This is a genomic window from Bacillus sp. LJBS06, assembly GCF_016924995.1.
Lineage (GTDB): Bacteria > Bacillota > Bacilli > Bacillales > Bacillaceae > Bacillus > Bacillus stercoris.
In genome coordinates this window covers 1,466,927-1,582,269 of record NZ_CP070483.1, presented here as the reverse complement: position 1 = coordinate 1,582,269, position 115,343 = coordinate 1,466,927, and the positions used below count along the sequence as shown (strand labels likewise).

The following is a 115,343-nucleotide window of genomic DNA, read 5'->3' as shown; positions in this document are numbered from 1 at the left end:
TATGCACAACTGGCAGTAGAAGTCGGTGTAAATGTCCAAAAAGGCCAGCATGTAGTCGTAAATGCTTCAACAGACGTCCGGGATTTTGTGCGCTTAATTGTAAAACACGCATATGAAAAGGGTGCAAAAAACGTCACAGTGAATTGGCAAGATGACGAAGTCGCCAAATTAAAATACGAGCTTGCGCCGTTTGAGGCATTTGAAGAATATCCTGAATGGGAAGCAAAAGGCAGAGAAGAGCTTGCCAAAAATGGAGCTGCTTTCATTTCTGTTGTGTCGTCAAACCCAGACTTGCTAAAGGGTGTAGATTCCAAACGGATTGCGGCATTCCAAAAAGCAGCAGGCAAAGCATTACATACATACAGACAATATATTCAATCAGACAAAGTCAGCTGGACTGTCGTAGGTGCGGCATCAGAGGGCTGGGCTCAGAAGGTGTTTCCTGGAAAATCAAAGGAGGAAGCCATTCACCTTCTGTGGGAAGAAATTTTTAAAGCGACGCGCGTAAACGAAGACAATCCAGTTCAGGCGTGGATCAAGCATGACCAAAATCTTCATGAAAAAGTTGATCATTTGAACGAGAGACATTACGCTGCCTTACATTATCAAGCAGAAGGAACTGATTTAACAATTAAGCTGCCTAGAAAGCATGTTTGGGCAGGTGCAGGAAGCGTGAATGAAAGCGGCCATGAATTTATGGCTAATATGCCGACAGAAGAAGTATTCACGCTGCCTCAAAAAGACGGGGTTGACGGAGTAGTATCAAGCACAAAACCATTAAGCTACGGCGGAAATATTATTGAAAATTTCACTCTCACGTTTAAAAATGGCCGTATAATCGACATTAAAGCTGAACAAGGTGAAGACATTTTAAAAGAACTGGTGGAAGCAGATGAAGGTTCTCACTATTTAGGTGAAGTGGCACTTGTTCCTTACAATTCGCCTATATCACAATCAAACATTCTTTTCTATAACACGTTGTTTGATGAAAACGCGTCAAATCATTTGGCGATCGGAAGCGCCTATGCCTTTAATATTGAAGGCGGAAAGCAGATGTCTCGTGAAGAGCTTGTCAAAGAAGGCTTAAATGAAAGCATTACACACGTAGACTTTATGATCGGTTCAAAGGATATGAATATTGACGGAATTACGGATGATGGAAAAAGAGAACCTATTTTCCGAAACGGAAATTGGGCTTTTTAAATAAATAAAAGGAGGCTTTTCGCCTCCTTTTTTTATTTTTCTGCTTCATACATTTGCAGATTAGCATAAACGGTTTCTAATACGGGTGCCGCGAGAGATAAACGTTTTGCTTTTTCAAGCAAAAATCCATGCAGGTGGTCACCTTCAGTCGTTTGGCCGTTTTCCATATCCCGAAGCATGGAGGACTTCATATGATAAGACATGCTTGTCATCGTACGAAAGCTCTCTTCCTCAAGATCCGGATCAGCCGGAACGCCTTCTTTTCGTAAAACAGCGCCAATTTCCCCAATAAGAGTTTGGGCCGTGTGACGTCCGCCTTCTGTGTCGAGAATCGGGCCAAGCGGTCGTTGAAATAACGTTGTAATCCCCGCTTGCGCTGCAATAAAGAGATACTTTTTCCAAATGTCCTTCTCGATATGCCCGCTAATGATGACTTCAGCCTTCAGGCTTGAAAATGCCTCTTCAAGCGCTTTTATTCGATCCGTACGCTCTCCGTTCCATTCTCCAAATACAAAACGATGCGATGCACTCGTATGATGAATTTCTCCTCTGTTGTCTAAAGCACTTTCTATAAAACACAGGCCGCCCAGCACCTGTTCTTTTGAAAATGCCGCGAACAGCTGCTCATAGTGGCGGTACCCGTTTAAGAAAGGGATAATGACAGATTCCTGATGGATAAACGGCTTGACATCGTTTATCACCTGATCAAGCGAGTATGCTTTAGAAGCAATGATAACGACATCAAATTGCCCGGTTTCTCCCGCACTGATTAATACGGGCTGAAATGATGCATCCCCTTTTTCACTATGGATGACAAGCCCGGTTTCTTTAAGCTGCTGAGCTCGTTTTTGGCGCACGAGAAATGTCACATCATTTCCTTTCTCTGCAAGCCGTCCGCCAATATACCCACCTACTCCGCCTGCTCCGACGACTAAAAATTTCATGTTGTGGTCCCCTTTCATAATGATGTATCAAAAAAAGCAGAGAAATCTCTGCTTTTTTATTCCGCGTATAGTTCAGCCAATTTTTTCTGCACATCAGTATTTTCAAGGAACTCGTCATAGCTCATTTGCTTATCAACGATGCCATTAGGTGTAATTTCTATAATTCTGTTGGCAATGGTCTGCACAAACTGATGGTCATGCGAAGTAAACAGCATAGCGCCTTTAAAGCTGATTAAGCCGTTATTGAGCGCTGTAATGGATTCTAAGTCTAAATGGTTAGTCGGCTCATCCAAAATTAAAATATTGGCTCCAGAAAGCATCGCTTTTGACAGCATACAGCGGACCTTTTCTCCCCCGGAAAGTACATTTGCTTTTTTGTGGACTTCTTCTCCGGAGAACAGCATGCGTCCTAAGAACCCGCGTAAAAAGCTCTCACTTTGGTCGTGCGGAGAATATTGGCGAAGCCAGTCTACAAGATTCAGATCACTGCCTTCGAAATATTCGCTGTTGTCTTTTGGAAAATACGCTTGTGATGTGGTAACACCCCATTTAAACGTTCCGCTGTCAGCTTCCATTTCCCCGGAAATGATTTTAAACAGTGTAGTAACGGCAAGTTCATTCCGGCCAGTGAAAGCAATTTTATCTTCTCGGTTCATAATGAAGCTGACATTGTCGAGCACCTTTACGCCATCGATCGTTTTTGTTAATCCTTCCACCTGAAGAACATCATTTCCGATTTCCCGTTCCGGCGTGAAGTTAACGTAAGGATAGCGACGGGAAGACGGTTTAATATCATCCAGCGTGATTTTTTCGAGAAGTTTCTTCCTTGATGTGGCCTGCTTAGATTTAGACGCATTGGCGCTGAATCTAGCGACAAACTCTTGAAGCTGTTTAATCTGCTCTTCTTTTTTCTTGTTCGCTTCTTGAGAAAGCTTTAACGCCAGCTGGCTTGACTCGTACCAGAAATCATAGTTTCCGACATAGATTTGAATTTTGTTAAAATCAAGGTCGGCAATGTGCGTACACACTTTATTTAAGAAGTGACGGTCATGGGATACGACAATAACTGTATTTTCAAAGTTAATCAGAAACTCTTCAAGCCACTGGATTGCCTGAAGGTCCAAGTGGTTCGTCGGCTCATCGAGCAGCAGAACATCCGGCTTGCCGAATAATGCCTGTGCCAAGAGAACTTTTACCTTCTCCGAACCGCCAAGATCTTCCATCTTCTTTGTGTGCAGGTCTTCTGAGATACCAAGACCTTTTAAAAGGATCGCCGCTTCACTTTCCGCTTCCCATCCGTTCAGTTCCGCAAATTCACCTTCTAGCTCAGCAGCGCGAATCCCATCCTCATCTGAGAAATCAGGCTTCATGTAAATAGCGTCTTTCTCCTGCATGACTTCATACAGGCGTTTGTGACCCATGATGACCACTTTCAGCACTTCATACTCTTCGTACTCAAAATGGTTCTGCTTCAAGACGGCAAGACGTTCGCCAGGACTCATATGCACGTCGCCTGTCTGAGGCTCGATTTCGCCTGAAAGCACCTTTAGAAACGTTGATTTACCGGCACCATTTGCACCAATTAACCCATAGCAGTTGCCTGGGGTAAATTTAATATTAACATCTTCAAATAACTTACGATCCGCAAACCGCAAGCTTACATTATTTACAGCAATCATTTATTATCCTCCATCATGTCTATCATCAATAAAAGTATACCATGAATACAGTGCAAGAGAAATGATTCCCTGATAAAACAGAGAGAAAACACTTATACACCCAATCCTGCCAGCTGTGTTACAATTAAAGAGAGAGAATGCATCCGCCTGGAAAATTACACACTCTCATGGAGGAACACGTTGAGGCTTTTAACACTTACTGAATATTGCTTATTGATCTTTTTTACGGGCTTTTACCTTGCCGTAACAGGCTTTACCGCCAAGGATATCGGCTTATACATAGGCATAGCCCTTATTTACATATTTTCGCACATTTTTTCTAAACGACTTTTAGAAAAGCGCGGAAAAGAGAACAAACAGGTTCACCTTTTCTTCAGTGTGCTGGCCATTATCGGTTCAGTGTTCATCACAGTTTTATGCATTGCATTGGTCGCTTCTTTTTCAAAATAAAAACGCCTGCTGTCCAAAGGCCAGCAAGGCGTTTTTATTTTGTTTGACGCATTTCGTTAAACGGGAAAAAGACAAACTTCGATGTGCCGACAATTCGATCTTCCGCAATCAGTCCCAATCCGTTTCGGCTGTCCATAGAATTCAGCCGGTTATCTCCCATGACAAAATATTTGCCTTTCGGAACCTTAACCGGTCCAAAGTCGCCTGTCAGACTGACACCGAGCTTTTCTGCTTCCTTCTTGTTTTTAGACAAGTAAGGCTCGGCTACTTTTTTGCCGTTTATATAAAGCGTGTCATCCTTCATTTGAACGGTTTCTCCAGGCTTTCCAATCAATCTTTTTACATAATGGATTTTAGAAGTCTCACCGTTGATAATAACGATATCTCCGCGCTTCAGCTCGCCGATATAGTTGACTGTTTTATTCACAAACAGCCTTTCTCCGTCATGTAATGTGGGATACATAGATGAACCTTCAACTAAATACGGTTCAAACAAAAAGTGACGGATCAGGAGAGCCAGCAGAACAGCGATGACAATCGCTTTACCCCATTCCAGGTACGTATTGGTTTTTTTCTTCGCCGTTTTCTCAGTATTCGTATTTTTTTCCTCGGTCAAAGTGTTTCCTCCTAGATGATTGCTATATCAGTTGTTTCTCTTCTTTTACTTTATCATAAAAAAGAATAAATTACATAACTTAACCCGCTCGCTGCCTGTCGGATAAGAAAAAGCGTCCTTTCGAATCAAGGACGCTTTTTTTCTTATTTCTCTGTAACAGGTTTTTTGACAATACCGAGGATAATTGCCATCACGACAGCACCGATCACGATACTTAATAGGTAAAGCAACGGATGGTTGGTAATGAAAGCTACGAATACTCCTCCATGAGGCGCCGGAAGCGTTACACGGAAGAATTCAGTCAATCCGCCGGCAACAGCTGCACCGATTACAGCAGCTGGAATGACACGAAGCGGATCAGCCGCAGCAAACGGGATCGCTCCCTCTGTTACGAAAGCAGCACCCATGAAGTAGCATGTAATACCAGCTTCACGGTCACGCTGAGTGAATTTGTTTCGGAAAATGGTTGTAGCAAGTGCGATACCAAGCGGAGGAACCATACCGCCGGCCATGATTGCTGCATGAGGAGCATAGTTGCCTGCATCGATCATGGCGATACCGAACGTAAAGGCTGCTTTATTAAGCGGGCCACCCATATCGATCGCCATCATACCGCCCAAGATAATCCCCATCAATACTAGGTTTCCAGTACCAAGGCTTTCAAGCCAGTTTGTTAAGAAATTCATAAATGCTGCTACAGGTGTATTGATGACAAATTGCATTAATACGCCAGTGATAAAAATACCGAACAGCGGATAAATCAGTACAGGTTTTAATCCATCAAGTGACTGAGGGATAAAGGTAAATGCTTTTTTCAGTAAAATCACGACATAACCGGCAAGGAATCCGGCAATTAAACCGCCTAAGAATCCAGCATTCGCTTGAGTCGCCATGAATCCGCCGACCATACCAGGCGCAAAACCAGGACGGTCTGCAATACTCATTGCGATAAATCCAGCAAGAACAGCCACAATTAATCCTAATGCGTTGTCACCGCCGATAAACTTAAGAGCTGCGGCAAACGCGTTGTAAGTAGGATCTTTTGGATCAGCAGAATGAATTCCCCAGAAGAATGAAATCGCAACGAGGATACCGCCGCCGACTACGAACGGAAGCATGTTGCTGACACCGCTCATCAAATGCTTATAAAACGTGTTTCCGATTCCGCTTCCAGACTTGCCTCTCGCTTCATCTTCATCGTTTGAAGCTGAAGAACCGCCGCTGCCTTGATAAATCGGGGCATCTTGGTTCATCGCTTTTTCGATCAGTTCCTGAGGGCGTCTGATACCTGCCGTTACAGGAACTTGAAGTACGCGCTTACCTTTAAAGCGTTCCATTTCAACCTGCTTGTCCGCTGCGACAATGATTGCAGGTGCATCTTCAATTTCTTGGGCAGTCAGCTTGTGCTTAATGCCGCTTGAACCATTTGTTTCGACCTTAATGTCCACGCCAAGCTCTTTCGCTTTTTCTTTAAGGGCATCCGCAGCCATGAATGTATGGGCAATACCTGTCGGGCATGCAGTAACCGCTAAAATCTTTCCTTTTCCGGCAGGTGCTGGTGCCGCTTCTTCTTCCTCTTCCTCTTCGTCATCATCTTTATCGTGCTGATTAATAATGTCGATGATGGCATCTTCTGACTCAGCTTCAAGGAGCTGCTTGCGGATTTCTTCACGCATTAACAGCGTGGAAAGTCTTGACAATGCTTCAAGGTGAGTATTGTTTGCGCCTTCAGTCGCCGCAATCATGAAGACTAAGTGAGCCGGCTGGCCGTCTAATGATTCATAATCGACACCGTCTTTAGAACGTCCGAACGCGATCGCCGGGTTGATAACGCTAGCCGTTTTCGCATGAGGGATAGCGATTCCTTCACCAATACCCGTTGAGCTTTGGCTTTCGCGGTTTAAAATGGCTTCTTTATAGGCTTGTCGGTCATTTAACTTACCAGCCTTATCAAGAACAGTGACCATTTCGTCAATCACATTTTCTTTTTCTTTGCTCTCAATATTAAGCTTTATCGTATGCTTTGTTAAAAGCTCAGTTATTTTCACTTGTGTTTCCTCCTCTATAGACGTGTGACCTTAACTTCAGGAAGAAGCTGCTGGACAAATTCTTCTGTTCCAAGTTCTTCAGAGAACGCGGTAGCACTGCCTGAAGTAACCCCTAAGCGGAATGCTTCTTCAAGCGGCAGTTGTTTGGAAATTCCGGCAAGGAAGCCTGCTACAACGGAATCTCCTGCTCCGACTGAGTTTACCAATTTCCCCTTTGGCACGTTAGCAAAATAAACTGCTTCGTTCGTAAACAAAAGCGCTCCGTCTCCTGCCATTGAAACGATTACATGTTCAGCGCCCTGTTCTACCAGCTTCTTCCCATAAGGAACAGCTTCCTCAACAGAGGTAATGGTCGTGCCGAACATTTCTCCAAGCTCATGATGGTTTGGCTTCATCAAAAACGGTTTCATTTCTGTCGCTTTCAAAAGAGCCTCTCCTGAGATATCCAGAACAACTCGTGCGTTCTGCTGTTTGCAGGCCTCTGCGATTTTTTCATACGTATCGTGAGGAAGTGAAGATGGAATACTTCCTGCAAGAACAACGATGTCTCCCTCTTCTAAAGATTGGAACTGCTCTAAAAAGGCCTTGAAATCTTCATCCGAAATTGTCGGTCCCTGCCCGTTAATTTCAGTTTCATCACCCGTTTTCAGCTTTACATTGATACGGGTATCCCCTTTTACTTCAGAAAAAGCTGTTTCCAAATTTTCTTCCCGCAAAAATGTTTTGATATATTCTCCGGTAAATCCGCCGACGAATCCGAGCGCTTTAGACGGTACATGATGTCTTTTCAGCAGTCTCGATACGTTGATGCCTTTGCCCCCTGGATACTTGGTATCATATGAAGAACGATTCAGGCCTCCTACAGTAAAATCTTCAACGTGAACAATATAATCGACAGATGGATTAAGTGTTACAGTGTAAATCATGGTTTCACTACCTTTACGACAGTTTTTTCTTGGTAATTATCGAATGTAAGCTCTTCAGCGTCAGTCGTAATGATTGTTGCGTCGCCTATTCCGGCAAATGCCGAAAATGAAATTTCTCCGAACTTCGAAGGGTCTGCTAAGACGTAAGCGTGTTTTGCCTGTTTGATCGCTTTCTGTTTTAAAAGGGCCTCATCAGGGTCCGGCGTTGTGAATCCAGCCTCTGTATGCACACCGTTTGTCCCCAGAAAGCTCTTGTCGAATCTGTACTGGTCCATGGCAATCAGTGAAGCGCCTCCAATAACCGCGCCCGTTCTGTGCTTTACGTATCCTCCAAGCAGATAAAAAGAAATTTCTTTCCTTATTAATGCTTCGATATGCATCACCCCGTTTGTGACAACGACAATATCTTTGGTTTTATCCATAAAATCAATCATGTGCAAAGTCGTTGTGCCTGCATCAAGGTAAATGCAATCCCCTTCTTCTAAAAGAGAAGCAGCTTTTTCAGCAATCTTCAATTTGTCGTGAAGGTTTTTGGATGATTTTTCAAGCATATCGGGTTCAAGTCTGATATCGGAAAGCTTGGCCGCTCCCCCATGAACACGCTTTAAAAAACCGCGTTCTTCAAGTGTCGATAAATCTCTTCTGATTGTTGATTCAGAAGCATTTGTCAGATTTATGAGCTCTTGAATCTTTACCACATCATGCTTTTCTATTTGATCAATAATCAATTGATGCCGTTCAGGAGTTAGCATGCTTCACCTCCTAATGAAAACGTATTCATTTTGAATACAATTTCATTGTAAACGCTATTTTCAGTTTAGGCAACTAAAATCATTCAAATTCATTCAATAACTATCAAAATCTTTCACGTTTATCCATATTAACGTATGTCTATAGGGTTTGTAAACTGTAAATTCGACAAAAATAAGGACAATTGTACGACATTTTCTTCTTATTTTAATGAAAAAAGTCTTTTATATTCATAGTAGAAATCACTACACATAAAAAAACCTCATGCATGTTGCATGAGGCTACTCATAACGCAGCGCTTCAATCGGATCAAGCTTTGCGGCTTTATTTGCAGGAAGCATGCCGAAAATAACACCAATGAGCATACTGAACAGCACGCCCCCGCATACAACCTCCCAGGATATGAGTGACGGCCAGCCCGCAATGGCTGAAACAAGCGCGGCCCCTCCGTACCCAATACCAATCCCGATCAGGCCGCCAATCAGCGTCAATACGACTGACTCAATTAAAAACTGAGTCAGGATCTGTCCCCTTGTCGCACCGAGTGATTTTCTGATTCCGATTTCCCGCGTCCGTTCTGTGACTGATACAAGCATAATATTCATGACACCGATTCCGCCAACCAATAGAGAGATGCCCGCAATTGAACCGATAATCGTCGTCATTATTGCCGTTACTTTGCCAATCCCGGCCGCAATCTCTTCCATGTTCATCACTTGATACGAATCCTCTGTGCCATGATTGTCATTTACCAGCTGTGCCGCTTCTTTCCCAACCGATTTTATATCGTCTGCTGATTCAACCTGCAATGATACGTTACTGAAATCACTTGTACCAAAAGAGGATTTCATCATATTAAATGGCACATACATTTGACTTAAATCGAAAGAAAGCAAGCCTGTTTCTTTTTTCAGCACGCCGATAATTTCAACGGGCTGTCCGTTTATCCAGACAACTTCACCTAAAGGGGAGTTTTTATCGAACAGCTCTTCAGCCATCTTTTGAGAGATGATTCCGACTCTATTCCCCGCGAGAAAGTCATTGTCTGTAAAGGTTCTGCCGCTTTCGATTTTTAAAGAATTGACATTCATGTATCCATCATTTATTCCGTTAACCGTAGCCTCGGTTTCCTCTTCATGATAACGCGCTGTCATACTTTCAGAAGTCGAGGCAACGACTTGTTTAATGCCTTCTATCCCTTTTAAATCTTTAATATCGTTTTCTGTAAACGTAGATTCAGCTGCAGCGTTCGGATTGCTTGCAAGCTCTTCGTCGCTTGGCATATAGTATAGCTCCACTGTATTTCCCGGTCCGCTGATCGACTGCTTCAGCATTTGCTCACCGCCCTGCCCTACCGCAACGACAACGATGACAGAGCCTACCCCAATGATAATGCCGAGCATTGTTAAGATCGAACGCATTTTATGGGCAAGGACAGAGCTTAGAGCCATTCTGATGTTTTCTAACAGGCTCATTCCCCCACACTCCTTTGGCCGGAGCTGGCAGGAACAATATTGCCGTCACGCACCATAACAATCCGGTTCGTGCAATCTGCAACTTCGGGCTCGTGTGTAACAAGAACGATTGTCGTTCCTTCGGCATTTAATGCTGTAAATTGATCCATAATCGCTACGCTTGTTTTCGTATCCAGCGCGCCGGTCGGTTCATCTGCTAAAATTAATTTCGGCTCATTCACGATCGCCCTCGCAATCGCCACCCGCTGCTTCTGCCCGCCCGACAGCTCATTGGGCATGTGGAGCATTCGATCGGCTAACCCGACCTTTTCCAATGCTCTCTCAGCCCTTTCTTGACGTTCTTTTTTGCCTATCCCGGAATAAATCATCGGCAGCTCAACATTTTTTTTTGCGTTCAGCCGCGGAAGAAGCTGAAATTGCTGAAATACAAAACCGATTGACCGGTTACGGACTGCCGCCAGTTCTTTATCTTTATATGAAGAAACGTCCTCGCCGTCCAATTTATACGTACCGGAAGTCGGTCGGTCAAGACAGCCGATAATATTCATGATCGTCGATTTCCCTGATCCTGACGGCCCCATAATCGAGACATATTCCCCTTGATGAATGTCCAAATGAATAGAATGGAGAACATCAAACGTTTCCCTGCCGATCTGGTAGCTTTTTCGCACATTAGAAAGCTGAATCATTTAAGGTTTCACTTCCATTCCGTCAGTCACCTGATCAGATGGATTCAAAATGACTTGATCATCTTGGGAAAGCCCCTCTTTAATTTCTGTCAGATCATCTGTCACTTCGCCGATTTTGACATCAACTCGCTTTGCTTTTCCGTCTTTTGCTGTATACACATAATATTGGTCATCTTCTTTTTTGACTGCCTTTGAAGGAAGCGTATTTGCTTTTCGCTTATCGGTTTCAATATTCATGATAAATTTAAAGCCTGGCTTTCCTTCAGGAAGCTTTCCTTTTATTTTCACTTGAAGCGGGTATTGGACCGCCTGTTCTGTTCCTTGTGCCGCAGCGCTTTCCTGCTGATCAGGAACAAGTCCGACTGCGGAAACCGTGCCTTTCCATGATTTATCCTGGATAACATCTGAAGTGAGTGTGACCTTCTGGCCTTTTTTAACTTTCAGTGTATCGTATTCAGACAATTTCCCTGAGACGACGAGGTCTTTGGGATTGCCAATATGTATGACAGGCTCTTGAATATCTGACTTTTTGGATGCCGCTTCTTGGTTGACAGAAATAACGGTGCCTTCGATTTCGCTTTTCACTTCAAGATCTGACACCCGGTTGGCAAGTGACTGCCGCTGAAGCTCGGTTTGTTTTAATTCGATCTCAGCTGTTTTTTTCTGCATTTGAAGCTCTGTCCGTTCAGACTCAATTTGTTTTTCTGCTTCTTTTTTCCCAACCTGTTTCGCCAGATCTTTTTCTTTATTGTCTAACGCTTTTATCTTTTCTTGAGTTTGTTCAATTTGAAGCTGGTTCGATTCAGCGGTCAACTGGTTCTGTTCTTTTTCCAGACTCAGCTGCTCATTTGTATAGGTGACTAAAGTCGTGCCCTTTTTAACTTTGTCGCCTTCCTTCACTTTAATGTCTTCTAATGTCCCCTTATCAGCTTCATAAAAGACATACTGTTCATTTGAAAATTTTAGTGTACCGGGAACCATAACCTTTGATGAGATTTCTTTTTCTTCAAGGCTTCCCGTCTGTATCTTCTGGCCGGCGCTGCCGCTTGTTGGAGCGGCAGACCGGTATACATTTATTCCAATAAAAAGAGCGACTATAACGGCGATGCCAATTCCGATCCAGACTTTTTTCATGAACTTATGCACCCGCCACAGAATTAATTAAACCTGAAAAGAGCGAAAATACAACTAAAATTCCGAATAGAATGATTGCTGAAATCCATCCGGCTTTTTTGGAGATGCCTCCCGTTTTGTGAAGTCCGATTGCTAATAATACAAAGCTCCAGATGCTGAAAATTTCAAAGGTATTTAACACGCTGGCAAGAGCCCCGTCAGATTGGATAATCCCTGCCAGTGACGTCGTGCTGTAAAGAGGATTCACGTCAGTCGTAAAAGCAACGATTCCGTTCACCAATAATCCGAGACTGCTAATTAAAGAGACAAACAAACCGAGAGAAAGCATTTTTTTGTATGTCGTAACACCGCCTGATGCTTTTACACAGAGCCAATAAATAAGAGGGGCAATAAATAATGCTGCGATACCTCCGATAATTGCGCCTGCCATTCCGCCAAATTTGGTTATTGTTGCGACTGCCTCCATTTGTTCAGCTGATAGCCCTTGCGTATCCTGGCTTTTCAAAAGCTCACTATAATCCGTACCGAGTGATTGCAGCACAGCACCGACGATGATAATTGCTGCGACAATCAAAAGCGGTCCCCATACAGCCGGCCTTTCTCTTATTCTTTCAAATTGAACAGATGGACTTGTGATCACTCCGAAAAGTGAAGGCTTTTCAGCCGACGTTCCGCTGTTTTTTTCTACATTCGTTTCCATTTCAAAACCTCCTTGAGAATATCTATCCAATAGTACGGGAAGGATATCAAAAAGTTTCATGTTTTTCTAATGAATTTCCAAAAGCCTTCAATTTATACTGAAGGCTTTTCATATTATTCTATCGCTGTTCTGTATTGCGCTTTCACAAGCCCGGCATACACGCCTTCTTTAGCGAGCAGCTGCTCATGGTTTCCTTCTTCTATTTTCTTGCCGTGATCAAGAACAATGATGCGGTCGGCATCGCGGATCGTAGACAATCTGTGGGCAATCATCACTGCTGTGCGCCCTTTCAGTAGCGTTTTTAGTGCCTGCTGAATTTTCACTTCCGTCTCTGTATCAATACTTGCCGTTGCTTCGTCAAGGATGATAATAGCCGGATCGGCGAGCAATGCTCTTGCAAAGGAAATGAGCTGACGCTGACCAGCAGACAGTACGCTGCCCCTTTCCTCCACCTCTGTTGCATATCCTTCTGCTAAATCGGAAATAAACTCATCCGCTCCGACCGCTTGGGATGCTTTCATCACCTCTTCATCCGAAGCATTCGGCCTTCCAAAACGGATATTTTCCATGATGGTCCCGGAAAAAATAAATGTATCTTGCAGGACAATGCTGATTTGAGAGCGCAGACTGGCAATAGAGAGATCCTTAATCGGTATACCGTCTATTTTAATGGTGCCTCCGGTCGCATCATAAAAACGGCTGATTAAATTGGCAATCGTCGTCTTTCCGCTCCCTGTATGCCCGACAAGCGCAAGCGTCGAGCCAGCAGGAATAGAAAAGGAAACGGCATGAAGGGCTTTTCGTTTTTCATCATACGAAAATTCAACCTCTTCAAAGCTGATCTGCCCATTTATCTTTTCATTATGAATGGCATTCGGCTTCTCCTTGACATTTGGCTGTTCGTCCAGAAACTCAAAAATCCGTTCTGATGATGCCATTCCCATTAACAGTTGATTATAGACCTGACCCAGTCTCGAAATAGGTTCCCAAAACATCCCCAGGTAGAAAGCGAAAGAAACGAAGACGCCAATCGTAATGGTTTCATTCATAATGAGTGTGGCGCCATACCAAATCAAGACAGCCGTCCCAATCGCATTCGTCATTTCCACCAGCGGACGGAACATGGCATTTTTTTTAGTTGCTTCCCGCCATGATTGGTAGTTCTCCTGATTGACACCGTCAAAATACGCCATGTTTTCTTCTTCCTGCGTAAATGCCTGTGTGACCCGGATGCCTTGGATGCTTTCGTTTAGATGAGAGTTGAGCTTTGATTGCTTGAGCCGTACCGTTTGCCAGGATCGGCGTATTTTTTTTCTGAGACTTGTTGAAATAAAAAACATAATCGGCAATGTCACCATGATAGCTATAGTCAGCTCAGGACTCAGCGTAAACAAAATAATAATCACGCCGGCCAGGAGAAGCAAGTCGGTCAATAAATTGATGACTCCGCTTGTAAATAGCTCCTGAAGAGAGTTAATATCATTCATGATCCTGACTAAGATCGATCCCGCCGACCGCTGATCAAAAAATCGGTGGGATAAGCGCTGCACATGTGTAAATAAATGCTGCCGCAAATCGAAAATGACATGCTGGCCAAGCTGATTCATCCACCTGATTCTTAACACATTGGCGGCGTAATTAAGGACATATAAACCGCTAATGACTAAAATGAGCTGAATCAGCAGCTCCGGGTTTCTCGCCGTAATCGCCTGATCAAGAACATAAACACCGATCAGAATGGGGATCACAAGCTTCACAGCAGTGCCAATCAATACGGTGAGAAAAGAAAGCGGCAAAATGGTTTTTCGATATGGTTTGACATAGCTCAGCAGCCGCCACATTTGAGCCCAGTTAAACGGCTTTTCAATGATTTCATCTGAAGAGTAATAGAAACGCTCTAAAATCCCCTGTTTTTTCGCTTGTTTCATTTGGCCCCTCCCTATCCGACCTCATGCGGCTCATTCATCATTTTGACATCACGGTATTGCAAATCGTAAATCTTTTTATAGTAGCCTTCTTTTTCAAGAAGCTCGTGATGTGTTCCCCTTTCACAAATGCGTCCTTTATTAAAAACGAGAATTTCATCGGCATGTTTCAGTGAAGATATGCGGTGAGCGACGATAAAAGTTGTGCGGTTTTTCATGACTTCTTTTAAAGCAAGCTGTATGCTGTGCTCTGTTTGCATATCTACTGCACTTGTGGCATCATCCAATATTAAAACGCTCGGGTTCAAACAGATGGCTCTCGCAATGGCAATACGCTGTTTCTGTCCGCCGGAAAGCCCCATTCCCCTCTCTCCCAGCATGGTGTCATACCCATCAGGAAGCTCCATAATAAAGTTATGGGCCTGCGCCCTTTTTGCTGCTTCGATGATGTCTTCCATTGAAGCACCCGGCCGCCCATACGAAATATTTGATCGGATCGTGGATGAAAACAGGAAGGATTCTTGAAGTACGACTCCGATATTGGAGCGAAGCGTTTTTAACGAATAATTTGTGATGGGTTTGTGATCAATGGTAATCGTTCCGCTAACAGGGCTGTAAAATCTGGTCAGAAGCTGTGTCACTGAACTTTTTCCCGAACCCGTCGGGCCCAACAGTCCGATTACCTTCCCACTGTTTGCCTCAAAGCTTACATTGCACAGCGCGTTTGTTTGTTCTTTTCCGTATGCAAGAGAAACATTTTTGAAATGGACATCTCCAGTTAATTTTTGTTTACATAAAGCAAGAGGATGATCTGTAATGTCTTCTTCTTTTTCCAGAATGTCGAGCAGGCGTTCACCTGACGCTTTTGCTTGAGAGAACATATTAATGACAAAGCCTAAGTTCATAATCGGCCACATCATATAATTGACAAGGCTGAAGAAAGCAACAAGTTCACCGGGATTGAGCTGATTTTGCATAACCAAGTATCCGCCGTATGAGAGGAGAGCTACTATACTAATGTTACCGATGAACTCCATTAAAGGGAAATACGCAGACCAGATGGAGGATGTTTGTAAATATTGTGCTCTGTATTCCGCATTGGCTTTATTGAAAATACTGACTTGGAAATCTTCTCTGGAAAGAGATTTAACCGTATTGATGCCACTGATATTTTCCTGCACTTTTGTATTGAGCTTTGCAAACGATTTGCGGATGCCTCTGAAGGCAGGATGGACTCTTTTGTCAAACCGATATACCGCAACAGCGAGAAATGGCAGAACTGCTATTGTCACGAGTGTGAGGGGAACAGAATAGTAAAGCATAACCGTAAAGCTGATGGCTACCAGCAGGCAGAAGCGAATGAGCTCAGCGAGGCCGTATGATAAGAAAAAACGAAGCCCTTCAACATCAGCTGTCAGCCTGGACATCAAATCTCCTGTTTTCGCGTTATCATAATAAGAAAAAGAAAGCCGCTGCAGTTTTTCATACAGGCTATTTCTCAGTCGATAAACGGATTTGATTCCAAACATATCACCTAAATATTGGTGAAAAAAGGTAGCGGTTCCTTTCAAGGCCATTACCGCAATAAATCCCAAGCTGACCCATGCTGCAAGCTGATACTGCCTTCCCAGTACGATCTCATCAATCGTAATTTGCAGGATAATCGGATAAACGACAGTAACCGCAGTCATTAAAAGCATGGCTAGAAGCGACCACAAAAACACTTTTCGGTACGGCCAATAATACATTTTTAATCTTTTAAATGTCTCCATATCCAGCACCTTTCCAACATTTATCATCTTTACTATATCGATACCCGAAATAAAGTTCTATTATTTTTCAAAAATTCAGTCTAATTATGGAGTGAGTCTCTTACTTTATAGGGAGTAATATATGTAGAATAAACGCTTACAGAAAATCATTGTATGCTAGGGATACTTGGGGATATGCCAATGACATACAGAAAAACCGGATGGCTGAAATGCCGTCCGGTTTTCATCCCCCGCTGACTGGTGGTATGATGGCCACCGTGTCACCTGAAGTTACAGAGGTATTTTCTTTTACATAGCTTTCGTTAACGGCAATCATAGCCGTATCAAGGGATTCAAGACCATATTGTTCTTTTAGGCTCGCTTTTATTTCATCTATGGTTGCTTGTTCCATATCTATTTCTAGTGCTTGTGTGCCGGCCTGTTCAGCAAGCCCTGCAAATAAAAGTATTTTAATCATGCTGCTCTCCCTCGCTTAGGTCTGGTTTTCCATTTGGATAAGCTGTTGTTTCAAGCTGGTCGCCGATCCATTGCTCACCATCTTCCCAAATTTCTTTTTTCCAAATCGGCACAATCTGTTTAATTCGTTCGATCGCATACTCATTAGCTTCATAAGCAGCTTTGCGATGGGGAGAAGATACAGCGATCACGACCGCTGCTTCACCGATATCCAGCACACCTATACGGTGCGTGATTGCAGCGGAAGCGCCTTCCCATTTTTCTTCGATTTCAGCTCCGATTTGAGCAAGCATTTGCACGGCCATCGGTTCATATGCCTCATATTCAAGCCGAACCGTTCTTTTTCCGTTTGTCCATTCCCGAACCGTGCCAATAAATGTGGTAATTGCCCCTGCTTCCCGTTTCTCCACTTTTTTAATGATGTCTTCAGTAATAATAGGTGTTTTCGTAATCTCAAACCGTTTCATTATGCAGATCCCCCTTCAGCTGTGAAAGCACAAAATCCACGGCAACCGGATCATCCGCATGAAAGACGGGCAATCCCTGATGCTCTGTCATATGCTCTTCTTTCCTATAGATGATGGCGATTATATTTACTGCCTGCAGCGCTTCCAGATCTTCCTTTTCACGTAGGATGACCACTTTAGGATAAGGGGCTTTTTTAAAGCCTTCAATCAGAAGACAGTCTGTTTCGAGAAATTGATATAACTCGATCAGCCGTGCCAAATCCCAATTGCGGCGGACTGTCAGCTGTAACACACCAGCACCTTCTACCGCTGCCACATCAGCACCTGCCACCTTGTAACGGTCCGTGTCTTTTCCTTCGGTGAACGTTTGCGGTTCACCGCCGTGACCATGATGCTTCAGGCAGCTCAAATGAACCCCCTGTTCAGAGGCTTTTTCAAGAATACGCTCGATAAACGTTGTTTTCCCGCTGTTTTGAAATCCTACAACTTGGACGATTGGGAAAGGACGGACCAAGGCCACTCACTTCCATTCTCTTCTCTGATGAGCAGCACTTGAACCGTTCTGCCAGATTCGTAGCCTCTCGTCCCGCCTGGCAGGATAATGAAAGCATTGGCTTCTGCAAGTGACGTGACAGAGCTCGACTTATCTAATCCGACGGGTGTCGCCAACAGCTTCCCTTCCTGATGGTGCACAAATGCACGAACAAATCGGGTAAACGGGTTCGGCTTCGGAAAATCTTTGGCCAGCACAGCTTCCGCACAAATCGAATGCGGTGTTTTATTAAGCAGCCATGTCTGGATCATTGGCTTGACAAACAGTTCAAAACCGACATAGCATGCCGACGGGTTACCTGAGAGGCCAAACAGCAGCATATCGTTTGCATGCGCCACCGTTGTCACGCTGCCCGGGCGCATGGCAACTTTATTAAACAGCACGTCTGCTCCGAGTTTTTCATAGATCGCAGGCAAAAAGTCAAAATCACCGACTGACACACCGCCAGTTGTGATCAGGAAATCCACCTTCTGCATCGCTTCTTTCACTGCAGCAAAGCTTTTATCCAGCTCATCAGAGATTTTCCCTAAATAAAGCGGTGTTGCGCCAGCTTCTATCACTTGTGCATATACCATACTCGCATTGCTGTTGCGGATTTTTCCCGGTTCCAGCGGATCACTGACATTCAGCAATTCGGTACCTGTTGCGATAATCCCGACAACAGGCTTTCTCACCACAGGCACCGAAGCGTATCCGAAAGTTGCCAATAGAGCAGTCACTCCTGGTGTCACCCGGGTGCCCTTTCTTAGTAAAACACTCCCTTTTTGAGCGTCCTCACCAGTTTTTGAAATATTATCTCCCGGCTGAAAGCGGCGCTTTAAAGACATAAATGACTTCCCATTCTCCTCAAAGGTTTGAGTCAGTTCAATCATGACGACTGCATCTGCCCCTTCAGGGATTTGCGCGCCGGTCATAATCCGCACGGCCTGAAACGGACCAAGTTCTTTTTCAGATACTGACCCCGCTCCAATATGGTCAATGACTTCAAACCGAATTGGGTTTTCACGTGAAGCTTCTGCCGTATCGCACGCTCTGACAGCAAAACCGTCGTATGGCGAACGGTCAAACGCGGGTACGTGGTGATCCGCAGTTATATCTTCGGCTAAAAATCGATGAAGGCTGTCTTCAAGCGCCACCCATTCTGTTTCACCTTGTTTTTGAAAATGGCAGACACGCCGAACTGCCTCGTCTACCGGTATCGGTGTTCTTTTCTCCAGCATTCTGACCCCTCCTGTTGTTACAATCCAATCACTCTTGCCAACACGGAATTGGCTTCTTTCACATCATTTGTTCCATGCACCAGTGCCCGTCCGTCATTGAAAATGACAATTCTGTAATCCTCGTAAAAAATATGCAGCAAAAACGAATTAGCCTCAACCTTGCCGATTTTCTTCAGCCGCTTAACGAGTTCCTGTTTCGGGATTCTTTTTAATGATTCCGACCTTACCTGTACTGTATCACGGCCGCATAGTACAGCGGCTTTCGGCGTGTTCCAATCCTGAAGATAGGGATATACCGCATTTGTTCCGCAAGACGGGCAATCCTCACGGCGTACATGATCAACGTTAATCTTCATATGCGAATTGTTCCAGACATCAAATGTCACAAAACCGCGCTGTATTGCTTCTATTTGGCCTGTTAACAACTTTAATGCCTCAGCTTGCTGATATGCTGAAACGATATGCACAGCCGGCGGAATAATGCCGGCAGTATCACACGTCGCCCCGCCGACTGGAATTTGCTCAAACAAACAAGACAGGCAAGGGGTTTCTCCGGGAATGACCGTCATGAACATTCCCTGGCTGCTTACACAGGCGCCATAGACCCACGGTGTCTTTGTTTTCTGGGCAAGATCGTTTATCAGCATGCGGGTTTCAAAATTATCTGTCGCGTCGATCACGACATCTGCTTTTTCAATCAGCGGCTCTAGCGTTTCGGCTGTTCCTTCGGTAACATATGCTTCAATATGTATGTCGCTGTTAATTGCTGATAGATGCTCTTTGGCAGCCATGGCTTTCGGCATGCGGAGTTTGGCATCGCTTTCTGTATAAAGCTGCTGCCTTTGAAGATTACTCCACTCCACATAGTCACGGTCAATAATGGTAACAGTACCGATTCCCGCTCTCGAAAGCCCTTCAGCGCTTGCAGTGCCGAGCGCTCCCGCTCCGACAACCAGCACATGGCTGTCTGCCAGCCTTTTCTGGCCCTCTTCCCCAATTTGCTTAAATCTGATCTGCCGTGAATAACGTTCCTCCATCAAACCTGTTCTCCTTATCTTTTATGTCATCTTATCATGTTATTGCTCCGTCAGTCCCGTCTGAAGGAGTTCAACTTTTCGTCCAAACAGCTAAAATCATCGCGTGTATTAATATTGATAAACTCTGCCGGACTTGCTCCGATATCTTCAGCCTGTACGTAACAAACCGACATTCTGCCTAATAAATCTGATATTCTCAGCCTTTTCTCGGAAAGCTGATCGTATAGAACCGGCATGATACGTTTGTGGTAAATCGCAATCAATGGCTGCATTTGTCCGTCTGAAATCGGGACTACCGCGTCCGTATCGGCAGTCATCAGACGTTTGAGCTCCAGCATCGTCCTTCTTTGTATCAGCGGTGTGTCACAGGAAAGAACAGTATAAAGATCACCGTCGGTCTTTTTAAAAGCGGTATATATACCAGCCAATGGCCCCATGCCTTGAAATGGCTCAGCATCTTGATACACTTCATTTTCACCGTTTTCTTGAAATCTATCTATAAATTCGGGACGGCTGATGATAACCGTATGTTCTCCAAGTGCCTTTTTTGCGCATTCGTAAAGCATCCTGCCCTTCCATTTGACAAACGCTTTCGGTTCTCCAAATCGCCGCGAGGCTCCCCCTGCCAGCAGTACGTTTACATGCTTCATGTCATCTCACCTCTAGTTCGTTAAAAGCATAGCAAAAGCAAAGGCTCAACGCTACTGCTTGTCTGTTTATTAAAGAGGAATAGCTGTTCAGTATTTGCATATTGTAGTGTTAACATCATGAGGGAGATGGTTCGAATGAAAAGATCAGGTCCTTTTTTCCACGACGTGTCTCAGGAGAACCTTTATTTAAAATCCGAGCTTTCAAGGTGCCATAAGCTGATCTCTGAACTTGAAGCAAGCTACTTTCATCAGAAAAATAACAAATTGCTCAAAGAAAATAACGATATGAAAGAAAAACTCCAGCAGTTGTCTGCCGAATTAACACAAATGTCAACAAAAGAAAAACATGCCTCCCACACCAGCCAAACTCTGAACCAAGTAAGAGCTGAACTGCTTGATAAAATCGTTGTTTTACAGGAGCTTCTATCTGCTGAAACCTATAAACGCAGAGCCGAAATCGAAGAAAAACATAAGCTTCATATTGCTAAAATCAAAATCGAAGAAGAAAATAAAAATCTTCATAAACGTATCAGTCAACTTCAGGCCTCTATTGAGCAGGAGCAGAATGCACTGATTCAGGCAAAACAGCAAGCCGAATTGATAAAAACTGAAAACGGGCGTCTAAAAGAGCAAATGGTAGAAAAAGAATATCAGCTACAACATATTAAAATAGAAGTTGATCATATGAAAGATCGAATCATAGAAACGAAAGAAAGATTGCTAGACATCGAAAAAACGAAAGAAAAATTATTTCACGAAACTATTATATCGTATAAACGGCAGCTTGATGAAAGCGATGCCTGGATTGCTTCTCATTTTGCCGATATTGATGGCAACACGAAACAAAAAGAAAAAACAGAAGAAGCTCCAGCGGTCTACGCCCAGCCAAATCATGTAGAAACCATCCTTGAAGATGTCACCAAACAGATACATGTGCTTCAAAAACAGCTTACCCGCGCCCAATCATCAGACCAAGCCATGAGCCAAACAATCGAGGGGCTGAAAAACAGGGCCGCTGAAGAAAAGCCATATCAAAAGTGGGTGTATAAACTTAATCTTGAAAAAGAAAACAAACCTTCACAGAAAAAAACCAAATAAAAAACTGCTTGAGCAATGCCAAGCAGTTTTTCTGTATATTTATTCATTTGCAGATTCAGCTGATTCTGCAGTTTCGATTTCACCTTCTAAAATGTACTGGCCGCGATACGGCTTTTTCACTTCCGGGTACATTTTAATTAAGCTTTGCATAAACGTTGTCATATTAGGGATTTCAAGACCGCTTTCTTTTTCAATCTCTTTTTGAAGCTCGGAGCTTTTAATCGCCGCGTTATGGCGTTTTAATGTTTTAATGGCAGCTTCACGCAGCTTAGCTGCTTTTGATCCCGGTCTTGCCGTTCCTCTTCTTCTTCGTGTTGTTCCGTCTGGTATACCGGCAGGAAGAGAGGAAATAGATTGAAGCTGAGGCTGCACAGACTGCTGCTGTGATTGCGGCTGATAGCTTCTGATTTCCTGAGCCGCAAGCTCAGCGAGAACAGGCAGAGAGTCAGGCTTTTTTTCAGAACGGAAATCCTTTTTGATTTCGGAAGGGCTTCCATTTCTGTCCAGCTCTCTTAATTTTGCGTATATTTTATCACGTTCAATTTGATATTCACGAATGACTTTCACTTCAGCTTCATTTAATTGTTCTAACCGCAAGCGCAAAGCTTCTCTTTCATTAAACATTCCTCAATGTACCCCCTATCAAAATTAACATCTTTAATTAAGATATTAGATTACAAAAGTAATTTTATCAACTATTATTTTAGCATTTTACTATTATATTTACTCTATGAAAAATTCCTTATTTTCTGAAAATGTTTTATTTTTCAAAAGAGTCCTTTATTCTCAAGGGATCAAAGGTCTTTCTAGTTTATTTGGTATAATGTTGAAAATATATATTTTACTTACTTCTTTAAAGAAATTTAGTGTAATATCTACAATTTTCGAGTTATGAGATATGTGATTTATCTAAAATTGAGGAAAAACATCAAAAATTAGCTGTTTTTTTAGCGTATGAATGAAACAAATCATCATTTACTATGCCCAAATCTGGAAAAATAAGCTTCTTACTCTTCTTCCATTGCTTTTTTGCACAAATAAAAACCTGATGAGATCAGGTTTTTAGGAAAAACTATTCAGATACTTGCTCCGTTTCAGCCAAAACACGGTTCACACGTTTCTCAAGCATTTTCATACCGCTACCGCCGGCTTGGAAGTGACGGAGCTGTCCTGTTTTATCAAACACATAATACGCAGGTACATATTCATTTTCAAATGCATCGGTTAAAGCATGGTCACTGTCAACAAAAATCGGCTGAGTGATATCCTGTTCAGCAGCTGTTTCTTTAATTTTACCAAGGTCAAGATCATCTTCGGAACGGGGCATATGCACAGCTACAACATTCAGTTGATCTTTATATTTATCACGAAATTCATTCACTTGCGGCATTGCTTCTTTACACAAGTGACAGCTGATGGACCAGAAATGAATAAGCGTCGGTTTTTCCCCGATCAATTGCTCTCTCGTCACTTCACCATTTAACCAAGCTTTTTCTCCCGTCAATTCAGGCATTGGCTGACGTAATTTCATTGCATTTCCCTCCTATTAAACAGAAAAGCCTAACGGATATGCTAAACCTTTCGTTCTTAGAAAGATTTACAGTGTTTTTTGGCCTGGTTTCCAGTTAGCCGGACAGAGTCCGCCAGTCTGCAGCGCCTGAAGAACACGAAGCGTTTCATCCACATCACGCCCAATGTTGTTATGGAAAACAGTTTGATATTGAAGCTCCCCTTCAGGATTCATAATAAACAATCCGCGTAAAGCCACACCTTCTTCTTCGATTAAAACGCCATATTCACGGGATACCTCATGGTTTGTATCAGCAGCAAGCGGGTATTTCAGCTGGCCAAGACCGTTTTCTTTGCGGTCTGTATTGATCCAAGCTAAATGAGTATGGATCGTATCAGTTGAAACCCCGATGACTTCTGCATCAAGATCTTCGAACTCGTCATAGCGGTCAGACATTGCTGTAATTTCTGTCGGACAAACAAAAGTGAAGTCCATTGGATAGAAAAACAACACCGTCCATTTGTCGTTTTTCATGTTTTCCTCAAGACTTACTTTGCCAAATTCTTTGCTTGCAAGGACTGCTTCCATTTCAAAACGAGGAGCTTGTTTACCTACCATACGTTCTGCCATATGTATCCCTCCAATTTATTGTTTGGCTTAAACGTCGACATTTCATAAAAACAAAGGTTTATTAACCATATTTTGTTACATTGCAACACCATTATATAAATGCAGATTTCGTAAGTCAATTTTTAACAAATCATGTATGTCTTTGGCTTCGACATTTTTGAATAAAACGTTTAACATGGTCATGTACAGGGTATCTAGTCTCAATGTGCAGCAATCAATTCAGAAAAGGAGCTCAACATGGACTTTATTAATCAATATGATTGGGCGGGACTTATTACAAATGCCGGTGTTCTGCTCATTAAACTCGCTATTATGATATTGCTCTATTTTATCGTTCGATCATTAGGCATAAAAATCATTAAACATCTATTTGCAAAATTCGAGGAGCAGAATAGTTTGTCTATCGGACGTGCACATACGCTCCGAAGCCTGACTCTTAACATATTTGCCTATACATTGATTTTCATATTCTTCGTCATGGTTCTTGATTTGTTTCATTACGATCCAAGCGCTCTTTTAGCGGGGGCAGGAATCGTCGGCCTGGCTGTCGGATTTGGCGCCCAAGGACTTGTCAGTGACATCGTGACAGGTTTTTTTATTTTGCTTGAGAAACAATTGGATGTCGGAGATTATATTACGGTTTCTACCTTTGACGGAATTGTCGAACAGGTTGGCTTAAGAACAACTCAAATCCGCAGCTTTGACGGAACACTGCATTACATCCCCAACAGAAATATTACAAACGTGAGCAACCATTCACGGGGAACCATGCAGGCACTTGTTGACATTAAAGTGCCGGCTGAAAGAAACATTGATGAAATGATTCACATTTTACAGCAAGTATGTGATGAAACGGCAGCCGCTCTTCCGCAAATAAAAGAAGGCCCAAATGTCATCGGGATTCAAGAACTGGGGACTTCTGAAATTGTGTTCAGAGTCATTGCGAAAACAGAAAATATGGAACAGTGGCGAGTCGAGCGAGTGCTTAGAAAGGAAATAAAAACCGCGCTTGACCGCGCTTTTCCTAAAGAAACTGAATAATAAAAGAACCGAAGCTCTTTGCTTCGGTTTTTATGTTACTGAATTCTGCTTTCAACTTCGCTGCAAATTTCTTCAGCCGTCATCCCGGAAGCTGTAATGACAGGTGCTTGTGTTACCGTATCGGCTATCCCTTGCACATTATTATCAAGGCCTGTTACGACACAGCAGTCACAGCCTTGTGCATCGGCAGGGCTTTTCATCATCACAACGTCATATCCTTTTTCTTTTAAAGCAGCTTCTACATCTGATAACGATTGTTCAATTCCAATTTTTTTAGCCATTATTGAACACCTCCGTTTACTAGAGTGCTCATTTTATGGAATTTTATTCTTTCATTTGTACTTAATTGGCATAAACAGAAAAATAACCGGTCATGACATTAACCGCTGTTTCTATCGCATTTTCATCGGGGTTCAGCTTAGCGTGATGAAGCCCGTGTTCAGAATCAGCGCCGAGCCAGAACATAAAGCCGGGATATTTTTTCAGCATGTAGCCAAAATCCTCTCCCGTCATTGCTTCTTTTGCTTCAATTACTGTCGCCAGTTGATGTTCAGCAACAAAAGACATAAATTCTTCTGTCAGTCCGCTCGTATTGTAAACTTGGTGATATACAGACGGATAAGTCACTTTTCCTTTGCAGCGGAATCCAATTTCGATTCCTTTCACTATATCTTCAATCCGTTCCTTTACCTGTTTCATCGATTCTTCAGAAAGCGTGCGAATCGTGCCTTCCAGGTGGGCCGTTTCGGCAATGATATTTTGTGCCGAGCCTCCGGTAATGGTACCAACTGTAATAACAGCGCTGTCTAGCGGATCTGTGTTTCTAGAGATGATCGTTTGCAGCTGGGTGACAAGTGTACTTGCCGCTACAACCATATCCTCAGCCAAATGCGGATATGCCGCATGTCCCCCTTTGCCTTCCAGATCGATGACAAGCTCTGATGTATTCGCAAATAGAAGGCCGCTTTTTGTCGAAATGGTGCCTACCGGAAGCTCTGGTGCAATATGAAGCGCAGTGATGAAATCAGGCTGCCACTTTTTTAATACATCGCTCTCAAGCATTGGTTCCGCACCGCCAGGCCCTTCCTCTGCCGGCTGGAACAGAAAAAGCAAATCATGTTTGACTGGATGGTGAACAAAATGATCAATAATGCCGAGCGCAATCGTCATATGCAAATCATGTCCACAGGCATGCATGTTGCCGGGATGCTCTGATGCGAATGGAAGACCTGTTTGCTCTTCAATGGAGAGCGCGTCGATATCCGCTCTGTACGCCAGCATTTTTTCCGGCGCCGTCCCGTTCACCTTTACAAAAAGCCCTGTTCGCCATTTTTCAATTTCAATTCTGTCTTTGGGATATTGTTCTAAGACTTGTAATAAATACTGCTGGGTTTTGAACTCCTGAAACCCCAGCTCCGGTATCCGGTGCAAATCTCTGCGGATTGCGATGAGCTCCTCTTTCTTCATTTTTCATTCCTCCTGGCTATACGAATAAGGCGTGGATATATTATCCACGCCTTTTTTATCAAACTTTCCTTACAGCTGGCGTAATTCCTGCTTGATTTCAGTTTTGCCTTTTGTTTTTTCATCAATGTCTTTGATTTTCTTAGCTGGTGTGCCTGCTACAACAGTGTATGGCTCAACGTCGTTTACCACGATCGCTCCAGCAGCAACAACAGCTCCTTTACCTACTGTTACGCCTTCAAGCACAACAGCATTTGCGCCGATGACAACATCGTCTTCAATCACAACCGGTTTAGCGGATGGCGGCTCAATAACACCCGCAAGTACAGAACCCGCGCCGATATGGCAGTTTTTCCCAACAGTAGCTCGTCCGCCAAGCACAACGTTCATATCAATCATTGTGCCTTCGCCGATAACTGAACCGATATTAATAGAAGCGCCCATCATGATGACTGCGTTATCACCGATTTCAACTTGGTCGCGGATGATCGCGCCCGGCTCGATACGCGCTTTGATATTTTTAAGATCAAGCATTGGGATCGCAGAATTGCGGCGGTCATTTTCAACCACATAGTCTTCGATTTTGCTTTGGTTTTCTTCAATTGCTGTTTGAATTTCGCTCCACTCACCGAAAACGACACCAGTGTTTCCGTTGATAAAAGCTTTCGCAGCTTCGCCGAAATTGATGCCTTCCAGCTCACCTTTCACGTAAACCTTTACAGGTGTAGATTTTGTGCTATTTTGAATAAATGAAATAATTTCATTTGCGTCCATCATTTTCATATGTATAGTCCTCCTCCTGATTTTCTACCTCATTACTGTATCAAAGGAAAGATACAAAGACAAGAAAAAAAGGAACAGCCGCTTTAGCAGTTCCCGGTGGGCGATCAGACAGCGCACCCGCTTTTCTTAGCGAATTGTTTCCCGAAGTTTATTAATTCATCCTCTTCTTCACCTTCAGGATTATTTTCGATTTTTACCGAAGGGAGCACAATATCGCCACCGCGTTCTTTTATTTTTGCCTCAAGCGTATCAACCGCTCCACAGAAAAATTCATATGCTGTATCACCGGAACCGAATACAGCGCATGTTTTGCCGGAAAAATCAATCTCATCCATGTCTTCAGCCAGATCTAAAAATTCATCAGGCAGATCGCCGTCTCCCCACGTATAGGTTCCCATCATAATATGGTCATAATTGTTAAACAGCTGGGCATCACTAATATCCATTGCTTCGAAACGGTCCACTTCTGCTTCCGCCTCCTGAAGCCCCTTCTCAATCAAATCTGCCATTGCTTCAGTGTTGCCTGACATTGTTGCATAAACGAGCAAAATCTTCGCCAATTCTTTATTCCTCCTCTAATGAATCATTGCAGAAACTTCGTACGGCTGGACAAATTTGCATTCATACAAGCCTGCACAAAAGAAATTCTCTTTCTGATTGGCCACTCTCCATCCATGCCCCTTAATGGTATCGAACCATTTTAACGACCGGGCTTCGAGATCAACCTGGTAAATTCTCGAAAAACCGTTTTCATCTTGTGTTGTAGTGACATATATAATGCCATCATCCTCTGAAAGATCAAGAAATGATTCTTCTTTTCTGATCATACTGGATTGTATGGTGAATTCTTCATCAGTCAAAAGATTCCGTATAGTGACAGCTCCGTGCTTCCCTTTCACAGAACCCATCGCCGCCACCAGCCAATTTTCATTGAACACGAGCATGGATGCCGTCATCCGTTTTTTTTCTTTTTTGACAATTTGGACAGTGTCACACTTAATGCCATAAGCCCATATGCCGCCAAAATATTCGTGTATTTGCGTGCCGATGAAAAGATTGTCCCCATGCAGGCATAACGACCTGATAACAGGAGGATTATCACATTCAGCAAAAGGTTTGGCTACGCGCCATGAGACACCAAAATCATCCGATACATAAATACAATGCTTGCCATGGGCGCAGACAAATCCGTCGTTTCTGCCGGTAATCGCCCACACTGTTGCATTTGTCGGAAAGCTTGACATCGTCCAGGTATTCCCTTCATCAGCTGAACGAATGACCATTCCCTTTTCACCGACGCCAAATAAGTAAGGCCCTATATAACTAATACAGTGTATCTTACTTTTCAAACGAAAAAGCTTTCTCCAGCCCTGCTCCATAGAATAATGAAAAATGCCTTCTCTTTGTACCGCCACAAAATATCCAGAAAACGCCGATGCCGTGACAGCAGTTGCTCCTTTATGAAACATGGCTTTTTTCCTTGCTTATAAAATCTGCCCATGCAAGAAAACCTCTCGCAAACGCTCGGCAGCTTTCCACATCTTCATCTGTTTCAGGGGCTAATTCGATTTTTAGTGTTTCCTGGTAAACAGCAGCTCCCGACTCTTGCAGCATGGCACTGAACAAATTCACCGCTTCGCAAAACTTTGGATAAGAATAATCGCCAGATCCGAAGCAGGCTGTTTTTAAACCATTAAGCTGAAGCTGTTTGACCTCTTCGAAGAAATCCTCCGCCTCGTAGGGCAAATCGCCGTCCCCCCACGTATAAGTGCCAATCAGTACATAATCATAGGATGTTAAAGCCGACGCATCCGCATCGTCTATCTCGACACAATCGATATCCAACTCATATTCCTGAAGCGTTTCTTTTATTATGAAGGCAATGTCTTCTGTATTACCTGACATGCTGGCATATGTAATCAAGGCTTTAGCCATGTTATCACCTCATTAATTGATAATGATTTTCAATATCATATGTATCACTTTAAATGATAATGATTCTCACTGTCAACATATAAATAAAAAAAGACAGCACATCGCTGTCTTTAAAATGGATTTTCCTGATCCAGCATATCCTTTATTACTTGTACAAAAGCTTGGACTTGTTTCAGTTCAAAGGCAGGCTCATAGCCTAATAACCATGTATCCCGACCGATCGGATGCCCTTTCAGGTCTAACAGAGGCATTTTATTCACTTTATCTTCATTTTGAAGGGTAACAGACGGCAAAATGGCATAACCGATTCCGTGCAGCGCCATCTGTTTGCACGTTTCAATCTGATCAACCAATATCGTCTGTTTTGGCGACGTTTTAAATTTTTGGTGCCACCAGTGCTGTATTTCCTGAAAATAAGTGCTGTCACTTTTAAACTGGATAAACGGCCGTTCTGTATGGGCAATATCTTCGATGCAGGAAATTTCAGTATCTACTAAATACAGATGATCTGTCATTAAGTAATCTTTGCGGCCCTTCCACTCAGGGTTGCCTCTTATTATGCCGATATGAACCTGATCCTCATACAAGCTTTTCAGCATTTCGCTGCTCCACCCGGTTATGAGCGAGATCTTTGCATTCGGATACTTTTCAACATACGTCTTCAGGACTTTAGGGAGCCAATGCTGACCGATTATAGAGGCGACGGCAAGCTTCAATGTGCCGTGAATTTCACCTTCAAGTTCATCAATATTTTCTCTTATTCTTTCCTGCTCTAATGTTACATCATTCGCAAACTGAATGATTTTCTCCCCGGCCGGCGTTACCGTTAATCCTTTTTGGGATCTTAAAAAGATTTTTGTGCCCCACGCCTTTTCAATGGTTTGTAAGCGCTGAGATAAAGCCGGCTGAGATACGAAAAGCCGTTCCGCCGCCTTTCTCATGTTTAATTCCTCAGCTAAAACTACGAGCATATGAAGCTCTTGAAGCTGCATGTCGTCCTCCTTTTTATTATCAATAAGTTTTTCTTATCTCCCATTCTAATAAAACCTTAGTTTCTGATTCAAGCCCTATTCTCATTTAAATTATGTATACGCTTTCTTTTTTTGCTCTGTCAATATAATAAAAATAGGCCTTAAAGCCTACTTATTCAATGAGCGTATGTGCTTATTCAATTCCTTTAAAACGACTCTTCTCGTAAAAATTCCTTCAAACACCTGCTCGTCATTTTCAACACAAACAAATCCGTTATTAATGACCATGCCGAATCCCTTCATAATCGGATCATTGATATGAAGGCGCGGAATATCAGTCAGCATGACTTCCTCAACAGTAATTTGGTCAAGCTTTTCAAACTCAATTCTTTCAAGTCCAAAAATACTGTTCATGATCATATTTGTCCCGATTAATCCATGTAAACGATAGGAAGGATCCAGAACCGGGATGGCTGTGTATCCGGTTTTTGTCAGTACTAATAATGCGTGCTCAAGGTTATTTCCGACTTGCACGTGCGCTACTTTGTCCGCCTCAATCATAAATTGTCCGACTGTTGCCTCAAGAAGCTGATCTGATTGTAAGCTTATCATGTTTTCGACCCCTTTTCATTTTCATCATCAATACATTCCCTATATTGCAATAATATAAACTTTATCAGTATTTGTCGAAAAGTTTCCTTTCAATAAAAAAGATACTCTTTGTGGAGTATCAATTATAGGGTGTTCCATTAATTTTCAAATCGAAATCGGTCGTATAGCGTTACAAGTTTTTTGTAGGTGGTTCCGTCAACGTTTTTGGTCCCTGTCTCTATATCGTTGATCTCACTGCTTAATAGCTCGATGGCATACTCATGGTTGATCAGGATATTCAGCAGAAGTTTTTGTTCTTCTTCTGTAAATCGTTCACCGATAAGACTCATTCGCAATCAGGCCCCCTGTTTTATACTGAATACCTCTGAAAGCAAGACAACTTACTTTCAGCTCTACCGCTAGAATAAGTAATCAGAAAACAAACGTCAACCGCATAATTCGACATTCCCCTTGGCATTTCAGCCAGAATTATTTTGTGAAACGATTTGCATAGCTGAATGCAGTGTATGAATCCGGCTTTATTTTGGCCTCAATCCCCATGGAAGTGATACGTCCTGTCATTTCTTGGATCAGATCTTTTGTAAGCCCTTTTTTCCCAATATCCAAGTGGACTTCAAAGGTAAGATCCGCCCCCTCACCGGCAAAGGGCAGGAGCAGATCGGTAATATCCATTAAGTGTCCATCAAGAATATGAGCGGCCGTTTCTTGGCTGTAGGCCGTTTCTAACGAAATCTTTTCCCGAAGGCTATGTATGGGTCTGTTGACTGTATGATTTTTCAAGCAGCCCCAAGCTCCCTTGCCTGTACGATGCAAATGCAATGCGGTAATAAACTTTGTGTAATCACGGTAAACCTGTGAATCGGTTCCGATCGATAACACATAAGAAGAACGGGGATCCTTTTGAACAAAGGATTTAAGCCGTTCCATCACATCTTGAAAGGTCATCTGTGCTTCTGAAAGATTATAAAACAGAAAAGAATCAGCCATCACGACACTCCTTTTCAAGGATTTACAACCATGAAACAAGTATGTTCCTTACATGTTTATTTCGATTACTTTTGCAAAGGCGGAAGCTTCCTTCCTCCTATTTCAGGAATCTTACTGAAGAAGTTCAAAAATTTCGATTGAAACCATGTCGATATTATCAAACGGATATGTGTTAGGTTTTTCACCTTTTTGGAAAACCGTCAGTTCAAACGTTTGATTTTTTTCGAAATATTTAACACTGCATATTTTCTCACCATTCACTTCGAAATAACGCTGCATTGGCTCGTTAGCCGCTTCCGCTGTTTCTTGCAGACTTTGCAGCCGTGTGATGATACCCATTAATTGTGACATTCTAAAAAAAGACTCCTTTCAAAAAGCAACTTCAAATCAACAAGTATTTATTATAATACAAGTTCTATTGAGCATCATACCATAAAGTCGGACAGGATGGCATTTTCCCTGTCGAATTTAAGTAAAGAAAAAAAACGAAAAAAACGATTTTTCTTTAGTTTGAGGCTTTTTTTGAATGTCATGCACACAATTAAGATTTTTTTCGAATTCTTGCAGCATAACAATACCTTTTTGCAACTTTGTCAAAACCTTCTTTTGGATGTGCAGGTGAAATTCCACGCGGCCATACCTCTTGGCAGTTATATTGGATAGAAGTGATAAAACAATTTGAATGAAATACGTAATCATTCCACAGAGAATTTTCCGCCTAACCTGGTGCAGCAGTGTCAGAGGTATTCGGCACTGAATGTTCCTTTCTGTGTTAACCGTTTACCACTAGTTAGGTTTATTGTTTCAGTGGATTGTCCTATGCTTTGACAAATAAAAAAACTTGGCGGGGGTAGCGCCAAGTTTTTTCGGATCTTGATCTGATAGAGGGGTTGGGGAACAGAGAGTAGCTTCTCTCTATAATTAAATGATAATGATTCTCAGTATCAATGTCAATCGTTTTTTGATATTTTTTTCAATTCATAAAAAAAAACGGCCTTTCAGCCGTTAAATCAGTCCGTCCTGCTCATATAAATAAGAATATGGCAAGTCTATAAATAAATACATTTGATCATCCATCGGATATGAAAACGTTCTAATCATTTCACCTGTTTCCAAATCACTATACAGATCACTGAAAAAACCTTTTCTGAGATTTCTCATTCGCATAATGTTCTCCAAAAAATAAGGACGCCAGCTCCAGTTTTTCTCCGCATATTCTGGCTGATAAATCCATTCTCCATCTTGCTTAAACACATTTCCCGTCAGCTGATCGCCTTCCCCATCACACATGTAAATTCTAAAGCTGCAATCTGTCAGCTCTTCCGCCAGTTTTTTAATAAAATCATCATCAGAAGACAAATTGTTTTTTCTCAAAAAGGTCACAGCTTGATGCACTCGTTTGTAAAACTGTTCGGAATGCTCATAGACGGTTTCCAGCTTCTTTTTCTCATGTGTGATAAATTGGTGAAATTCAGTTTTAAGTCTATGTTTCAATACATCTCTCTCTAGAAACGTTTCAGATGGAGACACCAAGTAATAGCCCTGAAAGTAGCGGCCTCCGTTTCTCCAGGCGTACTGAAGCTGGAAGTTCGCCTCAATATCTTCATACAGCAGCGCCGCCCCGATTTTTCTTGCTAATAAAGAGATGCTGTACAGCACATGCTCATATGACGGTGATGGCTGTGATACTTTCAGCGCCTGCAAATCGATTTTTAACAGATCTGGTGAGAGCAGCGCGATTCTGTCCAAGTTGCTGCTTTCTTTTCCGATATTGTCAACTGCGATTTTGATTCCGTATGTACGATAGTATGCAAGCATATGGTAGAGCTGCTCAATATCCCCTTCAAAATTGTGCTCTGTAATTTCTAGCACAAAACGGTGGAGTTCGATTCCCTTTGCTTCATATTCTTTCAGAAGCTCAAGAAAGCTTTCACCATGATCCAGCATCAGCAGATTGGCATCCTGATTCATAAAAATCAGCAGATCAGAATCGGCCTCTAAAAAGCGGTCAAGAGCCTGGCGGATAATTCTGTTATCAACCTCTAATTTATATTCTTCGGGTATCCCCGCGTCTAAAAAGAAGGGCCCGAGACTTTGGATTTCTGAATCTGCCAAAATTCGTCCAAGCACCTCATATCCGACGATCTTCTGTTCCTCGGCACTGAAAATCGCCTGGTAATACGGAAGGACATCATCAATGTTCGTTAAAATATCAAGTGGATCCAACATGTTATCACCTGCTTCTCTATCTTTGTCTGATTATACCACATTGAATCCAAAGATTAATATTCTTAAAACGGATAAGGATTCAGCCATTGCCCCCCGTCCATTGTGATACAATCCCCGTTTATATAGGATGCTTCATCTGAAAGCAAAAATGCTGCCAGAGCGGCGATTTCTTCCGGTGTCCCCAGCCGGCCGAGCGGCACACTGTTTATAGTGCGAGCCTTTGCTTTTTCCGATTCAAATAGTTTCTCAGCACCGCCTGTTCGTTCAATCGGGCCGGGAGCTATCGCGTTTGTGCGGATGCCGTATTGACTCCCCCACTCAACGGCCAGCGTTCTTGTCAGTGACAATACCCCCGCTTTGGCTGCAGCGGAATGAACGACCCCTGCTCCCGCTCCCCAAGCGTACGTGGCTGCCATATTTAAAATGACACCCTGCTGCTTCTGGTCAATCCAATGCCTTGCCGCGGCTTGGCTGCAAAAAAATGTACCGTTTAAAACAATATCAATAACGGCTTTCCACCCATTGGGCGTTAGCTTTTCTGCCGGACAAATAAAATTACCGGCCGCATTGTTAATCAGCGCATCAAGCCGGCCAAAGACTTTTACCGCTTCTGTAATCATGTCTGAAGCGGCGGAATCAGAACGGACATCCATTTGAAAACAGGCGACCTGCCCCTCAAAGGTCTCAATTTCTTTTTTTGTTTCTTCAAGTGCTTCATGGTTTCTGCCTGTCACCATAACGTGCCATCCTAATTCAGCTTGTTTTTTTGCCATCGCTTTTCCCATACCGCTTGACCCGCCGGTAATAATAACCGCCTTTTTTTCCATGTTTCTCCCCTCCTGTTGTGAATGAGTATTCATTCAATATTATTCTATCATTATACCCCTTTCTCTGTCAGTACATGCTGATATGAGATTTTTATCAGATACAGATGATATAATAGAAAAACTCTATTAAAGGTTGGTTTGAAATGAAAAAGATGTCCAGAAGACAATTTCTCAAAGGAATGTTCGGTGCTCTTGCTGCCGGGGCTTTAACGGCCGGCGGAGGCTATGGCTATGCCAGATATTTAGAGCCGCATATGATTGAGACAACCGAACACACAATAAAAAGTTCTCTCATCCCGCACGGATTTGACGGTTTTAAAATCGTGCAGTTCAGTGATACACACTTGAGTGATTACTTTACACTCGAAGATTTAAAAACAATCATTCTTACAATTAATGAATCGAAACCTGATCTCATTGTTTTTACAGGTGATATCATCGATAATCCTGATACGTATCAGAACCACCAGGCAGTCATTCCATTGTTGAGAAAGCTTAATGCCCCCTTCGGCAAACTTTGTATTTACGGCAATCATGATCACGGAGGCTATGGAACTGCTGTTTACAAAAGCCTGATGTCGGCTGGCGGTTTTACGGTATACCGGAATGGCTATCAAACATTATCGCTCGCAGATGGCAGCGAAATCGAGATTGCATCGCTTGATGACTTAATGCTGGGTAACCCAGATTATGAAGGAATCCTTTCAAGGCTGAGTGACAGACTTTTTTCCATTCTTCTCGTCCATGAACCTGATGCAGCCTTGAAAACAACAGATTATCCGGTAAATCTTCAGCTTTCCGGCCATACACACGGCGGCCAGATTCAGCTGCCTTTTTACGGACCGATTATTACGCCTCCATATGGAAAAGTCTACACAGAGGGAATGTATCAAACGGGCAGCAATCATATTTACGTCAACCGCGGCCTCGGGATGACCAGGCTGCCTTTGCGGTTTCTGGCCAAGCCTGAAATCACTGTCTTTACCTTAAAAAGCACAAATTAATGTAGCAGGATAGGCTCCTTATCAATACTTATAAGTAAAAAAAGGAGGATGAGGAAACTGCTTACGTACCAGGTGAAGCAAGGTGATACACTTAACAGCATCGCGGCTGATTTCAGAATCAGCACGGCTGCATTACTCCAGGTTAATCCGTCACTGCAGGCAGGGCTCACCGTAGGACAGACCATCGTCATCCCCGGACTGCCGGACCCTCATACAATTCCGTATCATATCGCAGTCTCAATCGGAGCGAAGACCCTAACGCTGTTCCAAAATAATCGGGTAATAAAAACCTATCCTATCGCCGTTGGCAAAATACTTACGCAAACGCCTACAGGCGAGTTTTACATTATTAACCGCCAGCGTAATCCTGGCGGCCCATTCGGGGCTTATTGGCTAAGCCTTTCAAAGCAGCACTACGGAATACACGGAACGAATAATCCCGCTTCGATTGGCAAGGCTGTTTCTAAAGGCTGCATTCGCATGCAAAACAAAGACGTGATCGAACTTGCTTCAATTGTGCCAAACGGAACAAGAGTCTTGATTAACCGGTAATGTTTTCTTATTTGTTTCAAAAACAGGCGGTTTATAATATGATAAAGTGGGACCTTTAGGGTAAGGAGCGTTTTTATGGATATATTTAAAAATCGTAATTTTGTTCATCTATTTTTCGCAGCACTCGCTTCTCAAATGGGCACGACAGTAGGCAACATGGCCTTTGCTTTTTTCTTGCTGGACCGCTTCAGCAGCCAGCCTTCATATACGACCTTGGCGGAGCTGATGTATTCTCTTCCGACCATTTTTGTATTTCTGATCGTCGGAGTCGTCGCGGACCGGTTCGACAGAAAAAAGGTAGCAGAAAACTGTGATTGGATCAGAGCAGGCCTGACTGTCGTTCTTTTTTTCACTTTATTTACCGGCAATATTCCTCTTGTTTTTTGTATTTTATTTGTCAGAAGCGCTGTCACGAAGTTTTTCTTTCCGGCAGAAAACAGTTTGGTACAAGCCATTCTCCCGAAGGAGCATTATGCGAAAGCGGCCGGTCTTAACCAGATGCTTTTTAGCATTTTTATGGTGTTCGGAGTCGGAATTGGCGCTTTTATGTACAAGACAATCGGGATTGAAGGCGCCATTATTCTTGATTTTGTCAGCTTCATCATTTCCGGACTGCTGATCCGCAGCTGCCGGATTCCAAAAGAAGCCCGACAGCCAAACGGTGCATTCAGCTGGAGAAAGACTTCTGTTAAAGATTCAATAAATGACTTTAAAGAAGGCATTCTCTATATTTTAAAAAATAAATTGCTGGCATCTCTTATTTTCGGCTTCTTCATTTTTGGGTTTGTCAACGGAGGATTTGCCGTATTGCCAATGTTTACAATGAAATACGGATTGGCGCCTGACCGCTATGAGTGGCATACGTCTGTATTTACGATCGCACTCGGGTTTGGGCTGCTTGCAGGAAGTGTCATCGGCACGATTATCTCTAAAAAAGTGAAGCCCCACTTTTTAATGTCGATACCGATTTTCATTGCAGGTTTGCTGATCTTCGTCCTTGGCTACACAAATATTTTATGGGTGTATTACGCGGCAGCTTTTGCACTGGGAATGTGCATCGGACCGATCAACATTGCAATCGGAGGATGGATGCCAAAAATAGTCCATCCAAAACTGATGGGACGTGTAAGCGGAATGCAGGACCCTTTTATGATGTTTGCACAGTCTTTGACACTCGGCTTAGTGGCGCTGTTATTCCCTAAGTTCGTTCCAAACATTGATTATCTTTATTACGGCATGGGTGTTATCATCCTGATCGTTTTTATTTTTTATTTTATTGCACTGCCAAAATACAGTGCTCAGGCTGTGGAAGTGAATGTTCAGGAAGCATTTCAAGAACAGCCGAAAAAGAAGGCAAGATCTGTATAATGTAGGTTAAAAATGCGATTTTTTCTCAGAAAAAATCGCATTTTTACATTCAATATTTGCATTTCAACTTTAAAAAAGTATAATCTAAACATATAGAAATTGATAAGAGCAAAGGAGAGAAATAATGGACGACCATGCATATACGAAAGATCTGCAGCCAACCGTAGAAAATCTTTCAAAAGCAGTTTACACTGTGAACCGCCATGCAAAAACCGCCCCCAACCCTAAATACCTATATCTGCTGAAAAAACGTGCTTTGCAAAAGCTCGTCAAAGAAGGTAAAGGAAAGAAAATAGGGCTTCATTTTTCAAAAAATCCAAGGTTCAGCCAACAGCAATCGGACGTGCTTATCTCAATCGGAGACTACTATTTTCACATGCCTCCAACTAAAGAAGACTTCGAACATCTTCCGCATTTAGGTACACTTAATCAATCGTACCGAAATCCTAAAGCTCAAATGTCTTTAACAAAAGCAAAACACCTGTTGCAAGAATATGTCGGCATGAAAGAAAAGCCGCTAGTGCCTAATCGCCAGCAGCCAGCTTATCACAAACCTGTCTTTAAAAAGCTTGGCGAGAGTTACTTTTAAAATAAAAACAGCCGTGCCTCTTCCGGGCACCGGCTGTTTTTATTTATTCGATAACATACGTATCCACTTTTTTAATCAAATCACTGATTTCAGGCTTGCTGATTTGCTCATCTGCGCCTACAACTTCGCCGCGGTGGCGTAGATCATCCGTAATTAAAGATGAGAAAATCATAACCGGCACATTTGAGCTTTTCGGATTTTCCTTCAGCAGCTTTGTGAGCCTGTGTCCATCCATTTTTGGCATTTCAATATCCGTGATGATCATATCAATCTGTTCTGATAAATCAGTTTCGTTTTCAGCAAGGTTCATAATGTAGTCATATGCCTCTTTTCCGTTTTCAAACGAAGCGATATTGTTGTAACCTGCTTCTTTTAATTCATCCTGCAAGAGTCGCATCAAAAGCGGTGAGTCCTCTACAATGATAAGCTTTTTCTCAGTTCTTCTTTCATCGAAGCCCTCGGTATGCATATTGTACGTGTCCACACCTGAATCTGATTCGATGTCATAAATAATTTTTTCATAATCAGGCAAAAAGATCATCAGGTCTTCAAGCTTAATAATTCCGGTAAGGTGCCGCTCCATTCCTTGATTTAACGATGTCGGCTTTTCAATCGCTTCCCATGATACTCTGTGAATTTGAGACACAGAGCCGACATAAAAAACAATTTTCCGTTTATTAAATTCCGTTACGATATATTTCTCATCTTTTGACCCTTCAGGCTCTACTCCAAAAAACGAGAAAAGGCTGATCACTGGGAGGATTTCTCCTCTGAGTTTAATCATTCCTTCTACATGCTGATGGGAGTGAGGCACTGATGTCACCTCGACAGGCTGAATAATTTCTCTTACTTTCATGACGTTAATCCCGAAAGCATTTTCACCCACGCCAAACTTCACAATTTCTAATTCATTTGTACCAGAATCCAATAAAATTTCGTATTGTTGTAACGACAATTCAATCCCTCGCTATTCGCATTCAGTATTGTACTGTATATATCGGCGGAATTTGTAAAAAGTGAATGGCGACTCTTCAAAATCGAATTCCAAGAGCAATTAAGCCGCGTTCCTCAAAAAAGAAACTTTTTTCCTAATAACCATTGACTTTCCAACTAACAGTGATAAAATAGTCAAGGATTTTTCCAAAGAAGGGTGTAAATAATGGGTACCTTAGTAATATTTAAAGAAAACGAAATGACTGTTTTAGAAGATATCAGTGAAGAAACTTACCTGAATATGAAGAAAGAATCAGCTGACCTTCAAGAAGAGCATCCCCCGTATCTGATTTGGCACGAAGACCTTCATTTTGATTATGGCTATTAATGAAATTGGCACATATAAACAATAATAGAACATGATACAATAAAGACAATCAAATCGCTGGTTGTCTTCTTTTTTTCTGAAAAGAAAGGTATGTTTACAAATAAGGCGCATACAATCGAAATATATCAGTTAAAAAGGTGACAAATAATCAGCTAGTGGTAAAATAGGATAAACTCATTATATTTGTTAAGGTGATGAATTATGGAACATTTGCTGAATCCGAAAGCAAGAGAGATTGAAATTTCAGGAATACGCAAATTCTCGAATCTTGTAGCCCAACACGAAGACGTCATTTCGCTTACAATCGGCCAGCCTGATTTTTTCACGCCGCATCATGTGAAAGCTGCCGCAAAAAAAGCCATTGATGAAAACGTGACGTCATATACACCGAATGCCGGCTACCTGGAGCTGAGACAAGCTGTGCAGCTTTATATGAAGAAAAAAGCGGATTTCAACTATGATGCTGAATCTGAAATTATCATCACAACAGGTGCAAGCCAAGCTATTGATGCTGCATTTCGGACGATTTTGTCTCCTGGTGATGAAGTGATTATGCCAGGGCCTATTTATCCAGGCTATGAACCTATTATCAATTTATGCGGGGCCAAGCCTGTTATTGTTGATACTACGTCACACGGCTTTAAGCTTACTGCCCGGCTGATTGAAGATGCGCTGACACCGAACACTAAGTGTGTCGTGCTTCCTTATCCGTCAAATCCTACTGGCGTGACTTTATCTGAAGAAGAGCTGAAAAGTATTGCAGCTCTTTTAAAAGGCAGAAATGTCTTCGTATTGTCTGATGAAATATACAGTGAATTAACATATGACAGACCGCATTACTCCATCGCAACCTATTTGCGGGATCAAACGATTGTCATTAACGGGTTGTCAAAATCGCACAGCATGACCGGTTGGAGAATTGGATTTTTATTCGCACCGAAAGACATCGCAAAGCACATTTTAAAGGTTCATCAATACAATGTGTCATGTGCCTCATCCATTTCTCAAAAAGCCGCGCTTGAAGCTGTCACAAACGGCTTTGATGATGCACTAATTATGAGAGAACAATACAAAAAACGTCTGGATTATGTATATGACCGTCTGGTTTCCATGGGAATTGACGTTGTTAAACCGTCCGGTGCGTTTTATATCTTCCCTTCTATTAAATCCTTTGGAATGAGTTCATTTGATTTTAGTATGGCTCTTTTGGAAGACGCTGGCGTGGCACTCGTGCCGGGCAGCTCGTTCTCAACATATGGTGAAGGATATGTAAGGCTGTCTTTTGCATGCTCAATGGACACGCTGAGAGAAGGCTTGGATCGTTTAGAATTATTTGTATTAAAAAAACGGGAATCAATGCAGACGATAAACAACGGCGTTTAAGCCGTTGTTTTTATTTTTTTGGAAATGAAATTTTAAACGCTGTGCCTTTTTCAGGATGGCTGTCCACATGTATGACTCCCTGATGGTTTTCAATGATATTAAATGTCACCATCAATCCAAGCCCCGTACCTTTTTCTTTTGTTGTTAAAAATGGCTCTCCAATCCGGTTTAGCACTTTTTCAGGTATACCTTCTCCCTCGTCTTTGACAGTGACATGAACAGAATGCTCATCCTCGGTGATGATAATGTCTACTGTTCCCCCATCAGGCATTGATTCAACTGCATTTTTGATTAAATTAATGAATACCTGCTTTAATTGGTTTTGATCCCCATTTATATAAATGCTGTCTTTTTCATAGCTGGTTCTGATAAAAATGCCATTTAAATTTGCCTGTGTTTCTAACAGGGCTGAGACCTCACCAATTAATTTTTTCAAGTTCAAATATTCTTTGACAGCATTTTGCTGAGGTTTCGCAAGCATGAGCAGTTCACTGAGTATTAATTCAATGCGGCTGAGTTCAGAAAACACAATATCAAAGTAATGCTCGTTTCCTTCCATTGTCGGCTTCATCAACTGTAAAAATCCTTTGATCGCTGTAAGCGGGTTGCGGATCTCGTGGGCGATTCCCGCCGCGAGCTGGCCTGCGATTGATAATTTTTCCGATTTCAGCATCAATTCTTCTGTTTGCTTTCTCTCTGAGATGTCCCGAAGAATGACTTGGACGGCCGCTTCACCAAAAAAGGTCGTCGGAATGCAGACCATCTCCGTATAGATGACCCTATTCTGAAAGGTGAACCAGGATTGCTTGACAATTTCTGATTCTGTTTTTTGCTCGGCAATGTTTTGGATTCTCTCTTTTACATCCTCGTGATCGCAAGGATGCAGCTGATCGTATATGTTTTTGCCAATTAAATCCTCATAGGTAGCCGCTTCAAACAGGGAAATTCCCGATTCATTCATAAACACCCATTTTCCATTGTGAATCACCGCAATGGTATCAATTGAATTTTGAATCAGCAGCTGATATCGTTCACGGCTTTTTTGCAGGATGGTTTGGAATTTTTTTCTTGAAGAGATATCGATCAGCAGCAGCAGCTCAGCCTGCTGGTTTTTGTAGACGGTCGGGGATGCTTTCACTTCTAAATGAACAGGTGAGCCATCAAGCCTTTTCCACGTCTGTTCAATCATTCCGACTTCCATTCCTTTTTGCATTCGTATAATCCTGTTTTTCACGATATCATGATATTCTTCCTCAATAAATTCATAGGACCATTTGCCAATAATAGCATCCTTGCTTTTTGCTCCCAGCATTGAAAGCATCGCGCTGTTTACATAGACGATCTTACCTTTGACACTGATGCATAGCGGACTCGGGAGATTTTCAACCAACCGTTCATAATCATCCGTTATATATGTAGTCGATTCCGGGCTTGCAGGCTCGATTTCATGTTTTTCGCAGTTTAGAGATTGATGGCCTGTTTCTTCTTCAAGAACTTTCATTTTCAAAATGATTTCCCGATCTGTCCGCTCAGCTCTTGTCGTAACAATTTCTACTGCAGCCTCCACCCACACAATCGTATGATCTTTTTTAATAAAACGAAAGGTGCATGGCATCAGATGATGTTCATTATAAAAATAGCTTTCAACTAAAAATTGGTCTTCCTCATGTAAAAACGTTTTGAGGAATGATCCGATCATCTCTCCTTGGAGATAGCCCAAATGCAGTTTGGAGTTGGCTGATATATAAATGATGCGTCCATTAGAGGCCAAGACTGCATGAATATCGGTTTTCGTTTGAAACGGTTTAACATGCTGCGTATCCTGTTCCACAGAATCCCTCCTTTGCATGATCATCGTGTTTCGACATATACAGATTGACTTTTACCTAGTATGATTCGCTAGAAAATGAGTATTCTCCTTCTATTCTTATGGTGAACGTCAATTTTTGAATAAAAGAAAGGGCACACAATCTTTTCGTTGTGCACCCTGTTTTTTATTTTTTACTGTGTTTTTTTTCGAGCTCTGCGTAGGCGTGGATAGCTCTTTTGGCAATAAGTTTGTTGATCGGGTCGTGGTCGTTTGCTACAGAAGGCACAACAACACTAAATGCCACTTTGGGATTTTCAGATGGATAATAGCCGACAAATGTTAGATTGTACGTGCTTTTTCCCCACCAATTACGATTTGTTCCGTAATAAAATGTTTGAGCAGTTCCTGTTTTCCCGGAAACATCCTCTGCAAACGTATTTCTAGCTGTCCCTGAGGTTGTAACGAGCTTCATTCCGGTCTTTACTTGCTGTATGTCACTTTCTGAGTTGTTAATTTTATTGAGAATGTTTGGCTTTCTTTGTTCAATGGTCTTCCCAAGGCCCTTTTTATTGCTGGGCTCATGAACACTTGTAACAATTCTTGGCTGAATGCGATACCCGCCATTGGCAATGGAAGAGATGTACTGAGCCATTTGAAGGGGGGTATATGTATCGTATTGTCCAATGGCCAAGTCTAAAATTAACCCCCCCACCGCATCAGGTGTAGTTTGCATGCCGGCTGATTCCTGCGGAAGATCAATACCTGTCTTTACACCCAGGCCAAATTGGCTGTAGTAATTTCTCATCTTGTTCAAATCCTTCTGGTCAGCAGGAAGAGGTCCATGCGGCTTGTATGTAACACCGGCAATATGCATGGCGACATTAAACATGTATACGTTTGAGCTTTTTTGCAGTGCGGTTAATTCGTTAATCGTTCCCATATTCATATAGGACTTCTTAGGCTTGTTACCGTTTCCTGCAAAATAAAGAGGTGTATCCACAAAATATTTATAATGCGGAATTCCGTCCTGATAGCCGGCCAGCACGGTGGCGCCCTTCACTGCTGAGCCCATTTCATATTGGGTGGTAAATGCCCCTATCGCATAATCTTCAATTTTGTTGGTTTTTAAGTCTATCTTTTTCCCTGCCATCGATAAAATATCGCCGTTATTCGGGTCCATCATTACGGCAAAAGCTCTGTCCAGCATGTAATTTCCGCGTGCGCGGCTGTTTCTCACTTCTTCTTCAATGATCTTTTCCATCTTTGCTTGAAGCTCCATGTCAAAGGAAAGCTGAAGATCGTATCCCCTGCTGCCTTTATCAATGGTTTTTTGACTGACGACATTTCCTTTATTGTCTTCTACGTATTCCACTTTTTCTTTATGCGAATTTAAGTAATCTTCATATTGATACTCTAAATAACTTTTTCCCACCCTGTCATTATTCGCATAGCCTCTTGTTAAATAGAAATCTTTCCGGTCGCTCAGCAGGCCCTGATCAGGTGTCGTAACGCCCCCGAAAACGGAATAAAGGGTTTTGTCATAAGGATATTTTCGTGTCCAATCGTTTACAATGTCGATTCCCGGAAGCTCTTCTAAATGCTCAGAAACAATTGAAATTTCATCATATGTTAAGTCATTTTTGGGTCTCTGCGAGGAGTTTTTCTTCTCATCAAGCAGCGCTCCGTTTTTTCCATTGCTATTGCTTTCATTTGGATTCATTGCCTTTACGATTTGAGGTTCGTAAGCATTTCCGCTTGAGAACCTTGTATATATCGCAGCCGTTTCCATTTCTTCGTCATCATGCTGAATAGCCTTCAATTCTTGATCCGGAACACGCTCTAGTTGAAGCTTGTAAGCCTGAGCTCCTTTCAGATTGCTTTCCGATTCCTTAAGCAGGGCGGCGGCTTTTTTCGGATGAGCTGCGATCCAGTAATCGCGCAAATCCCTTTCCTTCAAAAATTCGGTATCAATATGAATGAAAGAAGCAAGCCTCTTCGCTGTTTTGATTTTATCTTCGGTTTTTGTGCTAGATGTTGATACATACACAATTTCTGGAACGCTCTGGTTGTCGACAGCAACTTTCTGGTTTCTGTCGTACATCTTCCCGCGAGGCGCAGGATAGTAAGCTGTTTTTGCATTTGATTTCTCAGCGTCTTCTTCATGCTGTTCGCCTTCAACAATTTGAACGACTCCGAGCTTAAAAATTAATGCAGTGAATAGAACAAAGACAGCTAGGAAAAAAAGGTTCATTCTGATTGCTCTGTTTCCTTTGCTCTTTTTCTTTGGTTCACGTCCTATTTCAGTCACTTCTGGTTACCCCTCTCAAATCATTCAATATATTTACATATACTGAGATTAATTGTAACACCTTTGTAATAGTTGTTACAGCGAAAAGGAGTAAAAAAAGCTGTCAACATAAAAACACATTAAAATATAACTAACCATTCAAAAAAAAGGAAGATATGTAACAGTACGATAAAACCATAAATGCCGCTGGTTTCTTTATTCATGCGATTCAGCGGATTTACTTTACGAAAATGACAATCTTTATTTGTCAAAGGAAAGTGTTGGAGTCTTTATGACAAAAAAGCTATGTTATGATTTTTTTGTAGAAACAAACAACTCTAGGAGGTTACGAACTAATGAAGAAAGCATTTATTTTATCTGCTGCCGCTGCGGTTGGATTATTCACATTCGGAGGCGTACAGCAAGCATCTGCGAAAGAACTCTCCTGCCAGTCTGTGGTAACAGTAAAAACGGGGAACACAGTACAAAACATGTCACTTAACGATGCAGTGAAAAAACTGCATATTAACACAAATATTAAAACGTTAAACGCTGCAAACGAAAAAGAGATTAAGCAGCTTCTTCAAAAACATGCGAAGCAATCTAACATGAAGGTTCAGGATGTTCAAAAGACAGAAACGGCAAAACCGGCGCAAAAGACTACTGAAAAAGCAACTGCTGATCAAAACACCGCTTCTAAAGCACCTGCAACTGCTGAAAAAACAAACACAACAACATCTGCACCTTCATCTGTAAGTGCATATGAGAAAAAAGTTGTTGAGCTTACAAATGCAGAAAGACAAAAACAAGGCTTAAAACCGCTTCAAATTGATGAAACGTTAAGCAAATCTGCACGCGCAAAATCTCAGGATATGAAAGACAAAAACTACTTTGATCACCAAAGCCCAACTTATGGCTCACCGTTTGATATGATGAAATCTTTCGGAATCAGCTACAAAACAGCAGGTGAAAACATTGCGAAGGGCCAAAAGACACCTGAAGAAGTAGTAAAAGCCTGGATGAACAGTGAAGGACACAGAAAAAACATTCTAAACCCTAACTTTACTCACATCGGTGTTGGCTACGTTGAGTCTGGAAGCATCTGGACACAACAATTCATCGGTAAATAATAAAAAATTCCCTGTACGATACAGGTAATCTTCAGCTTGCAGAAAAAACCATGTTTTTTCTGCAAGCTTTTTTGCTGTATTCATATTTTTGATGCAGAAATAGAAAAAGCCGCCAGCCAAGCAAGGATAGGATGCGGCATGCTTCTTTACATTCTGGAACCTGATTGTAAGGGGAATTTGTTCACTCACAATCCGTTTTGTTTTTCACCTTCCATAGCAAATATGCCTTTGATAGAATTGACCTTTTCTGTAATTAAGGAAAAATTTTCAGTCTGAGCAATATAGGCTTCGTCGCAGTTTTTTGTGAGGAACAGAGAAAGACATCATTCTTTAAAGCCTTTCTTTGATTATATGATAGGGAAATAGAAACTGTCCGAGGTTTCTCGACAGCCTGAGGTACAAAGGGCGGCCTCTATTCTATTATGTGGTTAATCTTAGCTTTCCTATTTTGTTACATTCTAATGCAAACCATACTGTTCCATCATTAGCGCATCCAATTCCATGAGGCTCAGCATGAGGTGTGTTGATTGTATATTCTTCAATTTTGTGATCACTTGTCAGCCTTCCGATTTTATTTCCTCCCCATTCGGTAAACCATAAATCGGATTTTCGCCCTGCAGCGATAGCGTGAGGACGTGCATTTGGTGTTGGAATATCATATTCAGTTATGTCACCTGAAACCGTAATCCTACCTATCTTATTACCTATGATTTCTACAAACCAAAGTGCATCATCATGCCCTTTTGTAATACCAACTGGTCCTGCTCCCGGTGTCGGAATTGGAAACTCCGTTACCTCTCCTGATTCAGTTATTTTGCCGATAGCATTATTCTGGTTTTCAGTGAACCAAAGCGAATCATCTGAACCCAATGTAATAAAAGAAGGGTATGATCCTTCATTAGGCAGTTCATATTCATAAATCTTACCCTCTGCCGTCAATTTTCCTATACGATTTCCATTCATCTCAGTAAACCAGATATCGCCGTTTGGACCTTCCGTAATCCCATACGGGGCTGAGTGTTTATGCGGTAATGGATATTCTCTAAATTGCCCTTTTTCGGTCAGTTTTCCTATCTTATTAGCTCTATTTTCTGTAAACCAGATATCACCTTTTGAAGACACCGTTAAACACATGGCCCCAGCATCAGGTGTCGGAATCGTATACGCTTGAATTTTTCCCTTCTTATCAATACAGCTTATTTTGTTAGCTTTATGTTGGGTAAACCATACTTTTCCCTCGTGTGAAATGGCTATCCCGTATGGGCCAGAATCAGAATGTAAAATACTTATTTCTTGCTGTTCAAGCTCCATAACTTAATTCCCCCCTTCAATATAATCTGCAAAAAAGCCTCCTATTCTCACTGTTCTGTAATAGGAGGCAATACTTACGTTCATACCTAAATAGGCGCCGATTTCGTCATAAATAAAAACATTACACCATAATCCTATCTCATAATAAACAAAACAAATAAGCATTTCCAAGTGGTATTTTTCTGTTTTACCACCTAGAGCCCAGAAAAAGGCTGTCGAGATTATCACGACAGCCTGATGGTTGCCTGCAGGATACAGGCAGTCTTTTTATTTCACCCAAAGCTTATATATACTCTGTGTTCCGCTGTTTTCTTCACCTTGTGCAGCAAGCTTGTCATATAAGGATTTAGCAAGCGATAAGCCTGGCATTTCTTCTCCCATTAGTTCTGCTTCCTCTAGCGCAATTCCCATATCTTTAATAAAATGCTTTACATAAAATCCTGGTTCAAAGTTGCCTTGCAGCATACGGGGAGCAAGATTTGACAATGACCAGCTTCCCGCTGCGCCCGTTGTGATGCTTTTCAGGACATTTTCCGGCTCTAGGCCTGATTTTTGAGCGTATGCCATTGCTTCAGCAACACCGATCATACCAGCTGCAATTGCAATCTGATTGCACATCTTGGTATGCTGTCCGCTTCCAGCCGGTCCTTGGTACTGAATATTCTCTCCCATTAAAGAGAAAATCGGCATGCAGGCTTCAAAAGCTTCTTTTTCTCCACCAACCATAATCGCGAGTGTTCCGTTTTGTGCACCGACATCTCCGCCTGAAACAGGAGCGTCTAAAGCGAATAATGCTTTTTCTTTGGCCGCTTCAGCAATCTTCTTCGCAAGCGAGGGCTTAGATGTCGTCATATCAATAAGATATGCTCCTTCTTTTGCGTTTTCAATAATTCCGCTTGTTCCGAAATACACTTCTTCAACATCACTGGGATAGCCGACCATTGTAATGATAACATCCGCTTCTTTCGAAAGATCTTTGACCGTTTCTTTCCATACCGCGCCTTTTTGCAGGATGCTGTCTGCTTTTTCTTTTGTCCGGGTGTATACCAATACAGGATGGCCGTCATTGAGAATATGTGTTGCCATGCTTTTTCCCATTACTCCAAGACCGATAAAACCAATTGTTTTTTTCAAGGTCATTCCTCCCAGATGTTTCGTTTAGATTTTAGTTAAAATTTATCATTTTTCCTTCATTTTCTAGACTACCATAACTATACATCATAGAGTAGACTCTAAAATAAAAAAACCCCAAAACATACCATGTTTTAGGGTTTTGTTGGATTATAATGTGAATTTTGTAATTGTTTTCATAAGCTCTTGGCTTGCATGTTTTAACGTGTCTGTTGAGTGTTTGACTTTATCAAGAGTGATCAGCTGTTCATCAGTTGATGCGTTCACTTCCTCTGCTGCGGCAGCTGATTCCTGTGATATGGCTGAAATGCTTTGAATCGCTTCAGAAATCGCGAGCTGTTCTTCACTCATTCTTTGAATTTCTGCGTAAATGTGATCAATGCCTTGCACCAGTGACTGCATTTCCGAAGTTATCGTGTTTAATACCTCTCCAGTCTCGTGAATGGCACTGTTTTGTTCATCGTTCATTCTGCTTGCCTCAACCATTGCATGAGAGGCCTCTTTTGTCTCAAGCTGGATAAGCTTTACAGTCTCACTGATATGCTTTGTAGAGAGGGCTGATTGCTCAGCTAGCTTCCTCACTTCATCAGCTACAACGGCAAAACCGCGGCCGCTTTCTCCCGCTCTGGCTGCCTCAATGCTGGCATTTAAAGCAAGCAAATTGGTTTGATCAGATATGTTTGAAATCGCCGTAACGACTTCTTCAATATTCTTAGTTTGATTTTCTAAATCCAGCAGCATCGTTTCGACCTTTTTTGTTTCCATGTTAGCTTCGTTTGACTTCATCAGCAGCTGGCCGAGTGCGTCAAGTCCTTTATAGCTTGCATCCTCGGACGATTTTGAGCGTTCTTTTATTCCGCCTGCCTCCTCAGCGATTTGTCTGATTTTCATTGACAGGCTTTCTGATTTTTCATTAATGGTTTCAACTTCAGAAGCTTGTTCCGATGCTCCTGCAGCTACTTCTTCAATCGCTTTTGCAATTTGTCCGCTTGTTTCATTTGTTTCTGCAGAGACAGCCGTTAATTGCTCAGTGGTATCAGATACCTTCCCTGAAGAGATCCTCACTTGCTCAACCATTTCCTTCATATTTTCAACCATCAGATTGAAGTCCCTTGTTAAAATACCGACTTCATCCTTAGATTTTGATTCCGCGTGCACTGTTAAATCGCCTGCGGAAACGGCTTTCGTTTTAGCGATCAGCTGCTGTATCGGACCGGTTATCGTTTTGGCCAGGAAGTAGCTGAGAATAATTGTGATGATAAGCGCAATCAATGATATCCACAGATTTGCCCGATTCATTTTATCTGAAATCCACATTAATTGATCGGTATCAAATTGCGTTCCGACCTTCCAGCCCGTTTCACCAATCGTTTGATACACAACCATTTTCCCATTCACATCCTGTATCCCTTTTTTCTCGGACGCAATGGTTTTCAGTGTTTGATCCTTTGATATATTTTTCCCTTGATTTGACGGATGGGCTAAAAGATTGCCGCTCGCATCAGCTAAAAAGGCAAATCCATTGTAAGGCACCTTTTGTTTATTGACCATACTTTGGATAGCAGAGAGTTTCAAGTCATAGCTGGCAACCCCTATCACTTTTTGCCTGTCTAAGATCGCTTTCGATGCAGTAACAATCATGTCTCCTGTCACGACATCTTTATAAGGTTCCGTCCAAACAACTTGATCCGGGGCTTCAGCTGCAAGCTTATACCATGGTCTTGATGTTGGATCATAATCCTCAGCGAAATCTGCTTTTGGATATGTAAACATTTCTTTTTTTGCGGTGCCTATGTAAGCCATCGCAACATAATCATCATTATCTTTGATTTGCTTAATGTCATCGTTAAACAGCCGAGCAGCTTCTTTACTTGGTTTCGTTACAAATGTATGCGTTAATTTCCCATTAGCCAGCCTTGATAACGAAATGGCATAACTCTTTAATTGCAATTCAATATTTTGTTCAAGTGACTGCGTCACGTTTTGAGTTGTATTTTTCCCATCCTCTGTAATCATCGGTTTTAGCGTCAAATAAGAAGACAGCATTAAAAGAACAACTGTGACGATTAACATAATCGAAACAAAAACAGCAATCTTCATGTGAAGTTTTTTAAACAAACCAATCCCCTCCTAATTTCTATATCGGCCTTTTCGTTTGAAAAATGAATAATCAAAAAATAAATTATAAGAATATCGGAATATATTTACTGAAAATTCAATCTTCGTTATAATAAAACAACATAAGGAGAGTGATGATCATACTGAAACAAATATATGTGCATAACGGAAGAAAATTTGGAGCTCTAACCATCAGAAACTACAATGAGACTGACATCAAGGGGCTGATTTCTCTTCAAAGAGAATGTTTCCCTCCCCCATTTCCCCAAGAATTACTGTGGTCTGAAAGCCAGCTCGACAGTCATATCAAAACCTTTCCGGAAGGCGCTTTATGCGCGCTCATCAATGGCAGAATTATCGGTTCCATGACGGCTCTTATTGTACAATTTGAGCCTGAATCTCCTGACCATACATGGGCACAAGCAACAGACAACGGATCAATTAAGAATCATGACCCTCATGGAAATACCTTATATGTAGTGGATATTTCTGTTTCTCCACGTTATCGAAAGCTTGGAATCGGAAAATGGCTGATGAATACGATGTATGAGCTTACTGTTGATAAAAGGCTGGAGCGCCTTCTCGGAGGCGGACGCATTCCTTTATATCATAAATACGCACACGAGATCAGCGCAGTTCAGTACGTTGAAGATGTGATGGAAGGCAGGAAAAACGACCCTGTGCTGTCCTTTCTCCTCCGTTGCGGGCGTTCACCTATTCGTGTAGTCAACAATTATTTAGAGGATACAGAATCATTGAATTACGGCGTTTTGATGGAATGGAAAAATCCTTTCTATAAAAAAGCGAGCTGTTCATCACAACAGCCCGGTTAAGTGAAATATTCGATTTTCGCATTAGGGAAATAAGCATCAATATAGGATTCAAGCGCTTCTCGAAGTGCGTGCTCTTCATCTTTCTGATATATATATTTTCCGATCCCGTAACGGCCCCATTTATAACGGCGCTTTTCCTCATCTAATTCAAGCTTCGTTTTCGGATAATTCTTCTCTATCACTCGTTTGGCCGGTTTTGTAAAACGGTGCTGAATTAATTCAAACGTAATATCATGTCTAACATCCTGCGGCAAAGCAGCATCAAGCTTTTCGAATAGATGTTTGTACCCTTCTTCCCAGCCTTCATGAATATAAATCGGTGCAACAATAAAGCCTAGCGGGTATCCTGCTTTTGCAACTTTAACAGCCGCTTCTATCCGCTTATCAAGAGGTGAGGTTCCCGGCTCAAAGTTTTTAATGACATAGTCGGCATTAATGCTGAACCTGAATCTCGTTTTCCCGTTATGCTTTGCATCTAATAGGTGATCGACATGATGAAATTTCGTTACAAATCTAAGCTTTCCGAGATCACTTTGACCAAAATGTTCAATGGCGCGCTTCAGCGTGTGTGTCAGATGATCAATTCCTACGATATCTGAGGTACATGAGGCTTCGAACCTTGTGAACTCTGGCGCGCGCTCTTTCATATACTTATCCGCCTGATCCAAAATCTCTTCGACGTTTACATAAGTTCTGATATATGGCTTTGATCCCATGGTTGTTTGCAGGTAGCAGTAATGGCAGTGCCCCATGCAGCCTGTTGCAAACGGGATGGCATATTCGGCTGAGGGTTTGGATGAATCAAACTTTAATGTTTTCCGAACACCGATAACTAAAGTTGATTTCGCATTGCGATATTGCTGAAGATGATTTTTCCCAGGAATATTACGCACCTGATTGTGGGATGTCGTTTCTCTGATTTCAATGCCCATTTTCTCAAACTTATCTTGTAATTCTTGAGCCAGCGGATATTCCAGCGCTCTTGGTTCTATATACACAAGCTGCGGAACAAATGGGTTCTGCATGATGCCACATCCTTTTCCTTTACTACTGTTACTTTTCTCACCAGACGGAAAGGATATGAGTTGTAATGATTTCCTTGTTACTCATACGGATCAATATCAAATAATTCTTTGTAAAGTGATTTAGCTTCTTCATAGCTTGCAAACACAGCGTCGTCCTCTGCAAACGGATGATAGGTTTCATAAATAAACAGAGATAGCTCGCCTTCATGGTATGGGTGGTGCACAATTTCGGCTTCCTTGATGTGAGCAACATTGGCGGCGTGCGGATTTCTGTAGATCACATAAACAGTATCTCCTGCGTTAAATTGGTTTGACATACTATCCCTCCTAGCCGTTATTGTGTCCTTCTATACCCTTACTTATGAAAAAAACCAGACAGGCCGAAGGCCGTCTGGTTTTTGTACATTACTTGAAAGTTTCTTTTACGAACGCGACAACTTCTTCTGTCGTGCCCATAGATAAGATTTTCTCTTTGAATGACTCAGCTTCTTGTTTAGACAATTTGCTGATTTGTGTTCTTGCCGGAAGGATAGACGTTGCGCTCATTGAGAACTCATCTAAGCCTAAGCCGAGAAGGATCGGAATCGCAATCTCGTCTCCTGCCATTTCTCCGCACATGCCAACCCATTTTCCTTCTTTATGTGCCGCTTCAATTACAAGTGTAATCAGGCGAAGGATTGCCGGGTTGTATGGCTGATACAGGTAAGATACACGTTCATTCATACGGTCAGCTGCCATTGTGTATTGGATCAAATCGTTTGTTCCGATACTGAAGAAATCAACCTCTTTAGCAAACTGATCAGCGATGACTGCAGTTGACGGAATTTCAACCATCATACCGACTTCAATATCATCAGATACAGCCTGTCCCGCTTTTACGAGCTTTTCTTTCTCTTCAAGAAGGATCGCTTTTGCTTCTTTGAATTCGTTAACTGTCGCAATCATAGGGAACATGATTTTCAAGTTTCCGTATGTACTTGCACGAAGCAGCGCGCGAAGCTGTGTTCTGAAGATTTCTTGCTCTTCCAGGCAAAGGCGAATCGCTCTGTATCCCAAGAACGGGTTCATTTCTTTAGGAAGCTGCAGGTAAGGAAGCTCTTTGTCTCCGCCGATATCAAGTGTCCGCACGACAACTGATTTTCCTTCCATACGCTCAAGAACCGTTTTGTAAGCATCAAACTGCTCATCTTCTGTAGGCAACTGATCTCTTCCCATGTAAAGGAATTCTGTACGGTAAAGGCCAACTGCTTCTCCGCCGTTTTCAAGAACGCCTTTTACATCATCAGGAGTACCGATGTTCGCTGCGAGCTCTACATGATGTCCGTCTTTTGAGACAGTCGGTTCATTGACAAGCTTCGCCCACTCAGCCTTTTGAGCCAAATAAGCATTATGTTTTTCTTCATACTCTTTTACAGTTTCAGCAGATGGGTCAATAATGACATCACCATTGATACCGTCAACGATAACAGTCACGCCGTTTTGGATCGTGCCTGTAGCCGCTTTCGTTCCAACAACTGCTGGAATCTCAAGAGAACGCGCCATGATAGCCGAGTGAGATGTACGTCCGCCGATATCAGTTGTGAATCCTTTTACGAACTCACGGTTTAATTGAGCTGTGTCAGACGGTGTTAAGTCTTCAGCTACAATAATAACCTCTTCTGAGATCATGCTTGGGTTTGGAATTTCGACGCCAAGCAGGTGGCCAGTTACGCGTTTTGTTACATCGCGGATATCTGCCGCACGCTCTTTCATATATTCGTTGTCCATAGACTCAAACATGGTAACGAACATAGAAGACGTTTCTTTTAAAGCGAATTCAGCATTCACTGAATCAGTGCTGATTTTTTCTTTCACAGGGTTCAGAAGCTCAGGGTCACTGAGAACTAAAAGGTGAGCAGAAAAAATATCAGCTTTATCCTGACCCAGTTCCTTCAAAGCGTGCTCTTTGATTTTTTCGAGCTCTTCTTTTGAACGTGCAATCGCTTCATCAAAACGGCTTACTTCCGCTTCAGAATCAGAGATGCTTTTCTTTTCAACCGTTAAATCTGGCTCTTCAAGCCGGTACGCTTTTGCAATCGCGATGCCGGCTGAAGCGCCAATCCCTTTTAACTCTTGCATTACTCGCCGAGTCCTTCGCTTTTCATTGTTTCTTCTAAAGCGTTAAGAGCATCGTTTTCGTCAGCTCCACTAGCAGAGATTGTGATCTCAGCGCCTTTAGCGATACCTAGAGACATAACACCCATAATAGATTTAAGGTTAACTGTTTTGCCGTTATATTCTAAATTAACGTCAGCGTCGTATTTGCTAGCAGTTTGTACAAGAACTGTCGCAGGACGAGCGTGGATTCCAGAATCTGCAGTTACTTTAAATGTTTTTTGTGCCATTTTTATCATTCTCCTTTTAACTTAAAGCTATATTACTTCACAATATTATATCATACAACCGTACTTGTCATCTGACAAGCACGGCGTACTAACACCCTTATTTTTCAATCTTCACAATTTCTTCTTGTTCTCTGCTGACTGAACCGCTTGCTGTAATGCTGACTGTTTCTCCGTCAGCAAGGTTTGTAAATACAATCGGTGTCATAAGAGATGGTACATTCGGTTTGACTGCGTCCAGATCAACTTCAAGAAGTTTTTGTCCAGGCTCAACGCGGTCTCCTTCTGATACGAAAGACGTAAATCCTTCGCCCTTCAGGCTGACAGTATCAATACCAAAGTGGATCAAAATTTCTCTTCCGCCGTCTGATTGCAGGCCGATCGCATGTTTTGTCGGGAACACATTTAGAATTTTTCCTCGAACCGGTGATACGACAATTCCTTCAGAAGGGAGAATCGCAAAACCGTCACCCATCATTTTTCCTGAGAAGACTTGGTCAGGAACATCTGTAATCGGGTGAATTTCCCCGGCAATCGGAGAAACGAACACTTCCTCGCCGATTTCATTTTGCAGCGGTTCTGCAATCACTTCCTCCACCTGCTGGCCTACTTCCTCTTGAGCAGATGTTTTCGGTTCAGGTCTAGGCTTGCGTCCCGCAATAATGTCTTGCATTTGTGTTTTTAACCCGTCAGAACGCGGTCCGAAAATAGCCTGAATATTGTTGCCGACTTCCAGCACTCCAGAAGCACCAAGCTGTTTCAGACGGTCTTTATCAACCTTTTTCTGATCGTTTACAGTCACACGGAGACGAGTGATACAAGCATCAAGGTGTTTGATGTTTTCCTGGTCACCCATTGCCTGCAGGATCTCATAAGGAAGATCTCCTGCTTCACCTGTTTTCCCAGTTGCTGCTGTTTCTTCCGTAGCATCCTCACGTCCAGGTGTTTTCAGATTGAATTTGCGGATGGCAAATCGGAATCCGAAGTAGTAAATGACCGCTAACCCTAAGCCGACAGGAATGACAAGCCACCATGCCGTCCGGTTCGGCAAAATACCGAATAGGAAGTAGTCAATTAAACCGCCGGAGAATGTCATACCAATCTTAACATTCAACAGTTGCATGACCATGAATGAAAGCCCCGCAAACACACAGTGAATCGCAAACAGGACTGGTGCAACGAATAAGAATGAAAATTCCAATGGCTCTGTAATCCCTGTTAAGAAGGATGTCAAGGCTGCTGAACCCATAATACCTGCAACGAGTTTTTTGTTTTGCGGCTTTGCTTCATGATAAATGGCAAGCGCCGCAGCAGGCAGACCGAACATCATAAACGGATATTTACCTGTCATGAACGTACCTGCTGTTAACTGTACGCCGTCTTTAATCTGCGCCATAAAGATACGCTGATCCCCGCGGATGATTTCTCCTGCTGCACTCTTATAGCTGAAGAATTCGTACCAGAACGGTGAATAGAAAATGTGGTGCAATCCGAATGGAATAAGCGAACGCTCAATCACCCCGAAGATAAATGCAGCAAGGGTTGGATTCGCTTCCACTAATCCTGTTGAAAAGGCATTCAATCCATGCTGGATCGGAGGCCAGATCACTAACATAATAAGACCCAGAATCAGTGCAGAAATTGACGTAACAATTGGAACGAAACGTTTACCCGCAAAGAAACCAAGGTATTGCGGAAGTTCAATTGTGTAAAATTTGTTAAACAATAGTGCAGCTAACACACCGACGATAATACCGCCGAACACACCTGTCGCCAAGGTAGGTATACCAAGCATGTTTACATATGCAGGATGGTTTTCCGTGAAGAACTTGGCTCTTTCAATTGAATCGGAAGGAATGGTTCCGTTTGCAACAAGAACCGCACTCATGGATACGTTCATTACCAGATAACCGATAATCGCCGCGATCCCTGCAACTCCATCACCGTTGGCAAGCCCGATGGCTACACCGACTGCGAATAGAAGCGGAAGGTTATCGAAAACAATTTGCCCAGCGCTTTCCATAACACTCGCTACGAGCTGAACATTGTCATTGCTCAAGAAATGCAGGACCTGAATCATGTCCTTATTTTGCATCGCATTCCCAATCGCAAGCAAAATACCCGCAGCCGGAAGGATCGCAACTGGAAGCATAAGCGCACGCCCAATTTTTTGAAGAACGCCGAATAATGCTTTAAACATAAGAATTGACCTCCTCTTTTTACTAGTCTGACCTTACAGCTAAAAATCATGACAACGAATTCACAGGCGTAAGTCTTCCAGTTTAACCGTTTACATTTGCCCTTTTACACAACAAAAAGGGCATGAGCAAAATTGGGTGCGCAAAAGAACGAGAATAACTTCCCGTTTTTTTCCCCTCAATCACTCATGCCTGATCGGATCAGTAACACGTTATAAGGTTAAACTGAATTTATGAAATTTTATTGGTTAATCGGTACAGATGAAGCGTTAGGTAAACCGCTTCCGCCTCATGAACTGGTTTCTTCAATGTTTGCTGCAAGATTTTAATCAATTTCCAAGCTGTATTGTAGCATAGCGGATATTCATTTTTCAATAAGAACATTAATTTTTCTGGTTCTTTAGTCGGTTCTTCTTTTTTAATTCTTTCTATTGTAAATCTGATATGCCTGATCAGCCGCAAATAGTTGACACTTTCCTTATTTACTTTCATTTGAAATGAGTCTTCAATCACTTCGACAAGCTGCGCCATGAGCTGCGAGTGCTGATTGACCTCAGACAACGGGCGGTTTGTCAACGCTGAATGGATATGCAGAGCGATAAAACCAATCTCCCCTTCAGGAAGGCAGATTCCCGCTTTTTCATTGATCATCTCTATGACTTCTTTAGCTATTTGGTACTCCTCAGGGTATAGTGACTGAGTCTCCATTAAAAATGGATTCTTCATATCAAATCCCTGCTGCTGCCTTTTGATCGCAAATGCGATATGGTCTGTCAGCGCAATATGAATATGTTCATTTAATGAGTGATTAGTCCTATTGCTGATGTGATAGATGACATCGTTCGAAATATCAACGAGCTTTTCATCAACATAGTCAAGGAGCTTTTTAAACTGCTTTTGTTCCTTCTCGTCTTTTAAAATGAACATTTTATCGTAGCCTTTATCTTCAATGACATCATCTTGTTTTTTTCCGAAACCAATACCTTTTCCGATTAAAACGACTTCGCTGTATTTATGATGAGAAGCAATTAATACATTATTATTCAGTACCTTTTTCACTGTGAAGGACCCATTCACGATCCTCAGCTCCTTTGTCATTCAATACCTCATATCGTACATAACGAACGGAATGCACGTCAAACCTTTTTTCGATGCTTTCACTAAACAGTCGATCTTTCGATGAGTTGGTAATCCAAAACCTTCCTTTCAATCGGCTGACCTTGAATTCTTTTTTCCAGCATGGCAAATGCCTGTTTTCCCATTTCCTTTGTTTGAATATCGATCGTTGTGATTCCAAGCGCTTGGCTGATTTCGTGGTTATCAACACTTAAGATCGCAAGCTCATCCGGTACTGATACCCGCTGATTCTTTGCTTCAAGAAAAAGTCCTGCTGAAACTTGGTCATTGGCAACAAAAATAGCCGTCGGCTTTTCCTTCCACGTTTTCCATTTATGAAAAAGCGCCTTCCCATCATTGATTGTAATCGCTTTCTCAACTACCCAGTCTTCACGAAATGCCTCCCCGATCTCTTCCAATGCTTCTTTATAGGCTTTGATTCGAAAATGGCTGTTCATGCCTTTTTTTCTTGCCAAACAGATCGCTATTTTTTTGTGCCCTTTGGCAATTAAATAGTCCAAGCCGTTCCGGAATGCTTCTTGGTGTGGAATGCTGATGGTTGGGAAACGGCCAATATCTGAATTCTGGCATAGCAATATCGGGCCCTCCCATTCCATGAGTTTCTCATCAGCAAGTGCCTTTGAACAAAAAATCAGGCCGTCAACCTGTCGCTGTTTTAATTGAGACAGCGCAAAGATTTCTTTTTGGACCTCATAGTTTGTTTGAAATAAAGAGAGGTGAATCCCGGATTCCACGGCTGCGTCAGCTATTCCTGCAATCAGCTCTGCAAAATATGGCAGGCTAACCGTCGGCAAGACAACACCAATCATGTTTGAAAATCCTTTCGACAAATGGACAGCGTGAATATTTCTCGTGTACTCCAATGCCTCCATCGCTTCAAGCACTCTTTTTCTTTTGTCTTCACTAACGTACGGATGATTGTTTATCACCCGGGAAACCGTTGTAACGGAGACACCGGCTTTTTCTGCAATGTCTTTAATATTAGCCATAGATTCCCTTCTTTCTAAATCCCTTGATCTGGAATGCGTTTCATACAATATGATAGGAACGTACCAGACATATTTTATGTTTTTTGCTGAAAGGAGAAGATCACATGGGTTTTTTCATTTTAATTGGATTATGTCTCACTGTTCTCGGCGGCAGCTGTCTTGCTGTAAAACCTCTCAACCAAAAACATGAAATTAAACCATTTCGAACTTTTGATGATTTTTTTATTTAATGCAGATAAAAAAGGACGATGTCTCGAACAAAGTCCTTTTTTACTTCCTGTTACGGCAGTATGATTAATTCCTTCGGATATTGTGTCAGGGCAACTGCCCCGTCCTTAGTTACATGAACGTCATCCTCAATGCGCACGCCGCCGATTTCAGGCACATAAATTCCCGGTTCGATCGTGTAGACCATGCCTTCCTGCAGAAGCGTATCGTTAGCCTGACTCATTGATGGGTACTCATGGACAGAAATTCCGAGTCCGTGTCCAAGCCGGTGAGGAAAATAGTCACCGTATCCCGCTTTTTCGATGACTCCGCGGGCTGTCAAATCCAGATCTCCGATTCTGACACCGGGTTTGCTTGCCTCAATCGCGGCTTTTTCCGCTTGAAGCACAGTCTCGTAAATCGCCTCCTGCTTCGGGTTGATGGTTTTGTATGCAAACGTTCTTGTAATATCAGAGCAATAGCCGTCAAGAATAACACCGAGATCAAATAAAACAAAATCACCTTTCTTTAACGTGGCTGTACCAGGATTTCCGTGAGGCTGGCCTGATTTTTCTCCGAACAAAACCATTGTCGAAAAAGACATGCCTTGAATTCCTTTTTTCTTCAGCTCATACTCAATTTGAGCGAGCACTTCCACTTCACTAATGCCTTCACGCAAAGCGGCTGTACCGACTTCAACACCGTAATCCGCAAGCTTTGCCGCCTCTTTCAGCAAACGAACTTCATTGTCGTCTTTAATCAGGCGAAATTGGTTGAGTGTTTCTTCTGCTGAAACAAATTGAGCCCCGCCCGTCGAATGCTTCAGCTGTTCAGCGCGTGATAGCGAGATGGAATCCTTTTCTACCGCAAGCGTATGTATGCTGATATTTCGCTTTTTCAAGGCTTTCTCTATCAGCTCCCACGGATTTTCGTGATCAGCATAGCCAATGATTTCATAATTCCAGCCTGCGTTGCGGGCCTGTCCTGCTTCCATTCCTGGACAAATAAAGAAAGGCTCCTCTTCTTGAAAAATAAATAACCCCATTAATCTTTCATGCGGCTCTGTGTAAAAATCGGTTAAGTAAAAAACATTTTCTTTCGTATGAATAAATGCGGCAGTATGCCCCGCTTCCTTCAGCCATGAAGAGACGCGTTGTATTCTATTCACTTCTTGTTCCTCCCCGCCATTTGCAATGCATTGTTCTACCCTTCATTGTATCAGGTTTTGCAGATGTTTGCCTTTCACAAAGCCTTCATTTTCCGATGCATGTTATTTCCTGCTCCGCTTCCTGTATACTGACAGTAACGTTCAATCGCAGGGGGTTGTTCCGTTTGCTGATGAATTTTTTCAGGCGAAAAGCAGTTATGCTCTTAACGATTTTGGGAATTTCCGCTCCTTTTATCGGAATGAAGATGGTGGGCTTTTATTATTACAGCTCAATTATAGGCTGTGCAGCGGGTTTTCTTTGCTGCATTCTCGCTCTCATCCTGGTTACGAAAAGATCTGCCAAAGACAAAAATGAAGGGAAATCTTGATACATAAAAAACCAGCAGCCTGATGGGGCTGCTGGTTTTATTTTAGGAGTCTTAATCCGTTTAGTATGACCAAAATCGTACTTCCCTCATGACCAATCACGCCAAATGGCAATTCCATCACCTGCAAAAAGTTTGCACAAATCAGCAGACAGATCACAGCTAGAGAAAACACGATATTTTGTTTAATGATCTTGTTCATTTTCCGTGACAAGCGGCACATGTTTACGAGCTTTTTCAAGTCGTTTTTCATGAGGACCATATCAGCGGTCTCAAGTGCTACATCTGTTCCGCCGCCCATCGCAATGCCGACATCCGCCGCTTTGAGCGCCGGCGCATCATTGATTCCGTCACCAACCATTGCTATCGTTCCGAATTCTTCTTTTAAACGTTTGATTTCATTCACTTTTTGGTCAGGCAGGCATTCTGCCGCAACAGTTGTCATGCCGGCTTCCTTGGCAATCGCTTGAGCCGTGTCCTCGTGATCTCCTGTAAGCATGGCCGTTTTAATCCCAAGTCGGTTCAGTTCTTCCATGACCTCTTTTGCTTCAGGCCTGATTTGGTCCTTCAGTGTAATACAGCCCGCTATTTGATCATCCTTTTTCACAAATACAATCGTATGGCCGCTTTGAATGATATCTGATGCTGTCTGTTTCATAAATTGTGCTGCCATTTCCTCGCCGATAAAACCTGCTTTACCGACCTTCCATTTCGCGCCCGACACTTCTGCCATAACGCCAAACCCTGATGTTTCTTCTATAGATATGTAGCCGGACTGATTCACGCCGCGGCTTTCAGCGTACGCCGTTATGGCTTGGGCAAGCGGATGGCTTGATTGCGTTTCGATGGCATAGACAGCCTCAAGAACTTCCGCTTCATTGAACCCTTCTGCTATTCTGATCGTCTCAACGGCCGGCTGGCCTTTTGTTACAGTACCAGTTTTATCAAAGGCGATCATTTGCACAGAGCCCAGCTGTTCAAGAAAGACGCTTCCTTTCACAAGCATACCGTTACGGGCGCCATTTGAAATCAGGGACAACGCCGCCGGCATAATAGAGGCGACAAGCGCACAAGGTGACGCGACAACCATAAACACCATTGCGCGGTAGAAGGTTTCACTCCAGCTCCAGCCCAACGCAAAGTGCGGGATGAATAACAGGAGCCCCACCGCAATTAACACACCTTTCACATAAGCATTTTCAAATCGTTCGATGAAAGCCTGTGCGGGTGATACACTGTTTTGCGCTGATTCAACCAGTTTGATAATTTTTCTGAATAACGAATCTTCATTTGCTTTCGTGACACGAACAGTCAAGGATCCATTGCGATTCACCGTCCCTGTGAATACAGCGTCGCCTGTGTTTTTTTCTACAGGCATTGATTCACCTGTTAATGCCGACTCGTCAAGGCTTGTCGAGCCCGATTCAATGATACCGTCTGCTGCTACTCGTTCTCCAGGTTTGATCACAATCATATCACCGGCCTGCAAGTCTGAAACCGGAACTCTTTTGGTTTCATCATCGATCAGCAATGTTGCTTCTTCAGGTTCAAGCTGCATTAAAGACGTTAAATCTCTGCTGCTTTTATTCATTGTGTATGTTTCTAAAGCTCCGCTTAAGGAAAAAATAAATATTAAAATAGCGCCCTCTGCCCAGTATCCAATCAAGGCGGAGCCAATAGCAGCGAAAATCATTAAAAGTTCTACATTCAGCGTTTTGGATTCGAGCGTTTCTTCGATTCCTTCCTTTGCTTTAGCGAATCCGCCGATCACAAAAGCCAACAAGAAAAGTGTTACAGATAATACTTGATGGCCGGATAAGAGCCAGCCAGCCAAGATAAGGGCGCCTGATACAAGTGCTGCAATAAGCTCTGCGTGCTGCGCCCAGTTTTTTTCTCTCTTGTCTGTTTTCAATGGCTCGTGCGGATCGCGTTGAACGATAACTTGTTCATTCATATCGAATTCTCCTCTCTAATTGAGAACGTAAATCATCTTCATTTCTCTTATAAAAAACAAAATCGCCGCCCAAAAGGCAGCTTTATCGTCAGTTATTTTTTGATGTCTTCCTTTATTATAGCACGTAAGAATAGAATTTCAATTATAATTATTTTAATTTCTTTTTGATAATAATTATCATTAACATTCTCAATTCTTCCCTTAATGAAAAAAGCTGAGAGTCTATGCTCTCAGCTATTCTTCCGTCCATTCCTTCAGTTGTTCCGCCGTCATCGGGCCAATTCTTGTTTTTTCAATTTCTCCCTTTTCATTCAGCAAAAATGATGTTGGGATCGTGATGATATGATACTCCTTCATCAATTCCCCTTTTGAGTCAAGGACAATCGGAAACGTCAGCTTGTTTGCTTTAATAAAGTCTTCAACGGCTTGCTGATTTTGTTCCGAATTCACTAAATTCACCGTGACCAGCTTTACGCTGTCGGATGGATGGGCATCATAAAACGACTGAAACTGTGGAAGCTCCTTTTTGCAAGGCGGACACCATGATGTCCAAAAATGGAGAATTGTTTTTTGCCCTTTATTCGGAATCGAGATGTCCTCCCCTTCTATCGTTTTCATAAGAAAAACAGCGGGAACAGCAGGCTGTTTTCCCTCGGCTTGTGCCGAACCTGGAAACCATGCAATCAACCCTAATAACACAATGTATATAGTAAGCAAGCGCTTCGTCAACATGGAATCTTCCTTTCATGCTTTTCAATTAGCTTGCCCCTGCTATTCCTTTATCATCCTTCAATTCGCGGCGCTCTGTTCCCGCCCGTAAGCAATACAGATACTTGCAGTGCTTTGCAGATCGTGGCATAGTGCAGGCTCGTCAAAAGAATCATGCCAGTGTTCATCCCGAGGATAATCCCGAGCATTTGCAGATTCTCCATTGACCCCAGTACATACATCATACTCAGCGCAACGATATGGCTCCACACATTGTGATAAAAAGCCTCTTTCACAAAGCCCATTCCGATTAAGCACGCCTGCAGCGGCATGACAAACAGATGAAAGAGAAAGTAAGGCCACAACAGCTGCAAGTAATACTGCGCTTCAGGAGAGTGAAAAAACAAATGTGTGAGAGGTCCCGCAAACTGGAACATGATCCAGACAGCCGGTATACCGTAACCTAATGTAATGAAAATCGACTGCTTCAGCCTTTTTAACACGATGTCATACTGTGAAAGTGCATAAGCTTCCGAAATACTTGGTATCATGACAACCATTAACGAATGGGCAATAAATGCAGGGAACGAACCTATCGTCACAGCCACTCCAGCCAGCATTCCGTATTGATCGATCGCCGCTGTCCCGGCAACGCCCGCAGCCAAAAGCGCTCCTTTCACTAAAAAGGGTTCAATTGCGTTGACAACAGCATGAAAAATGCGCAATCCTGTAGTAGGAATTGAAACGGCAAGCAGCCTTTTTCTTACATCCTTTCCGCGCAAATGAATGTGCTGCTGGCCGGATACCGCACGCCTTGCCATAATAAATTGTGAATATAAATAAACAAGCACGACCACATCACTCACAACTAAAACAAACAAGGAAATCAGCACAGCCATGTCCAATTCAAATGAGTACCATTGAAAAAAGATGAATAAGCACAAGAGCTGGATGATTTTTTTCAGCACATTGGCAATTGCGATTTTCCCCATTTTCTGCACACCCATAAAGTAGCCTCTGGCGATCGAAGTAAAGGCGACAACAGGAATTAAGCCGATGACAATCCCTTTAATAAACGGGTGGTATGTATCAAATACCGGAATAAACGGAAGCGCAATACTAGCGGCGGCAGTAGAAAAAGCGGTGAAAATGGCTGTCATTCTAAAAGCGTGCCTTAGCATGCTTTCATGAAGCTTAGGATTTGACTCGGCAATGAATTTAGAAATGGATATCGGCAGTTCCAGGCTCGCGATGACAATAATTAAAAAGATCGTGGGCAAAATACTCATGTAAAGCCCCATCCCATGCTCGCCAAGCTCTCGTGCCAAAATCATATTTACGACAAATTCAAGGCATTCAGCGAAAAAGGCGGCAATGGATAGAAGAATGATCCCTTTCACAAATCGATTCATGATGTCTCTCCTTGTCTCTTGTACTACCAACATCATATGAGACAAGTTCAAAAATTATTTTATTTTTACTCTTTATATGAAAAAAAGCACAGTTGAGACCTATTGTCTCCTCTATGCTTAAACGGCAAAAACGTGTCTGCCGATTTTTTCGACGATTTTTCTTGAACGAATCCAATTATCTGACGCTGTTTTCGGATTATAAAAGAAGATGGCATCTGTTTCTCTATTTTTTGAGGACAGTGCTTCTTCGGCAGCTTCAATCGATTCTTTGTCAGGCTTTTGATTAATGCTGCCGTTTGCGACCGGTTCAAAGGCGTTTTTCTGATAGATAACTCCTCTAATCGTATCAGGAAAACCTTTTTTCTCCGTTCTGTTCAGTACAACGCTTGCTACAGCGACTTTGCCTTTATATGATTCTCCTTTGGCCTCTGCGTGAACGAGACGGGACAGCAACTCTTTTTCAGACTGTGTATATGTTTCTTTCTCATCATTTGTTTTGTCCGGTTTATCTTTCTCTTTCTTTTCAGTGTGTGCTGATAGCTTAATCGGTTTTATTTTCTTGTCCTTATCAGCAGACAGTGAAGGGAAGGATTCATTCGTATTTCGATCTATATGTGTAAGCCATTTCGCTTCTTCATGTTTTGTCTTCTTTGCGCTCAGTAGTGAAGCTTGTGTATGCTCAATTTTGGCTGCAGGCATGAAACAAAGAAGAAAAACAGCCAGAGCAGTGAATTTCGTTGTCATACAATTTCCTCCTTAAAGTGCTCAAAAAAACACTTCATTACCTTAACAAGAGATCCATTCATTTTCACGGAAAAAGATTTTCCAACTCTCCCAAGGAGGCATCAGGATGGAATAAAGAGGATGACTCACTGCTTACTGGCAGAAAAACAGCCTGAAATTATATAAATATTGTCAAATTGATACATGTTTATCCATTTATAACACTTTACATTTTATTTACATCTGTTACAGACAGACGTAATAAAAGGCTTGTATTCTGTCATATATGATAAAAAGGCTTCTCACATATGAGAAACCTTCAGCTTCTTGGCTGTTCTAAGTATTGAAATATGACATCTCCGCCTTGCTGGGCAATTCCTCGGAAATGTTTAAAATCATCTTGTTTAGATAACACAGCCCTGAAATCAAGGAAATGCTCTTTTTGGACTCTCAGTTCGTTTATGGCGCCGGTGCGCAGCTGTTCAATCATTTCTGTGATCTCTTCGGGATGCAACGAAAATTCCCCCTTTTCTTTCTATTGACGAAAATCAATATATCATCTTTAATGCGACAGGACAATTCATAAGGGAGATAAAACTCCTTATCGCTTTACTTCTCAATGAAAATACTGCAAAATACTTTCAAAAGGCATTATTATGTTTAAAGGAGAGGAAGCTTGTGAAAATCGCTAAGGTTGGGAATGTCATTGAATTTAAAAACGGATTAACCGGTGTTGTTGAAAAAGTAAATGAGAATTCTGTTATCGTTGATGTAACCATCATGGATAACTATCGGGATCTTGAATTAGATTCATTGACAGTTGTTAATCATAAAAATTATAAGATCATCAGAGACTCCTATTAAAACCTCCTTATTTCCACATTGATTCAAAAAAACTGCAAGACGGACAATTAAACACCTTACATATGAAATTCGCTTTCTCAAAAGCTGCCGGCCGGCAGCTTTTTTACATAAAAAACACCGATTTATGAATCGGCGTTTTGGTCTATTTCCGTTATTTCTATATAGAACTCGCTGACGGCCCCTGGTTCGTACAGGTTGGTCAATGACGTTGAATAATTTGTCATTTCACCCCGGAAAGCAAGATCTCGTTCCGGAACCTCGACATTAAACGTTTTTTCATACAACAGGACGGCGATATCATGGTAAGTCTCACTCGTAACGTTTAGGGTACATGCAATTTTGCGCTTCGGCTCGTTTTCTTCTTGATATGCTGCTATTTCTAATGTTACATTGTTTAATCGCAGTGTCTTCACTTCTTATCAGCTCCTTTACGGTTCATGCATCTTAGCATACCTTAACGAACGTTCACAATAAATCTGTTCTGATCGTTATGTTCACCATTTCTTTAGAAAAGACACCTTTACAAACATATGTTCGTTAAATTATAATAAAACAGACGAGCTGCCATCCAGCATCCCGTCTTTTCATTAGAAAGCGGCGAGTGGAATTCCCCCCGGATTCGCTCGTCTTTTTTATATAATCAGGATGTGTAGAACGGGTAACTAAGAAGCTTTAAAAAACAAAAATAGACGTAGTGTTACCCACGTCTATGTAAGGACATCTTTGTACCATTAACGATTATCAATCGTCTCCGGATACAAATCATGGTTCATCATACGGTATTCGGCCATTTTTTCATACTTCGTGCCAGGTTTTCCGTAGTTGGTGTACGGATCAATGGAAATTCCGCCTCTTGGCGTGAATTTGCCCCATACTTCGATGTAGCGCGGGTCCATTAACTCAATCAAGTCATTCATGATGATGTTCATGCAGTCTTCGTGGATATATGGGGCTTAAATTCCGCGTCAATCCTACGGTCACACTGCGGTCACACTGCGGTCACACTGCGGTCACACTCCGCAATCAAACGATCTCGCTTTTCGACTACTCAGCGCTGCAGAAGGCAAGACGTGACTATACGATCCGAGCGTCGTTTTAATATTCGCGTGACCCAACCGTTCTTATACTAACGAGATATGTCACGTGAATGTGGCGTAGTCCCTTTAACGGTATTTTCGGTAAGCCTAAACCATCGCGGGTTACGTTAAATGAACTCCGGAAATTATTCGGATGCACCCAGCTTCCGTTTTTCGTACATACGACCAGGTCGTTGTCGTCGTATTTATCACCGAGCACGATCCGCTCATGATCGATTATCCCTTATGCGCAATAAGTGATACCACCTAACGATCCGGCAAATTAACGGTACAAAACGCGTTTATCGTCTTGGCTTCCGAAACCAGTCCGTAATTAGCTTTATCGGCTATCTTCGAAAGGGTTTGGCGAATCGTTAGGATCTTCCGCTCGAAATAAATCGACGTCTGACCACCCAAGCCCCAAGATCTCGTCGCAACGCACGGTAAGAACTGATATTTCCATTCCGAAAATGTTAACTGAAAGAGAAAAACAAGTATGACTATTCTTTAAGGAGAGGGATCTATCGGTTAGAGTGTTTGAAGCCAATAATATATGAAGCATACGCGACAATAGCAGACAAAGGTACGCATGTAGCTCGCGGTTTAGAAAAATGGTCCACGTTATCTGAGGCAAGTGAAGGTATAACACAAAAGTAAAGACGCCAGCGTGGCGTCTTAAGATTTTTCTTCTGCGTCCACAGAAGAGCTTCCTATTTTGTCACTAACAGGATCATATAGACCATCAAACTCTTTTGTTTTATCGCCATTAAGATATCCCTCAACGGTAATTCCACCAGTTGGATCAATAAAATATTCCTCGGAATAAGAAATTTTCTCTATACCCTTGTATTCACTATGAAGGTATTCAGTCATTTTACTTTTAGCTTTTTCAAAAAGAGCACTTTCTTCCTTTTTCACATCATATTGATGCTTCATAATCAGTCCCCCAACAGTTATAATTAACAATAGTAGAATAATAAGGTATTTTTTCAAAAAAAGATCATCCCTTTCCCTTCATTATTTTACATGACATGAAAGGTGTTGTATATCTTGAGCAAGAAAATTAGGACTTCAAGCCTTACGGATGAAACATATTATAGGATGAGTCAGCGTGCTTATAACTATGATTATCTCAAAAAGAAATTAAAGAACAACGATTATATACGTATTAATTCTTCCATTTCAAATCCTACTTATTGGTACGTCGACAAAATAAAATCAGACGATGACACAGGGCTTGACGCGGTTGTATTAGTGCAAGCGGAACAGAAAAACGGCAAATGGGTGAAATCCAAAAATCCAGAAAATGTTGTTGTATCATTTGCAGGAACTGATCTCGGAAAAGACCCGATCAATGATGGCGCAAAAGCTGACGGCGGCAACATTGTTTTTGGAAGCGACCCCAAAAAAGAAGCTCATTATATCGTTGAAAAGGATGCGAAGGATACGTCTAAAACACTCGGAAAATATAACGGCACACCTTCCCAAGACGCGATGCTTACAACCGGAAACTATAAACTCATTACGAAAACAACGCAAATCGACCAAGCAGACCAACTCGTTAAAGAAGTTAAAAGAAAGTATAACGGAACATCGACGATTGTTTCAACAACAGGTCATTCACTCGGAGGCGCAGAGGCTGAATACAGTGCGGTAAACAATGATATTTATGGGGTCGCGTTTAACAGCCCTTCTGTCGTCAAACTACATACTGATAATAAGCAAGAAGAAATAAACGATGGCTTGTACGACCCTTACGTGAGGTCTATTATCAACCCGGATGATATGGTCGGAGCTGGTTATTGGAACGAATATGACCGCCACAACGGGACCACAATTTACACAAAAAACCCTGTACTTTCACAGATCAATCGCAAACAAAGACTGAGCGGAAGATGGGGTGACCAAATCGAAAAGAACCTCGTCTACTTTATAGATACTGTTATTCTTCGTAATCCTGATACACACGGTCTAAATGAAGCCAACTTTACATTTGATGAAAACGGAAATATCACGAACGTAAACGGCGATGAGCTTGTGTACGATAAAAACTTAAACGCAATGCTACCGGCTGGCGCGATCGGTGGCGGGGATGCCATTAAAGTAACACCAAAAAGTGCAAAAAAACTTGCCGAAAAAGTTGACGCGATGGTCGAGGATCTCAGAACGATGAAAAAAGAAGCGCAGAATGCCTATCAAGAGCACGACGAAAAAGTTGCTGAACTAAAAACGGAATTTTACGGTCAAGTTGGGCATGGCTTTTATGATCAGCTTAATTCGCAGGATGTAACCAATACGTTAGAAGATTTAGCCCAGTCTTACGATAAAGGACCGATATTTTACGACACACAAGCTGAACAATCATTCATAGATTCACTACAAGCAGCGATTACAGACCTTGAAGAAATAGGCGGCTTCTTGAATAAAATCGCCGACGATTTTGAAGAAAAAGATCAGATGCTTGCCAATTGGCTGAGATTATAGGAGTGACAAAGCAATGCCAACGTTAGATAACCTTTTAGAACATAAAGATGATCCAATGCGAAAACAGCTGCAGCGTCAAATGTTAAAAGCAGGTATGACGCAAGTGGCAAATACTAAGCTAGAGACGATTCGAAAAAATCTTAAACCTAAGTTCGAAATGAATTCGCTACAGGAAGAATTAAACGACGTTTATTCAGCCCTTTTATACAGCTTCAATGGAAAAGCGCAAAAAGCACTTGCTCAACGTATCAGTGAAAGTGCCCAGCTAATAGTTAATGCGGAGAACGACGGAGAAACTTTCGTTAATAGCTTTAAAACGAGATAAAAAGCCATTTTAATTATCAATGATAACCAGCAGTTGACTATAGACAGTTCGTCGCAGAGGTGATCGAAATGAAATTAAAAGCTACGCCACGACTACATGCCGTTATGAAGGCAAAGGGATGGACGCAAGTGAGGCTCGCTGAAGCATCGGGTGTCCCGCAAGGGTCGATATCGCGATTCGATAAGAAAACACTCGCCACGAAGATTAGCACGTTTTTTCAATTGCGAAGGCGCTCGAAGTAGAGGTCGAGGAATTATTCGAGATTGAAGATGCTACGGAAGAGGACGCTGAATAAATCGGCGTCTTTTTTCATAAGTCAAAGTGAATTTTTGAAATGCGCGTTTAAAATGTGTCTAGCGCCTGGGCTTTTCGTTTTTTCATACGGCTATATTTTATACCGATTTAGCTCCTCTAACTACTTAGCTCATACGTATATCGCTGTAATGTAAAGCCAAGTATATCGCGCATTAACACACGAAGACGCTACCGAGGCGTTAACGAATCAAATCGCTGAGCAAATATCGTACAATAACTAAGCATCACTTCATATAATCATGTTGAAAACTAATCGAACCAAAAAATCCCTGTCTAAAAGACAGGGATCGTGGTCACACATTTATATATTTTCGGTCACGGTGTGGTCACAAGAGGGCCGCCAAATTGTGACCGGGTCACATTTTCGCTTAAAACTGACGCTTAATGTTCGGATTTTACCGTGACTCCACTTCGTCTCACACTCCGTTTCACACAACGGAATAATTAACGATTATCAATCGTCTCCGGATACAAATCATGGTTCATCATACGGTATTCGGCCATTTTTTCATACTTCGTGCCAGGTTTTCCGTAGTTTGTGTATGGATCAATGGAAATTCCGCCTCTTGGCGTGAATTTGCCCCATACTTCGATGTAGCGCGGGTCCATTAATTCAATCAAGTCATTCATGATGATATTCATGCAGTCTTCGTGGAAGTCACCATGATTTCTGAAACTGAACAAGTACAGCTTTAATGATTTGCTTTCAACCATTTTTTCATCAGGAATGTAGCTGATGTAGATTGTTGCAAAGTCAGGCTGTCCTGTTTTTGGACATAAAGATGTGAATTCAGGACAATTAAATTTTACAAAGTAATCACGGTTTACGTGTTTATTCGGGAAGGATTCCAGCACGTCCGGCGCATATTCGAACAAATAATTTGTGCCTTGGTTGCCTAGCAGTGTTACACCTTCTAATTCTGATTCTTTTCTTGTCGTCATGTTCATCTTCCTTTCTACTATACTCCGCGTTTGTTGCCCCATAACAGGGTGTGCAGCTGCGGGAGCACTCTGACGAGATTCAGCTCCGCATCGACAGCTACCTTATCAACAAGCGCTTCATATTTTCCAAGTAAATGTGCAATCAGTGACTGGTCATCTGTCGTATGCACGTCATCATTGCCGACTTGTAAATAAAACGGAATCCCGGGGTACCGCTTGTGCACCGTTTTGGCAAATTCCAAATCTTCATCATTAAAGATGACAACCTTCAAGCTGACAGCATGCTGTCTATCATTCTCTTGAAGTGAAGTTAAAATGTGGTCAAGCTTTTGAAAGTTCGTCACCATTTTTGAGCTTGGCGGTTTTGGAGAGATTGTCAAATCATCAATCAGCGTAAACCAATCCTGATAAACGGTCCCTTGAGTTTCAAGCGCTGCACGGATGTTATTTTCCTTCAGCAGTTCAATAAAAGCATCCAGCTGTTTTAACAGGGCCGGGTTGCCTCCTGAGATCGTCACGTGGGAAAACGCGTCTCCCCCAATGTCCTTAAGCTCTGCAAAAATCTCCCCTGCCGTCATCCAGCGAATATCTTTTTTAGCAGATCCGTCCCAAGTGAAGGCGGAGTCACACCAGCTGCAGGAATAATCACAGCCGGCTGTTCGGACGAACATCGTTTTCTGTCCGATCACCATGCCTTCTCCTTGAATCGTCGGTCCGAAAATTTCTAATACAGGAATTCCTTTAGCCATTCAAACCACCCTTTTTCGGACGGTAGACACAGTAGCTTGTCGGTGTTTCACGGACAAACACCTGTACACAGGCCGGCTTATTCTCCAAAGTGTCTAAATAAGCCTGTACGTTGTCATAAATTGTTTTCGCCACGACTTCAGTTGTCGGCAGCGAATACCGGTCGTCCTGAGAAAAGTCTTCATGATCATTTAATAGCGTATGATCATAGTTTCCATGCACCAGTTTTTTGAGCACGCTGAAATTGACAAGGAAGCCGGAGTCGTCAAGTTCGTCGCCGGCAACGGTTATATTTACGGTATACGTATGCCCGTGAATCCTGCTGCACGCTCCCGCACTTTCCCGAGGGATAAAATGAGCGGCTGAGATGTGCATGTCCTTATTCAGTTCAAATGAATAAGGATGCTGGGCCTGCGGATAAATTTGAGATAACAATTTATGCACGCTCTCCTTTCATCACCATATATTCTTCATAACCTTTTGAACGAAGATGGCATGCCGGACATTCGCCGCAGCCGTCTGCGATGATGCCGTTATAGCACGTCAGCGTGTTGTTTTTCACAAAATCCAGCGCGCCAAGCTCATCTGCAAGCTTCCATGTTTCCGCCTTATTGAGCCACATGAGAGGCGTGTGGATCACAAACGGCTTCTCCATCGCCAGATTTACCGTTACATTGCAAGATTTCACGAATTCGTCACGACAGTCAGGATAACCGCTGAAGTCTGTCTCGCAAACTCCTGTAATAATGTGGCGCGCGCCAATTTGGTATGCCAGGATAGACGCAAAGGATAAGAATACCAAATTGCGGCCTGGAACGAATGTGGATGGCAGTTCGCCATCTTTTGCTTCTATCTCAATATCATTTCTAGTCAGGGCATTCGGCGCAAGCTGATTTAAAAGTGACATATCAAGCAAATGATTTTTCACACCAAGCTTTTCCGCAATGGATTTTGCCACTTCAATTTCCTGAGAATGCCGCTGATTATAATGAAAAGTCACCGTTTCGACTTCTTCGAATTCTTTTAAAGCCCACAGTAAGCATGTGGTGCTGTCTTGACCGCCGCTGAATACGACAATTGCTTTTTCTTTTTTCATGATTCCTCTCCTTCTCCGCAATAAACACATCGGCGAGAGACATCGCTACAGCTGATTCACGCAAAAAAACACCTTTTCGGAAGGTGCTCTAGAAAAACATAAAAAAGGCCGTATCCAAGGATACAGCTCGTCCTTAGTTTTTTATAGAGGGTGTAGCTAGAACCTCTCCCGCATACCGCACGGATTTTCTTCAATTTTTTCACTTCTGCTATCTTACCATAATGTTGTTTTTCTTGACAATAAAAAAGTCAGTCCCCGCTTCAAGATCTATTGTGACGGTTCGCTTCTTTATATATAGTTATAAACTGCGCCGCCGAGGAGCCTTTTTACAAATCAAGGCGCCTATGAAGGCCAGACTCACATAGCCAAACATGGGATAAATCGTTGAAATGAGCTTGCCGTACCCTATTTGGCTCGTGATATAAGCCGTGATCATAATGGCTGCAAAGATATATTTGCTTTTTATTGGAAGAAAACTCTGGACTTGTTTTTCTAATCCATATAAATTACCGATAACTGATGTGAACACTTCTCCGAAAATAATGAGTAAATAAATCAAATGGACAGATCTTGCAAAAAGATAAACCACTTGCGCCATCGGTATATCATACAAAAATACATCTGGAAGAGTCGACAAAGACAGAAAACTCGCGGACAGCACAATCGTCAGCATCGTGCCTCCGATTAAAGCGCCTTTTTTGATCACTTTCTCCGAGGACATTTCATTCGCCAGCGGAACCAAAACCGCTTGGGCCAGCGATAAATTCAAAGCCCCGTAAGAAAAGGCTGATAACAGCCAATCCCAGCGATGCGGCCAGACCCACTGAGCTGCGTTTCGTGATTCGCTGAATATAAAAGAGTCGGCCACCACAATCATTGAAAAGATGATTAAAAGGGGAACAACAAACACATTGACACCGAAAATGCCTTTTACTCCTCTGGTCATCACAATTAAGCTCAGACCGATTGTAATAAGCATCCCAATCTGAGCGGACATCCCCAATTGTTCCTCAAAAAGCGCCCCTGCTCCTGAGAGCATAACAGATGTAACTCCGAGGAGAACAAACAGCATAAATACATTGATAATCTGCCCAGCCGTCGTCCCGAACAAAAAGATGTTCATTTCTTGATATGACTTGGCATTGATTCGCTTTGAAATGATCATCAGCTTGGCGCCCAGTAACGTAAACATTCCGCCGCTGACGAGAATGCCGAATAAACCGAACCAGCCGAACTTCAGAAAAAACTCAACAATTTCTCTGCCAGTCGCAAATCCAGCTCCGACTACTGTGCCGACATACACAAAAGCAAGCTGACCTGCAGACCCTTTTGATTGTTCCATTTCTCCCCTCCGAACGAACCGCAGTTTTGTCCATAGATGCCTTTTTATAACCTATGAGACAAGTTCCTTGAAAAGACGAAGAAAACATGTTTTACTTTGTAACAAATTAAAAAATATTGTGCAAAAGACTTGAAAGTCAAAGATGGTCAGAGTATACTATTAATCAAAGTTGGTCAAACAAACTGGCCTTTTTAAAAAAACATTTGGTCAAAGATAGTCAAAAAGCAAAGTTGCTTTGAGCATATTGTTTTGAATGCCGTTACGTTTGCCATATACTAATAGTCAAAGAAGGTCAAATTCAATAGACCTTTTTATTCACTTTCATTGGTCAAAGAAGATCAAATTATTAAGGAGGTTTTGGCAAATGCGTTGTCAACATTGTCATCAAAACGAGGCGACGATTCGCCTTAACATGCAAATAAATTCCGTTCATAAACAGATGGTTCTATGTGAAACTTGTTATAACGAACTGACCCGTAAACCTTCAATGAGTATGGGTCCTCAACCTTTCGGATTTCCTTTTGAACAGGCATTCCAGCCGAAAGAACAGAGCACAGCAAAACAAAGCGGAAAAAAAGGGCTGCTTGATGAGCTGGCTCAAAATATTACAAACGGTGCTAAAGCCGGTCTCATCGATCCCGTCATCGGCCGTGATGATGAAGTGGCACGAGTGATCGAAATTCTAAACCGCCGCAACAAAAACAATCCGGTTCTTATTGGGGAGCCGGGTGTAGGGAAAACTGCCATCGCTGAAGGACTCGCTTTAAAAATTGCTGAAGGCGATGTTCCAAACAAACTGAAAAACAAAGAGCTATACTTGCTTGATGTTGCATCCCTTGTTGCAAATACAGGGATCAGAGGCCAATTTGAGGAGAGAATGAAACAGCTGATCACTGAGCTGAAGGAACGAAAAAATGTCATTCTCTTCATTGATGAAATTCATCTTCTCGTCGGCGCAGGCTCTGCAGAAGGATCAATGGACGCCGGCAATATTCTCAAACCGGCCCTAGCCAGAGGCGAACTGCAAGTCATTGGGGCGACAACACTGAAAGAATACCGTCAAATCGAAAAAGATGCTGCGCTGGAAAGACGTTTTCAGCCTGTCATGGTGCAGGAGCCTTCAATTGAACAAGCTATCCTCATTCTGCAAGGGATTAAAGACAAATACGAGGCGTACCATGGCGTGACATTCAGTGATGAAGCAATCAAAGCATGTGTCACGTTATCATCCCGCTACATTCAGGACAGACACCTGCCGGATAAAGCAATTGATTTATTAGATGAAGCAGGTTCAAAAGCCAACCTGTTAATCGATGAACTGAATGATGAGGATGCGGCTGAACGCTTAACTGCAATTGAAGCCGAAAAAACCAAAGCCCTTGAAGAAGAAAATTACGAACTGGCGGCAAAACTCCGTGATGAAGAAATCGCATTGGAGAAAAAACTGAACAGCTCCTCCGCTCAAACCGCTGTCACTGTGGAAGCTGAGCACATTCAGGAAATTGTTGAACAAAAAACAGGCATTCCTGTCGGCAAACTGCAGGCAGACGAACAAACGAAAATGAAAGAGCTTGAAGCAAAACTTCATGAACGCGTGATCGGACAAGAAGCCGCTGTTCAAAAAGTGGCAAAAGCGGTAAGACGAAGCCGCGCCGGATTAAAATCCAAAAACAGACCAGTCGGCTCCTTCCTCTTTGTCGGTCCTACCGGCGTAGGGAAAACAGAGCTCTCTAAAACATTGGCAGATGAATTGTTCGGCACAAAAGACGCTATTATCCGTCTCGATATGAGCGAATACATGGAAAAACACGCCGTATCTAAGATTATTGGTTCACCTCCTGGATATGTCGGCCATGAGGAAGCTGGACAATTAACTGAAAAAGTGCGCCGCAATCCTTACAGCATTGTGTTGCTGGATGAGATTGAAAAAGCACACCCAGACGTTCAGCATATGTTCCTGCAAATTATGGAAGATGGCCGTCTGACAGACAGCCAAGGCAGAACCGTAAGCTTTAAAGACACTGTGATCATTATGACAAGCAATGCGGGTGCTGGCGAAAAACAAACGAAAGTCGGTTTCCAATCAGATGACAGTGTCATCGAAGAACAGACATTGATTGATTCACTGAGCATGTTCTTTAAACCTGAGTTCCTCAACCGTTTTGACAGCATTATTGAGTTCCGCTCATTGGAAAAAGAACATCTGGTCAAAATCGTCAGCCTTCTTCTTGGAGAACTTGAAGATACATTGGCTGAACGGGGCATCAGCTTGCATGTGACAGCTGAAGCGAAAGAAAAAATCGCTGAGCTTGGCTACCACCCTTCATTCGGTGCACGTCCGCTTAGAAGAACCATCCAAGAATGGGTTGAGGATGAAATGACTGATCTGCTGCTTGATAACAGCGAGATCACAAGTTTTCACGTCATTTTAGAAGATGATAAAATCAAAGTGCAAGCGAATTAACAATTAGCGGTTTCCTTTTAGGAAGCCGCTTTTTTATGCATTCATACTCTTGACTGAGAAAATACCGTCCCTTCCCCTGAAGCGCTGATTCCTTTCATCCTTTACACTTTTTTTAAGGAGGGATGGAACATGTTTATATATAGTGAATATGTATTTCTACTATTATATGAATACAGTCTGAAGGACAGCTTGCAAACAAACTGCCAATTTCATTAAACCCCCGGGCTTTTCAATTTTGAAAAGTCCGTTTTTGTTTATTTCTCCCTTCTATGCCTCTTCCTTGAATATTTCATGAACAAATTCACAATGTCCCTAAAGTTCCGGGCACCAAAACCGATATTAACCATAGACAAGCTAGTAAAAAAGGATTTGGTGAAAACTATGGATAAAACTTCGTTAATCGGTATTATTCTTGCTTTTGTGGCATTGAGTGTGGGAATGGTTCTGAAAGGCGTCAGCTTCAACGCGCTTGCAAACCCCGCCGCCATTTTAATTATTATCGCCGGGACAATCTCAGCAGTCGTTATTGCGTTCCCAACAAAAGAAATTAAAAAAGTGCCTGCGCTGTTCCGAGTGCTATTTAAGGAAAATAAACAGCTGACAATAGAGGAACTCATTCCTATGTTCTCTGAATGGGCCCAGCTTGCACGCCGTGAAGGTCTGCTTGCTTTAGAAGCAAGCATTGAGGATGTAGATGATGCTTTCTTGAAAAACGGGCTCAGCATGGCTGTTGACGGGCAAAGCGCGGAATTTATCAGAGATATCATGACAGAGGAAGTCGAAGCAATGGAGGACAGGCACCAAGCCGGAGCCGCTATCTTTACACAAGCGGGAACGTACGCGCCAACACTTGGAGTACTCGGCGCTGTAATCGGGCTAATTGCCGCCCTCTCTCATATGGATAACACAGATGAGCTTGGGCACGCCATCAGTGCTGCCTTTGTTGCCACACTTCTCGGTATCTTCACAGGGTATGTGTTATGGCATCCCTTCGCAAATAAATTAAAGCGAAAATCAAAACAAGAAGTAAAACTGCGTGAAGTCATGATTGAGGGTGTGTTATCCGTTTTAGAAGGACAGGCACCGAAAGTCATCGAACAAAAGCTTTTAATGTATCTTCCTGCGAAGGACCGCTTGAAATTTGCAGAACAAGGAGAGGCGCAAAATGGCGAGAAAAAAGAAGAAGAAGCATGAGGACGAGCACGTTGATGAATCATGGCTCGTGCCTTACGCCGACATCCTTACTCTTCTCCTGGCATTGTTTATTGTGCTGTACGCGAGCAGTTCAATTGACGCAGCTAAGTTTCAAATGCTTTCAAAATCATTTAATGAAGTCTTTACAGGCGGCACCGGCGTACTGGACTACTCCAGTGTCACTCCTCCTGAAAACGAGTCAGACGGCATCGATGAAGTGAAAAAGGAAAAAGAAGAGAAAGAGAAAAACAAGAAAGAAAAAGAAAAAGCAGCTGATCAAGAAGAACTTAAAAATGTGAAGAGCCAGGTGGAAAAATTCATCAAAGATAAAAAGCTGGAACATCAGCTTGAGACGAAGATGACTAGTGAAGGCCTCCTGATTACGATTAAAGACAGCATTTTCTTTGACTCTGGAAAAGCGACCATTCGTAAGGAAGACGTACCGCTTGCAAAAGAGATTTCAAATCTTCTTGTGATTAACCCGCCAAGAAATATCATTATCAGCGGACATACTGATAATATGCCAATTAAAAATTCTGAATTCCAATCAAACTGGCATTTAAGCGTCATGAGAGCGGTAAACTTTATGGGGCTTTTGATTGAAAACCCCAAGCTCGATGCTAAAGTGTTCAGTGCCAAGGGTTATGGCGAGTACAAACCGGTGGCTTCCAACAAAACTGCGGAAGGCCGAAGCAAAAACCGGCGGGTTGAAGTTCTTATCCTGCCAAGAGGCGCAGCGGAAACAAATGAAAAATAGAAAAAAAGGAAGCCCTGTGACATATCAGGCTTCCTTTTTTTACTTATTGTGAAACTGTTTTGCGTTTAACCCTACTCTTTTTAACATTTCAGTGCACATCTCTACCTCTTCTTCGCTTAATACGCTGATCATTTCATCAATTTCAGCAGCGTGATCAGGGAAAATATCGTTCAAAAGACCGATGCCTTTTTCAGTAATTTGTGCAAATGTCACCCGTCTGTCTGTAGGAGAAGCTTTCCGAATGAGAAGTTCTTTTTGCTCCAGCTTATCTACAACGTATGTGATGCTCCCGCTAGCCAATAGAATTTTATCCCCTATCTGCTGCAGCGGCTGATCGCCTTTATGATATAAAAGCTCTAGTACAGCAAATTCAGTCGGATTCAGCCCGTGCTTATGAATATGCTTATTCATATGATCATTAATAGACCGATACGCGCGCGACAGCACGATAAATAACTTCAGTGATTTTTCTGTCATGTCTCAATCATCCTTTTAGAAACCGTTACAGAGAAACATTAATAAACAAAGACCAAAATGTCAATAAAAATCTTTCCAATATTTCTCTTCTTTTTTAAAATGTTAGCTGCTCAACATCTTTTTCTAATTTTTTTGGTTATTTTTTCTTATTAAAGAAGAAGAAACAATGATATAATACCTCTAATCAGGTGTATGTTGGAGCGATGCAAATTGAAAATACTAAAAGGCGCCTGCGGGAGAGTCAAACTTTATATCATACTGGTCGTGATTCCGGCAATCGTCATCAGCTTTTTCGTATATGAAAAAGAAAAAGATACAATAGCTGCAGAACATAAGCAAGAAGCAAGTGTCCTGCTAAACCTTCACCGCAATAAAATCAATTATTTAATCGGAGAAACGATGGCACGAATGACCTCTTTGTCCATCGCCATTGACAGACCGGTTGATATAAAGAAAATGCAGTCGATTTTGGAAAAGACCTTTGATTCAGAGCCGAGATTTTCCGGCCTCTATTTTCTAAATGCCAAAGGAGACGTCACCGCAAGCACAACCGAATTAAAAACGAAAGTAAACCTGGCCGACAGATCTTTTTTTACAAAAGCAAAGGAAACAAAAAAGACAGTCATTTCAGATAGTTATTCGAGCAGAATTACAGGCCAGCCCATTTTTACAATTTGTGTCCCTGTTTTGGACTCAAAACAAAATGTGACAGATTATCTTGTCGCAGCTATTCAAATTGATTATTTGAAAAATCTCATTAACTTGCTGAGCCCTGATGTTTATATTGAAGTCGTGAACCAAGACGGGAAAATGATTTTTGCGAGCGGACAGGCCTCCCGTGTAAAAGATCAGAAACCTGTCAGCGGATATCTGGATGATATCAGCTGGAATATGAAAGTATATCCGAACCCTGTCACCATAGAAGAATTGACAAAAAGCCTTGTGCTTCCGCTTTCATGCAGTATTGTGCTGCTGAATATCCTTTTTATTCTCGTGCTGTATTATTTGCTGAAGCGCCAGACCCAGCTGGAGCGCTCAGAAAATGAGGCGCAAAAATTAGAGCTGATCGGGACGCTTGCGGCCAGCACAGCCCATGAAATCCGTAACCCTCTCACAGGGATAAGCGGCTTTATTCAGCTGTTGCAAAAGAAATATAAAGGTGAGGAAGATCAGCTTTACTTCTCCATTATCGAACAGGAGATCAAGCGAATCAATCAAATTGTCAGTGAGTTTCTCGTTCTCGGCAAGCCGACAGCTGAAAAATGGGAACTGAACTCGCTTCAGGACATTATCGGAGAAATTATGCCGATCATCTATTCTGAGGGGAACCTATACAATGTTGAAGTCGAATTACAGTATTTAACCGAACAGCCCTTACTCGTAAAATGTACAAAAGATCATATTAAACAAGTGATTTTAAATGTGGCAAAAAATGGACTCGAGTCAATGCCTGAAGGAGGCAAACTGACGATCTCCCTGGGAGCTTTAGATAAAAAAGCCATAATCAAAGTTGTGGATAACGGTGAAGGGATTTCTCAGGAAATGCTGGATCACATCTTCCTTCCCTTTGTTACTTCGAAAGAAAAAGGAACCGGTCTCGGCCTTGTCGTTTGTAAACGGATCGTGCTGATGTACGGAGGCTCTATTCATATTGAAAGTGAAGTGCGAAGAGGCACAGAGGTGACAATTACCCTCCCCGTGTCCGCTTCATAACCCCCTGACCTTGTCAGGAGGGTTTTTTTATCTTCGTGACCGGGCATTTCCATTCGACTTGCCTGCTGGACTGCCGGAAAAAAGGATTTTGATGAAACGCAGCAGCATTTTCAGAAGCCAAAAAACCATAAAAAATACTAAAAAACCCTTTATGCCTTCTGTGGCATCTAAAAACTCCATATTCCCTCTCCCCGTCACTTTTTGCTGAATCTCAATCGCAAATACGATCACAATGATAACTGTAACAGTATAGATAAAGGACAAGGCTGTTATACTCCATTTAGAAAGCCAAGTAAACACAACATGAGTGAAACCGAAAAAAAGAATGCCAAAAATGCCGATCACCCAAAAATGCATTTCTTTGTCAGTTAAGTGAATGCCGAATAATCCGCATATAGAAATAAAAGCATCATGAAATTCATTGACCATTTCAGTAATAAGAATCGCCAGTTCTTTCATTAGTTCCCTCTTTCATATGAAATTTTCCAGAAAAAAAGAGCGCTTCTGAAAAGCTCTCTCTCTTTATATATGCATCTGATAGGCCGCTATTTATTTGCATCATATGCTGGCATAACATCTCTGCGGGGCCACAAGCCTAATTTCTTTACAAGACCTTGAATCCCTTGGGAATGTTCGTTTTCTTGCATAAGCTGGTGATATTCATTTATTAAACAATCCAGCTCCTGACTGTGCCTGATCGTGTCATGCCCTGTAAATCCCTGCTTTCTAGCGGCATCTATCATTAACTTTCTTTTTTCATCAATAGACACCAACAATCTTTCTTGTTCAGAAGAACCGCCCATTCACTTCACCCCTCGCCGCTAAGAAATAGGAAACAAGTTTGATTGGGTTATTGTGCATTATTACAGATTATACTTTATTTGTAAACATATTTTCATTAAATAAGTTAATTTTTCAGGTATAATAGATATATTGATAGGATTAGAAGAACAATACCCAGGTGAAGAATATCTTAAACACGCCGCCACGCAGGAGGTATGCCCAATGAAGAAAAAGAAAGCAATAATGCTCGGAGCCGCAGGCGGAAAAGCGATTTTAAAGAGGAAAAACCGAAAAAAATGTATCCAGCACATCACTACTTTTTTTCAGATGCTTCGCGATTGGCGAAATGGCAATTACCCTCGTTCACAGGTTAAAACACTTTTGCTGCTAACTGCTGCCATCTTGTATATCGTCATGCCGCTCGATATCATTCCAGACGTTATACTAGGTCTTGGGTTTATTGACGATGCAGCTGTCTTAGGTTTCATTTGGATGCTAATTAAAAAAGAACTGTCACAGTATGAAAAGTGGCGTTTGCAATAAATATAAAAAGCCCCGTTCGGTGAACGGGGCTTTCTCATGCTTATTGACTCACGCTGTTTTTTTCATAAATCGGAACCCAGCCTTCAGTTGTGACAAAAATTCTCACCGCGACAACTTTGCGGTCCTCCTGAAGCGTGAAGTAATGGCGGATATTCTCAGGCACGGAGATTAAATCTCCAGGGTTTAAACGGACATCAAAAAACGTGCCGTCCTTGCCTTGAATGACAAAAATACCGTGTCCGCTTACGATAAAACGAACCTCATCGTCTGTATGGTGATGCTCTCTTTTAAAATTTTCAAGCAGTTCATCAAGTTTCGGGTTGCTGTCTGACAATGAAATAACATCCTGTGCTTTGTAGCCCCGGCGGGTTGAGATGTCTTTAATTTCAGTTTCAAAGGTATCAAGAATTTGCTGTTTTTCTTCTTCTGTCAAATCATATTTCTCTGAGAGATGATCCGGAAGCTTCGCGATATCCCATTGCTCATAAATAACCTCTTGACTGTCCAGAAAGCTTGCTACTTCCTCTTGATGTTCAATCGTTGTATTTGCCTCATCATGAATTCGAATTGTAGCCATTTCAATTCCTCCTTTTATTTAACCAGCTGATGCTGAAGGGTTTTCAATTTTAAATGGTAGCTGAACAAAAATTCAAACGCTTCAAGCACTCTTTTTGCTTCAAATGCTGTTCTCCCCCATGCGGTAATACCGTGATTGCGGATCAGAACAGCTCCTGAATCTCCTGAAACTGCTTTCTCAAACAGTGCCGCGAGCGTCGGAATATGAGCCGGATTTTCAATGATCGGAATGGTCACTTCTGCATTCTCTTCCCATAAGCCGAGTGCTTTTATAATTTCCTGGCCTCTGAATGTGATTTTCTTTTGGTCTCCGTATATCTCTGAAATCACATTATTGTTTACCGTATGGACATGCAGGCAGCATCCGGCATTGGTTTTATTGTACAAATGTGTATGAAGCAGTGTTTCCGCTGACGGTTTCAGAGAATGCCCGCTTTCAGCGGGCTCTCCGTTTTGGTCGACCAAAAGAAAATCCTCATCCGTCTCTTTGCGTTTATCTTTTCCGCTTGCAGTGACGAGAAATGTTAAAGGCTCATCAGTAACCTTAATGGACAGATTGCCGCTAGTCGCCGGAAACCAATCTCTCTCTGCCAATTCCCGTTTTACTTCAGCGAGCTCTCGCCATCGTTCTTGTTTTGCAGCCATTCCTGTACCTCCGTTACATTCTCAATTTCTTTTCTTATCTCATAAAAATCTTGATACGGGAGATGATTGAGGTTTTGCTCCTGGCATTCGTTTAATAAATAATCTCTTGCAAAGCATAAGTCAGACAGCTTTGCTGCCTCCACATCTGTAACCGAATCACCGATCATGATGATATATTGGTTTGGTTCAGAAAGTTCATGGATGACCGACGGCTTACAGCACCCGCATTGATTGCTGCATGTTCCCTTGCAAGAATGAGGCCAATCAATATGAATATAATCATTGTCAAATGACGCATGATTGCAATAAACGCGGTCTTTCTCCACAATGCCTTCAAGCAAAGGATATACAAAAAAGTCCATCCCTCCGCTTATGACATAAAACGGAATCTCATTCTCATTGATAAACGCTACAAATTCCCGAAAGCCTTCCCTGATTTTTGCATCTTCCAATACAAAACTTGTAATCTCTTCTTTTAAACGGCTGGGCAGCAGGCTGAACATCCGCCCGACACCTTCCTTGATCGACAGCTTTTTGGAAAGTACGCCGTCTTTTAATGCCACCCACTCCGGCGGAGCGAATGTTTTCATGATATTTATAATGTTGTCGTTCATCGTGATGGTTCCGTCAAAATCACATATAATCAAAGGTTTTCGAGTCGTCATACGGCTTCAGCCTTTCCCCATTTGTCTAGCGCAAGCTTAAGATCCTTGCATTGTTCGGCTTTTTCATCAATCGGCTGGGCTTCTAAGACCGCATCAATAATGGCTCTGAACGCACGCCCCCCGCCTTGGGCACCGTTTGGATGTCCATGTACGCCTCCTCCGGCGTTAATGATATGATCTATGCCGAAATCACGCATTAATAGCGGAACCATGCCGGGGTGAATGCCTGCTGACGGAACGGCAAATGTTTGGTTAAAAGCATCCTCTCTCACACATTCTTCATGAATGGCCAGCGCATCAGCTCTTGGCAGCGCAACCGAACCATATGGAGACGGAAAGAGGCTGAAGTCAGCACCGCAATATCGGTTTAATTTCCCGAGTAAAAGTGCATGAGAAAATCCGTAAAACGGAGAAGATGTAAAGGCCCCGCTGACCGCTGGATGCGCCATAATCGGAATTGCGATTTCAGGATCTTCCGCAAGGCTTTGCATAACGTCCAAGCCGTAAGCGAAGACATTAAACAAAAGCGCATCAGCCCCCAATTCGGCAGCACGTCTCGCTTTGTCTTTCAGATCAGCCGTGCGTCCAGTCAAATTCACCGCATACAGCGTTTTATGTCCGGTTTGCTCATACGTTTCTTTTAATATTTGCTTTCCTTCTGTAATTCTTGTTTCAAAAGGCGCTAGACCTGTCTCAAAGAAAATTTCATCGTCTTTAATCAAGTCAACTCCGCCAAGCGCCTGCTGTCGAAGCTGTTCTTTAATATCACTCAGGTCCCTTCCGATTACACCTTTAAATATGCTCATTAACAGCGGTCTTTCAAACTCTCCCAGCAGCTTCCGGATGCCGTATACGCCAAACTTTGGTCCCGGAAGTACACGCTTAAATGCTTCAGAGAAGTGAAGATCGATTAATTTGATTTTTCCGTCCAAGGACAGCTTGCCAAACACTGTTGTCAGCAAAGCCGGAATATCCTGAGAGAAATTGATTTCAGGATAGGCAATTGTGATGACGGCTTGTTTTTCTGATACAGAAGATCCCTCTCTCTCCTCAACATTTATCACCCGCCCCTTGTGCTTTTGCATTTGCTCCTGCTTTACAAGGGGGAGATCAGTCCAGGAACCTACTGTCAATCCTGTTGCAATTTGTTCTGCTTTCTTCTCTGTATCAGCTCCCGGTTCTGTTAAAAGATATGTTGCTAATAACTCACTCATCCCAGAGCTCCTTTCATTTTCATCCATATCAAAAAACCTCTTCAAACTGCAATCGCGTCTGAAGAGGTTTCGTTTCTCGTCCGAATCTTATCTCTCAGCCGCTAGCTGCAAGAATTAGCACCGTGCTTTATAAGTCGGTTGCCGGGCTTCATCGGGCTCGTCCCTCTGCCTGCTCTTGATAAGAAAATATAGATTTTATAAATTATTTTGAATTATCCCATCGTTATAGGGTCTTGTCAATGTTTTTTGGGTAAACAGGTTTAGTTTGCCAATTCGATAAGCGGCTTCCTTGAGCCTTTCTTCACTTGTTAAAAGTCCGACTCTGACGTAGCCCTCTCCGTATTCACCGAAGCCGTTTCCAGCCGCAACCGCCACATTCGCTTTTTCCAGCAAAAGGTCTGAGAACTTCTCAGAAGTATAGCCTTCAGGTACAGGCAGCCATGCAAAAAATGACCCTGCCGGAGCTGTCACATCCCAGCCAATTTCACGGCATGCAGCAATCCAAGCGTTTCGCCTGCTCTCATATCGGGCATTTTGCTCTGCCACACACCTCTGATCAGCTAACAGTGCCTCTGCTGCAGCCTTCTGAGTCGCTCTGAAAAGACTGACAAACATATGGTCTTGATAAAGATTGATTGCTTCAATGACCGAAGCGTTTCCGACGGCAAAGCCAACCCGCCATCCTGCCATGTTATACGTTTTTGACAGCGTGTAAATTTCAATTCCAATATCCTTTGCACCTTCAGTCTGCAAAAAGCTTAAAGGCTTACAGCCGTCAAACCCAACAGCGCCGTAAGCAAAATCATGAACGACGCAGATCCCGTTTTCTTTTGCAAAGCTCACGGTTTCTTCAAAAAATTCAGAAGTAGCAACAGCTCCAGTCGGATTATTCGGATAATTTAAATACATCAATTTCGCCTGTTCTCTCACCTCAGCAGGGATGCTGCTGTAATCGGGAAGAAACGCCCTGTCCTTTACGAGCGGCATCATTTCCATCTTCGCTTTCGCGAGTGTGACACCAGACCAGTAATCAGGGTAGCCCGGATCGGGAACTAAAATCGTATCACCGGGATTCAACAAGCATTGCGGGAGCTCGACAAGGCCGGCTTTTCCGCCAAATAATACAGCGACTTCGGTTTCCGGATCCAGATCAATGCCGTACTCTCTTTTGTAAAATGCAGCAGCCGCTGACTTTAGGCTGTATGAGCCGCGAAAAGACGAATATTTATGATTCTCAGGATCAGCAACAGCTCGTTTCATTTCCTCGACGATATGTTCCGGTGTCGGCTGATCTGGATTTCCCTGTCCTAGATTGATAACGTCGTGTCCCTCTGCGAGCTTTCGGTTCACTTTCTGCACCAGGGAAGCGAAGAATTGTTTAGGCAATTCCTTTAATACATGAGACTGTTCAAATTTCATCTATTCTCACCTTCTAAAAAAATCTTGAAATGATAGTCCATCATCATATATGGTTAAATGAAAAAAGTAAAGAAAAATTTGGGGTGTTAAAAAGATGAAATGGACGATATCTTGTCTTCAATTTGATATTTCATATGGTAAACCTTCGGAAAATATAAAAAAGGCTGAATTTTTGATCGAAAAAGAAAGCAAACATGCTGATGTTCTTGTTCTGCCTGAATTATGGACGACCGGATATGATCTGGCCAATCTTGATGAACTCGCTGATGAAGACGGCCATTTTGTTCAGAGCTGGCTGAAGAAAACGGCAAAAAAACATGGAGTTCATCTAGTCGCCGGATCGGTCGCTGTCAGAAAGGATTCTGATGTTTATAATACAATGTACATCGCGGATAAGGAAGGGCAAATCATTAAAGAGTACAGAAAAGCCCATCTTTTTCAGCTGATGGATGAGCATTTGTATTTATCAGCCGGTTCCGAAGATGGATGCTTTGAGCTTGACGGCGTCAAAAGCGCAGGATTGATCTGCTATGATATCCGTTTTCCGGAGTGGATTAGAAAACATACGACAAAAGGTGCCAACGTGCTGTTTATTTCCGCGGAATGGCCTCTCCCCCGACTCGATCATTGGAAAAGCCTGCTTATTGCCCGTGCCATTGAAAATCAATGCTTTGTCGCAGCCTGCAATTGCACTGGTTCAAATCCGGATAATGAATTTGCAGGCCATAGCCTGATTATTGATCCATGGGGGCGTGTACTTGCTGAAGGCGGTCGTAAGGAAGGCATAGTCCGTGCGGAAATCGACCTTCATAAAAGCGTCGAGGTGCGTGAGAGCATCCCTGTTTTCGATGATATCAGAAAAGATTTATATTAAAAAATATATTGACAACTTATTAAAACACCTGTTAGTATGTTCATCAACTGATAAATTTGAATTGTTTAACAAATGAATATATTCTCTTATCGAGAGTTGGGCGAGGGATTTGGCCTTTTGACCCCAACAGCAACCGACCGTAATTCCATTGTGAAATGGGGCGCATCTTTTTCGCGCCGAGACGCTTGTCTCTTAAGGCACGGTGCTAATTCCATTCAGATCTGATCTGAGAGATAAGAGAGGCGGACATAGATGTTAAGCCTCCTTCTCTCTGAGAAGGAGGCTTTTTTACGGCCACATATTAAGTGATTACATAATTGGAGGTTATGATGATGGCAGTCACAAAAACACCTTTATACGAAACGTTAAATGAAAGTTCCGCTGTGGCGTTGGCTGTGAAGCTCGGCTTATTTCCAAGCAAAAGCACCCTGACATGTCAGGAGATCGGCGATGGCAACTTAAATTACGTTTTTCATATTTATGATCAAGAACATGACAAAGCATTGATCATTAAACAGGCGGTTCCTTATGCAAAAGTGGTGGGAGAAAGCTGGCCGCTCACAATCGATCGTGCAAGAATCGAAAGCAGCGCTCTCATCCGTCAGGGCGAGCATGTGCCTCACTTGGTTCCAAGAGTGTTTTACTCTGATACGGAAATGGCGGTTACCGTCATGGAGGATCTCTCTCACCTGAAAATCGCAAGAAAAGGACTCATTGAGGGTGAAAATTATCCGCACCTGTCACGGCACATCGGTGAATTTTTAGGAAAAACACTTTTCTACTCATCAGATTACGCGCTTGAACCTAAGGTGAAAAAACAGCTTGTTAAACAGTTTACAAACCCTGAGCTATGCGACATTACGGAAAGACTTGTTTTTACAGATCCTTTCTTCGACCATGACACAAATGATTTTGAAGAAGAGCTTCGTCCTTTTGTCGAGAAGCTTTGGAATAATGACAACGTTAAAATCGAAGCCGCTAAGCTGAAAAAGTCATTTTTAACGTCTGCGGAAACGTTGATTCATGGTGATTTGCATACAGGAAGCATTTTCGCAAGTGAGCACGAAACAAAGGTGATTGATCCTGAGTTTGCTTTTTACGGACCGATCGGCTTTGATGTAGGGCAATTTATCGCCAACTTATTTTTGAACGCACTCAGCCGTGACGGGGCTGACAGAGAGCCGTTATATGAACATGTCAACCAGCTCTGGGAAACGTTTGAAGAGACGTTTAGTGAAGCCTGGCAGAAGGACAGTCTGGATGTTTACGCCAACATCGACGGTTACCTCACTGATACGCTCAGCCATATTTTTGAAGAAGCAATCGGATTTGCGGGCTGTGAGCTGATACGACGCACGATCGGCCTTGCCCATGTAGCTGACCTGGATACGATCGTGCCGTTTGATAAACGAATCGGCAGAAAACGCTTGGCGCTCGAAACCGGCACAGCCTTTATCGAAAAACGTTCGGAATTCAAAACGATAACAGATGTGATTGAATTATTTAAGTTACTTGTAAAGGAATGATCCATTCATGACCCATTCATTTGCTGTTCCACGTTCTGTTGAATGGAAAGAAACAGCTATTACCATTTTAAATCAGCAAAAGCTTCCTGATGAGACGGAATATTTGGAGCTGACGACGAAAGAGGATGTATTTGATGCGATTGTCACGCTCAAGGTAAGGGGTGCTCCGGCGATCGGCATTACGGCTGCCTTCGGACTAGCGCTTGCTGCCAAAGACATTGAAACAGAGAATGTCACAGAATTCCGGCGCAGACTGGAAGACATCAAACAATATTTAAACAGCTCACGGCCTACAGCCATTAATTTGTCATGGGCGCTTGAGAGACTGAGTCATTCGGTCGAAAACGCGATTTCCGTAAATGAAGCAAAAACAAACCTTGTCCATGAAGCAATTCAGATTCAGGTCGAGGATGAGGAAACGTGCCGGTTGATCGGCCAAAACGCCCTGCAGCTTTTCAAAAAAGGCGACAGGATCATGACGATCTGCAATGCCGGCTCAATCGCGACAAGCCGCTATGGAACGGCGCTAGCTCCGTTTTACTTGGCCAAACAAAAAGATTTGGGATTGCACATTTATGCCTGCGAAACAAGGCCTGTCCTGCAAGGATCACGCCTTACTGCTTGGGAGCTGATGCAGGGAGGCATTGATGTCACGCTAATTACAGACAGCATGGCCGCCCATACGATGAAGGAAAAACAAATTTCCGCTGTTATCGTCGGAGCTGACCGAATTGCAAAGAACGGTGATACAGCAAATAAAATCGGCACATACGGCCTTGCTATTTTAGCAAACGCCTTTGATATTCCGTTTTTTGTCGCCGCACCTTTATCTACATTTGATACGAAGGTCAAATGCGGCGCTGATATCCCGATAGAGGAGCGGGATCCCGACGAAGTCAGGCAGATTTCCGGAGTACGGACCGCTCCATCAGATGTGCCTGTCTTTAATCCCGCTTTTGACATTACACCTCATGATCTCATTTCAGGAATCATCACAGAAAAAGGGATTATGACCGGTAACTATGAAGAAGAGATTGAACAGTTGTTTAAAGGTGAAAAGGTGCATTAAAAAACCGCTGGACTTTGCTCATTTGGAGCTGAGTCAGCGGTTTTTTTGTTTCTTTTTGTTAACATTGATGATTTCATCTTTTTGAGCGCTTGATATGATATGCAGTTTTACAAACAGTTTGGCAAAAACGGCAATTTTCTCAGAGCGGCTCGGCTTCAATTGCTTTGTCCTCCTTTTTCATCAGACCAACTTTTTTAACTTAATAAAATGATATGTCGTCAGTGAAAAAAGGGAACGTGCCATATGTTTTATTTTTCTTTATAGGAGATTTGCTCGATGTTCAGCAAAAAAGCTTTGATATCAGTTTTGCTTCCGGCGTAGCCTGTTAACGCACTGTTTTTGCCAATCACTCTGTGACACGGAACAAAAATCGGCAGGTCGTTCCGTTTATTAGCCTGTCCGACAGCGCGCACCGCCTTCGGACTCCCGACTGCAGCGGCAATATCAGCATAGCTTCGGGATTCACCATATGGGATCCTCTCCAGCGCCTCCCACACTTTTTTCTGAAAAGGTGTGCCCTTTTGGCTGAGCGGCAGGGAGAATGTCTTTCTTTCTCCGGCGAAATATTCATGAAGCTGTTTTTTCGCTTCTGCAAGAAGAGGTGTTTCCTTGTGTTCTGTCTTCTGAACGGTTTCTTTCCAATCCATCCAATCTTCCTGACTGAGAAATAGACGGGTGATCCTGCCCTCCTCTTCGGCAATGATAAATTCACCGAGCGGCGTTTCAGCTGTCATATAGTAATTCACTCATCATTCCTTCTTTCTTCAGCATTCTGTCTAACGGGAAGCGTAATATGAAAAACGGTGCCCTTTCCTTCTTCACTTTCGACCATAATCTCGCCTTGATGTTCTTCAATAATTTTATAGCTTACCATAAGCCCAAGTCCAGTTCCCCGTTCCTTTGTCGTATAAAATGGTTCACCAAGGCGCTTTAATTTATCTTCTGTCATTCCAATCCCCTCGTCTTTTAAGGAGATGAGGACATGATCTTGATCCAGTACCCTTATCTTCACAAAAATGTTTCCGCCGTCAGGCATCACTTCGATGGCGTTTTTTAATATGTTGATAAAAACCTGTTTCAGCTGATTCGGTTCACAGTAGATCGGGGGAATGTCGTCCATTAAATCAAGCTGCATCTGTACATTGCTGAGATTGGCTTGCGCGTTTAGAAGGTCTATCGTGTCTCTCATAATTTGGGTAACATGTTTTTCCTCATACATAATGGCCTGGGGCTTGGCTAAAATCAAGAATTCGGTGATGATGGATTCGATGCGCTTTAGTTCTGAGGTGATCACGTTGAAGTAAAGGGCGTAGTCTCCCTCGACACTTCCTTTCAGGAGCTGAATGAAGCCTTTAAGAGCGGTCATCGGATTTCTGATTTCATGGGCAATGCCGGCTGCGAGTTCGCCGACAACATGAAGGGTATCTGATTTGCGCAGGCGTTCCTCCAATTCTTTTCGCTCTGTAACGTCTTTAAAGATAGCCAAGTTCATATTTTGAATAATATTCCGTTTAAAAGAGAATTCGAGTTTTCGATTGTCACTGCTGCTTAGCAAAAATGGAATTTCGTTGTCCATTTCATCAAAATTAATCTGCCTTGCCGGTGATGCCAGATTTTCTATTTCATAAGCAGAAATAATATCTAGCAGGCTGTGCTGTTTGATCTCTTCATGTGACAGGCCCAAAATATGGCTTGCTAACGGGTTGGCGTCGATAATCCTGTATTGATTGTCGAATAATACATTGCCGTCCATTGAGCCGTTGAACACTTTTCTGAATTTCAGCTCGCTTTCCCGAAGCTCCTTTTCCATCCGCTTTCTGTCGCTGACATTTCTTAAGATCGTTAAATGCTGGTTTTCAAGTATTGTCCGCTTTGAAGTGAATTCGAGCTCTTTGAACTGCCCATTCCCCATTTGAAACAGCAGCTCTTCTCTGATCTCTCCGTACTTTGCATATTTCCTTTTCGTTATGCTGTATTTCTGCTGCGAGTCGACGAGAAAATCACACAGCTTTCTTTTCAACAGCAAGTTCATCGGCAGCTCGAAGATTTTGCAGGCTGATTGATTCGCCTTAACGATTCTTCCGTCATTCGACCAAATGATGATAGCGTCCATCGCATTTTCAAAGATTTCTCTGAATCGCTCCTCACTTTTAAAGAGCTGGAGCTCCATAGACCGCTTCTCTGTGATATCCCTCATAATAGACATATAAAAACCGCTGATGATGTTTGATGTAATCGTGAATTCAAATAGCTTTTGGACTCCTGAACGAAGCTTGACAGGCAGCTCCCCCTTCGCTTTTCCCTTGCGGTTGAGCGTCTTCCAGATATTGTCGAAATCTTTTCTTGAGCCGCTGTCTATGAACTCATACAACGACAAATGAGACAGCTCATTATGATTGATTTCGAAGCTTTTACAAAAGGACAAATTGGCATCAATAAAACCGCCATCTTTATCAAACAGGACGATTCCATCAACCGCTCTGTCAAACAAGTCCTTAAAAAGCTGTTCATTCATAGAGAATTCCCGCTCCAAAATCTTCTTAGAAGATATGTCTCTCATGACAACAAAAAAGAAATCCTCGCCAATGCCTCTTTTGGCCAGAAATTCTATGTATTTTGTCGCCCCGCAATCAAGCCTGATCGGGACCTCCTTCCACAGAAAGCCTTTTTTAAAAAACTTCTTTACGGCAAGATTCAGTTCATCCTTTGGGATTGAAAACAAAAAATCCAACACAGAACGCTCTTTTAAATCTTTCGAATCAACTTGAAGCATCCTTTCTGTTGCTTCATTCGCCTGAACGATTCGCATTTCGTTATCACAAATAAAAATAGCATCGAGCGTATTGTTGACAATCACTTGATGCTGATTCAATTCCTTTTTCAGTCGCGCGTTTTCTTCTTTGAGGCGATTCAGTTCCTCTCGCAGCTCCGAGTTTGTCTGGACATCAAGAGTTTCCATGCATGTACACTCCTTCTTCAAAACCTATCCCTCAATATTTCTACAAAATGCGGGAACTTCCTTCATTTGCCCTATAAATTTCAGAAAATTTCAGCGCCATTACATTCCAAAGACATTTTCTACGATCCTTACCGCCACTTTACATCGTCCTAACAATCAGCATTTTTTTAGATTCCTTTTTCATCTTTTATTTTAAAATATGTACCAGCAGGGAATAATCTCTTAGTGACTGATGAAAGAGAAGGTGATGCTATGAGTAAATCGCGGGACAGTTATTTCGATAACGCAAAATTTTTATTGATATTCCTTGTTGTATTCGGTCATATTCTTCGTTCCTTTATTAATGATAATCACTTTATGCTCTACCTCTACAAGTTCATTTACACATTCCATATGCCTGCATTTATTCTTGTATCCGGTTATTTCGCGAAAGGCTTTAAACGGGCGGGATATGTAAAAAAACTGGCGGCCAAGCTGATTATTCCGTATTTGATTTTCCAAATCATTTATTCCGTCTTTTATTACATTATGCAAGATGAAAGCATGGCAAATATGAACCCGATTGATCCGCAATGGTCGTTATGGTTTCTTGTAAGCTTATTCTTTTGGAACCTGCTTCTATATCCTTTTTCAAAGCTTTCAAAGCTGGGGGCGCTGTTTGTCAGCTGCGGATTCGCCGTGCTGGTCGGTTATCTGGACTTTGTCAGCAGCACGCTGAGTTTGTCACGGACATTCGTATTCTTACCGATGTTCCTTGTCGGTTTTTATTTAAATAAACATCATTTTGATTTATTGAGATCAAAACGAGGCAAACAAATTGCGCTCGGAGTGCTTGCCGCCGTATTCGTCATCTGCTGGGGCATCGATTTTGACTATTCATTTCTGTTTGGTTCAAAACCGTATTCTTCATTTGGAGACGTTACCCTTGTAAGCGGACTATCCCGAATCGGCTGGTATGTACTCGCCTTTGCGGCAACTTTTAGCTTTTTAGCGCTCGTTCCGCAAAAACGGTATTTCTTTACCAAATGGGGGACCCGGACATTTTACGTGTATTTGCTTCACGGGTTTATTATTAAAACGCTGCGGCAGGTCGGTCTTGAGGATTGGCTTACTGACTATCAAAGCTTAGTGATGCTCTTGCTTTTAACAGCAGCACTGACATCAGTACTCTCCAGCAACTTTGTTAAGACAGTTGCTCAGCCTTTCATTGAGCTGAGGATGACCAGCTTATTGCAATTTGTCAGAGGAACGGGCAAAAATGCTTATTTAAAATAGAAAAGCACCTCTTAAGCGGGACACCGCCTAAGAGGTCTTTTTTATTTCTGTTTTTTATTTTTGTTTTCTTCATTTTTCTTTTCAGGCTTTGTGACTTCCAGCGTTTCGATGATCTTTCCGGCATTGTAATCCCCAAATTCACTTGAGAATTCTTCCTCCAGCACCTTCTTATTCATAGGCTTTTTATGATTTTGCATATCTCTGCTATGACGGTGTTTCTTCACAATCACATGCCTCCCTGCTTACCCTGTTTGGAATTGCGGTTTGCCCCTCTAAAATTGGGGTCGTCATGATATTGTGTCTTATATGAATTTGGGTCCATGCTCTCAGTAGGTGTATTGTTATTTTTAATGGCTTCATTTACTTCAGCTTTACGCTTCATTCGAATCCTCCTCGCCAGTTTTCACACATTTCGGCTAAAGATGCAGGGGCATTAAACTGCACCTGTCGAAGTTAGGTTCTCCAACTGAACAGGAGGCACACATCTTTTTTTTTGGCAATCAAAAAACACCGCTGAATTGGCGGTGTTTTGTCTATCCGATAATCACTCTTTCCTTCGGATAATGATAATTCGCTTCAATTTCCTTTCTACCGATCAGATACAGGAAGGTCAGGATGCCGATTCGTCCGATAAACATAACAATCATAATGACGCATTTTCCAACACTGCTCAAATCAGCCGTAATTCCAAGTGACAGACCGGTTGTACCGAATGCCGAGCACACTTCAAACAAAAGCTCCAGCAGGGAATGCTTTTCTGTAATGGTCAGAATGAGTGTCGAGCCAAAAACGAGCAAGATCGCCATCATTGTGACAACAAGCGACTTCATCAGGTCAGCAGGATGCAGCTCCCGTTTGAATACCTTTACGGACTTATTACCGCGAGCGAAATGAAACAGCACAAGAAGATTCAAGGCAAAAGTCGTTGTCCGTATGCCTCCCCCGACTGAACTTGGCGACGCTCCGATAAACATCAGCGCACAAATAAAAAAGAGTGTGGGATCTGATAATTGGCTGATATCGATTGTGGCAAGACCCCCGCTTCGGGTTGCCGTTGATTGAAACAGGGACAGAAACAAAATATCATGCCATGATTTTCCTGCGAACGTATGGTTTGCTTCCAGGGCAAAGATGCCTATGGCTCCAAACAAGACAAGCGAGCCGAACGTAATCGTTGTGATCTTCGTAAAAAGCGTAAATGGATAACGGCGATGCTTTGAAAACAGGAAATCCTTTACTTCAACCAGCACAGGAAATCCAATCGCTCCAAATATAATTAAAAGCATTGTAATAAACTGCACAAAGTAATCGTGACGAAATGGAATCATCGAATTACCGGTAATATCAAATCCGCCATTTGTCGTTGCGCTGATACTGGCAAAAAACCCGTGTAAATAAGCTTCCTGAAAGGAATCATAGTAGGTTAAGAAATAAGTGCCGAGTATAAGCCCGCCAAAAAATTCAATCCACAAGATCAGAAAAAGAACCTGCTTCATCAGATTGACAATCCCGGAAAACTGGGATTGATTTTGGTCAACCATAATCAATTTCCGTTCTTTCAGCCCGATTCGTTTTCCCATGATCAGCCAAATGAACGTTCCGAGCGTCATAATCCCGATTCCGCCAAATTGCAGAACAAATGCCAATATAAAAATGCCTGTTGTACTGAATGTATCAGCTGTATCAACGACCGTCAGCCCTGTTACGCTGACTGAACTGACGGCGGTAAACAGCGCATCAATGAACGTCCAGTCCGCCCCCGGTTTATGGCCCGCCGGCAAACTCAGCAATATAACGGCCACAGTAACTGCAAGAAAATAATATAATGCGATCAGCTGGGCCGGTGACAGGGCCTGTATCAATTTTCCAAACTTTAATTTCATGTAAAATCCTTCTGCCTCTCTTTTTAAGTACGGTAATTATTCTAAAGATATTAGGTCCATTTTTAAAGGCTTTTACGTAACATTTTCTTAACTTGCTTATTTTTTTATGTTTTTAATCAATGGATAAAATAAAAAAACCTCTGAGAATTTCCTCAGAGGAACAATGTGTTTGTATTACTTAGCTTCCAGCCGTCTGATACGCTCGTCTAAATCAGGGTGAGTAGAGAAAAGTGAAGAGCGCTTCTTGCCATTGATCTTTAACGTTTGGACAGCTGTCTGATCGTCTTCCATCATTCGGGAAGAGTAGCCTTTAAGCGTCCGAAGCGCATGAATCATCTTATCCTTGCCGGCAAGATCCGCTCCTCCCCTGTCAGCATGGAATTCACGATGGCGTGAATACGCAAACACAACCAGGCTGCCAAGTATCGAAAAGATAATCTGAAAGACAATCATTGCAATAAAATGTACGATCGGCGCTAGATCTTCTTTGACAAAACGGCTTGCAATCCAAGCTGCGATGCGTGATAGAAAGACGACAAAGGTATTGACGATTCCTTGTAAAAGCGTCATTGTTACCATATCACCATTAGCGATATGCGCGACCTCGTGGGCAAGCACTCCTTCGACCGCCGCATCATCCATCTGCTCCAAGAGCCCAGACGATACTGCGACAAGAGAACGGCGTTTAGACGGTCCAGTCGCAAACGCGTTTACTTCAGGTGAACGGTAAATCCCGACTTCCGGCATTTTCGTTAACCCTGCAGAACGGCTTAATCTATGGACACGATCAACCAATTGCTGTTCCTCGTAGCTGAGTGAGTGTTTTTTCGGATTCAGCACTCTCACGCCCATCATCGTCTTTGCCATCCATCTGGACATTGCAAGAGACGTAAAGGAACCGACAAAGCCAACGACTAAACTGAACACAAGAAGCGCCATTGGATCAATACCGCCATCAGCTGTAAAGTATGTCCCTACTCCGGTAACAGAGCTCAAAATAGACAAAACAATCCCGATTGTTGTAAGCACCAAAATATTCGTTAAAATAAACAGAAAAATTCTTTTCGCCATAACAACCTCCGTTATTTTAAGTTCAAAAGAACCTGTATATTTAAATTATAAAACATCCATTTGAAAATGCAAGGAATTCGACGTATGATGTTAATGTAATTTGCTGACGCTTCAATTTTGAACTTATACATAAACCGCTTATCCGCGTCAAATTGTTTAAAGAGGTGAACAATGAACATTTTTAAACTTTCTCGAACCGATATGGTGCGGCTGCTCTATTCCCTAAAAGGACAAGGAGAACATAGCCCGCTCGACATTCTCGTCCAATCAGCGAACATGTCAGCAGAAAAAGCAGCCAATCATCTTGAAATTCCTGAATTTCTTACAAGATACGAACGAAAAAAACAGAAAAAAGAATTCGGCCTCTCTACAAATGAAATCGTAGAGCTCGGCAACTTATGCGAACTGACTTCATTAAAGTCAACCGCGATTCAAAACTGGGTAAAGCGTGATATCAAGGATCTGATCGGACACCCTGAGCTGGGCAAAAAATACTCAGTTGAACAAGCAGTTATTCTTTTAATTGTACGTGATTTAAAATCCATTTATGACTTTGAACACATACGGGCTATTTTAAAAGTGGCCTTTAACACAATCTCAGACAGATCTGATGATGTCATTAGCCCGATTGCTTATTATGAAAGCTGTGCATATGTGCTTGATGCCGTTCATCACCAAGATACTCCTTCTATGAAAGAATCAAATCTGCAGGTGATCGTCGAACAGGAGACAGAACGTCTCCGCTACCGTTTTGAAGAACTGAATGACGGCCAATGGCTTAAAATCAGACAGATTATCGCCATTACAGTCCTCTCCATTTTAACGTTCCATATTCAGGCAACCGCTCATAAAATGACAGCAGACATTTTATAGTCTGCGCACCCCCGGCTCAGAGGCCGGGGGTTTATTTTTCTCCACAACAATTGCCAGCATAAATAATCCCCGTATATTTCAAACTAAATACGCGTTAAGAATTTCTTTATAGAAAAAGGAGATGAAAAAGATGGCGAGCAGAAATAAACTCGTTGTTCCAGGGGTGGAGCAGGCACTAGACCAATTTAAACTCGAAGTGGCTCAAGAATTCGGTGTGAACCTTGGTTCTGATACAGTCGCACGCGCTAACGGCTCTGTAGGCGGAGAAATGACAAAGCGGCTGGTGCAGCAAGCACAATCTCAGTTAAACGGCACAACTAAATAAATTCAGGTCTTTATTCGCCGGGGGCACTCGGCGAATCTTCATTTTGTGCTGAATTATTATCACTGCTGTAGCCGTTTGGATTACGGCGGTCTGAAGCGTTATCCCTTCTGGATGAAGAACGATTCTTGCCCTGTTCACCATTGTTCCAGTCCCTGTGGTATTGGCTTTGACCTTTGTCAGCGCTGTTATTTTCATTTCCTTTATCTTGAGGATCTTGTATTGGGGTTTGCTCATCGTCCCCATCTTTTTCGGTATTTGTGTTTTCATCTGATTCCTTTACATTTTTATCTTTATCACTTTTATCAGTCTGGTCATCCGCTTTATCTTCTTTCTGGTCACCGGAATCCGTATCATTCAACTGTTCATTATCTCCTTGCTTGCTGTCTTGGGAGTCGGTTTGATCGGTGTTTTCACCTTCATTTTCTTCTCTCTTTTGATCCTCTTCCCCGGATGGTTTGCTGGAGTCATCTTTTAAATCTTTATTGCTATTCTTTTCATTTGATTTGATGTAGCTGCCTGTTGAAACGCCTTCTTTCTTCGCTTTTTCCCTCGTTTGCATATCTGACTCAAGAGATTCCATGCGGTATGTCGTTTTATATTTTTCAGTCACATCGTTGAGCTGTTTTTTCACAGCTTTTTTATATGTATTGTCTTCCGTATTTTCATAAACAGTGGAAATCAATATTTCTTTCGATTTCTTTACATACCCGTGCTCATTGCAGTCGGTTATAATATCGTCAATCACCTTTTTAAAATCAGTCTTCTCCCAATCATCAATATCATTTACGACCTGCTTTCCCTCATCGTTTAGAGGCGTCAGTTCAATCACTTCATAATCGCTGTTTAACGCCATTTCGACGCTTGGATTGATATCGATTGTCATATACGCATAGGCCTTATTGTTGGAAAAAACGGGGAGAACTATAAAAATAAAAAGCATAATAGCAGTCATCGTAAAAATCCCCATTTTGAAAGGGCGCAGTTTAAAAAAATCAAAAAAGCTGGCCCTTCTGCCCATGCGTGTTTCACTCGGAAGCATGATTTCCTCTCCGATTTCATAGCTGTGGCGATCATTTTTAGCTTTTAAAAATTGTCCGTCAGGGGTCAGCAACGTGACGAATTTTTTATTTTTCTCTACTATAATCCCTCTTCTCATGAGTGCAGCACCCCTTTAAGATAATCTTTTAAATAAATATAATCACCCGTAATAATAATACACATCGCAATAATATATTTTCTGTTTCTCTCAATCGTTTTTCGGCTTACAGAGACAAGCTGCTCCAGCTGTTTCACTGGAAGCTGCTTCTTTGTATACAGAATAGCGGCCAATTCTTCGTGTTCAACAAGCGTCATTGCCACCTTTATGGCGTTTTGCCTTGCATCCGTGTGCTTTGGAGAATTTTCAAGCAGTTCTTTAAACGACAAACCATAATCCTTGAGCTGCCTTTGAAAATAGAGGATTTCCTCCCGCCTCTGCTCCTGTTCAATCTGACGGCGGTATTCATCAATGGAAAGCTCGGCTTCAATCAGGCTTTGTGATGACTCCTGATCGTCTCCTTCCTGTAAATCGATATTTATATTTTGTGCGCTTCTGGCTTCTTTTCTAATGTAATCAATGACTTTTCTTTTTATAATAAGCTCAGCAAATGCGAGCAGAGAATTTCCTTTTTCAGGTGAATATTTTTCAATAGCTTCATTAAACGCGATCAGCCCAATACTGAACTCATCGTCTTTTTCATCTATATATCGTTTACAAACGGATGAAACCGTCTTTGCGATAAATGGCTTATATTGCTGTATTAATTCATTTTGCAGATCTTTATTGCCTTTTTGTATACTCTCAACAGCTTTTTCAAGGGTTTGCTTCTTTTTTCCCAATTTAAACAAAAGGCTAAGCACTGGTTTCACCTCAGTTCCTCCCTATAACTACTCATTAATGATAGCTAATTTGATAGGGATTCGCAAAGGAGAAAAAGAAATATTGATTTCCAATGTCTCAATTATGACAAACCATTCTGACGTCCTATACATGATTTCGTGCCTTTCTAAAGAATTAAGGGGGTTTTATGCGTGTTTTTTGTAACAAAGCTGTTATAAAAATGTTATTTTATTTCGCCCGTGAAAACGCTTCAAACACGAAAAGACTCTGCTTTTAAGCAGAGTCTTTCAGATTACGCCCGTTCCCGGGTGCTGTTTTTTTGTTCGTTTTGTGTGCTCTCCGGCTGTTTTTTCCCACCTGACATAAACCAGCCGCTAACTGCAATTGCCGCTAAGACACCCCAGAAAATCAGCTTCCATGCTCCAGAATGGATAAAGTGTTCAGAAACAACCGCTATGTCACGATGGGCAAGCGTATATAAAGCAAGCTTCACTCCGACCCAGCCGACAATCACAAAGGCTGCTGTTTCTAGGCTTGGACGTTCCTTTAATAACTTTACAAACATTGAAGCCGCAAATCGCATGATCACCAGTCCGATTATACCACCGGCCAAAATGATGATAAATTGCCCTCCGTCAAGTCCGCCGATCTTCGGGAGTGATGTCCCAGGGAGCGTAACCGCCAGTGCTACTGCTGCTAAAATAGAATCAACAGCAAACGCGATATCTGCCAGTTCCACTTTTAAAACAGTCGGCCAAAAACCGCTTTTCTTCGTCTCTTTATGCGTGTCTTCTTTCTTAAATACATATCTTTTCAATAAGTGGCTTGCTGAGATATACAGCAAATAGATCGCGCCAATCGCTTGAACCTGCCATACGTTGACCAAGAAAGAAATTGCAAATAAAGAGCCAAATCGCAGTACAAAAGCCCCTGCCAATCCATAAAACAACGCTTTTTTTCTTTTTTCCTCCGGCAAATGTTTTACCATGACCGCCATAACCAGTGCGTTATCAGCGGCTAAAATCCCTTCCAGCCCGATCAAGACGAGAAGAACCCAACCATACTCTAATAATAATGCTGCATCCATAAATGATACCCTCCCAAAAAAGTTGTTTTCTTTCTCTTCATCCGATCTTATGCCGGCCGGACCATGCAAAAAAGACCTTTGCCGACATAAGGCAAAGGTCTTGCTAGACATGAATTCAAGCATGCCAACAAAGCCGATGGATACCATCCATGAAATGACGACTTTGTTTCCGGAATATATTCCGGACGCTACTCCCCTTTGGGATTTCAAGAAATATCATTTTATACGTCAATAATATGCGCAGTGCGGTGATTTGTCAACGTTTATTTTTTAAAAATACTGATAAATGTTCGGAGTGCGTGCGTTTCTTCCTCTTTTTCATCAATAAGTAGAGCAGGAACAGCACCAAAATCGCTATCCCGATCGGAAGCATATATTGATCAAGAATAGAGCCGACTTCCTTCCAATTTTCACCGAGCTTCACACCGAGATAAACATATACAAATGTAATCGGAAGCATAGCGATGAATGTATAAAGCGAAAACACCCAAACATTCATTTTTGCAATGCCACACGGTATGGAGATCAATGTCCTGATGCCAGGCAAAAAACGGCCGCTGAAGGCGACAAAACCCCCATGTTTTTTAAAAAATTGATCCGACTTATCAAGCGCTTCAGGCTTAATAAAAAGGTACTTCCCAAAACGTTCAAGAAACGGCCTTCCTCCGTACCTTCCTATCCAATACAACGTAAGCGGACCGGCCACTCCTCCTAGCGTTCCTGCCAAAACAACGCCGGCAAGCGTCATATCGCCTTTCGATACCCAGTAGCCCGCAAGAGGCAGGACGATTTCAGCGGGGATAAACTCAATACTGAGCGCTAGAAATATTCCAAAATAAGATAAGCTTTTAAATGCTTCTATCCATGACATTACCAGCTCTTCGATAGCCTTCAACTCCCCTTTTCCCTATTTATGTATTGTACATTTTATTTTTTTGGAAAACGTCAACATGATTTTAACACATTTTTCACGGTCAGCTGAACTAAAAATAGTTCTCACTCGTATTTCTATCATCTTGAAGGCTGAAAGGCTGGAGTTAAGCAGCCGATAATAAAGAGAGTCAACAAGACTGGAACATCAGATACGGGAGGAATCTCCATTTGGAATTACACGTTACGTATAATACGACGCTCATATATTTATCTATTCTTATTGCCTGTGCCGCCTCATACATTTCCCTTGAACTGTCAAGGAAAGTCACGATCCATACGGGTTTAAAAAGTAAAGTTTGGCTGATTGGCGGCTCACTTATAATGGGATTCGGGATTTGGTCAATGCATTTTGTAGGGATGATGGCCGTCCATATGGAGATGGAGATGCAGTTGGAATATGAATTCATGCCTTTAATGGCATCCATTGGTGCATCTGTTTCTGGATCATTTGTGTCATTATATTTTGTCAGCCGGAACATTCTTACATTTTACAGACTGCTTACCGGATCAGTTGTGCTTGGCGCATCTATTGCTTCTATGCACTATATCGGAATGTCTGCCATTTCCCGGGTAATGATTATATATGAACCGATTCTATTTACAGTTTCAATTATCATTGCGATTGCAGCATCTTTCGTCTCGTTAAAGATATTCTTTGACTTGGCCGTAAAAAAACATTCTGATCATCTTATGTATTATAAAGTCATCAGTTCACTTGTAATGGGTTTAGGGATTTCGGGCATGCATTATACAGGAATGCTTGCCGCAACTTTCCATGAGGACACGGCCCCTCCCGGAAGCCATATGGAAGTACATACGTTTCATTGGTCAATTTTTGTTACTTTAATTATTTTTTGTATACAAACATTATTATTATTCAGTTCCCATGCAGACCGAAAGTTTATGAAACAAAGCGAACGCATAAAGGATAACGAACAGAGATTTCAATCTTTAATCAACCACAATATTGATGCCATCTTTATTTTGTCATTAGAAGGCGACATTATATCATCAAATCATGCCGGCGAGGAAATGATCAGCAAATTTGGATTCAGCATGCACGATTGGAGAAATTATACATCCCAGAAAATTAAGCGCCTTTTTGAGCAAGTAAAAAAAGATAAACAAGCGATGAACAGTGATAGCGATCTGATTACTGAAAAAGGCCAGTTTCACTTAAATATTACGCTCATACCTGTTGAGGTCAATCAAGAGCTTGACAGCATTTATGTTATTTGCAAAGACATGACAAAGCAGTACAGAGCAGAGAAAGAAATCCATAGAATGGCTCATTATGATTCGCTTACAGACTTACCTAACAGAAGGCATGCCATCTCTCACCTAACAGAAGTGCTGAATCGCGAGCATACTTTACATTATAACACCGTTGTATTCTTTCTGGACTTAAACCGGTTTAAAGTGATTAACGATGCATTAGGGCATAATGTCGGTGATCAACTGCTTCAGCTTGCAGCTAAGCGCCTGTCATCTGTAGTTCCTGATAACGGATTTATTGCCCGTCTTGGCGGCGATGAATTTATTATTATATTGACAGACGCCAATACAGGAACTGGCGAGGCAGATGTTTTAGCAAGAAAAATTATACAAAAATTCGAAAAACCTTTTAAAATCCAAGAGCACACTCTAGTCACATCTGTCAGTATCGGGATTGCAATATCTCCAAAAGACGGGACGGATGGCCTTGAATTGATGAAAAAGGCTGATATGGCGATGTATGCCGCTAAAGAACCAAACAAAAGCAAATACAGGTACTTTTCTTTTTCAATCGGGAACAAAGAAACCGTCAAGCTGAATCAAGAGATCGTACTTAGAGAAGCAATTGAAAACGATAGGTTTGTTTTACATTATCAGCCGCAATTCAGTGCAAAAAATCAAAAAATGACAGGGGCAGAAGCATTAATACGCCTTGTCACACCCGACGGGCAGCTGTGCCCACCTGGAGAATTCATCGGTGTCGCAGAAGAAACGGGCCTTATTATTGATATCGGAAAGTGGATTATAGATGAAGCATGCAAACAGGCAAGGGTTTGGCATGACAAAGGCTATGATCTTTCTGTCGCCATCAATATTTCCGCCAAACAGTTTCAATCCGAAGATCTGATCCCCCTCATCAAGGATACGCTGAATAAATACAAGCTTCCTCCGCACCTTCTTGAAGTGGAAGTGACAGAAAGCATGACAATGGACAATCTTGATCACTCCAAAAAGGTTTTGTCATCGCTAACGGAATTAGGAATCAGAATCAGTATTGACGATTTCGGTACTGGCCACAGCTCGCTTAGCTATTTGAAGCACTTTCCGATTCACAGGCTGAAAATTGACAAATCATTTATTGACGATATTCAAACCCATCGTAAATCAGAGCAAATTACAGGGGCTATTATTGCCATGGGCCATCAGCTGTCTTTGCAGGTGATTGCCGAAGGTGTTGAAAATTCAGCGCAAAAGCAGCTCCTTTATGAAAAAGGCTGCGACCATTTGCAGGGATTCTTTTTCAGCAGGCCAATACCGCCGGAACAAATCGAACAATTCATTATTGAACAGCCGCCGCAATAATAGCGCGGCTGTTTTTTTCACCCATAAGTTACTACACATGAATCGCCCCCCTCCTCTTCACACTAAAGAAAAAAAGGGGTTTATCGATATGCATACAATGTGGAAGGGATCGATCAGTTTCGGATTAGTAAATATCCCCATCAAGCTATATGCGGCCACAGAAGATAAAGATATTAAGCTGCGCAGCCTCCATAAAGAGGATCACGCACCAATCAAATACGAGAAAGTTTGCACAAATTGCGAAAAAACACTTAGTCCTGATGAAATTGTCAAAGGATATGAATATGTAAAAGGAAAATATGTAGTGCTGACGGACGAAGATTTAAAAAGCTTAAAGCAGGAGCATGAGGAGAAAGCGGTTGAGATTGTTGACTTTGTTCAGCTTCAGGAAATTGATCCGATTTATTTTAACCGCTCCTACTTCGTCGGCCCCGGGGATAACGGGACGAAAGCCTATACTCTGCTGCGTGAGGCGCTGCGTTCAACCGGAAAGATCGGTATCGCCAATATGACAATCAGGTCAAAGCAGCAGCTGGCGATTCTCCGCGTTTATGAAAATTGTATCGTCATGGAGTCCATCCATTATCCGGATGAGGTCAGAAGCGCCGCTCATGTCCCGGGTGTACCTGATCAATCGAATGTAAATGATAAGGAACTGCAAACCGCTATCACATTAATAGATGAACTGACTGCTGAGTTTAAACCTGAAAAATATGAGGACACGTATCGTCAGGCTCTGCTGCAAAGAGTCAATGACAAGCTTGAAAATAAAGAGACAGCCGTCACTCCTGATAAAGCGCCACCGCGTGAAGATGTCATTGACCTGGTAAGCGCACTGCAAGCCAGCATCGACAGAACCAGAAGACCGAACCCCGAGACACCGGCTGCCGCACCTGCACAAGCCGCTGAACCGAAAGGAGCCGGAGATAAAAAACGGAAAACGACTAGAAAAAAAGCCTCCGGCACGTCATAGTCCATGGCGTTAACCATGCAGCCGGTCCTTACTTCGTCACCGCCAATCGGAGAAGAATGGCGTTACGAAGTTAAATATGACGGGTACCGATGTATTCTTCGCATCCATTCTTCAGGTGTGACCTTAACCAGCAGAAATGGTGTGGAGCTCAACAGCACCTTCCCTGAAATCACACAATTCGCCAAAAGTGTCTTTCAGCCTATGGAAAAAGAACTTCCGCTGACACTTGATGGAGAAATCGTATGTTTGGTGAATCCTTGTCGTGCAGATTTTGAACATCTTCAAGTACGGGGACGTTTAAAAAGGCCAGACAAGATTCAGGAATCGGCAAACGCGAGGCCGTGCTGCTTTCTCGCTTTTGACTTATTAGAGCGAAACGGAGAAGATGTAACGCTTCTTTCGTATTTGGACCGTAAAAAATCGCTGTATGACCTCATGTCCGCAGCAAAGCTTCCTGCGTCTCCAGACCCTTACGCAAAGGAAACCATCCAATATATCCCCTGTTACGATCATTTTGATCAACTCTGGGAAATGGTAATGAAATATGACGGAGAAGGAATTATAGCGAAAAAAACAAACAGCAAATGGCTCGGAAAGAAGCGGTCGTCCGATTGGCTCAAATATAAAAACTTTAAACAAGCACATGTTTGCATAACAGGCTTCAACCCTAACAATGGGTTTCTGACGGTGTCCGTATTAAAAAACGGGATCATGACACCGATAGCCTCTGTCTCGCACGGAATGCGTGATGAGGAAAAAAGCGCGATACGAGAGATTATGGAACAGCACGGACATCAAGCACCTTCTGGCGAATTTACGCTTGAACCTTCTATTTGTGCAACTGTTCAATACTTAACGATTCTTCAAGGCACACTAAGAGAGGTATCGTTTGTCGGTTTCGAATTCCAAATGGACTGGACCGAATGCACATATGCGCAAGTCATACGCCACTCTAAACCGGTTCACCCAAAGCTTCAGTTCACAAGCCTGGATAAAATCATATTTGAAAAGAATAAAAAAACAAAAGAAGATTTTATTCAGTATATGATTGAAGTCAGTGACTACCTGTTTCCATTTCTGAAAAACCGTGCTGTCACCGTCATTCGCTATCCGCATGGAGCTAGGAGCGAATCATTTTTCCAAAAAAACAAGCCGGACTACGCGCCGGATTTTGTTCAATCTTTCTATGACGGAAGCCATGAGCATATTGTCTGCGAGGATATGTCTACGTTGTTATGGCTTTGCAACCAGCTTGCTTTGGAGTTTCACGTTCCTTTTCAAACCATTAGAAGCAGCCGTCCGGCTGAGATTGTCATTGATTTAGACCCGCCTTCGCGAGATGACTTTATTATGGCCGTTCAGGCTGCAAATGAACTGAAGCGGCTGTTTGACTCCTTTGGCATTACTTCGTACCCGAAGCTGTCCGGCAACAAAGGCATCCAGCTTTATATTCCCTTGTCTTTTGAGGCTTTCACGTATGAAGAAACACGCCAATTTACACAGCTGATTGCCGAGTACTGCACCAATGCATTTCCCGAACTATTTACCACTGAACGCTTGATTAAAAACAGGCATGGCAAATTGTATCTTGATTATTTGCAGCATGCAGAAGGAAAAACGATTATCTGTCCCTATTCGACGAGAGGAAATGAGCTCGGGACTGTCGCGGCACCGCTTTACTGGCATGAAGTCCAATCATCTTTAACACCCGCTCTGTTTACAATTGATACCGTCATTGATCGAATTAAGAAGAAGGGCTGCCCATTTTTTGATTTTTACCGCAACCCGCAGGACGAACCTCTTAGCGCTATTTTACATCAGTTGAAAAAAAGAGCTGACTAATGAAGTCAGCTCTTTCCGTTTAACTGTACTTTTTCTCTAATCGCTCTTTTTCCTGGCGCTGAAGCGGGCTCAGCGGCTCATTATACAAATCGATATCAATCGCGTATTTCGGGCGTCTTTTCACTTCGGAAAATATCGTCCCGATATACTCTCCGATAATCCCAATTCCCATCAATTGCAGCCCGCCCAAAAACCAAATGGAAATGATGAGAGACGCCCAGCCTGCATTCGTATGGCCGAGCAGCTTTTGAATAAACGCGCCAATCCCTGCCACAGCGCTGAGAAAAAATAAAACAAATCCCAAAAGCGTAAAGAATCGAATTGGTGCGACACTGAATGATGTAATCCCGTTAAAAGCGAATGACAGCATTTTTTTCAGCGGATATTTCGTTTTGCCGGCAAAGCGTTCCTTGCGGTCATACAACACTTCGGCTGACTTAAAACCGATCATGGGAACAATGCCTCTTAAAAACAAATTCGCTTCTGGATAACGCTCAAGCTCTTCAAGGGATCTGTTATTCATTAAACGAAAATCAGCATGATTGTAAATTAATTTAATCCCAAGCTTATTCATGAGGCGATAAAATCCTAATGCGGTCGTGCGTTTGAAAAAGGTATCGGTTTTTCTGCTCCGGCGGACACCGTACACGATCTCGCAGCCTTCATGATATTTCAGCATAAAATCCCGGATCACAGAGATGTCGTCCTGAAGATCAGCATCAATCGAAATGACACAGTCTGACCTATTCTTCGCTTTATGGAGTCCGGCTAAAAGCGCTTTTTGGTGGCCGACATTGCAGGCTAATTTTAAGCCGGTAACCTTCTTGTTTTTTATGCTCTCCATGGCAATCAAAGACCAAGTGCGATCTTTACTGCCATCATCGACAAATAGAATTTTACTGTTCTCAGCAATTAATTTCTCTTCAATTAGATCGTCTACAACCTCTGTCAGCTGACGGCTTGTTTCTTGAAACACTTCCTCTTCATTGAAACACGGGACGACGATGGTTAATACTGGCTGTGGCTGTTTCAATCGATATCCTCCTTATCTTGTTTCATATAAATAAATGCGCCAAGCGGAATCCTTATGGTCAAACGTCTTGACAAGCGCAAGATGGTTTTGTTCAGCATTCATGATCGGAACTGAAGAAAAAATGTACCGTCCGCCCATTTTTTTAAATACATCTGTATTTAATTGAAGATTGTTAATCGTTTTCTTCGAGTTCTTTTTGAAATCGTATCGTTTACCGAGTTCATCGACAAAAAGGTAGCAGCGGCTGCCCCACTCATCAAAATATTGTTTCAGCCGAGTGTTTTTTTCCAGCTCTTTTTCGATGATTTTCCTAAATTCATATTTATAAGAAAGCGGATATAGATTGTTATACGTATCTAACGTATAAAACCCGTTATATTGGGCGATTGACGGATGCAGGCCGATGCTCGCCACCCTGTACGAATCTTGCTGGCGTCCGATAAATTCCTTAATCTCGTTGAATTGCTCGGATGCATAAAATTCCCTGAATGTCGGCGCGTTGTAATGAACACCATACGTATACTCTTCATTAAAAGGCGCCAGCACCATCAGCTGTGCAGCGACCGCGGCGTACACAAGCCATTTCCACCCTTTCCCCATCCGCCAAATAAGATATAAAGCAAGCGCAAAGCTCACGTATATAACAAGCGGTCGCAGAAAATGAAATCGGGCAAAATTAAATTCTGCTAAAAAGGCAAATGTCTGCTTAGGCACTGCCCAAATTTTGTTAAACCAAAACGCATACCATAATGACAGTCCGTAATTAAGCACACATAAAAACAGATAAACATTTTCTGGATTTGTCCGATTTCGTTTGAACAGCAGAGCAGCAAATACGAGCAGCAGAATCGGTAGGATGACAACGGTATGAACGGTCATCACATGATTATGGCCATAGACAAAGTTTTTTACGGATAGTCGAAGAGAATGCCAAACGTCATGCCTGGATGAGATAAATTCAATCCGATGCATCGGTGCATGCTCAAACAACATCGAATAGACAAGCCGATATTCAACGAAAAGATAGATACTCGTCATAAATGCAATACTGCCTAAGAAAATCAGATTCCATCTTCCTTTTGTAATGGCATCATACAGCCAAAAACACGCCATTCCTGCCAGGAAAAAGAAGAAGCCTAGCACAAAGCTTGAGTATAAGGGGAGCAAGCCCAGCGTCAGCCACTCTCTCCATGAGATATCCCCTTTTCGGATATTTAAAAAAGCCCACAGTGCCAAAGGGTACCCAAGCGTACTCAGCATTCCCGATGGCCAGAAAGGTGTTAAGGCAAATGCAAGCGATACGCCAATTCGGATGAAAGCCGCTTTTGGCTCCGGGATCACATGTTTCTTCAGCAGCACATACATTCCAAAAAAAGCGACAACTCTTGTAACCGTTTGGCTTATTGCATAGGCAGTCATGGAAGAAAAGAAAACATGGAGCCAAACAATGCCGCTCCACTCGGTGCCAAAGGCATCCCGTGGCAGCCCGTTAATGATTTGCGGAATGGCAGCGTCAACCTTGCCGACGATTTCTCCACTATCGGCAAGAACCTTGTACCAAGCGATGTTGGAATCTAAATTATCGTGGACCCGGATATGGGCATCTTCCTTTAAAATAAAAAGCGGGGATACATACAGCAAAAGGAGAAATAATGCGATCCAGAGATAATATGTTTCTTTTTTTTGTTGTCTCATCAACCGTAACATTGCTTACACATCCATTTGTTATTCTGACTCCGTCGGCATGTTCTGCCTCATGTGTCAAAATTTATTATCCCTTTTCCCTTCCAAATCATTCATCATATGACAATCCGTTTTTCAGCCTGTCTCTACCCATTAATTCCCGCTATCCATAGTGCTTGATCACTTACTATACTGATAGCAGGGAGGGGATATATTTTGTTTACAATCTTACTTTCATTGGCCATACTCGTATTTGTGCCATTTCTATATAAAGCGAACCGCAATACAAAAGATGTGAAAGTCAACACCATTTCAATCGATCAAAAAGACGGCCTTCCAGCCAGAAAAAAATTAAATATCCTTCATTTATCAGATCTTCACTTGGAAAACATTTCAGTCTCACCTGAGGAGCTGTATCTTTTAACAAAAGATCAGCCTGTGGACATCATTGCTCTTACCGGGGATTTTCTTGATCGGAAACGCAATATTCCGAAGCTGGCAGGTTACTTGAACGCCTTGCAAAAGCTGAAGCCTGCATATGGAATGTACGCGGTGTTCGGTAACCACGATTATGTATTGAAAGAAAGAGACTTTCAGAGGCTGAAGCGTGTTTTAGAGGAAAACGGCTGTATCACGCTTCAAAATGAACATGTTCGAATCGAGACGGCTGCAGGGCCAATCAATATTATCGGCATTGATGATTACAGTACGAATCGCAGTAATATCACCGGCTCTTATCAAAGTTTGGAAAACGGCTATCATCTTGTACTAACACATGACCCAAATATTATTCTGGATATGAAAGATGTTCATTATGATTACCTGCTGTCAGGCCATTTTCACGGCGGGCAAATCCATTGGCCAAAACCGTATCATTTGGTGAAAATGGGCAAACTCGTGCGCATGAACATGATTAAAGGTCTTCATTATCATCACGATAAGCCATTTTATATCAGCGAAGGCTTAGGACAAACCGGCGTAAATATCCGTGTCGGGAGCCGCCCTGAAGTGACATTTCATCAGATTTAAGCAAAAAAGACTGTGCTGACCGAGGCATCAGTCTTTTTTTTGATAGGTTTTCTGCAGCTTTTCTTTTGAGATCAACAAATAGGATGAATTCGGTAAATGCCGCAAGCTCACAGGCTTTGAAGTCAAATATAAAATCGGCACATGGGACATTTTTTTAAAGCATCTGTAAAAAGGGTTCACCGGGGTGATCACATCAAAGCCGAGCCTTTTTACACCTTTGTCAAGCATCGTAATCCCAATGATTCCTTTGATTTTCTCGCTTTTTTTATGATTGTTGATATAGTCAAGAAGAAGCGGCATTGATTGATATACTTTCTGATAAATAATGATTCCTTTTCTGACCGTACTCTCAATGCTTTGCAGTTCTCTTATCAGCTTAATATTGTGCAGATGGATTTTAACGAGCACATCATTTTTTCTAATATGCGTTCCGTCGCTCAGCACGACATGATGTCCTTTATACTTCGTCAGCCTGACTCGAAAAACGCTTTTTTGCTCTTTGTCAATCAAGCTTAGCCTAGAAAAAAAGAAATAAATCGGGTCAAGCATTTTCCAAATGGAAAGGAAACAGGTTTTCATCTTTTCACCTTCCTTATGATCAAAAACACCCTTATATTTTGTGAGCGTTCTCCCCAAAATATAGTTGCCATATTTTTTTGGGAGGGCTGTCATGAAAAACATTCTCATTTTTCCTTTTTTAAGCATTTCCACCGGCCATCATCATGTCGCTGATGCATTGCAGGCTGAATTAGAGTCTCAGGGGCTTGGAGCCGAGAACATTGATATCTTTTCACATGCGTATAGTCGGTTAGAAAAACTGTCCTCCGCGGCTTATTTAAAATGGATTCAATACTTCCCGAAAACGTATAGCGGCATTTACCGGCTGCTCGCCTGCGGAGAATATCAGCATGACAAACGCTATTCCATGTACGAATGGCTGTTCACACAGCAAATGAGGCACATCCTCCAAGAAAAACAGCCTGATTTCGCCTTCTGCACACATGCGCTGCCTTCTTATCTGCTGAACCGGCTAAAGCCTGAATATCCGAATCTGACGGTTGTGAATGTATACACTGATTTTTTCGTGAATCAATTATGGGGACGGAAGAACATTGATTACCATTTTGTTCCGAGCACCGAAGTAAAGAAGCAGCTCATATCAGAGGGGATCGATCAGAAAAACATATACTTGACCGGCATACCCGTTCACCGAATGTTTGAAATGGGATCAGCAGATGCCTGTCAGCATCATCCGCCATATACCATCATCATCACAGGAGGCAGTATGGGAGTCGGGGGAATGTTAAAATGGGTGCAGAAACTGTCGCCAGGCGGAAAGATCTTATACAAAATATTATGCGGCAGAAACGAAAAGCTCTACTGCTATGTCAAAAGTTTACACCACCCTTTAATTGAGGCGATTCCTTACCTTCACAGCAAAGCAGAGATGAACCGTTTGTACGAACAGGCGGCAGGCATCATGACAAAACCCGGAGGCGTGACCATCAGTGAATGCTTACAGAAGCGGCTCCCCGTATTTATTTATCATGCACTGCCGGGACAGGAGGAAATGAATTTGAACCTTTTAAAAGAAAGGAAGCTTGTCATAGATATGAGAAACTGGGATGTACAAAAAGCAGAAGAACGTTTTGCGGTATTTTTTCAATCAAGTGAACTGATGAAGAAATATCAAACACACGTCAATGAATATCTTGAAGAAATGTCTGATAGGAAGATTGAAGATGTTTTAAAAAGAATCCTATGACACAAAAAAACACTCTCCTGAAACAGAGAGTGTAGAGTCGTTAACGAAACAGCAAATGCTGGCTGTGTATGCCCGCTTTCTTGAGCAGGACGATCAGCTGGTCCTGTTCATCAGGTGAAAGGCCTGAAAACGCTCTCGCAATACGCAGAGCATGAATCGGATAAATTTTATCCAAATACTCATTTCCCTTGTCAGTTAAATGTGCGTAAACGGAGCGTTTATCTTTCGGGTCCTGCTCCCTTACTAAAAACCCGTTTCTTTCTAGTTTGTCAATAACATATGTGACGTTTCCGCTTACAAGCAGAAGTCTCGACCCAATTTGCTGCAATTTTTGCGGGCCTCTTGTGTACAGGAGCTCCAGTACAGCAAATTCAGTGGGATTAAAACCGTGCTCTTTGCTATCACGGATACTATGTTCGGACACACTTTTGAAAGCCCTTGCAAAAACTCTGTACAAATTCATCGCACGCTCAACTTCTTCTTCGTTAAACGATAATCTCATCATATCTACCTCGTATATAGGATTTTTATAAAAAAATAATGAAAACCCTTACATATAATAAGAGTTCAGTCCCTTACTATACGTATTCGCTATAATTCGAGAAATTCCTTCTAAAAGCAAAAAAATCCTTATACATTATCTTGTATAAGGATAATTTCTGTGATTTGTAATGCTTCGAAAGAAATAAGCATATTCTTTCCGAAGCTCAGAAATCGTCATTTTGTTCATGACCTCTTTATTATAAACTCCAATTTGATAGAGTTTTTCGGAATAATGGCTTCGTTCTTTTTCTAAAGCGGATTTCAATAAATTACTCATAGCGTCCTCCTTCATTTTGAGGTATCCTATACAAAAGATACTCTATTTAAATGAACGTGGTATGAATCTAATGTAAAGAATTTATGTTTACGAAGACTTACGGTACCGTCCGTTTTGAACGGATCTTAATAATTGAAAAGCCTGTTCTCCGGCAAGCTGCATAAACGTCTCCAGCATTTCATCACGCTTGATATCCAACTCGATAATTTCTTTTGCCAGTGAGACCGCTTTTTCTTCCTTCATGATTATCCTTCCTCCTCGTTTGTTCGTTACATAAAGGATAAAACGCGCTTGTGTGTTACGCATTATTCTTGTTAATTTTTCTTCCGCATTTTTTCAAA

At 42.3% G+C, this 115,343-nt stretch carries 116 protein-coding genes, 3 pseudogenes and 4 riboswitches (1 of these 123 cut by a window edge); of the genes and pseudogenes, 33 read left to right on the top strand and 86 right to left on the bottom strand.

Going from position 1 to position 115,343, the window contains the following annotated elements; genetic code table 11:
* On the top strand, positions 1-1,203 hold the 3' portion of the coding sequence (locus JQX68_RS08190; protein ID WP_147771853.1) for an aminopeptidase. 30 nt of this gene lie to the left of the window's left edge; only the last 1,203 of its 1,233 coding nucleotides appear in the window; its start codon lies beyond the left edge, outside the window; it ends in the stop codon at positions 1,201-1,203.
* A 32-nt stretch (positions 1,204-1,235) separates the two neighbouring features.
* Here the strand turns inward: JQX68_RS08190 and JQX68_RS08185 are convergent, their stop codons facing one another.
* Both JQX68_RS08185 and JQX68_RS08180 read right to left on the bottom strand, forming a co-directional pair.
* Positions 1,236-2,147 carry a ketopantoate reductase family protein gene (locus JQX68_RS08185; protein ID WP_147771852.1) on the bottom strand — a complete coding sequence of 304 codons (912 nt, stop codon included), beginning with the start codon at positions 2,145-2,147 and terminating at the stop codon, positions 1,236-1,238.
* A gap of 56 nt (positions 2,148-2,203) precedes the next feature.
* Positions 2,204-3,826: an ABC-F family ATP-binding cassette domain-containing protein gene (locus tag JQX68_RS08180; protein WP_014663819.1), complete on the bottom strand. Its 1,623-nt coding sequence runs from the start codon at positions 3,824-3,826 to the stop codon at positions 2,204-2,206.
* 180 nt (positions 3,827-4,006) lie between these two features.
* Here JQX68_RS08180 and JQX68_RS08175 point away from each other — a divergent pair, with 180 nt between their 5' ends.
* Positions 4,007-4,276 (top strand): hypothetical protein, encoded by a 270-nt coding sequence (locus JQX68_RS08175; protein WP_003232345.1) that lies wholly within the window; start codon positions 4,007-4,009, stop codon positions 4,274-4,276.
* Positions 4,277-4,310: 34 nt separating this feature from the next.
* Here JQX68_RS08175 and sipT read toward each other — a convergent pair whose 3' ends face one another.
* From sipT to JQX68_RS08095, 16 genes are all read right to left on the bottom strand, one after another.
* On the bottom strand, positions 4,311-4,892 hold the full coding sequence (gene sipT / locus JQX68_RS08170) for a signal peptidase I sipT (RefSeq protein WP_003232348.1): 582 nt from the start codon (positions 4,890-4,892) through the stop codon (positions 4,311-4,313).
* Between the two features lie 143 nt (positions 4,893-5,035).
* On the bottom strand, positions 5,036-6,940 hold the full coding sequence (locus JQX68_RS08165) for a PTS fructose transporter subunit IIABC (RefSeq protein ID WP_147771851.1): 1,905 nt from the start codon (positions 6,938-6,940) through the stop codon (positions 5,036-5,038).
* Positions 6,941-6,954: 14 nt separating this feature from the next.
* Positions 6,955-7,866 carry a 1-phosphofructokinase gene (gene pfkB, locus JQX68_RS08160; RefSeq protein ID WP_071576738.1) on the bottom strand — a complete coding sequence of 304 codons (912 nt, stop codon included), beginning with the start codon at positions 7,864-7,866 and terminating at the stop codon, positions 6,955-6,957.
* Positions 7,863-8,618 carry a DeoR/GlpR family DNA-binding transcription regulator gene (locus JQX68_RS08155; protein ID WP_014663816.1) on the bottom strand — a complete coding sequence of 252 codons (756 nt, stop codon included), beginning with the start codon at positions 8,616-8,618 and terminating at the stop codon, positions 7,863-7,865. The genes pfkB and JQX68_RS08155 overlap by 4 nt, the downstream gene beginning before the upstream one ends.
* 279 nt (positions 8,619-8,897) lie before the next feature.
* Positions 8,898-10,091, bottom strand: coding sequence for a sporulation-delaying-protein transporter subunit SkiZ (gene skiZ, locus JQX68_RS08150; protein ID WP_103031999.1), 1,194 nt, complete (start codon positions 10,089-10,091; stop codon positions 8,898-8,900).
* Positions 10,088-10,780 (bottom strand): ABC transporter ATP-binding protein YknY, encoded by a 693-nt coding sequence (gene yknY, locus JQX68_RS08145; protein WP_136654521.1) that lies wholly within the window; start codon positions 10,778-10,780, stop codon positions 10,088-10,090. The genes skiZ and yknY overlap by 4 nt, the downstream gene beginning before the upstream one ends.
* Entirely contained in the window at positions 10,781-11,914 is a 1,134-nt protein-coding gene (locus JQX68_RS08140; RefSeq protein ID WP_147771850.1) for an efflux RND transporter periplasmic adaptor subunit, read from the bottom strand.
* A 4-nt stretch (positions 11,915-11,918) separates the two neighbouring features.
* A complete protein-coding gene (gene yknW / locus JQX68_RS08135; protein WP_014663812.1) occupies positions 11,919-12,614 on the bottom strand; it encodes a YknW family membrane protein in 696 nt (231 codons plus the stop codon).
* Between the two features lie 113 nt (positions 12,615-12,727).
* Positions 12,728-14,542 carry an ABC transporter ATP-binding protein gene (locus JQX68_RS08130; protein WP_147771849.1) on the bottom strand — a complete coding sequence of 605 codons (1,815 nt, stop codon included), beginning with the start codon at positions 14,540-14,542 and terminating at the stop codon, positions 12,728-12,730.
* Between the two features lie 11 nt (positions 14,543-14,553).
* Positions 14,554-16,311 carry an ABC transporter ATP-binding protein gene (locus JQX68_RS08125; protein ID WP_147771848.1) on the bottom strand — a complete coding sequence of 586 codons (1,758 nt, stop codon included), beginning with the start codon at positions 16,309-16,311 and terminating at the stop codon, positions 14,554-14,556.
* Positions 16,312-16,534: 223 nt separating this feature from the next.
* A complete protein-coding gene (moaD, locus tag JQX68_RS08120) occupies positions 16,535-16,768 on the bottom strand; it encodes a molybdopterin converting factor subunit 1 (protein ID WP_014663809.1) in 234 nt (77 codons plus the stop codon).
* The gene (locus JQX68_RS08115) at positions 16,761-17,234 is read right to left on the bottom strand and encodes a molybdenum cofactor biosynthesis protein MoaE (RefSeq protein WP_014663808.1); all 474 of its coding nucleotides are present in this window, start codon (positions 17,232-17,234) and stop codon (positions 16,761-16,763) included. Before JQX68_RS08115 ends, moaD begins: the two co-directional genes overlap by 8 nt.
* Positions 17,221-17,754, bottom strand: a complete 534-nt coding sequence (gene mobB / locus JQX68_RS08110) for a molybdopterin-guanine dinucleotide biosynthesis protein B (protein WP_147771847.1) — start codon at positions 17,752-17,754, stop codon at positions 17,221-17,223. The genes JQX68_RS08115 and mobB overlap by 14 nt, the downstream gene beginning before the upstream one ends.
* The gene (locus tag JQX68_RS08105; RefSeq protein ID WP_147771846.1) at positions 17,715-19,007 is read right to left on the bottom strand and encodes a molybdopterin molybdotransferase MoeA; all 1,293 of its coding nucleotides are present in this window, start codon (positions 19,005-19,007) and stop codon (positions 17,715-17,717) included. Before JQX68_RS08105 ends, mobB begins: the two co-directional genes overlap by 40 nt.
* A 17-nt stretch (positions 19,008-19,024) precedes the next feature.
* Entirely contained in the window at positions 19,025-20,044 is a 1,020-nt protein-coding gene (locus JQX68_RS08100) for a molybdopterin-synthase adenylyltransferase MoeB (protein ID WP_151256996.1), read from the bottom strand.
* A gap of 50 nt (positions 20,045-20,094) precedes the next feature.
* On the bottom strand, positions 20,095-20,694 hold the full coding sequence (locus JQX68_RS08095) for a molybdenum cofactor guanylyltransferase (protein ID WP_147771844.1): 600 nt from the start codon (positions 20,692-20,694) through the stop codon (positions 20,095-20,097).
* 135 nt (positions 20,695-20,829) lie between these two features.
* Between JQX68_RS08095 and cse15 the strand changes: the two genes are divergently transcribed.
* Positions 20,830-21,792, top strand: a complete 963-nt coding sequence (cse15, locus tag JQX68_RS08090) for a spore protein Cse15 (RefSeq protein ID WP_147771843.1) — start codon at positions 20,830-20,832, stop codon at positions 21,790-21,792.
* A gap of 39 nt (positions 21,793-21,831) precedes the next feature.
* Here the strand turns inward: cse15 and rok are convergent, their stop codons facing one another.
* From rok to ahpA, 3 genes are all read right to left on the bottom strand, one after another.
* Positions 21,832-22,416: a transcriptional regulator Rok gene (gene rok, locus JQX68_RS08085; protein WP_014663802.1), complete on the bottom strand. Its 585-nt coding sequence runs from the start codon at positions 22,414-22,416 to the stop codon at positions 21,832-21,834.
* A gap of 448 nt (positions 22,417-22,864) precedes the next feature.
* The gene (ykuV, locus tag JQX68_RS08080; RefSeq protein ID WP_147771842.1) at positions 22,865-23,323 is read right to left on the bottom strand and encodes a thiol-disulfide oxidoreductase YkuV; all 459 of its coding nucleotides are present in this window, start codon (positions 23,321-23,323) and stop codon (positions 22,865-22,867) included.
* Between the two features lie 66 nt (positions 23,324-23,389).
* Positions 23,390-23,932 (bottom strand): biofilm-specific peroxidase AhpA, encoded by a 543-nt coding sequence (gene ahpA, locus JQX68_RS08075; RefSeq protein ID WP_014663800.1) that lies wholly within the window; start codon positions 23,930-23,932, stop codon positions 23,390-23,392.
* A gap of 237 nt (positions 23,933-24,169) precedes the next feature.
* Here ahpA and mscT point away from each other — a divergent pair, with 237 nt between their 5' ends.
* Complete coding sequence (mscT, locus tag JQX68_RS08070; RefSeq protein ID WP_014663799.1) at positions 24,170-24,973, top strand: small-conductance mechanosensitive channel protein MscT; 804 nt, start codon at positions 24,170-24,172, stop codon at positions 24,971-24,973.
* A gap of 35 nt (positions 24,974-25,008) precedes the next feature.
* Here mscT and JQX68_RS08065 read toward each other — a convergent pair whose 3' ends face one another.
* The 13 genes from JQX68_RS08065 to fadH all read right to left on the bottom strand — a co-directional run bounded on the left by JQX68_RS08065 (position 25,009) and on the right by fadH (position 34,781).
* A complete protein-coding gene (locus JQX68_RS08065) occupies positions 25,009-25,254 on the bottom strand; it encodes a YkuS family protein (RefSeq protein WP_003232382.1) in 246 nt (81 codons plus the stop codon).
* A 61-nt stretch (positions 25,255-25,315) separates the two neighbouring features.
* Positions 25,316-26,440, bottom strand: coding sequence for an N-acetyldiaminopimelate deacetylase (locus JQX68_RS08060; protein WP_014663798.1), 1,125 nt, complete (start codon positions 26,438-26,440; stop codon positions 25,316-25,318).
* 69 nt (positions 26,441-26,509) lie between these two features.
* The gene (gene dapD / locus JQX68_RS08055) at positions 26,510-27,220 is read right to left on the bottom strand and encodes a 2,3,4,5-tetrahydropyridine-2,6-dicarboxylate N-acetyltransferase (RefSeq protein ID WP_014663797.1); all 711 of its coding nucleotides are present in this window, start codon (positions 27,218-27,220) and stop codon (positions 26,510-26,512) included.
* A gap of 104 nt (positions 27,221-27,324) precedes the next feature.
* Positions 27,325-27,780: a flavodoxin gene (locus JQX68_RS08050; protein WP_040083277.1), complete on the bottom strand. Its 456-nt coding sequence runs from the start codon at positions 27,778-27,780 to the stop codon at positions 27,325-27,327.
* Positions 27,781-27,795: 15 nt separating this feature from the next.
* On the bottom strand, positions 27,796-28,689 hold the full coding sequence (locus tag JQX68_RS08045) for a WD40/YVTN/BNR-like repeat-containing protein (protein ID WP_147771841.1): 894 nt from the start codon (positions 28,687-28,689) through the stop codon (positions 27,796-27,798).
* Positions 28,679-29,155, bottom strand: coding sequence for a flavodoxin (locus tag JQX68_RS08040; protein ID WP_014663794.1), 477 nt, complete (start codon positions 29,153-29,155; stop codon positions 28,679-28,681). Before JQX68_RS08040 ends, JQX68_RS08045 begins: the two co-directional genes overlap by 11 nt.
* 110 nt (positions 29,156-29,265) lie before the next feature.
* Entirely contained in the window at positions 29,266-30,147 is an 882-nt protein-coding gene (ccpC, locus tag JQX68_RS08035; RefSeq protein ID WP_014663793.1) for a transcriptional regulator CcpC, read from the bottom strand.
* A gap of 147 nt (positions 30,148-30,294) precedes the next feature.
* Positions 30,295-30,738 carry a cyclic-di-AMP-binding protein CbpB gene (gene cbpB / locus JQX68_RS08030; RefSeq protein ID WP_003218674.1) on the bottom strand — a complete coding sequence of 148 codons (444 nt, stop codon included), beginning with the start codon at positions 30,736-30,738 and terminating at the stop codon, positions 30,295-30,297.
* Positions 30,739-30,875: 137 nt separating this feature from the next.
* The gene (gene abbA / locus JQX68_RS08025) at positions 30,876-31,073 is read right to left on the bottom strand and encodes an AbrB antirepressor AbbA (RefSeq protein WP_010886502.1); all 198 of its coding nucleotides are present in this window, start codon (positions 31,071-31,073) and stop codon (positions 30,876-30,878) included.
* 133 nt (positions 31,074-31,206) lie between these two features.
* On the bottom strand, positions 31,207-31,725 hold the full coding sequence (locus tag JQX68_RS08020) for a ribonuclease H-like YkuK family protein (protein ID WP_014663792.1): 519 nt from the start codon (positions 31,723-31,725) through the stop codon (positions 31,207-31,209).
* 111 nt (positions 31,726-31,836) lie between these two features.
* Positions 31,837-32,076, bottom strand: coding sequence for a YkuJ family protein (locus JQX68_RS08015; protein ID WP_003218671.1), 240 nt, complete (start codon positions 32,074-32,076; stop codon positions 31,837-31,839).
* Positions 32,077-32,730: 654 nt separating this feature from the next.
* Entirely contained in the window at positions 32,731-33,954 is a 1,224-nt protein-coding gene (locus JQX68_RS08010; protein ID WP_040083280.1) for an EAL domain-containing protein, read from the bottom strand.
* A gap of 62 nt (positions 33,955-34,016) precedes the next feature.
* Positions 34,017-34,781 (bottom strand): 2,4-dienoyl-CoA reductase, encoded by a 765-nt coding sequence (fadH, locus tag JQX68_RS08005; protein ID WP_014663789.1) that lies wholly within the window; start codon positions 34,779-34,781, stop codon positions 34,017-34,019.
* Between the two features lie 143 nt (positions 34,782-34,924).
* Between fadH and JQX68_RS08000 the strand changes: the two genes are divergently transcribed.
* From JQX68_RS08000 to JQX68_RS07985, 4 genes are all read left to right on the top strand, one after another.
* Positions 34,925-35,785, top strand: a complete 861-nt coding sequence (locus JQX68_RS08000; protein WP_147771840.1) for a metallophosphoesterase — start codon at positions 34,925-34,927, stop codon at positions 35,783-35,785.
* Between the two features lie 57 nt (positions 35,786-35,842).
* The gene (locus tag JQX68_RS07995) at positions 35,843-36,337 is read left to right on the top strand and encodes a L,D-transpeptidase family protein (protein WP_147772424.1); all 495 of its coding nucleotides are present in this window, start codon (positions 35,843-35,845) and stop codon (positions 36,335-36,337) included.
* 75 nt (positions 36,338-36,412) lie between these two features.
* The gene (locus JQX68_RS07990) at positions 36,413-37,705 is read left to right on the top strand and encodes an MFS transporter (RefSeq protein ID WP_014663786.1); all 1,293 of its coding nucleotides are present in this window, start codon (positions 36,413-36,415) and stop codon (positions 37,703-37,705) included.
* A gap of 124 nt (positions 37,706-37,829) precedes the next feature.
* Positions 37,830-38,294, top strand: a complete 465-nt coding sequence (locus tag JQX68_RS07985) for a YkyB family protein (RefSeq protein WP_003232406.1) — start codon at positions 37,830-37,832, stop codon at positions 38,292-38,294.
* Between the two features lie 43 nt (positions 38,295-38,337).
* Here JQX68_RS07985 and cheV read toward each other — a convergent pair whose 3' ends face one another.
* Complete coding sequence (cheV, locus tag JQX68_RS07980; protein ID WP_147771839.1) at positions 38,338-39,249, bottom strand: chemotaxis protein CheV; 912 nt, start codon at positions 39,247-39,249, stop codon at positions 38,338-38,340.
* 204 nt (positions 39,250-39,453) lie between these two features.
* Between cheV and JQX68_RS07975 the strand changes: the two genes are divergently transcribed.
* The gene (locus tag JQX68_RS07975) at positions 39,454-39,615 is read left to right on the top strand and encodes a hypothetical protein (protein ID WP_003245246.1); all 162 of its coding nucleotides are present in this window, start codon (positions 39,454-39,456) and stop codon (positions 39,613-39,615) included.
* 201 nt (positions 39,616-39,816) lie between these two features.
* On the top strand, positions 39,817-40,998 hold the full coding sequence (locus tag JQX68_RS07970) for an aminotransferase A (RefSeq protein ID WP_069838855.1): 1,182 nt from the start codon (positions 39,817-39,819) through the stop codon (positions 40,996-40,998).
* 10 nt (positions 40,999-41,008) lie between these two features.
* Here JQX68_RS07970 and kinA read toward each other — a convergent pair whose 3' ends face one another.
* Both kinA and JQX68_RS07960 read right to left on the bottom strand, forming a co-directional pair.
* A complete protein-coding gene (kinA, locus tag JQX68_RS07965) occupies positions 41,009-42,829 on the bottom strand; it encodes a sporulation histidine kinase KinA (RefSeq protein ID WP_014663782.1) in 1,821 nt (606 codons plus the stop codon).
* A 163-nt stretch (positions 42,830-42,992) separates the two neighbouring features.
* The gene (locus JQX68_RS07960) at positions 42,993-45,116 is read right to left on the bottom strand and encodes a peptidoglycan D,D-transpeptidase FtsI family protein (protein ID WP_147771838.1); all 2,124 of its coding nucleotides are present in this window, start codon (positions 45,114-45,116) and stop codon (positions 42,993-42,995) included.
* A gap of 335 nt (positions 45,117-45,451) precedes the next feature.
* Between JQX68_RS07960 and JQX68_RS07955 the strand changes: the two genes are divergently transcribed.
* Positions 45,452-46,225, top strand: coding sequence for a CAP domain-containing protein (locus JQX68_RS07955; protein ID WP_103031985.1), 774 nt, complete (start codon positions 45,452-45,454; stop codon positions 46,223-46,225).
* Positions 46,226-46,645: 420 nt separating this feature from the next.
* On the opposite strand, the gene JQX68_RS07950 is transcribed toward JQX68_RS07955, so the two are convergent.
* The 3 genes from JQX68_RS07950 to mcpC all read right to left on the bottom strand — a co-directional run bounded on the left by JQX68_RS07950 (position 46,646) and on the right by mcpC (position 50,785).
* The gene (locus tag JQX68_RS07950; RefSeq protein WP_103031984.1) at positions 46,646-47,536 is read right to left on the bottom strand and encodes a Vgb family protein; all 891 of its coding nucleotides are present in this window, start codon (positions 47,534-47,536) and stop codon (positions 46,646-46,648) included.
* Between the two features lie 267 nt (positions 47,537-47,803).
* Complete coding sequence (locus tag JQX68_RS07945) at positions 47,804-48,670, bottom strand: NAD(P)-dependent oxidoreductase (protein WP_069149512.1); 867 nt, start codon at positions 48,668-48,670, stop codon at positions 47,804-47,806.
* A 147-nt stretch (positions 48,671-48,817) separates the two neighbouring features.
* Positions 48,818-50,785 carry a methyl-accepting chemotaxis protein McpC gene (mcpC, locus tag JQX68_RS07940; protein ID WP_103748831.1) on the bottom strand — a complete coding sequence of 656 codons (1,968 nt, stop codon included), beginning with the start codon at positions 50,783-50,785 and terminating at the stop codon, positions 48,818-48,820.
* Positions 50,786-50,919: 134 nt separating this feature from the next.
* Here mcpC and JQX68_RS07935 point away from each other — a divergent pair, with 134 nt between their 5' ends.
* Positions 50,920-51,618 (top strand): GNAT family N-acetyltransferase, encoded by a 699-nt coding sequence (locus JQX68_RS07935; protein WP_147771837.1) that lies wholly within the window; start codon positions 50,920-50,922, stop codon positions 51,616-51,618.
* Here JQX68_RS07935 and splB read toward each other — a convergent pair.
* From splB to papB, 8 genes are all read right to left on the bottom strand, one after another.
* Positions 51,615-52,643 carry a spore photoproduct lyase gene (gene splB / locus JQX68_RS07930; RefSeq protein ID WP_014663774.1) on the bottom strand — a complete coding sequence of 343 codons (1,029 nt, stop codon included), beginning with the start codon at positions 52,641-52,643 and terminating at the stop codon, positions 51,615-51,617. The genes JQX68_RS07935 and splB overlap by 4 nt on opposite strands.
* 77 nt (positions 52,644-52,720) lie before the next feature.
* Complete coding sequence (gene splA, locus JQX68_RS07925) at positions 52,721-52,960, bottom strand: splAB operon transcriptional regulator SplA (RefSeq protein WP_003218644.1); 240 nt, start codon at positions 52,958-52,960, stop codon at positions 52,721-52,723.
* Positions 52,961-53,048: 88 nt separating this feature from the next.
* On the bottom strand, positions 53,049-54,761 hold the full coding sequence (gene ptsP / locus JQX68_RS07920) for a phosphoenolpyruvate--protein phosphotransferase (protein ID WP_095431416.1): 1,713 nt from the start codon (positions 54,759-54,761) through the stop codon (positions 53,049-53,051).
* The gene (locus JQX68_RS07915) at positions 54,761-55,027 is read right to left on the bottom strand and encodes a phosphocarrier protein HPr (protein WP_003154654.1); all 267 of its coding nucleotides are present in this window, start codon (positions 55,025-55,027) and stop codon (positions 54,761-54,763) included. Before JQX68_RS07915 ends, ptsP begins: the two co-directional genes overlap by 1 nt.
* Before the next feature lie 97 nt (positions 55,028-55,124).
* Positions 55,125-57,224, bottom strand: a complete 2,100-nt coding sequence (ptsG, locus tag JQX68_RS07910) for a PTS glucose transporter subunit IIABC (RefSeq protein ID WP_147771836.1) — start codon at positions 57,222-57,224, stop codon at positions 55,125-55,127.
* A 229-nt stretch (positions 57,225-57,453) separates the two neighbouring features.
* Positions 57,454-58,320 (bottom strand): glucose PTS transporter transcription antiterminator GlcT, encoded by an 867-nt coding sequence (gene glcT, locus JQX68_RS07905; protein ID WP_014663771.1) that lies wholly within the window; start codon positions 58,318-58,320, stop codon positions 57,454-57,456.
* 62 nt (positions 58,321-58,382) lie between these two features.
* Positions 58,383-59,348 carry a LacI family DNA-binding transcriptional regulator gene (locus JQX68_RS07900; protein ID WP_147771835.1) on the bottom strand — a complete coding sequence of 322 codons (966 nt, stop codon included), beginning with the start codon at positions 59,346-59,348 and terminating at the stop codon, positions 58,383-58,385.
* 280 nt (positions 59,349-59,628) lie between these two features.
* Positions 59,629-60,723: a di/tri-peptidase gene (gene papB, locus JQX68_RS07895; protein ID WP_147771834.1), complete on the bottom strand. Its 1,095-nt coding sequence runs from the start codon at positions 60,721-60,723 to the stop codon at positions 59,629-59,631.
* Positions 60,724-60,887: 164 nt separating this feature from the next.
* Between papB and JQX68_RS07890 the strand changes: the two genes are divergently transcribed.
* The gene (locus JQX68_RS07890) at positions 60,888-61,091 is read left to right on the top strand and encodes a hypothetical protein (protein ID WP_147771833.1); all 204 of its coding nucleotides are present in this window, start codon (positions 60,888-60,890) and stop codon (positions 61,089-61,091) included.
* A gap of 37 nt (positions 61,092-61,128) precedes the next feature.
* Here JQX68_RS07890 and pfeT read toward each other — a convergent pair whose 3' ends face one another.
* The 5 genes from pfeT to JQX68_RS07865 all read right to left on the bottom strand — a co-directional run bounded on the left by pfeT (position 61,129) and on the right by JQX68_RS07865 (position 66,399).
* On the bottom strand, positions 61,129-63,042 hold the full coding sequence (gene pfeT / locus JQX68_RS07885; protein ID WP_147771832.1) for a metal-transporting ATPase PfeT: 1,914 nt from the start codon (positions 63,040-63,042) through the stop codon (positions 61,129-61,131).
* Positions 63,043-63,276: 234 nt separating this feature from the next.
* Positions 63,277-63,774 (bottom strand): sporulation thiol-disulfide oxidoreductase StoA, encoded by a 498-nt coding sequence (stoA, locus tag JQX68_RS07880; RefSeq protein ID WP_095431420.1) that lies wholly within the window; start codon positions 63,772-63,774, stop codon positions 63,277-63,279.
* 50 nt (positions 63,775-63,824) lie between these two features.
* The gene (gene ykvU / locus JQX68_RS07875; protein ID WP_014663764.1) at positions 63,825-65,162 is read right to left on the bottom strand and encodes a sporulation protein YkvU; all 1,338 of its coding nucleotides are present in this window, start codon (positions 65,160-65,162) and stop codon (positions 63,825-63,827) included.
* A gap of 117 nt (positions 65,163-65,279) precedes the next feature.
* Positions 65,280-65,906, bottom strand: coding sequence for a cell wall hydrolase (locus JQX68_RS07870; RefSeq protein WP_003232442.1), 627 nt, complete (start codon positions 65,904-65,906; stop codon positions 65,280-65,282).
* A gap of 298 nt (positions 65,907-66,204) precedes the next feature.
* Positions 66,205-66,399, bottom strand: a complete 195-nt coding sequence (locus JQX68_RS07865; RefSeq protein ID WP_014663763.1) for a hypothetical protein — start codon at positions 66,397-66,399, stop codon at positions 66,205-66,207.
* Positions 66,400-66,563: 164 nt separating this feature from the next.
* Between JQX68_RS07865 and JQX68_RS07860 the strand changes: the two genes are divergently transcribed.
* Positions 66,564-66,749, top strand: coding sequence for a YkvS family protein (locus JQX68_RS07860; protein ID WP_003232446.1), 186 nt, complete (start codon positions 66,564-66,566; stop codon positions 66,747-66,749).
* A 122-nt stretch (positions 66,750-66,871) separates the two neighbouring features.
* Here the strand turns inward: JQX68_RS07860 and JQX68_RS07855 are convergent, their stop codons facing one another.
* The 3 genes and pseudogenes from JQX68_RS07855 to JQX68_RS07845 form a co-directional block, all read right to left on the bottom strand.
* Positions 66,872-67,162: a YkvR family protein gene (locus JQX68_RS07855; RefSeq protein ID WP_014663762.1), complete on the bottom strand. Its 291-nt coding sequence runs from the start codon at positions 67,160-67,162 to the stop codon at positions 66,872-66,874.
* 318 nt (positions 67,163-67,480) lie between these two features.
* Positions 67,481-67,690, bottom strand: a pseudogene (locus JQX68_RS07850) (tunnelling fold family protein); the annotation flags it as partial.
* An 810-nt stretch (positions 67,691-68,500) separates the two neighbouring features.
* Positions 68,501-68,818 carry a DUF1433 domain-containing protein gene (locus tag JQX68_RS07845; protein ID WP_024716279.1) on the bottom strand — a complete coding sequence of 106 codons (318 nt, stop codon included), beginning with the start codon at positions 68,816-68,818 and terminating at the stop codon, positions 68,501-68,503.
* A gap of 57 nt (positions 68,819-68,875) precedes the next feature.
* On the opposite strand from JQX68_RS07845, the gene JQX68_RS07840 reads away from it, so the two are divergent.
* From JQX68_RS07840 to JQX68_RS21710, 3 genes and pseudogenes are all read left to right on the top strand, one after another.
* Positions 68,876-70,309, top strand: coding sequence for a lipase (locus JQX68_RS07840; protein WP_425604096.1), 1,434 nt, complete (start codon positions 68,876-68,878; stop codon positions 70,307-70,309).
* Positions 70,310-70,322: 13 nt separating this feature from the next.
* A complete protein-coding gene (locus JQX68_RS07835; RefSeq protein WP_205440616.1) occupies positions 70,323-70,634 on the top strand; it encodes a hypothetical protein in 312 nt (103 codons plus the stop codon).
* A gap of 68 nt (positions 70,635-70,702) precedes the next feature.
* A pseudogene (locus JQX68_RS21710) lies at positions 70,703-70,929 on the top strand (helix-turn-helix domain-containing protein).
* Between the two features lie 464 nt (positions 70,930-71,393).
* On the opposite strand, the gene queF reads toward JQX68_RS21710, so the two are convergent.
* The 5 genes from queF to JQX68_RS07810 all read right to left on the bottom strand — a co-directional run bounded on the left by queF (position 71,394) and on the right by JQX68_RS07810 (position 75,076).
* Positions 71,394-71,891, bottom strand: coding sequence for a preQ(1) synthase (queF, locus tag JQX68_RS07830; protein WP_003218613.1), 498 nt, complete (start codon positions 71,889-71,891; stop codon positions 71,394-71,396).
* Positions 71,892-71,908: 17 nt separating this feature from the next.
* Positions 71,909-72,640, bottom strand: a complete 732-nt coding sequence (queE, locus tag JQX68_RS07825; RefSeq protein ID WP_040083300.1) for a 7-carboxy-7-deazaguanine synthase QueE — start codon at positions 72,638-72,640, stop codon at positions 71,909-71,911.
* On the bottom strand, positions 72,633-73,082 hold the full coding sequence (gene queD, locus JQX68_RS07820) for a 6-carboxytetrahydropterin synthase QueD (protein WP_080478214.1): 450 nt from the start codon (positions 73,080-73,082) through the stop codon (positions 72,633-72,635). The genes queE and queD overlap by 8 nt, the downstream gene beginning before the upstream one ends.
* Positions 73,075-73,734, bottom strand: a complete 660-nt coding sequence (gene queC, locus JQX68_RS07815) for a 7-cyano-7-deazaguanine synthase QueC (RefSeq protein ID WP_071576690.1) — start codon at positions 73,732-73,734, stop codon at positions 73,075-73,077. The genes queD and queC overlap by 8 nt, the downstream gene beginning before the upstream one ends.
* Positions 73,735-73,861: 127 nt before the next feature.
* Positions 73,862-73,906: riboswitch (PreQ1 riboswitch) on the bottom strand.
* A gap of 126 nt (positions 73,907-74,032) precedes the next feature.
* The gene (locus JQX68_RS07810; RefSeq protein WP_147771829.1) at positions 74,033-75,076 is read right to left on the bottom strand and encodes a YkvI family membrane protein; all 1,044 of its coding nucleotides are present in this window, start codon (positions 75,074-75,076) and stop codon (positions 74,033-74,035) included.
* Between the two features lie 364 nt (positions 75,077-75,440).
* On the opposite strand from JQX68_RS07810, the gene clpE reads away from it, so the two are divergent.
* The 3 genes from clpE (at position 75,441) to motB (ending at position 79,491) form a co-directional block, all read left to right on the top strand.
* Positions 75,441-77,540 carry an ATP-dependent protease ATP-binding subunit ClpE gene (gene clpE / locus JQX68_RS07805; protein WP_147771828.1) on the top strand — a complete coding sequence of 700 codons (2,100 nt, stop codon included), beginning with the start codon at positions 75,441-75,443 and terminating at the stop codon, positions 77,538-77,540.
* Positions 77,541-77,921: 381 nt separating this feature from the next.
* Positions 77,922-78,734, top strand: a complete 813-nt coding sequence (motA, locus tag JQX68_RS07800) for a flagellar motor stator protein MotA (RefSeq protein WP_014663751.1) — start codon at positions 77,922-77,924, stop codon at positions 78,732-78,734.
* A complete protein-coding gene (gene motB / locus JQX68_RS07795) occupies positions 78,706-79,491 on the top strand; it encodes a flagellar motor protein MotB (protein ID WP_014663750.1) in 786 nt (261 codons plus the stop codon). The genes motA and motB overlap by 29 nt, the downstream gene beginning before the upstream one ends.
* 39 nt (positions 79,492-79,530) lie before the next feature.
* On the opposite strand, the gene mhqR is transcribed toward motB, so the two are convergent.
* A complete protein-coding gene (mhqR, locus tag JQX68_RS07790) occupies positions 79,531-79,968 on the bottom strand; it encodes a MarR family transcriptional regulator MhqR (protein ID WP_003232475.1) in 438 nt (145 codons plus the stop codon).
* A 192-nt stretch (positions 79,969-80,160) separates the two neighbouring features.
* On the opposite strand from mhqR, the gene kinD reads away from it, so the two are divergent.
* The gene (kinD, locus tag JQX68_RS07785; protein WP_080478213.1) at positions 80,161-81,681 is read left to right on the top strand and encodes a sporulation kinase KinD; all 1,521 of its coding nucleotides are present in this window, start codon (positions 80,161-80,163) and stop codon (positions 81,679-81,681) included.
* A 27-nt stretch (positions 81,682-81,708) separates the two neighbouring features.
* On the opposite strand, the gene JQX68_RS07780 is transcribed toward kinD, so the two are convergent.
* Entirely contained in the window at positions 81,709-82,140 is a 432-nt protein-coding gene (locus JQX68_RS07780; RefSeq protein ID WP_014663748.1) for a hypothetical protein, read from the bottom strand.
* Between the two features lie 86 nt (positions 82,141-82,226).
* Positions 82,227-82,484 (bottom strand): aspartyl-phosphate phosphatase Spo0E, encoded by a 258-nt coding sequence (spo0E, locus tag JQX68_RS07775; protein WP_003218598.1) that lies wholly within the window; start codon positions 82,482-82,484, stop codon positions 82,227-82,229.
* A 202-nt stretch (positions 82,485-82,686) separates the two neighbouring features.
* Here spo0E and JQX68_RS07770 point away from each other — a divergent pair, with 202 nt between their 5' ends.
* The gene (locus tag JQX68_RS07770) at positions 82,687-83,007 is read left to right on the top strand and encodes a YkvA family protein (RefSeq protein ID WP_014663747.1); all 321 of its coding nucleotides are present in this window, start codon (positions 82,687-82,689) and stop codon (positions 83,005-83,007) included.
* Positions 83,008-83,047: 40 nt separating this feature from the next.
* Here JQX68_RS07770 and mtnD read toward each other — a convergent pair whose 3' ends face one another.
* From mtnD to mtnE, 5 genes are all read right to left on the bottom strand, one after another.
* Positions 83,048-83,584 (bottom strand): acireductone dioxygenase, encoded by a 537-nt coding sequence (gene mtnD, locus JQX68_RS07765; RefSeq protein ID WP_040083307.1) that lies wholly within the window; start codon positions 83,582-83,584, stop codon positions 83,048-83,050.
* 14 nt (positions 83,585-83,598) lie between these two features.
* Positions 83,599-84,228 carry a methylthioribulose 1-phosphate dehydratase gene (locus JQX68_RS07760; protein ID WP_147771827.1) on the bottom strand — a complete coding sequence of 210 codons (630 nt, stop codon included), beginning with the start codon at positions 84,226-84,228 and terminating at the stop codon, positions 83,599-83,601.
* On the bottom strand, positions 84,186-84,893 hold the full coding sequence (gene mtnX / locus JQX68_RS07755; protein ID WP_014663744.1) for a 2-hydroxy-3-keto-5-methylthiopentenyl-1-phosphate phosphatase: 708 nt from the start codon (positions 84,891-84,893) through the stop codon (positions 84,186-84,188). Before mtnX ends, JQX68_RS07760 begins: the two co-directional genes overlap by 43 nt.
* Positions 84,890-86,107, bottom strand: coding sequence for a 2,3-diketo-5-methylthiopentyl-1-phosphate enolase (mtnW, locus tag JQX68_RS07750; protein ID WP_041521503.1), 1,218 nt, complete (start codon positions 86,105-86,107; stop codon positions 84,890-84,892). The genes mtnX and mtnW overlap by 4 nt, the downstream gene beginning before the upstream one ends.
* A gap of 84 nt (positions 86,108-86,191) precedes the next feature.
* A riboswitch (SAM riboswitch) is annotated at positions 86,192-86,292 on the bottom strand.
* A gap of 10 nt (positions 86,293-86,302) precedes the next feature.
* A complete protein-coding gene (mtnE, locus tag JQX68_RS07745) occupies positions 86,303-87,526 on the bottom strand; it encodes a methionine-glutamine aminotransferase (RefSeq protein ID WP_147771826.1) in 1,224 nt (407 codons plus the stop codon).
* A gap of 94 nt (positions 87,527-87,620) precedes the next feature.
* Here mtnE and JQX68_RS07740 point away from each other — a divergent pair, with 94 nt between their 5' ends.
* The 3 genes from JQX68_RS07740 (at position 87,621) to mtnA (ending at position 90,995) form a co-directional block, all read left to right on the top strand.
* Complete coding sequence (locus JQX68_RS07740) at positions 87,621-88,400, top strand: carbon-nitrogen family hydrolase (protein ID WP_040083310.1); 780 nt, start codon at positions 87,621-87,623, stop codon at positions 88,398-88,400.
* Between the two features lie 83 nt (positions 88,401-88,483).
* A riboswitch (SAM riboswitch) is annotated at positions 88,484-88,640 on the top strand.
* Positions 88,641-88,732: 92 nt separating this feature from the next.
* Positions 88,733-89,926 carry an S-methyl-5-thioribose kinase gene (gene mtnK / locus JQX68_RS07735; protein ID WP_040083311.1) on the top strand — a complete coding sequence of 398 codons (1,194 nt, stop codon included), beginning with the start codon at positions 88,733-88,735 and terminating at the stop codon, positions 89,924-89,926.
* A 7-nt stretch (positions 89,927-89,933) separates the two neighbouring features.
* Positions 89,934-90,995 carry an S-methyl-5-thioribose-1-phosphate isomerase gene (mtnA, locus tag JQX68_RS07730; RefSeq protein ID WP_147771825.1) on the top strand — a complete coding sequence of 354 codons (1,062 nt, stop codon included), beginning with the start codon at positions 89,934-89,936 and terminating at the stop codon, positions 90,993-90,995.
* Between the two features lie 33 nt (positions 90,996-91,028).
* Here mtnA and JQX68_RS07725 read toward each other — a convergent pair whose 3' ends face one another.
* The 3 genes from JQX68_RS07725 to kinE all read right to left on the bottom strand — a co-directional run bounded on the left by JQX68_RS07725 (position 91,029) and on the right by kinE (position 93,954).
* Positions 91,029-91,154: a hypothetical protein gene (locus JQX68_RS07725; RefSeq protein ID WP_014663738.1), complete on the bottom strand. Its 126-nt coding sequence runs from the start codon at positions 91,152-91,154 to the stop codon at positions 91,029-91,031.
* An 89-nt stretch (positions 91,155-91,243) separates the two neighbouring features.
* The gene (locus tag JQX68_RS07720) at positions 91,244-91,741 is read right to left on the bottom strand and encodes a methylated-DNA--[protein]-cysteine S-methyltransferase (protein WP_069838879.1); all 498 of its coding nucleotides are present in this window, start codon (positions 91,739-91,741) and stop codon (positions 91,244-91,246) included.
* Entirely contained in the window at positions 91,738-93,954 is a 2,217-nt protein-coding gene (gene kinE, locus JQX68_RS07715; RefSeq protein ID WP_147771824.1) for a sporulation two-component system sensor histidine kinase KinE, read from the bottom strand. Before kinE ends, JQX68_RS07720 begins: the two co-directional genes overlap by 4 nt.
* A gap of 252 nt (positions 93,955-94,206) precedes the next feature.
* Between kinE and JQX68_RS07710 the strand changes: the two genes are divergently transcribed.
* The gene (locus JQX68_RS07710; protein WP_147771823.1) at positions 94,207-95,229 is read left to right on the top strand and encodes an acyltransferase family protein; all 1,023 of its coding nucleotides are present in this window, start codon (positions 94,207-94,209) and stop codon (positions 95,227-95,229) included.
* A 41-nt stretch (positions 95,230-95,270) separates the two neighbouring features.
* Here JQX68_RS07710 and JQX68_RS07705 read toward each other — a convergent pair whose 3' ends face one another.
* The 4 genes from JQX68_RS07705 to htpX all read right to left on the bottom strand — a co-directional run bounded on the left by JQX68_RS07705 (position 95,271) and on the right by htpX (position 98,183).
* On the bottom strand, positions 95,271-95,453 hold the full coding sequence (locus tag JQX68_RS07705; RefSeq protein ID WP_040083315.1) for a hypothetical protein: 183 nt from the start codon (positions 95,451-95,453) through the stop codon (positions 95,271-95,273).
* 2 nt (positions 95,454-95,455) lie between these two features.
* Positions 95,456-95,611 carry a hypothetical protein gene (locus JQX68_RS07700; protein WP_014663734.1) on the bottom strand — a complete coding sequence of 52 codons (156 nt, stop codon included), beginning with the start codon at positions 95,609-95,611 and terminating at the stop codon, positions 95,456-95,458.
* Between the two features lie 151 nt (positions 95,612-95,762).
* Entirely contained in the window at positions 95,763-97,112 is a 1,350-nt protein-coding gene (ktrD, locus tag JQX68_RS07695; RefSeq protein ID WP_147771822.1) for a Ktr system potassium transporter KtrD, read from the bottom strand.
* 174 nt (positions 97,113-97,286) lie between these two features.
* Positions 97,287-98,183, bottom strand: a complete 897-nt coding sequence (gene htpX, locus JQX68_RS07690; protein ID WP_014663732.1) for a protease HtpX — start codon at positions 98,181-98,183, stop codon at positions 97,287-97,289.
* A gap of 171 nt (positions 98,184-98,354) precedes the next feature.
* Here htpX and htpK point away from each other — a divergent pair, with 171 nt between their 5' ends.
* On the top strand, positions 98,355-99,056 hold the full coding sequence (gene htpK / locus JQX68_RS07685) for a transcriptional regulator HtpK (RefSeq protein WP_014663731.1): 702 nt from the start codon (positions 98,355-98,357) through the stop codon (positions 99,054-99,056).
* Positions 99,057-99,186: 130 nt separating this feature from the next.
* Positions 99,187-99,381, top strand: coding sequence for an acid-soluble spore protein SspD (sspD, locus tag JQX68_RS07680; RefSeq protein ID WP_003218568.1), 195 nt, complete (start codon positions 99,187-99,189; stop codon positions 99,379-99,381).
* Between the two features lie 10 nt (positions 99,382-99,391).
* Here sspD and rsgI read toward each other — a convergent pair whose 3' ends face one another.
* From rsgI to JQX68_RS07660, 4 genes are all read right to left on the bottom strand, one after another.
* Positions 99,392-100,537 (bottom strand): anti-sigma-I factor RsgI, encoded by a 1,146-nt coding sequence (gene rsgI / locus JQX68_RS07675; RefSeq protein ID WP_147771821.1) that lies wholly within the window; start codon positions 100,535-100,537, stop codon positions 99,392-99,394.
* Positions 100,534-101,289 (bottom strand): RNA polymerase sigma factor SigI, encoded by a 756-nt coding sequence (gene sigI / locus JQX68_RS07670; protein WP_040083319.1) that lies wholly within the window; start codon positions 101,287-101,289, stop codon positions 100,534-100,536. The genes rsgI and sigI overlap by 4 nt, the downstream gene beginning before the upstream one ends.
* A 263-nt stretch (positions 101,290-101,552) precedes the next feature.
* Positions 101,553-102,347: a TerC family protein gene (locus JQX68_RS07665; protein ID WP_069149487.1), complete on the bottom strand. Its 795-nt coding sequence runs from the start codon at positions 102,345-102,347 to the stop codon at positions 101,553-101,555.
* A 49-nt stretch (positions 102,348-102,396) separates the two neighbouring features.
* Positions 102,397-102,556: riboswitch (yybP-ykoY riboswitch) on the bottom strand.
* 47 nt (positions 102,557-102,603) lie between these two features.
* Positions 102,604-103,218, bottom strand: coding sequence for a DedA family protein (locus JQX68_RS07660; RefSeq protein WP_069150765.1), 615 nt, complete (start codon positions 103,216-103,218; stop codon positions 102,604-102,606).
* Positions 103,219-103,448: 230 nt separating this feature from the next.
* Here JQX68_RS07660 and JQX68_RS07655 point away from each other — a divergent pair, with 230 nt between their 5' ends.
* The 3 genes from JQX68_RS07655 (at position 103,449) to JQX68_RS07645 (ending at position 108,672) form a co-directional block, all read left to right on the top strand.
* A complete protein-coding gene (locus tag JQX68_RS07655; RefSeq protein WP_069149486.1) occupies positions 103,449-105,857 on the top strand; it encodes an EAL domain-containing protein in 2,409 nt (802 codons plus the stop codon).
* 88 nt (positions 105,858-105,945) lie between these two features.
* Positions 105,946-106,830: a non-homologous end joining protein Ku gene (gene ku, locus JQX68_RS07650; protein WP_040083322.1), complete on the top strand. Its 885-nt coding sequence runs from the start codon at positions 105,946-105,948 to the stop codon at positions 106,828-106,830.
* A gap of 3 nt (positions 106,831-106,833) precedes the next feature.
* Positions 106,834-108,672: a DNA ligase D gene (locus JQX68_RS07645; RefSeq protein ID WP_069149485.1), complete on the top strand. Its 1,839-nt coding sequence runs from the start codon at positions 106,834-106,836 to the stop codon at positions 108,670-108,672.
* 19 nt (positions 108,673-108,691) lie between these two features.
* Here JQX68_RS07645 and JQX68_RS07640 read toward each other — a convergent pair whose 3' ends face one another.
* Complete coding sequence (locus JQX68_RS07640) at positions 108,692-109,705, bottom strand: glycosyltransferase family 2 protein (RefSeq protein WP_136654592.1); 1,014 nt, start codon at positions 109,703-109,705, stop codon at positions 108,692-108,694.
* Between the two features lie 12 nt (positions 109,706-109,717).
* Positions 109,718-111,412 (bottom strand): DUF6044 family protein, encoded by a 1,695-nt coding sequence (locus JQX68_RS07635; protein WP_205440615.1) that lies wholly within the window; start codon positions 111,410-111,412, stop codon positions 109,718-109,720.
* A 192-nt stretch (positions 111,413-111,604) separates the two neighbouring features.
* Between JQX68_RS07635 and JQX68_RS07630 the strand changes: the two genes are divergently transcribed.
* Positions 111,605-112,417 (top strand): metallophosphoesterase, encoded by an 813-nt coding sequence (locus JQX68_RS07630; RefSeq protein WP_040083326.1) that lies wholly within the window; start codon positions 111,605-111,607, stop codon positions 112,415-112,417.
* Between the two features lie 27 nt (positions 112,418-112,444).
* Here the strand turns inward: JQX68_RS07630 and JQX68_RS07625 are convergent, their stop codons facing one another.
* Positions 112,445-112,996 carry a YkoP family protein gene (locus JQX68_RS07625; protein WP_103748990.1) on the bottom strand — a complete coding sequence of 184 codons (552 nt, stop codon included), beginning with the start codon at positions 112,994-112,996 and terminating at the stop codon, positions 112,445-112,447.
* A gap of 91 nt (positions 112,997-113,087) precedes the next feature.
* On the opposite strand from JQX68_RS07625, the pseudogene JQX68_RS07620 reads away from it, so the two are divergent.
* A pseudogene (locus tag JQX68_RS07620) lies at positions 113,088-114,217 on the top strand (MGDG synthase family glycosyltransferase).
* Positions 114,218-114,222: 5 nt separating this feature from the next.
* Here JQX68_RS07620 and JQX68_RS07615 read toward each other — a convergent pair.
* The 3 genes from JQX68_RS07615 to JQX68_RS07605 form a co-directional block, all read right to left on the bottom strand.
* Positions 114,223-114,687, bottom strand: a complete 465-nt coding sequence (locus JQX68_RS07615) for a MarR family winged helix-turn-helix transcriptional regulator (protein WP_003232536.1) — start codon at positions 114,685-114,687, stop codon at positions 114,223-114,225.
* 132 nt (positions 114,688-114,819) lie between these two features.
* Positions 114,820-115,002, bottom strand: coding sequence for a stress response protein YkoL (gene ykoL / locus JQX68_RS07610; RefSeq protein ID WP_071576660.1), 183 nt, complete (start codon positions 115,000-115,002; stop codon positions 114,820-114,822).
* Between the two features lie 87 nt (positions 115,003-115,089).
* On the bottom strand, positions 115,090-115,245 hold the full coding sequence (locus JQX68_RS07605) for a hypothetical protein (protein WP_147771819.1): 156 nt from the start codon (positions 115,243-115,245) through the stop codon (positions 115,090-115,092).
* Positions 115,246-115,343 lie beyond the last annotated feature (98 nt).

Coding starts and splice junctions, on each gene's coding strand:
- JQX68_RS07645 (WP_069149485.1), top strand. CDS start 106,834: ATGGCGTTAACCATGCAGCCGGTCCTTACTTCGTCACCGCCAATCGGA.
- JQX68_RS07770 (WP_014663747.1), top strand. CDS start 82,687: ATGAAGAAAAAGAAAGCAATAATGCTCGGAGCCGCAGGCGGAAAAGCG.
- JQX68_RS08185 (WP_147771852.1), bottom strand. CDS start 2,147: ATGAAATTTTTAGTCGTCGGAGCAGGCGGAGTAGGTGGGTATATTGGC.
- JQX68_RS07710 (WP_147771823.1), top strand. CDS start 94,207: ATGAGTAAATCGCGGGACAGTTATTTCGATAACGCAAAATTTTTATTG.
- JQX68_RS07810 (WP_147771829.1), bottom strand. CDS start 75,076: ATGGAACAATCAAAAGGGTCTGCAGGTCAGCTTGCTTTTGTGTATGTC.
- stoA (WP_095431420.1), bottom strand. CDS start 63,774: ATGTTGACGAAGCGCTTGCTTACTATATACATTGTGTTATTAGGGTTG.
- JQX68_RS08045 (WP_147771841.1), bottom strand. CDS start 28,689: ATGTTTCATAAAGGAGCAACTGCTGTCACGGCATCGGCGTTTTCTGGA.
- JQX68_RS08010 (WP_040083280.1), bottom strand. CDS start 33,954: ATGTTGGATCCACTTGATATTTTAACGAACATTGATGATGTCCTTCCG.
- mtnA (WP_147771825.1), top strand. CDS start 89,934: ATGACCCATTCATTTGCTGTTCCACGTTCTGTTGAATGGAAAGAAACA.
- JQX68_RS08115 (WP_014663808.1), bottom strand. CDS start 17,234: ATGAAACGGTTTGAGATTACGAAAACACCTATTATTACTGAAGACATC.
- JQX68_RS07660 (WP_069150765.1), bottom strand. CDS start 103,218: ATGTCATGGATAGAAGCATTTAAAAGCTTATCTTATTTTGGAATATTT.
- mtnD (WP_040083307.1), bottom strand. CDS start 83,584: ATGGCTACAATTCGAATTCATGATGAGGCAAATACAACGATTGAACAT.
- JQX68_RS07740 (WP_040083310.1), top strand. CDS start 87,621: ATGAAATGGACGATATCTTGTCTTCAATTTGATATTTCATATGGTAAA.
- ktrD (WP_147771822.1), bottom strand. CDS start 97,112: ATGAAATTAAAGTTTGGAAAATTGATACAGGCCCTGTCACCGGCCCAG.
- JQX68_RS07615 (WP_003232536.1), bottom strand. CDS start 114,687: ATGATGAGATTATCGTTTAACGAAGAAGAAGTTGAGCGTGCGATGAAT.
- rok (WP_014663802.1), bottom strand. CDS start 22,416: ATGTTTAATGAAAGAGAAGCTTTGCGCTTGCGGTTAGAACAATTAAAT.
- motB (WP_014663750.1), top strand. CDS start 78,706: ATGGCGAGAAAAAAGAAGAAGAAGCATGAGGACGAGCACGTTGATGAA.
- queF (WP_003218613.1), bottom strand. CDS start 71,891: ATGACGACAAGAAAAGAATCAGAATTAGAAGGTGTAACACTGCTAGGC.
- mtnW (WP_041521503.1), bottom strand. CDS start 86,107: ATGAGTGAGTTATTAGCAACATATCTTTTAACAGAACCGGGAGCTGAT.
- JQX68_RS07760 (WP_147771827.1), bottom strand. CDS start 84,228: ATGGCTGCAAAACAAGAACGATGGCGAGAGCTCGCTGAAGTAAAACGG.
- mtnK (WP_040083311.1), top strand. CDS start 88,733: ATGGCAGTCACAAAAACACCTTTATACGAAACGTTAAATGAAAGTTCC.
- ykoL (WP_071576660.1), bottom strand. CDS start 115,002: ATGAGTAATTTATTGAAATCCGCTTTAGAAAAAGAACGAAGCCATTAT.
- skiZ (WP_103031999.1), bottom strand. CDS start 10,091: ATGAGCCTGTTAGAAAACATCAGAATGGCTCTAAGCTCTGTCCTTGCC.
- queE (WP_040083300.1), bottom strand. CDS start 72,640: ATGGCTAAAGGAATTCCTGTATTAGAAATTTTCGGACCGACGATTCAA.
- JQX68_RS08060 (WP_014663798.1), bottom strand. CDS start 26,440: ATGAAGAAAGAGGAGCTCATCGCAATCCGCAGAGATTTGCACCGGATA.
- JQX68_RS08015 (WP_003218671.1), bottom strand. CDS start 32,076: ATGTCACAATTAATGGGTATCATCACACGGCTGCAAAGTCTGCAAGAA.
- JQX68_RS07625 (WP_103748990.1), bottom strand. CDS start 112,996: ATGAAAACCTGTTTCCTTTCCATTTGGAAAATGCTTGACCCGATTTAT.
- JQX68_RS07665 (WP_069149487.1), bottom strand. CDS start 102,347: ATGGATGCAGCATTATTATTAGAGTATGGTTGGGTTCTTCTCGTCTTG.
- JQX68_RS07990 (WP_014663786.1), top strand. CDS start 36,413: ATGGATATATTTAAAAATCGTAATTTTGTTCATCTATTTTTCGCAGCA.
- JQX68_RS08180 (WP_014663819.1), bottom strand. CDS start 3,826: ATGATTGCTGTAAATAATGTAAGCTTGCGGTTTGCGGATCGTAAGTTA.
- splA (WP_003218644.1), bottom strand. CDS start 52,960: ATGTCAAACCAATTTAACGCAGGAGATACTGTTTATGTGATCTACAGA.
- JQX68_RS08100 (WP_151256996.1), bottom strand. CDS start 20,044: ATGGAGGAACGTTATTCACGGCAGATCAGATTTAAGCAAATTGGGGAA.
- mscT (WP_014663799.1), top strand. CDS start 24,170: ATGGACTTTATTAATCAATATGATTGGGCGGGACTTATTACAAATGCC.
- dapD (WP_014663797.1), bottom strand. CDS start 27,220: ATGAAAATGATGGACGCAAATGAAATTATTTCATTTATTCAAAATAGC.
- JQX68_RS08130 (WP_147771849.1), bottom strand. CDS start 14,542: ATGAAACAAGCGAAAAAACAGGGGATTTTAGAGCGTTTCTATTACTCT.
- glcT (WP_014663771.1), bottom strand. CDS start 58,320: ATGACAAAGGAGCTGAGGATCGTGAATGGGTCCTTCACAGTGAAAAAG.
- JQX68_RS07970 (WP_069838855.1), top strand. CDS start 39,817: ATGGAACATTTGCTGAATCCGAAAGCAAGAGAGATTGAAATTTCAGGA.
- yknY (WP_136654521.1), bottom strand. CDS start 10,780: ATGATTCAGCTTTCTAATGTGCGAAAAAGCTACCAGATCGGCAGGGAA.
- mhqR (WP_003232475.1), bottom strand. CDS start 79,968: ATGACAGAAAAATCACTGAAGTTATTTATCGTGCTGTCGCGCGCGTAT.
- mtnE (WP_147771826.1), bottom strand. CDS start 87,526: ATGAAATTTGAACAGTCTCATGTATTAAAGGAATTGCCTAAACAATTC.
- cse15 (WP_147771843.1), top strand. CDS start 20,830: ATGAAAAGATCAGGTCCTTTTTTCCACGACGTGTCTCAGGAGAACCTT.
- moaD (WP_014663809.1), bottom strand. CDS start 16,768: ATGATTAAAATACTTTTATTTGCAGGGCTTGCTGAACAGGCCGGCACA.
- kinD (WP_080478213.1), top strand. CDS start 80,161: ATGTTGGAGCGATGCAAATTGAAAATACTAAAAGGCGCCTGCGGGAGA.
- spo0E (WP_003218598.1), bottom strand. CDS start 82,484: ATGGGCGGTTCTTCTGAACAAGAAAGATTGTTGGTGTCTATTGATGAA.
- JQX68_RS08040 (WP_014663794.1), bottom strand. CDS start 29,155: ATGGCTAAAGCCTTGATTACATATGCCAGCATGTCAGGTAATACAGAA.
- sspD (WP_003218568.1), top strand. CDS start 99,187: ATGGCGAGCAGAAATAAACTCGTTGTTCCAGGGGTGGAGCAGGCACTA.
- JQX68_RS07955 (WP_103031985.1), top strand. CDS start 45,452: ATGAAGAAAGCATTTATTTTATCTGCTGCCGCTGCGGTTGGATTATTC.
- pfkB (WP_071576738.1), bottom strand. CDS start 7,866: ATGATTTACACTGTAACACTTAATCCATCTGTCGATTATATTGTTCAC.
- JQX68_RS08105 (WP_147771846.1), bottom strand. CDS start 19,007: ATGCTGGAGAAAAGAACACCGATACCGGTAGACGAGGCAGTTCGGCGT.
- yknW (WP_014663812.1), bottom strand. CDS start 12,614: ATGGAAACGAATGTAGAAAAAAACAGCGGAACGTCGGCTGAAAAGCCT.
- ccpC (WP_014663793.1), bottom strand. CDS start 30,147: ATGCAGCTTCAAGAGCTTCATATGCTCGTAGTTTTAGCTGAGGAATTA.
- JQX68_RS07915 (WP_003154654.1), bottom strand. CDS start 55,027: ATGGCACAAAAAACATTTAAAGTAACTGCAGATTCTGGAATCCACGCT.
- JQX68_RS07780 (WP_014663748.1), bottom strand. CDS start 82,140: ATGAAAGAACTGGCGATTCTTATTACTGAAATGGTCAATGAATTTCAT.
- ku (WP_040083322.1), top strand. CDS start 105,946: ATGCATACAATGTGGAAGGGATCGATCAGTTTCGGATTAGTAAATATC.
- kinE (WP_147771824.1), bottom strand. CDS start 93,954: ATGGAAACTCTTGATGTCCAGACAAACTCGGAGCTGCGAGAGGAACTG.
- cbpB (WP_003218674.1), bottom strand. CDS start 30,738: ATGATAAGCTTACAATCAGATCAGCTTCTTGAGGCAACAGTCGGACAA.
- JQX68_RS07700 (WP_014663734.1), bottom strand. CDS start 95,611: ATGAAGCGTAAAGCTGAAGTAAATGAAGCCATTAAAAATAACAATACA.
- JQX68_RS07985 (WP_003232406.1), top strand. CDS start 37,830: ATGGACGACCATGCATATACGAAAGATCTGCAGCCAACCGTAGAAAAT.
- JQX68_RS07605 (WP_147771819.1), bottom strand. CDS start 115,245: ATGAAGGAAGAAAAAGCGGTCTCACTGGCAAAAGAAATTATCGAGTTG.
- JQX68_RS07870 (WP_003232442.1), bottom strand. CDS start 65,906: ATGACAACGAAATTCACTGCTCTGGCTGTTTTTCTTCTTTGTTTCATG.
- JQX68_RS08125 (WP_147771848.1), bottom strand. CDS start 16,311: ATGGAGACATTTAAAAGATTAAAAATGTATTATTGGCCGTACCGAAAA.
- splB (WP_014663774.1), bottom strand. CDS start 52,643: ATGCAGAACCCATTTGTTCCGCAGCTTGTGTATATAGAACCAAGAGCG.
- JQX68_RS08140 (WP_147771850.1), bottom strand. CDS start 11,914: ATGAAAAAAGTCTGGATCGGAATTGGCATCGCCGTTATAGTCGCTCTT.
- JQX68_RS07935 (WP_147771837.1), top strand. CDS start 50,920: ATGATCATACTGAAACAAATATATGTGCATAACGGAAGAAAATTTGGA.
- mtnX (WP_014663744.1), bottom strand. CDS start 84,893: ATGACGACTCGAAAACCTTTGATTATATGTGATTTTGACGGAACCATC.
- ykuV (WP_147771842.1), bottom strand. CDS start 23,323: ATGAAATTACGTCAGCCAATGCCTGAATTGACGGGAGAAAAAGCTTGG.
- queC (WP_071576690.1), bottom strand. CDS start 73,734: ATGAAAAAAGAAAAAGCAATTGTCGTATTCAGCGGCGGTCAAGACAGC.
- htpK (WP_014663731.1), top strand. CDS start 98,355: ATGAACATTTTTAAACTTTCTCGAACCGATATGGTGCGGCTGCTCTAT.
- fadH (WP_014663789.1), bottom strand. CDS start 34,781: ATGGAAAAAAAGGCGGTTATTATTACCGGCGGGTCAAGCGGTATGGGA.
- JQX68_RS08065 (WP_003232382.1), bottom strand. CDS start 25,254: ATGGCTAAAAAAATTGGAATTGAACAATCGTTATCAGATGTAGAAGCT.
- ykvU (WP_014663764.1), bottom strand. CDS start 65,162: ATGAATCGATTTGTGAAAGGGATCATTCTTCTATCCATTGCCGCCTTT.
- ptsG (WP_147771836.1), bottom strand. CDS start 57,224: ATGTTTAAAGCATTATTCGGCGTTCTTCAAAAAATTGGGCGTGCGCTT.
- rsgI (WP_147771821.1), bottom strand. CDS start 100,537: ATGAGAAGAGGGATTATAGTAGAGAAAAATAAAAAATTCGTCACGTTG.
- JQX68_RS07975 (WP_003245246.1), top strand. CDS start 39,454: ATGGGTACCTTAGTAATATTTAAAGAAAACGAAATGACTGTTTTAGAA.
- htpX (WP_014663732.1), bottom strand. CDS start 98,183: ATGGCGAAAAGAATTTTTCTGTTTATTTTAACGAATATTTTGGTGCTT.
- clpE (WP_147771828.1), top strand. CDS start 75,441: ATGCGTTGTCAACATTGTCATCAAAACGAGGCGACGATTCGCCTTAAC.
- ptsP (WP_095431416.1), bottom strand. CDS start 54,761: ATGCAAGAGTTAAAAGGGATTGGCGCTTCAGCCGGCATCGCGATTGCA.
- ahpA (WP_014663800.1), bottom strand. CDS start 23,932: ATGGCAGAACGTATGGTAGGTAAACAAGCTCCTCGTTTTGAAATGGAA.
- motA (WP_014663751.1), top strand. CDS start 77,922: ATGGATAAAACTTCGTTAATCGGTATTATTCTTGCTTTTGTGGCATTG.
- JQX68_RS08155 (WP_014663816.1), bottom strand. CDS start 8,618: ATGCTAACTCCTGAACGGCATCAATTGATTATTGATCAAATAGAAAAG.
- JQX68_RS08020 (WP_014663792.1), bottom strand. CDS start 31,725: ATGGCTGATTCTTTTCTGTTTTATAATCTTTCAGAAGCACAGATGACC.
- JQX68_RS08095 (WP_147771844.1), bottom strand. CDS start 20,694: ATGAAGCATGTAAACGTACTGCTGGCAGGGGGAGCCTCGCGGCGATTT.
- JQX68_RS07900 (WP_147771835.1), bottom strand. CDS start 59,348: ATGGCTAATATTAAAGACATTGCAGAAAAAGCCGGTGTCTCCGTTACA.
- JQX68_RS07950 (WP_103031984.1), bottom strand. CDS start 47,536: ATGGAGCTTGAACAGCAAGAAATAAGTATTTTACATTCTGATTCTGGC.
- pfeT (WP_147771832.1), bottom strand. CDS start 63,042: ATGAATGAACAAGTTATCGTTCAACGCGATCCGCACGAGCCATTGAAA.
- JQX68_RS08000 (WP_147771840.1), top strand. CDS start 34,925: ATGAAAAAGATGTCCAGAAGACAATTTCTCAAAGGAATGTTCGGTGCT.
- JQX68_RS07835 (WP_205440616.1), top strand. CDS start 70,323: ATGCCAACGTTAGATAACCTTTTAGAACATAAAGATGATCCAATGCGA.
- JQX68_RS07635 (WP_205440615.1), bottom strand. CDS start 111,412: ATGTTACGGTTGATGAGACAACAAAAAAAAGAAACATATTATCTCTGG.